99 protein-coding genes, 1 tRNA gene, 1 pseudogene and 1 riboswitch (2 of these 102 cut by a window edge) are annotated in these 115,343 nt (G+C 57.5%); of the genes and pseudogenes, 51 read left to right on the top strand and 50 right to left on the bottom strand.

What is annotated here, in order from left to right; all coding sequences use genetic code 11:
* From DFT_RS13860 to DFT_RS13885, 6 genes are all read left to right on the top strand, one after another.
* Positions 1–526: the 3' portion of an MBOAT family O-acyltransferase gene (locus tag DFT_RS13860; protein ID WP_054031758.1), read on the top strand. It extends 905 nt beyond the left edge of the window; only the last 526 of its 1,431 coding nucleotides appear in the window; its start codon lies beyond the left edge, outside the window; it ends in the stop codon at positions 524–526.
* A 101-nt stretch (positions 527–627) separates the two neighbouring features.
* Positions 628–3,423, top strand: a complete 2,796-nt coding sequence (locus tag DFT_RS13865) for a sialate O-acetylesterase (protein ID WP_161807162.1) — start codon at positions 628–630, stop codon at positions 3,421–3,423.
* A 121-nt stretch (positions 3,424–3,544) separates the two neighbouring features.
* On the top strand, positions 3,545–4,456 hold the full coding sequence (locus DFT_RS13870) for a GAF domain-containing protein (protein WP_083453510.1): 912 nt from the start codon (positions 3,545–3,547) through the stop codon (positions 4,454–4,456).
* Between the two features lie 32 nt (positions 4,457–4,488).
* Positions 4,489–5,385 (top strand): sensor histidine kinase, encoded by an 897-nt coding sequence (locus tag DFT_RS13875; protein ID WP_054031761.1) that lies wholly within the window; start codon positions 4,489–4,491, stop codon positions 5,383–5,385.
* Positions 5,386–5,608: 223 nt separating this feature from the next.
* Positions 5,609–6,955 carry an ABC transporter substrate-binding protein gene (locus DFT_RS13880; protein WP_054031762.1) on the top strand — a complete coding sequence of 449 codons (1,347 nt, stop codon included), beginning with the start codon at positions 5,609–5,611 and terminating at the stop codon, positions 6,953–6,955.
* A 367-nt stretch (positions 6,956–7,322) separates the two neighbouring features.
* The gene (locus tag DFT_RS13885) at positions 7,323–7,553 is read left to right on the top strand and encodes a KH domain-containing protein (RefSeq protein WP_054031763.1); all 231 of its coding nucleotides are present in this window, start codon (positions 7,323–7,325) and stop codon (positions 7,551–7,553) included.
* Between the two features lie 66 nt (positions 7,554–7,619).
* Here DFT_RS13885 and DFT_RS26265 read toward each other — a convergent pair whose 3' ends face one another.
* The 4 genes from DFT_RS26265 to eno all read right to left on the bottom strand — a co-directional run bounded on the left by DFT_RS26265 (position 7,620) and on the right by eno (position 12,086).
* Positions 7,620–7,781 carry a hypothetical protein gene (locus DFT_RS26265; RefSeq protein WP_161807163.1) on the bottom strand — a complete coding sequence of 54 codons (162 nt, stop codon included), beginning with the start codon at positions 7,779–7,781 and terminating at the stop codon, positions 7,620–7,622.
* Between the two features lie 286 nt (positions 7,782–8,067).
* Positions 8,068–9,720 (bottom strand): CTP synthase, encoded by a 1,653-nt coding sequence (gene pyrG, locus DFT_RS13890; RefSeq protein ID WP_054031764.1) that lies wholly within the window; start codon positions 9,718–9,720, stop codon positions 8,068–8,070.
* Between the two features lie 151 nt (positions 9,721–9,871).
* Positions 9,872–10,741, bottom strand: a complete 870-nt coding sequence (locus DFT_RS13895; protein ID WP_054031765.1) for a hypothetical protein — start codon at positions 10,739–10,741, stop codon at positions 9,872–9,874.
* 64 nt (positions 10,742–10,805) lie between these two features.
* A complete protein-coding gene (eno, locus tag DFT_RS13900; protein WP_054031766.1) occupies positions 10,806–12,086 on the bottom strand; it encodes a phosphopyruvate hydratase in 1,281 nt (426 codons plus the stop codon).
* A 334-nt stretch (positions 12,087–12,420) separates the two neighbouring features.
* On the opposite strand from eno, the gene DFT_RS13905 reads away from it, so the two are divergent.
* The gene (locus DFT_RS13905; RefSeq protein ID WP_152971991.1) at positions 12,421–12,882 is read left to right on the top strand and encodes a hypothetical protein; all 462 of its coding nucleotides are present in this window, start codon (positions 12,421–12,423) and stop codon (positions 12,880–12,882) included.
* Positions 12,883–12,916: 34 nt separating this feature from the next.
* On the opposite strand, the gene murA is transcribed toward DFT_RS13905, so the two are convergent.
* The 9 genes from murA to DFT_RS13950 form a co-directional block, all read right to left on the bottom strand.
* Positions 12,917–14,170, bottom strand: coding sequence for a UDP-N-acetylglucosamine 1-carboxyvinyltransferase (gene murA, locus DFT_RS13910; protein WP_054031768.1), 1,254 nt, complete (start codon positions 14,168–14,170; stop codon positions 12,917–12,919).
* Between the two features lie 158 nt (positions 14,171–14,328).
* Positions 14,329–14,487, bottom strand: a complete 159-nt coding sequence (locus DFT_RS26520; protein ID WP_200907058.1) for a hypothetical protein — start codon at positions 14,485–14,487, stop codon at positions 14,329–14,331.
* A 25-nt stretch (positions 14,488–14,512) separates the two neighbouring features.
* A complete protein-coding gene (qrcD, locus tag DFT_RS13915) occupies positions 14,513–15,787 on the bottom strand; it encodes a menaquinone reductase integral membrane subunit QrcD (RefSeq protein WP_054031769.1) in 1,275 nt (424 codons plus the stop codon).
* Between the two features lie 111 nt (positions 15,788–15,898).
* Complete coding sequence (gene qrcC, locus DFT_RS13920) at positions 15,899–16,741, bottom strand: menaquinone reductase iron-sulfur cluster-binding subunit QrcC (RefSeq protein ID WP_054031770.1); 843 nt, start codon at positions 16,739–16,741, stop codon at positions 15,899–15,901.
* A 97-nt stretch (positions 16,742–16,838) separates the two neighbouring features.
* Positions 16,839–19,061, bottom strand: a complete 2,223-nt coding sequence (qrcB, locus tag DFT_RS13925; RefSeq protein ID WP_054031771.1) for a menaquinone reductase molybdopterin-binding-like subunit QrcB — start codon at positions 19,059–19,061, stop codon at positions 16,839–16,841.
* Positions 19,062–19,149: 88 nt separating this feature from the next.
* Positions 19,150–19,836, bottom strand: a complete 687-nt coding sequence (gene qrcA / locus DFT_RS13930) for a menaquinone reductase multiheme cytochrome c subunit QrcA (protein ID WP_054031772.1) — start codon at positions 19,834–19,836, stop codon at positions 19,150–19,152.
* 320 nt (positions 19,837–20,156) lie between these two features.
* Entirely contained in the window at positions 20,157–21,008 is an 852-nt protein-coding gene (gene ccsB / locus DFT_RS13940) for a c-type cytochrome biogenesis protein CcsB (RefSeq protein WP_054031774.1), read from the bottom strand.
* 28 nt (positions 21,009–21,036) lie between these two features.
* Positions 21,037–22,506, bottom strand: a complete 1,470-nt coding sequence (resB, locus tag DFT_RS13945; protein WP_054031775.1) for a cytochrome c biogenesis protein ResB — start codon at positions 22,504–22,506, stop codon at positions 21,037–21,039.
* A 152-nt stretch (positions 22,507–22,658) separates the two neighbouring features.
* Positions 22,659–25,550 carry a M16 family metallopeptidase gene (locus DFT_RS13950; RefSeq protein WP_054031776.1) on the bottom strand — a complete coding sequence of 964 codons (2,892 nt, stop codon included), beginning with the start codon at positions 25,548–25,550 and terminating at the stop codon, positions 22,659–22,661.
* Between the two features lie 115 nt (positions 25,551–25,665).
* On the opposite strand from DFT_RS13950, the gene DFT_RS13955 reads away from it, so the two are divergent.
* The gene (locus DFT_RS13955) at positions 25,666–25,872 is read left to right on the top strand and encodes a hypothetical protein (protein ID WP_152971992.1); all 207 of its coding nucleotides are present in this window, start codon (positions 25,666–25,668) and stop codon (positions 25,870–25,872) included.
* 65 nt (positions 25,873–25,937) lie between these two features.
* On the opposite strand, the gene DFT_RS13960 is transcribed toward DFT_RS13955, so the two are convergent.
* Positions 25,938–26,336: a hypothetical protein gene (locus tag DFT_RS13960; RefSeq protein ID WP_054031778.1), complete on the bottom strand. Its 399-nt coding sequence runs from the start codon at positions 26,334–26,336 to the stop codon at positions 25,938–25,940.
* A 557-nt stretch (positions 26,337–26,893) separates the two neighbouring features.
* On the opposite strand from DFT_RS13960, the gene DFT_RS13965 reads away from it, so the two are divergent.
* The 3 genes from DFT_RS13965 (at position 26,894) to DFT_RS13975 (ending at position 31,041) form a co-directional block, all read left to right on the top strand.
* Complete coding sequence (locus DFT_RS13965) at positions 26,894–28,858, top strand: ATP-dependent helicase (RefSeq protein ID WP_054031779.1); 1,965 nt, start codon at positions 26,894–26,896, stop codon at positions 28,856–28,858.
* 270 nt (positions 28,859–29,128) lie between these two features.
* Positions 29,129–30,352 (top strand): inorganic phosphate transporter, encoded by a 1,224-nt coding sequence (locus DFT_RS13970; protein WP_054031780.1) that lies wholly within the window; start codon positions 29,129–29,131, stop codon positions 30,350–30,352.
* 20 nt (positions 30,353–30,372) lie between these two features.
* Positions 30,373–31,041: a TIGR00153 family protein gene (locus tag DFT_RS13975; RefSeq protein ID WP_054031781.1), complete on the top strand. Its 669-nt coding sequence runs from the start codon at positions 30,373–30,375 to the stop codon at positions 31,039–31,041.
* Positions 31,042–31,060: 19 nt separating this feature from the next.
* Here DFT_RS13975 and DFT_RS13980 read toward each other — a convergent pair whose 3' ends face one another.
* Entirely contained in the window at positions 31,061–31,291 is a 231-nt protein-coding gene (locus DFT_RS13980) for a zinc ribbon domain-containing protein (protein WP_054031782.1), read from the bottom strand.
* Positions 31,292–31,380: 89 nt separating this feature from the next.
* A complete protein-coding gene (locus tag DFT_RS13985) occupies positions 31,381–33,276 on the bottom strand; it encodes a SurA N-terminal domain-containing protein (protein ID WP_054031783.1) in 1,896 nt (631 codons plus the stop codon).
* A 337-nt stretch (positions 33,277–33,613) separates the two neighbouring features.
* Here DFT_RS13985 and DFT_RS13990 point away from each other — a divergent pair.
* Positions 33,614–33,689 (top strand) — tRNA-Ala (locus tag DFT_RS13990).
* A gap of 157 nt (positions 33,690–33,846) precedes the next feature.
* Here DFT_RS13990 and ispH read toward each other — a convergent pair.
* From ispH to DFT_RS14020, 6 genes are all read right to left on the bottom strand, one after another.
* Positions 33,847–35,580 (bottom strand): 4-hydroxy-3-methylbut-2-enyl diphosphate reductase, encoded by a 1,734-nt coding sequence (gene ispH, locus DFT_RS13995; protein ID WP_054031784.1) that lies wholly within the window; start codon positions 35,578–35,580, stop codon positions 33,847–33,849.
* Between the two features lie 27 nt (positions 35,581–35,607).
* Complete coding sequence (locus tag DFT_RS25120) at positions 35,608–35,793, bottom strand: CooT family nickel-binding protein (RefSeq protein WP_076750560.1); 186 nt, start codon at positions 35,791–35,793, stop codon at positions 35,608–35,610.
* Positions 35,794–35,813: 20 nt separating this feature from the next.
* Positions 35,814–36,257 (bottom strand): DUF3842 family protein, encoded by a 444-nt coding sequence (locus DFT_RS14005; RefSeq protein ID WP_054031786.1) that lies wholly within the window; start codon positions 36,255–36,257, stop codon positions 35,814–35,816.
* A gap of 107 nt (positions 36,258–36,364) precedes the next feature.
* Positions 36,365–36,883, bottom strand: coding sequence for an NYN domain-containing protein (locus DFT_RS14010; RefSeq protein WP_054031787.1), 519 nt, complete (start codon positions 36,881–36,883; stop codon positions 36,365–36,367).
* A 104-nt stretch (positions 36,884–36,987) separates the two neighbouring features.
* Positions 36,988–37,848 carry a ParB/RepB/Spo0J family partition protein gene (locus tag DFT_RS14015; protein ID WP_235506233.1) on the bottom strand — a complete coding sequence of 287 codons (861 nt, stop codon included), beginning with the start codon at positions 37,846–37,848 and terminating at the stop codon, positions 36,988–36,990.
* Positions 37,849–37,990: 142 nt separating this feature from the next.
* Positions 37,991–38,761: a ParA family protein gene (locus DFT_RS14020; protein WP_054031788.1), complete on the bottom strand. Its 771-nt coding sequence runs from the start codon at positions 38,759–38,761 to the stop codon at positions 37,991–37,993.
* Between the two features lie 53 nt (positions 38,762–38,814).
* Here DFT_RS14020 and DFT_RS14025 point away from each other — a divergent pair, with 53 nt between their 5' ends.
* On the top strand, positions 38,815–40,287 hold the full coding sequence (locus DFT_RS14025; RefSeq protein WP_054031789.1) for a M48 family metallopeptidase: 1,473 nt from the start codon (positions 38,815–38,817) through the stop codon (positions 40,285–40,287).
* A gap of 13 nt (positions 40,288–40,300) precedes the next feature.
* Here DFT_RS14025 and fusA read toward each other — a convergent pair whose 3' ends face one another.
* The 3 genes from fusA to DFT_RS14040 all read right to left on the bottom strand — a co-directional run bounded on the left by fusA (position 40,301) and on the right by DFT_RS14040 (position 43,700).
* Positions 40,301–42,334: an elongation factor G gene (gene fusA, locus DFT_RS14030; protein ID WP_054031790.1), complete on the bottom strand. Its 2,034-nt coding sequence runs from the start codon at positions 42,332–42,334 to the stop codon at positions 40,301–40,303.
* The gene (locus DFT_RS14035; RefSeq protein ID WP_054031791.1) at positions 42,331–42,909 is read right to left on the bottom strand and encodes a GerMN domain-containing protein; all 579 of its coding nucleotides are present in this window, start codon (positions 42,907–42,909) and stop codon (positions 42,331–42,333) included. Before DFT_RS14035 ends, fusA begins: the two co-directional genes overlap by 4 nt.
* A 572-nt stretch (positions 42,910–43,481) precedes the next feature.
* Positions 43,482–43,700 carry a hypothetical protein gene (locus DFT_RS14040; protein WP_054031792.1) on the bottom strand — a complete coding sequence of 73 codons (219 nt, stop codon included), beginning with the start codon at positions 43,698–43,700 and terminating at the stop codon, positions 43,482–43,484.
* Between the two features lie 180 nt (positions 43,701–43,880).
* On the opposite strand from DFT_RS14040, the gene DFT_RS14045 reads away from it, so the two are divergent.
* The 9 genes from DFT_RS14045 to DFT_RS14085 all read left to right on the top strand — a co-directional run bounded on the left by DFT_RS14045 (position 43,881) and on the right by DFT_RS14085 (position 54,907).
* Positions 43,881–44,897 carry an NAD(P)H-dependent flavin oxidoreductase gene (locus DFT_RS14045; protein ID WP_054031793.1) on the top strand — a complete coding sequence of 339 codons (1,017 nt, stop codon included), beginning with the start codon at positions 43,881–43,883 and terminating at the stop codon, positions 44,895–44,897.
* A gap of 87 nt (positions 44,898–44,984) precedes the next feature.
* Complete coding sequence (locus tag DFT_RS14050) at positions 44,985–45,779, top strand: ParA family protein (RefSeq protein WP_054031794.1); 795 nt, start codon at positions 44,985–44,987, stop codon at positions 45,777–45,779.
* The gene (locus tag DFT_RS14055; protein ID WP_054031795.1) at positions 45,739–46,038 is read left to right on the top strand and encodes a hypothetical protein; all 300 of its coding nucleotides are present in this window, start codon (positions 45,739–45,741) and stop codon (positions 46,036–46,038) included. Before DFT_RS14050 ends, DFT_RS14055 begins: the two co-directional genes overlap by 41 nt.
* A 77-nt stretch (positions 46,039–46,115) precedes the next feature.
* Positions 46,116–47,219, top strand: a complete 1,104-nt coding sequence (rho, locus tag DFT_RS14060; protein ID WP_076750561.1) for a transcription termination factor Rho — start codon at positions 46,116–46,118, stop codon at positions 47,217–47,219.
* 165 nt (positions 47,220–47,384) lie between these two features.
* The gene (locus tag DFT_RS14065) at positions 47,385–49,790 is read left to right on the top strand and encodes a PAS domain-containing protein (RefSeq protein ID WP_054031796.1); all 2,406 of its coding nucleotides are present in this window, start codon (positions 47,385–47,387) and stop codon (positions 49,788–49,790) included.
* A gap of 51 nt (positions 49,791–49,841) precedes the next feature.
* Complete coding sequence (locus DFT_RS14070) at positions 49,842–51,080, top strand: PAS domain-containing protein (protein WP_054031797.1); 1,239 nt, start codon at positions 49,842–49,844, stop codon at positions 51,078–51,080.
* Positions 51,081–51,128: 48 nt separating this feature from the next.
* Entirely contained in the window at positions 51,129–52,196 is a 1,068-nt protein-coding gene (locus DFT_RS14075; RefSeq protein WP_501161843.1) for a two-component system sensor histidine kinase NtrB, read from the top strand.
* Between the two features lie 19 nt (positions 52,197–52,215).
* Entirely contained in the window at positions 52,216–52,983 is a 768-nt protein-coding gene (locus tag DFT_RS14080; RefSeq protein ID WP_054031799.1) for a response regulator, read from the top strand.
* A 13-nt stretch (positions 52,984–52,996) separates the two neighbouring features.
* Entirely contained in the window at positions 52,997–54,907 is a 1,911-nt protein-coding gene (locus DFT_RS14085; RefSeq protein WP_054031800.1) for a hybrid sensor histidine kinase/response regulator, read from the top strand.
* Between the two features lie 17 nt (positions 54,908–54,924).
* On the opposite strand, the gene cbiB is transcribed toward DFT_RS14085, so the two are convergent.
* The 18 genes from cbiB to DFT_RS14180 form a co-directional block, all read right to left on the bottom strand.
* On the bottom strand, positions 54,925–55,899 hold the full coding sequence (gene cbiB, locus DFT_RS14090) for an adenosylcobinamide-phosphate synthase CbiB (protein ID WP_054031801.1): 975 nt from the start codon (positions 55,897–55,899) through the stop codon (positions 54,925–54,927).
* 52 nt (positions 55,900–55,951) lie between these two features.
* Complete coding sequence (locus DFT_RS14095) at positions 55,952–57,031, bottom strand: threonine-phosphate decarboxylase (protein WP_054031802.1); 1,080 nt, start codon at positions 57,029–57,031, stop codon at positions 55,952–55,954.
* Positions 57,028–58,581, bottom strand: coding sequence for a cobyric acid synthase (locus DFT_RS14100; protein WP_076750565.1), 1,554 nt, complete (start codon positions 58,579–58,581; stop codon positions 57,028–57,030). Before DFT_RS14100 ends, DFT_RS14095 begins: the two co-directional genes overlap by 4 nt.
* Position 58,582: 1 nt before the next feature.
* Positions 58,583–59,098 carry a cob(I)yrinic acid a,c-diamide adenosyltransferase gene (locus DFT_RS14105; RefSeq protein WP_054031803.1) on the bottom strand — a complete coding sequence of 172 codons (516 nt, stop codon included), beginning with the start codon at positions 59,096–59,098 and terminating at the stop codon, positions 58,583–58,585.
* 22 nt (positions 59,099–59,120) lie between these two features.
* Positions 59,121–59,891, bottom strand: a complete 771-nt coding sequence (cobJ, locus tag DFT_RS14110) for a precorrin-3B C(17)-methyltransferase (RefSeq protein ID WP_076750569.1) — start codon at positions 59,889–59,891, stop codon at positions 59,121–59,123.
* Positions 59,786–60,949 carry a cobalt-precorrin 5A hydrolase gene (locus DFT_RS14115; protein WP_054031804.1) on the bottom strand — a complete coding sequence of 388 codons (1,164 nt, stop codon included), beginning with the start codon at positions 60,947–60,949 and terminating at the stop codon, positions 59,786–59,788. The genes cobJ and DFT_RS14115 overlap by 106 nt, the downstream gene beginning before the upstream one ends.
* Positions 60,930–61,706 carry a precorrin-4 C(11)-methyltransferase gene (gene cobM / locus DFT_RS14120; RefSeq protein ID WP_054031805.1) on the bottom strand — a complete coding sequence of 259 codons (777 nt, stop codon included), beginning with the start codon at positions 61,704–61,706 and terminating at the stop codon, positions 60,930–60,932. The genes DFT_RS14115 and cobM overlap by 20 nt, the downstream gene beginning before the upstream one ends.
* Positions 61,703–62,929, bottom strand: a complete 1,227-nt coding sequence (gene cbiE / locus DFT_RS14125) for a precorrin-6y C5,15-methyltransferase (decarboxylating) subunit CbiE (RefSeq protein ID WP_054031806.1) — start codon at positions 62,927–62,929, stop codon at positions 61,703–61,705. The genes cobM and cbiE overlap by 4 nt, the downstream gene beginning before the upstream one ends.
* A 142-nt stretch (positions 62,930–63,071) precedes the next feature.
* Positions 63,072–64,193, bottom strand: a complete 1,122-nt coding sequence (gene cbiD / locus DFT_RS14130) for a cobalt-precorrin-5B (C(1))-methyltransferase CbiD (protein WP_054031807.1) — start codon at positions 64,191–64,193, stop codon at positions 63,072–63,074.
* Between the two features lie 3 nt (positions 64,194–64,196).
* Positions 64,197–64,862, bottom strand: a complete 666-nt coding sequence (locus tag DFT_RS14135; RefSeq protein WP_054031808.1) for a precorrin-8X methylmutase — start codon at positions 64,860–64,862, stop codon at positions 64,197–64,199.
* 357 nt (positions 64,863–65,219) lie between these two features.
* A complete protein-coding gene (locus tag DFT_RS14140; RefSeq protein WP_235506235.1) occupies positions 65,220–66,626 on the bottom strand; it encodes a cobyrinic acid a,c-diamide synthase CobB in 1,407 nt (468 codons plus the stop codon).
* 129 nt (positions 66,627–66,755) lie between these two features.
* Positions 66,756–67,808, bottom strand: a complete 1,053-nt coding sequence (locus tag DFT_RS14145; protein WP_054031809.1) for a nucleoside recognition protein — start codon at positions 67,806–67,808, stop codon at positions 66,756–66,758.
* On the bottom strand, positions 67,792–68,526 hold the full coding sequence (cobI, locus tag DFT_RS14150; RefSeq protein WP_054031810.1) for a precorrin-2 C(20)-methyltransferase: 735 nt from the start codon (positions 68,524–68,526) through the stop codon (positions 67,792–67,794). Before cobI ends, DFT_RS14145 begins: the two co-directional genes overlap by 17 nt.
* Before the next feature lie 3 nt (positions 68,527–68,529).
* Complete coding sequence (locus tag DFT_RS14155) at positions 68,530–69,543, bottom strand: ABC transporter substrate-binding protein (protein WP_161807166.1); 1,014 nt, start codon at positions 69,541–69,543, stop codon at positions 68,530–68,532.
* Positions 69,540–70,316 (bottom strand): ABC transporter ATP-binding protein, encoded by a 777-nt coding sequence (locus DFT_RS14160; protein WP_054031811.1) that lies wholly within the window; start codon positions 70,314–70,316, stop codon positions 69,540–69,542. The genes DFT_RS14155 and DFT_RS14160 overlap by 4 nt, the downstream gene beginning before the upstream one ends.
* 5 nt (positions 70,317–70,321) lie before the next feature.
* Positions 70,322–71,317 carry a FecCD family ABC transporter permease gene (locus DFT_RS14165; RefSeq protein WP_369688333.1) on the bottom strand — a complete coding sequence of 332 codons (996 nt, stop codon included), beginning with the start codon at positions 71,315–71,317 and terminating at the stop codon, positions 70,322–70,324.
* Between the two features lie 145 nt (positions 71,318–71,462).
* Complete coding sequence (locus tag DFT_RS14170; protein ID WP_152971994.1) at positions 71,463–72,296, bottom strand: sirohydrochlorin cobaltochelatase; 834 nt, start codon at positions 72,294–72,296, stop codon at positions 71,463–71,465.
* Positions 72,297–72,555: 259 nt separating this feature from the next.
* A riboswitch (cobalamin riboswitch) is annotated at positions 72,556–72,736 on the bottom strand.
* Between the two features lie 119 nt (positions 72,737–72,855).
* Positions 72,856–73,659, bottom strand: coding sequence for a substrate-binding domain-containing protein (locus DFT_RS14180; protein WP_054031814.1), 804 nt, complete (start codon positions 73,657–73,659; stop codon positions 72,856–72,858).
* A gap of 435 nt (positions 73,660–74,094) precedes the next feature.
* Here DFT_RS14180 and DFT_RS14185 point away from each other — a divergent pair, with 435 nt between their 5' ends.
* From DFT_RS14185 to DFT_RS14195, 3 genes are all read left to right on the top strand, one after another.
* A complete protein-coding gene (locus DFT_RS14185) occupies positions 74,095–74,673 on the top strand; it encodes a DUF4410 domain-containing protein (protein ID WP_083453516.1) in 579 nt (192 codons plus the stop codon).
* 308 nt (positions 74,674–74,981) lie between these two features.
* Positions 74,982–76,007: a dialkylrecorsinol condensing enzyme DarA gene (locus tag DFT_RS14190; RefSeq protein WP_152971995.1), complete on the top strand. Its 1,026-nt coding sequence runs from the start codon at positions 74,982–74,984 to the stop codon at positions 76,005–76,007.
* Positions 76,008–76,092: 85 nt separating this feature from the next.
* Complete coding sequence (locus DFT_RS14195; protein ID WP_054031817.1) at positions 76,093–77,247, top strand: beta-ketoacyl-ACP synthase III; 1,155 nt, start codon at positions 76,093–76,095, stop codon at positions 77,245–77,247.
* Positions 77,248–77,346: 99 nt separating this feature from the next.
* On the opposite strand, the gene DFT_RS14200 is transcribed toward DFT_RS14195, so the two are convergent.
* Together DFT_RS14200 and DFT_RS14205 are read right to left on the bottom strand one after the other, a co-directional pair.
* Positions 77,347–78,675: an ABC transporter permease gene (locus tag DFT_RS14200; protein ID WP_054031818.1), complete on the bottom strand. Its 1,329-nt coding sequence runs from the start codon at positions 78,673–78,675 to the stop codon at positions 77,347–77,349.
* Positions 78,676–78,736: 61 nt separating this feature from the next.
* Positions 78,737–79,531, bottom strand: a complete 795-nt coding sequence (locus DFT_RS14205) for an ABC transporter ATP-binding protein (protein WP_200907059.1) — start codon at positions 79,529–79,531, stop codon at positions 78,737–78,739.
* A gap of 407 nt (positions 79,532–79,938) precedes the next feature.
* On the opposite strand from DFT_RS14205, the gene DFT_RS14210 reads away from it, so the two are divergent.
* The 7 genes from DFT_RS14210 to DFT_RS14240 all read left to right on the top strand — a co-directional run bounded on the left by DFT_RS14210 (position 79,939) and on the right by DFT_RS14240 (position 86,025).
* The gene (locus DFT_RS14210) at positions 79,939–81,024 is read left to right on the top strand and encodes an LbtU family siderophore porin (RefSeq protein ID WP_152971996.1); all 1,086 of its coding nucleotides are present in this window, start codon (positions 79,939–79,941) and stop codon (positions 81,022–81,024) included.
* An 83-nt stretch (positions 81,025–81,107) separates the two neighbouring features.
* Positions 81,108–81,920, top strand: coding sequence for a DUF4198 domain-containing protein (locus DFT_RS14215; RefSeq protein WP_054031821.1), 813 nt, complete (start codon positions 81,108–81,110; stop codon positions 81,918–81,920).
* A 94-nt stretch (positions 81,921–82,014) separates the two neighbouring features.
* Positions 82,015–82,353 carry a NikL family nickel/cobalt ECF transporter subunit gene (locus DFT_RS14220; protein WP_235506236.1) on the top strand — a complete coding sequence of 113 codons (339 nt, stop codon included), beginning with the start codon at positions 82,015–82,017 and terminating at the stop codon, positions 82,351–82,353.
* A complete protein-coding gene (locus tag DFT_RS26525) occupies positions 82,350–82,646 on the top strand; it encodes an HI_1622 family ECF transport-associated protein (RefSeq protein ID WP_054031822.1) in 297 nt (98 codons plus the stop codon). Before DFT_RS14220 ends, DFT_RS26525 begins: the two co-directional genes overlap by 4 nt.
* Positions 82,647–82,649: 3 nt before the next feature.
* Positions 82,650–83,279 carry a cobalt transporter CbiM gene (cbiM, locus tag DFT_RS14230; RefSeq protein WP_054031823.1) on the top strand — a complete coding sequence of 210 codons (630 nt, stop codon included), beginning with the start codon at positions 82,650–82,652 and terminating at the stop codon, positions 83,277–83,279.
* Positions 83,272–84,189: a cobalt ECF transporter T component CbiQ gene (cbiQ, locus tag DFT_RS14235; protein ID WP_054031824.1), complete on the top strand. Its 918-nt coding sequence runs from the start codon at positions 83,272–83,274 to the stop codon at positions 84,187–84,189. The genes cbiM and cbiQ overlap by 8 nt, the downstream gene beginning before the upstream one ends.
* A gap of 27 nt (positions 84,190–84,216) precedes the next feature.
* Entirely contained in the window at positions 84,217–86,025 is a 1,809-nt protein-coding gene (locus DFT_RS14240) for an ABC transporter ATP-binding protein (RefSeq protein WP_054031825.1), read from the top strand.
* Positions 86,026–86,198: 173 nt separating this feature from the next.
* Here DFT_RS14240 and DFT_RS14245 read toward each other — a convergent pair whose 3' ends face one another.
* Complete coding sequence (locus tag DFT_RS14245; RefSeq protein WP_161807167.1) at positions 86,199–86,630, bottom strand: PaaI family thioesterase; 432 nt, start codon at positions 86,628–86,630, stop codon at positions 86,199–86,201.
* Positions 86,631–86,836: 206 nt separating this feature from the next.
* On the opposite strand from DFT_RS14245, the gene DFT_RS14250 reads away from it, so the two are divergent.
* Complete coding sequence (locus tag DFT_RS14250; protein ID WP_054031827.1) at positions 86,837–88,177, top strand: hypothetical protein; 1,341 nt, start codon at positions 86,837–86,839, stop codon at positions 88,175–88,177.
* A 16-nt stretch (positions 88,178–88,193) separates the two neighbouring features.
* Here DFT_RS14250 and DFT_RS14255 read toward each other — a convergent pair whose 3' ends face one another.
* Together DFT_RS14255 and DFT_RS14260 are read right to left on the bottom strand one after the other, a co-directional pair.
* Entirely contained in the window at positions 88,194–89,165 is a 972-nt protein-coding gene (locus DFT_RS14255; protein WP_054031828.1) for a radical SAM protein, read from the bottom strand.
* Positions 89,162–90,055 (bottom strand): damage-control phosphatase ARMT1 family protein, encoded by an 894-nt coding sequence (locus DFT_RS14260; RefSeq protein ID WP_054031829.1) that lies wholly within the window; start codon positions 90,053–90,055, stop codon positions 89,162–89,164. The genes DFT_RS14255 and DFT_RS14260 overlap by 4 nt, the downstream gene beginning before the upstream one ends.
* Before the next feature lie 537 nt (positions 90,056–90,592).
* Here DFT_RS14260 and DFT_RS14270 point away from each other — a divergent pair.
* From DFT_RS14270 to DFT_RS14305, 8 genes are all read left to right on the top strand, one after another.
* Positions 90,593–91,096 (top strand): NifB/NifX family molybdenum-iron cluster-binding protein, encoded by a 504-nt coding sequence (locus DFT_RS14270; protein WP_054031831.1) that lies wholly within the window; start codon positions 90,593–90,595, stop codon positions 91,094–91,096.
* A gap of 177 nt (positions 91,097–91,273) precedes the next feature.
* On the top strand, positions 91,274–91,714 hold the full coding sequence (locus tag DFT_RS14275; RefSeq protein WP_054031832.1) for an iron-sulfur cluster assembly scaffold protein: 441 nt from the start codon (positions 91,274–91,276) through the stop codon (positions 91,712–91,714).
* Positions 91,715–91,727: 13 nt separating this feature from the next.
* Complete coding sequence (locus DFT_RS14280) at positions 91,728–92,483, top strand: ATP-binding protein (RefSeq protein ID WP_054031833.1); 756 nt, start codon at positions 91,728–91,730, stop codon at positions 92,481–92,483.
* 29 nt (positions 92,484–92,512) lie between these two features.
* Positions 92,513–92,713: a CooT family nickel-binding protein gene (locus DFT_RS14285; protein ID WP_054031834.1), complete on the top strand. Its 201-nt coding sequence runs from the start codon at positions 92,513–92,515 to the stop codon at positions 92,711–92,713.
* 46 nt (positions 92,714–92,759) lie between these two features.
* Positions 92,760–93,482, top strand: coding sequence for a DUF364 domain-containing protein (locus DFT_RS14290; RefSeq protein ID WP_054031835.1), 723 nt, complete (start codon positions 92,760–92,762; stop codon positions 93,480–93,482).
* A gap of 487 nt (positions 93,483–93,969) precedes the next feature.
* Positions 93,970–94,725 (top strand): DUF2760 domain-containing protein, encoded by a 756-nt coding sequence (locus DFT_RS14295; protein ID WP_161807168.1) that lies wholly within the window; start codon positions 93,970–93,972, stop codon positions 94,723–94,725.
* A gap of 11 nt (positions 94,726–94,736) precedes the next feature.
* Positions 94,737–96,569 (top strand): Hsp70 family protein, encoded by a 1,833-nt coding sequence (locus tag DFT_RS14300; RefSeq protein WP_054031837.1) that lies wholly within the window; start codon positions 94,737–94,739, stop codon positions 96,567–96,569.
* Positions 96,548–99,442 (top strand): Hsp70 family protein, encoded by a 2,895-nt coding sequence (locus tag DFT_RS14305; protein ID WP_083453517.1) that lies wholly within the window; start codon positions 96,548–96,550, stop codon positions 99,440–99,442. Before DFT_RS14300 ends, DFT_RS14305 begins: the two co-directional genes overlap by 22 nt.
* A gap of 173 nt (positions 99,443–99,615) precedes the next feature.
* Here the strand turns inward: DFT_RS14305 and DFT_RS14310 are convergent, their stop codons facing one another.
* Entirely contained in the window at positions 99,616–100,635 is a 1,020-nt protein-coding gene (locus tag DFT_RS14310) for a class I fructose-bisphosphate aldolase (protein WP_054031838.1), read from the bottom strand.
* Between the two features lie 488 nt (positions 100,636–101,123).
* On the opposite strand from DFT_RS14310, the gene DFT_RS14315 reads away from it, so the two are divergent.
* The 10 genes from DFT_RS14315 to DFT_RS14360 all read left to right on the top strand — a co-directional run bounded on the left by DFT_RS14315 (position 101,124) and on the right by DFT_RS14360 (position 112,202).
* Positions 101,124–101,897: an IclR family transcriptional regulator gene (locus DFT_RS14315; protein WP_054031839.1), complete on the top strand. Its 774-nt coding sequence runs from the start codon at positions 101,124–101,126 to the stop codon at positions 101,895–101,897.
* Positions 101,898–101,923: 26 nt separating this feature from the next.
* The gene (locus DFT_RS14320; protein WP_054031840.1) at positions 101,924–102,970 is read left to right on the top strand and encodes a CoA transferase subunit A; all 1,047 of its coding nucleotides are present in this window, start codon (positions 101,924–101,926) and stop codon (positions 102,968–102,970) included.
* Positions 102,963–103,787, top strand: a complete 825-nt coding sequence (locus DFT_RS14325; protein ID WP_054031841.1) for a CoA-transferase subunit beta — start codon at positions 102,963–102,965, stop codon at positions 103,785–103,787. The genes DFT_RS14320 and DFT_RS14325 overlap by 8 nt, the downstream gene beginning before the upstream one ends.
* 39 nt (positions 103,788–103,826) lie before the next feature.
* Positions 103,827–104,783, top strand: coding sequence for a TAXI family TRAP transporter solute-binding subunit (locus DFT_RS14330; protein WP_076750729.1), 957 nt, complete (start codon positions 103,827–103,829; stop codon positions 104,781–104,783).
* Between the two features lies 1 nt (position 104,784).
* The gene (locus DFT_RS14335) at positions 104,785–105,309 is read left to right on the top strand and encodes a DUF1850 domain-containing protein (RefSeq protein WP_054031843.1); all 525 of its coding nucleotides are present in this window, start codon (positions 104,785–104,787) and stop codon (positions 105,307–105,309) included.
* Positions 105,310–105,355: 46 nt separating this feature from the next.
* Positions 105,356–107,257, top strand: coding sequence for a TRAP transporter permease (locus tag DFT_RS14340; protein ID WP_054031844.1), 1,902 nt, complete (start codon positions 105,356–105,358; stop codon positions 107,255–107,257).
* A gap of 82 nt (positions 107,258–107,339) precedes the next feature.
* Entirely contained in the window at positions 107,340–108,734 is a 1,395-nt protein-coding gene (locus DFT_RS14345; protein WP_054031845.1) for an acetyl-CoA hydrolase/transferase family protein, read from the top strand.
* A 125-nt stretch (positions 108,735–108,859) separates the two neighbouring features.
* A complete protein-coding gene (locus DFT_RS14350) occupies positions 108,860–109,768 on the top strand; it encodes an ABC transporter ATP-binding protein (RefSeq protein WP_054031846.1) in 909 nt (302 codons plus the stop codon).
* On the top strand, positions 109,765–110,556 hold the full coding sequence (locus tag DFT_RS14355) for an ABC transporter permease (RefSeq protein ID WP_054031847.1): 792 nt from the start codon (positions 109,765–109,767) through the stop codon (positions 110,554–110,556). The genes DFT_RS14350 and DFT_RS14355 overlap by 4 nt, the downstream gene beginning before the upstream one ends.
* 500 nt (positions 110,557–111,056) lie before the next feature.
* Positions 111,057–112,202 (top strand): hypothetical protein, encoded by a 1,146-nt coding sequence (locus tag DFT_RS14360; protein ID WP_054031848.1) that lies wholly within the window; start codon positions 111,057–111,059, stop codon positions 112,200–112,202.
* Between the two features lie 97 nt (positions 112,203–112,299).
* Here the strand turns inward: DFT_RS14360 and DFT_RS14365 are convergent.
* A pseudogene (locus DFT_RS14365) lies at positions 112,300–115,343 on the bottom strand (FAD-dependent oxidoreductase) (it continues 1,386 nt past the right edge of the window).

Genomic DNA, 115,343 nt, shown 5'->3' on the forward strand with positions numbered 1-115,343 from the left:
TGGAAATCGAAAAGGAACGGCCCGCACCGCGTTCAATCTGCTCCTGGTGTTCACTCTATGCGGCCTCTGGCACGGCGCCAATTGGACATTCGTTGCCTGGGGGTTGTATCATGGTTTTTTTCTCGGCATCGAAAGGCTCACCGGCCTTCGCAAACTACCGCAACACCGATGGATGGTGCCACGACGCGCCGTCATTTTTCTTTTGGTGATGTTCGGCTGGGTGCTTTTCCGTTCGGAAAACATCGCATCGGCCATTGGCTTCATGCAAACGATGGTGGTCCCCTCGGACCTTGCGCTGGCATTCGATGTGTACGAGGTGTTGCATCATCGTAACATCTTGTTTATGGCGATTGCAGCAGCGGGGACCCTCGGCGCGTCCCGGTTGCCGACGATCGAAGACATCATGCGCTGCGAGGGGCCTCTGAGAGCGTTCGTAAGCATGGTCCTTCTGTTCATCATGCTTCCCTACTGTGCGGGCACGATGATGGCGGGAGGTAGTCATCCGTTTATCTACTTCCGCTTTTAAGCGACCGACCCAATGCAATACGGCCTGGGCATATGAATTCTGACAAACCTGCTGATCGGCATCGAAAATGGGGGGGACCGCATGTTTTTTCCTTCCTCTTCATGTTGATACTCGTTTTACCCGTTACCTTGGGCGTACTGGGTGTTGCTTCTCCGGCGCTTGACGATACGCCCCAGGCACAAGCGCCGTTGATGGACTTCAGGGCGTTGATGATGCCGGAATACTACCGGGCCTGGGGAAGCTATCTGGATGAGCGGCTGTCGCTGAGCGGAGTGTTGACAAGAATGAAGCGATGGGTGGATTACCGGCTGTTTTCGATGACTGATGTCAAAAGCATCCATGTGGGTCGCGAGGGGTGGCTGTTTCAGCAAGATTCGATCGCGTCGGACCCGACTGCCGCAATCGATCAGAGGCGCCGTTTCCGGCAGATGATATTTCAATTGACGGCGGTCGCCCACCTGGTGGAGACATCGGGACGCCGACTGGTGTTTACCATCGCACCCGACAAAGCGAAGATCTACCCGGAATATCTAGGTTATCTTCCCAAACACACGGAGCTTCGCCAGACCGATTACGACATCTTCCTCGATGAGTGCAAGTTGGCCGATTGCCGGTGGTTCATACCGCTGGACGATCTCTTCATGGCGGCCAAATCAGATGAACACTGGCTATACGACAAGCACAGCGCCGTGTGGAATCAACGCGGTGCCCGTTTGGCCGCCGAAGCGCTGCTCAACGCCGTCTTTGAGGACGATGCATCGATTCAACCCAACTATTATGACCTGGGAGCCCAAGTCATGGGGGCGCCCATCGCGTCTCAGAGACCATCTGCTTCCCAAGACCGGCAGTTATCTTCGCTGGTGCTGTATGGCGGCATGGCGATGAATGAATTGATCCCGAACGTATCGCCCTATTTCAGCCGCACCGATGCGATTGCCACCGATACGATCCCATCGCCGAACCATGGAGAGAATATGTCGCACTATGACGCGGCCATGGTGGTGCTCGATGGGACCCAGATCGATAAATTCGTGCTCGACCTGGACCGTATCTGTAACGTGCTCGACGTCGAATCATTGGCCCAGCAAGCCGATTCAATCCCTTTGATCACTGTTTCCAGCGAATCGCAACTCTCCTTAAGAACTGAAGGGAACAAGCTGGAGGTCAAATCCCTCGGGTCACAGTCCGCTTTTCTACTTCCCCCCCTGCCCGGTTCCGAGCCCGGCGTATTGAGAGTACTTGTAATGGAACTTTCGTCGCCCAATGCCGATACGCTTCGATGGCATATCGGCGCGACGTTTTCCGATGGCGGCGAAAAGCAGATCTTCAAAGGAGACAACCGCCTTTATTTCCCACTACCGGTGCAACCTTCGGTACGCCTCCGCATCCACCCTGGAAGGCATACCGGCCTGTTTTACCTCAACAAAGCCATGGTGCTCGAATACGCCAATGGACTCACCCAGGCGAGCCTGCCGAACGAGGATCAAAGGAGATGGCCCGTCCCAGCCATCGCAAGTGACGAAAGCCATATGGCGAAATCGGCGGGTTCCCGGGAGTCCCTGCCCGCACCCGCTGGCGTCGAGGCGTCCGCGATTCAGCTCCACGATTTTGACGAGAGGCGAATTTTCCAGCGTTCCGGGAAAAGCGCCGACATCGTCGTTTCCGGCGTTTACCGGGGACGACCCGATGCAATAGAAGCGCGGGTTTCGAACCATTCGAACCAGGATTGGGCCACGCCCTGGACCGTCATCGACAACAACCCAACCGACGGAGTCTTCATGGGCATTATGCCTGAAGTCCCCCAAGGTGGGTGGTATCGTCTTGCCGTGCGCTTCTCCAATGACCAGGACATCATGGATGTAGGAAAATCCAGATGGGGTGTCGGCCTGCTGGCGGCCTGCATCGGACAATCCAATATGAAAGAGTGGTTTCATAGCGGCAGCGACCTGTCCCCCCACTCTTTGCTTTCCGTGCATCGCGACAGCCAGTGGATCGCCATGGGGGAATCCGGCAATGGCGCCATTGCACTGGGAAATCGTTTGATCGGCAGACTCGGCATTCCGGTCGGGCTGCTGGATTACGCGGTCAATGGTTCCGGTCTTCGGAAGGAAGCCGACTGGGGCGCCGGCTATTGGCTGGACCGGTCACATGCGTCCATCTACAACCAATTTATTCAGGGTGTCGCAAAAACAGGCGGTATGCTCGAGTATGTCATCTGGATGCAAGGGGAAGCCGATGCGGCGCGGGCCACGATCAGTGAGCGCCAATACCGGAATGCACTTAAAACCTTCCTCGAACAACATCTTCGCCAGGACATCGTCAACGGGTCACACCTTCGACATCTTCCCTTGTTGATCGTTGGCATGCCAAAACGCCCGGTTGGCAAAGATGGCCCTCATCAAGCCATCCGGGCCGCGCTGCATGCCGTGGCCGAAGAGACTGAGGACTGCTACTTGTCGGCGATCTCCATGGATTTGCCAAACATGGGACGGCAACATCTGACCCCTTCCGCCTATACCACGCTGGGACTGCGGGTGGCACAAACGATTCTGTATCTGAACGGCGAAGAGAGTTACTATCGAGGGCCGTCGGTGGTTGGCGCGACCAGGGTGGATACTCAAACCATCGACATTCGAATCGCACACCGGGGAGGCTTCGATTTCAACCCTCGGGTAGCCATCACCGGCTGGGAGCTGGTCGGGGGAGGATCGACTTTGACGACGGCTCAAATTGCGCGCCGAGATGCCGACACGATTCGGATCTCGATGTCCGAGGCATTCAACGGCCCGATAACCATTCGCTATCTCTCTGGCGCCATGCCCGATGCCAATAGGGCCGTTCATGACAACTCGCCCATGGAACTCCCCCTGGAGCCGGCCGAGTTAACCCTCGAGTGAGCCAAGGACGACCAGGATGACGGCATGGGACTCAAATACAATTTCCCTTGACACCTATTCGAAATTTACCCACACTAAAAATATTTGTAATGTTTGCTAAATCTAAAAATCCCATCGGGCCATGACGAAAAAGCTCCCCTCAAAACCAACGGATATCCCTTCGGATCAACTTACCCATGGGACGTCGACGAACGAAGGGCGCCAACAACCGGCCAATGAGGATGGGTGCGCCTTCACTGCGCTGATCGATATGTGCAACCACATCTGCAGGTCCAATCATCTCGACTCATTGCTGCAAATGGTCGCAACTCAAGTTCGAAGCATGGTCCCGTCCGAAGGCAGCATCATCCTGCTCTGTGATCCTGTCGAAAACGGCCCCGTCCCAGCGGCAATGAGTGTCGATCATGGTGAATTGGAAACCGTTTTCAGGTCTGATGGTAAAATGATTGGACAGCGCCTGGCCGGCCACGTGTGTGAAACCGGCATTCCGATTTTAGAAAATCAAGGCAGCCAAACCTGCCATCCGGCACCAGAGGGTTTTGACCTCAACCGGATAGTAAACCGCATCGTGGTTCCGTTAACTGCCTTGAACCGCACGGCAGGCGTCGTGATTGTAGTGAACAAAAGGGATGGCATTTTCAACGAAGCGGATATGGCTCTGCTGAGCACGGTCTGCGGCCTGACGGCATTGGCCATGGAGAATATTCAAGCCCGTGAATCCTTGCTGGATTATCGCAGCCAACTGGAAAATTTCAACACCGCCAGGGACCGCGTGATCCACCAGTTCTCCCATGCGCTTAAAACCCCATTGGCCGTACTGATCGCGTCCTTGAAACTGTTGAGCAGGCATTTGAACCGATCCACTGGCGACGCCTGGCTTCCTGTTTATGATCGCGCCCAGCGAAACTTGGCAAGACTGCTCTCCATCGAGTACGAAATGGAAGACATCCTGGGACAACGGCAGGATAGCACACCACCCACAAAAACGGTTCCAGACCCAAAAGCCGTCCGAGCGAAAGCCGATCTTGAATAACTGTGCCCTCGGGTCAAAAGGAAAGCGCCGATATGACCGACACCCTCTCCAGGAACGACCGGATTCTGAATTCACAGGAACCAGATGTCGATGCATCAAAAATCGAGGGGGAGGACATCAGTACCACCGCGTGCCAGGACGCGGAAACGGAAACGGTCCAAGAGTCCTTTTTCCGTCAGGTCAACATCGAGTTTTTGTTCCACGAGTTGAAAGACCCGGTCAGCATCATTGAAACGGGCGTCCGCATGCTTTTGGATAAAAAGACGGCCATGAACCCCTTGAGTCCATCCCAGGAACGCACCCTGACCCGGATATTGCGCAATGTCCACAAAACCCGCGATATGCTCAACGAATTACTGGAAGTCGGCCGAGCCGAAAGCGCCTGCTTCAATTGCCATGTGTTTGATCCCATCCGTCTCCTGCACGAAAAGCTGCTGGAGGTGATCGAAAAGAACGATCCTGAACTTTACGAAGAAATTCGACAGGAGCCGGATCAGCAAGGTTGTATGGCGATTCTGGGCAAGAGGGGCATCCGCCTCGACATCGCACCATCGGCGAGAGGCGTGACCATGGCGCAGGATGAACTGAAATTCGGTCAAATGGTTGGCAATCTGCTAAAAAACGGGCTCTACTACCGGCGTCGGCAACTCCTCATTCATATATCTTTTCAACACGAACGTCTGTCCATCGCGGTCCGTGACGATGGCCCGGGTATCGCCCCAGAACATCACGAGGACATATTCATGCGCTACAAACAGATTCTCGCGCCGGCGGGGGTCGCCCGAAGCAGTCATGGATTGGGATTGGCGGTTTCCCGCATTATGGCAAGATCCATGGGCGGCGACATCACCATCGAAAGCGAATTGGGTTTCGGCGCCTTGTTCAAACTGGCGTTGCCCGTTTCGCACCCCAAAACCAACAACGGTTGATACAATACTTAACCATTCGATATCTTTCGATATAAAAATTCCCTCCAAGTGTTTGCAGATCCAACTGCCGCAATAAACGGCCGATTTTTAATTTCATGCTAAATTTTCCGCCGCACAGGTCGATAATAGAATTGGATCGGGACTCGGTTTTTTTAAAAACGCCCAAGGCATGTTCCCGCTGTTCAAGCACAGCCCAAACTGCATCAGAAAAGGGGGTAGTTTCATGAAAATGTTAAATAAATTAAGCCACATGGCATTTTTTTGCATCATCATGCTGGTGGCAAGCTCGCCGTGCTGGGGGGCGGATACGATTAAAATCGGCATCATCGGGCCCATGAAGTTTGAAGTAGGCCAGGCACAATGGAACGGTGCGGAACTTGCCGCCGAGCAGATAAACGCGGAAGGTGGCATGAGAGTGGGGAACCGAAGAATGAAAGTGGAGATCATTAAGGCCGACTCCAACGAATTCTTCAGCATACCGGACGCGGTCAATGCCATGGAAAGATTGATTCTAAAAGATAAGGTGGATTTCGTGGCAGGCGGATTCAGAACCGAAGCCGTCTTGGCCATGCAAGACATGGCCATGGACAATAAAATCATCTTCGCCGGCGCCGGCGCTGCACACCCCGAACTCTGCCTGAGGGTAGCCAAGGACTACAATCGCTATAAATATTGGTTCCGCATAGCCCCCATAAACTCCTCATATCTCGTTAAAAATATGTTTCATCAAGTCCTCAGCGTGGCGACCTACATGAAAAAGAATCTCAATATTGACCGCCTCAAAGTGGCCATTGTCGCCGATAAAGCCATGTGGGCCGATGGAATGGTAAAAGCCGCCGAAAGTTATCTGCCCATGATGGGTATGGAGGTGGTTGGAAACTGGCGGCCATTGCCGACTGCCACGGATGTCACTGCGGAGCTTACGGCCATTCAGCGGACCGGTGCCCATATGATCCTGACGATGAATACGGGTCCGGTGGGCATTCCACTGCCCAAGCAGGCCGGTGAACTTAAAATTCCAGCAGTCGTGATGGGGATTAACACAACAGCCGCTAAAGAAGACTTCTGGGACACGACCCAAGGCATGTGCAACTACAGCATGACAACTGAAAGCTACTGTAGAGGCGTCGAATACAACGAGTTGACCGCCCCATTTGTGGAAACTTATTACAAGCGCTACGGCGCCACGCCCTCATATACTTCGGCGACTTATAGCTTCATCAAACACATTCTGCCCGCCGCCATCGAAAAAGCGGGGTCTCTGAATTCGGATAAACTGGTATCCATTATCGAAGACAGCGTCAACAAAACGCCTGCCGGCATGGTGGCATTTGAAAAAGATTCAGAGGGGCGTCATCTCCACGAATTGAAGGCCGGTCCGGGATGGGCGACATTCCTGGCCGTGCAATGGGTCGATGGCCAGATGCAAGCGGTTTGGCCTCACTTCAAATGGACTAGCCCTTATTGGCAGTATAGCGTCGAGCCGCCGGACCAACCCAATAAATATAGCCTCAAGGGGTTAAAACCCTATGTAATTCCACCTTGGGTCACAGCTGCCTATAAAAAGTAGGTGCTCAGACTCACCAAGTTGCTTAAGGCAAAATCACCGGTCCGAGATGAATTGCAGGCCGGCATCTGCGAGACCCATAAATGCTTCACACTACAGCAGCCCTTCAGACGAAGGGCTGCTTTTTCATTGCCTTGTCACTAAAAACCACCTGTTTTCTATCTATCTTAATTTAATAAGTATTTTAGATGGAATACGTAATTAGGTACCGTAGTTCATAGTCACTTATTTAGTATTGCCTTTTGGTAATTTATTGATATAATACGTTTCCATACACCCACCACCCCATCCACAGAGGCGCAATTGCAGTTGAATCCGCGATCGTTTTCGTCAGGGTTCGATTCAAACCGTCGTAAAAAGGAGAGGTGATATGAAGGAGCTGATTAGTTTTATTGCGCAGTCATTGGTGGATCATCCTGATGCAGTCAGCGTTAGCGAGGTAGAAGGAAATCAAACAACCGTATTGGAATTGAAGGTGGCCAAAGAAGATCTCGGCAAGGTGATTGGAAAGCAAGGGAGAACCGCTCAAGCGATGCGAACCATCCTAAGTGCCGTTTCATCCAAAGTCAAAAAACGGACCGTGCTTGAAATCATCGAGTAGAATACCCTACCGCTAAAGGTTGCTTGGGCGGGCGATCCAGGCCCGCCCGCCTTCTAACTGTTGGTCCTAAGAGCCATGGTAATGGTCATGTTTCTTTCGGTTTAAAATCTCTTCGACGAAAATCACGTCCAAAAGCCCCATCTCGTCTGTGGGAGTCCTGGCGATCAGCTCATCCAACCTATCCTTTTCAATTCGAAAAAAATGACGGGTATTGATCTTCTCTTTCATTGTATTGAACTCCTTTAGTATTAACTCACCAGAAGGAATGTGCTTCTGAGGAATGTGATTGATGACAAACTAAGATCGTTTAAAAGCAATTTTCCTGCCATTGAAGGCGCATATATTTTTGTATTTATTCAGCCACTTAAATTTTGGCCAGAAAATATTGACGCCCAAGTCCATGACAAGAATTTGGCAGGACGACAACATCGACACATTAAGAGTCACGGCCACTTCGCATGCATCGAAGCGAAGCAGCACGGTGGGATGGACATTTACGGTGAGATGGGCAAAGCTAGATTTTATCTTTTCCCGAGGCTGTCAATGCGGCTTTGATAAATTCCCTGAAAAGTGGGTGTGGGTCCATGGGACGCGATTTGAATTCTGGATGAAACTGACAGCCCAGGTACCAGGGATGCGATTCCAATTCAACGATCTCGACCAGATCCCCTTGGGGTGAGGTTCCACTGATCACCAACCCATTTTCCTGCAATCTGGATTTATATGCATTGTTGAATTCGTATCGGTGCCTGTGACGCTCGGAAATTTCATCCTGACCATATGCCGCATGGGCCATGGTGTCAGGTGCCAATTTACATGGATAGGCGCCCAAACGCATGGTGCCGCCTTTGTCGGAATTCATATCCCGCTTCTGCACGGTCTGCGTCTGTTCATCAAACCACTCTGTCATTAGATAGATCACAGGAAAAGGAGTGTCCTGGTCGATTTCCGAACTGTGGGCCTTCTCCATTCCGGCGACATGGCGGGCAAATTCAACTACCGCGATCTGCATACCCAGGCAGATGCCAAAATAGGGGACCTGATGTTCGCGCGCAAACTGTGCGGCGCAGATCTTTCCCTCTATCCCGCGCGACCCGAATCCACCCGGAACAAGAATCCCGTCTGCGCTGGACAATTTCTGGGCGCAATTCTCGGGGGTAATGGTTTCGGAATCCACAAAGAGCAGATTCACCTGGCATTTATGCGGCAACCCACCGTGTACCAGGGCTTCGTTGAGACTTTTATAGGACTCGGTGAGATCCACATATTTTCCGACGATGGCGATGGCCACCTGGTGTTCGGGATGGGTCAGCCGATAACACAGCTGTTCCCAATTCTCGAGGCGTGGCGTACGGGTCCAGATGTTCAGCAGTTCGACGATTTTATTGTCCAGACCCTCCTTATGGTAGACCAGCGGCACCTCGTAGATACAACTGACATCCTTGGCAGTAATAACGGCGTCGGTGCTGACATTGCAAAAGAGGGCGATTTTCGATTTGATATCGTTCGAGAGATATCGGTCGGCACGGCACAGCAGGATATCGGGTTGTATACCGATGCTGCGCAGTTCTTTGACGCTGTGTTGCGTGGGTTTGGTTTTAACCTCGCCGGCGGTGGCGATGAATGGAACCAGGGTCAAATGAATGTAGAGCACATTTTCCTTGCCCTCGTCCGCCCGAAATTGCCGAATCGCCTCGAGAAACGGCAGACTCTCGATATCACCGATGGTACCACCGATCTCGACGATCACGATATCTACACCTTTTGATACCAGGCGGATACTGCTTTTGATCTCGTCGGTAATATGAGGAATGACCTGTACAGTGCCGCCCAGATATTCTCCCCGACGCTCTTTGCTGATCACCTGATCGTATATTTTTCCAGTGGTAAAATTATTGTTGTGGCCCAGGCGAGCATGGGTGAAGCGCTCATAGTGACCGAGATCGAGATCCGTCTCCGCTCCGTCATCGGTGACGAAAACCTCTCCATGTTGGAAGGGATTCATGGTGCCCGGATCGACATTGATGTACGGATCGAGCTTTTGCAAGGTGACGGTCAGCCCCCGACTTTCTAAAAGTGCCCCGATCGCGGCCGACGCCAATCCCTTGCCAAGAGAAGAGAGAACACCACCTGTCACGAATATGAATTTGGCACCTTTTTCACTCATGTGCTATGCCTTGCCCTCCTTGTGGAACCTTTCGTCCGGGTTTCTTGTTTTTTAACATAAACACCCCGGATGTGAAAGCAGGATTTGACAGTGCGGATGGATCACGAAGACATCGGAGAGGTTGGCTTTCGGTCTTGCGGTCCAAAAAGTCCTAATTCTCGAATTTTTGCTGAAACTGTTCGATGGCCCGCTGCACTTCATCCACACCGCTCTCCGGTACGGCAGGTGTGGCAACTGACTCCTCAGAAGGGTAATTCCGCATCAATTGGGCAATATCAAAAAGGTCACCATGCAAATCGGCATCCACCGCCAACCCTATGGCGTCGATGCGTCGAATCAGCCGCCCCTGATGTTGCGTCTCGACACGGGCGGGATACCAGAGATTATCTTTCTTCTGCCAATCGCGATATAAAAATTCTATGCGTTCATCGGGTTCGTCACTTGAGACGTTGATCCATCTCACTGGCAGGAGACTTTCCTTGTCCACCCATACCTGAGATACACTTTCGTCCGGATAGTCGGCACCGATGACATACACCACGCGGCCTTCGAAAATACCAAGGCTGGTTGTCCCCGTATCCACATTCGATGAAAGCAACATTTTGTGAAGCGCGTAGCGGGACCGATAGAGAAGAAGATCTTTGTACCTGTCGAACCGGCTTTCAGGATCATCGGTCCGATATCCGTCCACGATCGTGATTGTCTCTCTGCCGGATTGAACAAAAATACGTTCGATTTGAGCGTTACGGGTGTCCGAACGAAATCGATCTGGAAAAAAATAGCTTAAGGTTTCCCTGATCACCAATTCTTGTTCGGGGGTTGCACTATCTATCAGGGTCACCTGCTGATCGACACGCAATGTTTTAGCGCCCGCCAAATTCCGTGTCATCAACTCCAATACGTGTGGACCCTCCAAAACATGGCTGTGCACCGAAAACGCGGACAGCAGCACGCTGAGTGCTGCTGCCGCGATCAACAAGCAAAACTGTTTCGAACAAGATCGTGAGATCCGATCTGGCATTCCCTTGATTCCTCTTGCATCGTTTACCCACATTCTGCAAACGAGCATTCCAGCGATTTTCCCTCTATTCATCCGCAATAAAAATATCCTGGGCATACCGCGCGGCAACCCCGAGTTCCTCTTCGATGCGGATCAGCTGATTGTACTTTGCAACGCGGTCGGTGCGCGACATCGAGCCGGTCTTGATCTGGCCGGCGTTGACCGCCACGGCCAAGTCCGCGATAAAGGTATCTTCGGTCTCGCCGGAGCGATGGGAAATGACCGTCGTGTAGCCGGCCTCCTTGGCCATTTCGATGGCCTGCAAGGTTTCGGTGACCGTACCGATCTGATTGAGTTTGATCAAGATCGAGTTGGCCACGCCGTCTTCGATTCCCTTGGCCAATATCTTGGGATTGGTGACGAACACGTCATCGCCGACCAACTGGATCACTTCATCCATATGCTCGGTCATCAACTCCCAGCTCTTCCAATCCTGTTCGGCCAATCCGTCTTCGATGGAAAGAATCGGGTACTTTTCAATCAAATCCGTATAGTAGGCAATCATCTCTTCCGAATTGAGCGAGCGGTTTTCCGACTTCAACACATATTGGCCTTTTTGATAAAATTCACTGGCCGCGGCATCCAATGCCAGCCCGATCTCTTTACCCGGTTTGTACCCTGCGGCCTGAATGGCATCGATAATATAAGCCAACGCCTCTTCATTGGAACTCAGATTCGGTGCGAACCCCCCTTCATCCCCCACGGATGTACTCAACCCTTTTTTGCTCAGGATCTTTTTCAAGGCATGGAATGTTTCGGCCCCCATTTGCACGGCTTGGGAAATTGATTTGGCCCCGAAGGGCACGATCATGAACTCCTGGATGTCGAGGTTGTTGGCGGCATGTGCGCCGCCATTGATCACATTCATCATGGGCACCGGCAGCGTCCTCGCGTTGATGCCACCGATGTAGCGATACAAAGGCAGACCGATGGCCTGGGCAGCAGCGCGCGTCGCGGCCATGGAGACGCCCAGGATGGCATTGGCACCGAGCTTGGATTTGTTTTCGGTACCATCCAGGGCAATCATGGTTAGATCGAGGGTCATCTGATCCGCTGCATCCAAACCCAGGACCGCCGTGGCAATGGTGGTATTGACGTTTTTCACGGCATTGGCCACCCCCTTGCCGCCAAAGCGCTTGGCACGCGTGTTTCGCAGTTCCAATGCTTCGCGCGTTCCGGTAGAAGCACCCGATGGCACAGCCGCACGACCGGTGGCCCCACACGCCAGGGTAACATCCACCTCCACGGTTGGATTTCCCCGAGAGTCCAATATCTCCCTGCCTTTTACTTCAATGATTTCAGTCATCGCATCCCCCCGTCTTGGCTATTCACTTCCCGGACCAATAACGTCGTGGCATTTTAAGCGCTTTCATCGTTCTTCACCTAAAATGTCCACAGCCGCTGGACCACATCGTTCAAGGAAGCCGGCCGTTAAAATAAATATGGTGAATCTCCTCGAAATTATCCGAAAAACCTAAACCAAGGTGTTGATGGACATCAAACTGTTCTGATCATTTACGCCTGAAGGCGGTTCCTGCGAATGGTGCAACACGCAATAACGACTTGACAATTTAACGGCGCATGTTACTCTGACCGCCAGGCCTTGTCAAGAAGATGGCCTGCTTTTTAAGGCAGTTAGTATGAATTATGCAGCTGCCTCAACAGCAGAAATAATAAGGGGGGCCGATGTACTGATGGGAGAAAAGAGCCTATACTCGGAAGGTCATCTATTCGTTGCGGCCATTCGTATCCTGGAGCATCAAAACGGGGCGCCGCCGGACATGAATCAAATCTGCACGCTGATCCGATTTTCGAATGAACAGGCCGGCCTTATCAGCCGTCGTTTGCAGGAAGCCGGTATTGTCGAGCCGGTTTCGGGGCCGTTCGGCGACCGATGGGTGGTTGCCGACCACCCCAAACTGGAAGAACTGCCCAGAGAAACGGAAGTCAGCCAGTTGGACAACGCACTGAAAAAATTCCAGTCGGAACGCGACAAACTCGCCGAGAAGGTCGCCTCAATTAAAGAACAACAGGCTAAAAAGAAAAAAGAGCTATTCGCCGACATCGAAAAAAAGTTGAAAAAAGACCTTTCAAACAAATAGGGTCGACACGCCTGTCTTATCCCCGAAGGCAGCATCAGGCCTTGACGCGCTTGATGGCGGCCCCCAGCGACTGGAACTTTTCTTCCATCGCTTCATAACCGCGATCCAAATGGTAAACCCGGTTGACCTCGGTCGTATTATCCGCAATCAAACCCGCCAGAACCAGGCAGGCACTGGCCCTCAAATCGCTGGCCATCACCGGCGCGCCGGAAAGTCGCTTGACGCCCTTGACCAGGGCTGAATTGCCTGAAACAGTGATGTCCGCTCCCATGCGCCGAAGCTCGCTGACATGAATGAAGCGGTTTTCGAAAATGGTTTCCGATATCAGGCACGATCCTTTGGCCACCGTCATCAGGGTCATGAACTGGGCCTGCATATCGGTGGGAAACCCCGGATAGGGCAATGTCTTGATATCCACGCTGTTGATCGCCGGTCCGCCCTGAACGTGAAGGACCGCCCCCTGCACATCGATACGCGCACCGGCCAGCCTTAATTTGTGGATGATCGCCTCGTTGTGCTCCGGTTCGGCGCCTTGGATGGTCACATCGCCCCCGGTCAATGCTGCGGCGGTCATAAAGGTGCCTGTCTCGATGCGATCGGGAATGATGCGCGCGGTGACCGGCCGCAATGTATCCACGCCATGGATAACGATCTCGGGGGTGCCGGCTCCCCTTACATCGCCCCCCATCTGATTGATTACATCGGCCAGGGCCGAGACTTCAGGCTCGCAGGCGGCGTTTCGAAGAATCGTGGTGCCTTGGGCCAATGCAGCGGCCATCATCAGGTTCTCGGTTCCTGTCACGGTGACGACATCGAAGTAGATCTCGGCGCCTTTCAACTGGTCGCAGGCGGCCTCCACGTAACCGTGCGTGAGGTCGATTCTGGCCCCCATCAAACCCAGCCCCCGCAGATGCAAGTTGATCGGCCGCGCACCTATGGCGCATCCGCCGGGCAACGACACACGCGCCTTTTTCATTCGGGCCAGGAGCGGGCCAAGCACCAGAATGGAGGCCCGCATTTTGCGAACCAGATCATAGGGCGCTTCATGGCAGTTCAGACCGCCGGCATCCACGGAAACGGTATGACCCTCCCTTTGGCAACGTACGCCCAGATGGACGAGCAGATCCAATGTGCTTTGAATGTCTTTCAATACAGGCACGTTTGAAAACGAATTCGGCCCATCGCACAAAAGGGACGAGATCAATATCGGCAGGGCGGCATTCTTTGCGCCACTGATCTGCACGGTTCCCCTTAAAGGCCGCCCCCCTCGTACAAGAATCTTATCCATGCTCTCTATTTTCCTCTCACATGAATCCAGGCAAAAAGATGTGATACTCTATCATGGTCGTCCGAGCGAACAAGAAAAAAGAGCGTTTCCCATTGCCTGAGAAACGCTCTTAAGGGATCTCAATGATTACCGATCAAGAGAGAGATACGAAGGATACCTTAATGGTGATGCCCTCCCTTACCCTGGGCGGTGTCCACTACGGCCTTGATGACGCAGTACGTCATGCCGAGACCGATCACCGACAGCGCATACCACAGGCCACCGTGAAAAACCATGTGCCCCATGTCCCATACCCATTCGAAATTAAAAGGGAACATTTAAAGCCTCCTTACAGTTCCAATCTTAGGATGCGGTGGCCGCCTCTTCGACGGTGTCGGGTACCGTTACCGGATTGAGCTCCTTTTCCTGGGGAAAAATCGGCAAGTAACGGTAGGAAATCATGATCAGGATGACGCCATATGCAACTGGCAGGATGGTTGTCGCCACCTCCTGCCAACTGGGGATATACAGCGCCCAGCTATCGAAGGTCATGACCGGCACGGCCATGGTTTGCAGCACCATGACCCAGCGGTTGAGCGATACACCGATGATGGCCAGAACCGTAGCGAGCACACGCCAGAACCCACTTTCCCGAGTCGGCTTGTAAATCAACAGCAAGCCGGGGAGCCAACCGCACAGGACGATTTCGGTGAACAAGATCCATTTTCCATACAATGCATTGTTCTGGAAAAAGAATTCCCACTGAAGCCCTTTCGATGGCGCGGTGCTGTACATCCAGTAGAGGGTATCGGCAGTTTTGGCGATGATATAGGTAAATATCATCCATCCTGAAATCTTGGCCAAAAGAAAAACCACATTATCTTTGACCAGTTTTTTTCGAGTGATTTTTTCGGTCAACCAGGTAATGAAGAGGGTGAACGACGGTCCAAAAGCGGCCGCCGACCAGGTGAAAAGGAAAAAGGTGAACGGCCAGATCAAGATATGTTCACGATAGGAAAAAGGCCTTCCGAACAGCACGCCTGCCACGCCCCCCAGGGAACCCTGGTGGAAGAAGGAGAGAAATGCGCCGGTGGCGGCAAATACGGCCATGATCGAATGCATGTTGTGGCCCAGGTTGTGGAAAAAAGGCACCTTGTCGATCTGTCGGTTTTCCAGAACCAGAGGAATGTACTCAATGGTCAGGACAGCGAAATAACACGAGAGGCAGAAAGCCACTTCGGTCAGCATGGAATGCACGTTGGCATGCCAGAAGATAAACCAGCTGCGCAGGGGTTGTCCGACATCGATGGCCAGAATCAGCAGCGCCGAGCTATAGCAGATAAACCCGATCAAGACGGCGTAGTTGATGATATTTTTCAGCTCATCTTTGCCGATGACATACCGGAGCAATCCAGAGAAAAAGGCGCCACCGCCCAAGGCGATAACCGCCAGGTCGGCCCATATCCACAAGGCAAACCCATAATAATCGTTCATGTTGGTTTGATTCAGCCCTTTGATCCAGCATAGCAGCATGGCATAGACGCCCCATAGTAGAACGGCGCCCACTACAGCCAAGCCCAGCAGGAATTTCCATAGGGAACACCGTTTGACGCCCTCGGGTATCAATGCAGAATCCATAAGGTTGCGCTCCTTGTTCTCCTTGCTATTCAAATCGATCTATCGATTCCACCCCTGTCGCTGCTCGTTCTGTCGCAACGGCATGGGGGTACTCAAGATGTATCTTCCCCATCAACCGTGCGTGTCGGCCTTGCCTTGCAAACCGACGGGTTCGCCAGGCAGATAGTTGTCCCCGGACTTGCGTACCCAGTCCCGACTCGACAAATAGTATACCTTGGTATTGGTGCCCAGACGTTCCAACAACCGGAACGCACGAGGATTATGGGAGCGATAATGGTGCTCTATATCGGGCTTGACGATTTGATGCACCAGATGTTCGGGATTGTTTAAATCGCCAAACACGATGGCGCCTGCCGGACAGGCCTGGGTACAGGCGGTCTGATATTCCTCTTCACGGATCTCACGCCGGCCTTCCGCATAGGCCTTGTCCCTTGCTTGCTGGTATCGATGAAAGCAGAAGCTGCATTTTTCCACCACGCCGCGCATTCGAGGCGACACATTCGGACTGAGGGATTTTTCCATACCGGCCGGCCAGACCGGGTCCCACCAGTTGAAATAACGGGCATGATAAGGACAGGCGGCCATGCAGTAACGGCATCCGAAACAACGCGTATAAATCTGGCTGACAATACCGGTTTCGACGCTGTAATCAGTCGCCGTGGCGGGGCATACCGAAACACAGGGGGAGTGCCCCTCGTGCTGCCCCGCACAGTGTTGGCACGGTCGCGGGATGAAGGCCACTTCCGTATTCGGAAACTTTTCGTTGTTGGAAATCTTGTATACCCGCAGCCAAGTGATGCTCAGCAGTTTGTCGGTTTCATCCTGCTTGAACGGCACATTGTTCTCGGAAAAACAAGCCACCATACAGGAGCCGCATCCCGTGCATTTGTCTACGTCAATCGCCATGCCGTATCGTTTGGGCCGATGTTGTGTCTGCGTCTGCGTCTGTTTCATCAGAACCTCGTTTAAGCAGTTTGAGCCTGTTTTGATAAGTCGTCAGGATCCATTGTCGTCCGATCCGGGGTGCCGCCGGCCATCCGGCGAAAGGCCACTACCCTTTTGCAAGTTTAGCCCAGCTGCCCCAAGCCGCATCCAGACCGGACGCCGGATCCTCCACCGGAGCGATCAGTTGGTTGACATTAACGCCCTTGCCGGCCAGAAAACCATCATAGGCGGTATGCCCCAGTCCACGGGCCATGGCCACGATGCCCGGTCGAATGCCCTCGTCCAGGTGAACACGAACGTCGGCACTGCCCGCCGGTGTCGTGATCGTGGCCGACGCTCCTTCTTTCAGGTTCAACTTTGCGGCGGTTTCAGGATTCAACTCCACGAAGCCGGCCTGCCCTTTAAGTGTCGTGTCTGAAAGGATTTTCAGCATGAAGGGGGAACTGCCGACATATTGGCTGCTCAGCCGGATGGTATCGTACGCAACGAGCTGCAGTGGATACTCACTTTCGTCCCCGGCCGGAAGCGGCGCATCCGCCAGGTAAATGGCGCCGATGGTTTCGTTCATCAAAACAAACTTACCGGATGCCGTTTTAAACCCATCAGCACCAGCGGCATGAGTGGTTTCCGGCACTTCCCAGTGGCCCTTTTCCAACAGGGTTTCCCAAGCATCGGACAGGGTCTCCTTCAGGCAGGTCGCATAGTCGGTCCATGGGAAAGCAGCTGCCACGGATCCTTCCATCGCATGGGCGATCTGGATAATCGTGTCACCGACATGCTGGGTGTTGTGGAGCGGGGCAACGACGGGGCGACACAATCCGACCCTGCGCCGGGTAGTACCGGCCTTGACTGGAACGTCCTCATATCTTTCCAAATAGATAGGGTTGGGCAAAATGAGGTCGGATTGCATGGCGGTTTCATCCATAAAGGATGAAAAACTGACGACAAAAGGAATCTTGGAAAATGCCGTCCGCACCTTGTCGGCACCCGGCAGACTGTAACATGGATTGGATTCGGCGACCAGCAGTGCCTGCAGATCGGCGCTGCCGGCACCGACGGCCTCGATCATGCGGTGCACTTTATAGCCGGGATTGGGATAGACGACATCGCCCTTCTGGTCCAGCCGTGGGGTTTGCAATCCGGCGGCGGCAACGTCATCCGGCTGCAGTGCGGGCCATTGAATATAATCGTAACCCGCCATGGCTTGAATCCCGCCCGGACGATTGATACTGCCTGCCAGCGCATTGAGTGCGTTTACCGCCAATGCCTCTTTGAGACTTCCGGGTTGCTGCCCCTTGCCTTTACCGTACACCGCCAATGGATGCTTGGCATCTGCAAAGGCGATCGCAGTACTGATGATTTGGTCTGTGGCAAGCCCGGTGCGATCCGCGATTTTCTCGGGCGCGTATTTTTCGGCGACCATGGCGGAAAACGCCTCGAATCCCTCGGCCCACTGGGAGACGAATCCGTGGTCGTATCGATTTCTTGTGATGAGCACGTGTGCGATGGAAAGCGCCACATCCGCCTCGGTCCCGGGTTTGGGGGCGAGCCAGATATCCGACTTGGCGGCCGTATTCGAGAGCCTCGAATCGATCTGGGCCAATTTTCCACCATCCGCCCTGAGCCGATTGACGGCCTGCATCATCCTCGGAGAGGCGCCATATCCTTCTAGAAGGGCGCTGCCGAAGCTGAGGACAAAATCCGCCTGCTCCACATCCATCCCCACGAATCCTTCCTCTCCCTGGGTCAGGGCCAGGACTGCTGCCTGGCTATCCTCCATGGAGGGCATGCGATAGAAGTTGGGCGACCCGACGGCGGTCAGCAATCGTTTCATCAATTGCGGAACCGTACCCGTGTCTTCAGATGCTAGGGCGGCCACGGCCTGGGGCTGACCTTTGCTGCGCAGGTCATTCAGTCGGCCGGCGACCTCTTCGATGGCTTCCTCCCAGGATATTGTTTGCCAGCGGTTTTCCCCCCGTTCGCCCACGCGTTTCAAAGGCGCCTGGATCCGAGTGGGACCATACAGCAGCTGCAAACCGGATAACCCCAGCAGACATATGCCGCCGGGATTCATGCCGCTCGACTCCTGACCTTCGATTTTCACGGCCCGCTCGTCGACCTTTCGAACGCGAATGCCGCAATGCCCGGGGCACAGGGTGCAGGTGGTATTGATGTAAGCATATTCGCCGTCCGGGGGGACCGGCGTCCATGGCCAGTTTTGGGACCAGATGGAAAGATCGTCGGTCAGTTTCCAAGGTAATGGCGAAAGAGCCGTTCCCGCGGCGCCTCCGATGGAAAAGGCCAAAAAGCATCGTCTGGACAGTTTCATAAATTTACCTCAGCCTATCTCGCCCATTGGTGTTTCGTGTTGATGTGCATCGACGCCGATCCTGCGGTTGCATTTCCGTGTCCTGCGATCATTTGTGGCAAACGAAGCACGCGTCCCGGCCGGTTTGCACGCTGGAATCGTGAAGGGTATCATGCTGGGCATGGCATTGCGCGCAGTCATCCATCTTCATCCGATCCCACGTATTCTGTTTAAAACCGGCGATGTTGCGTCCCCAGATATCCCGGCTCAGTCCGGTGATGCGATTCTCTTCGTAGGGCTTTAAACTTTCGGATTTGCCGATAGGACCGTGGCACGTTTCGCAATCCATTTTAGCGCCGAACACATGTGCCGAATGGGAGAAAAAGACACAGTCGGGCTGACGGGAATAGACCAGCCACGGCACCTCTCTGTCCGTGGCGACGTAATGCTCGACGAAAATCTTTTCATTCTCGCTCTCTCCGAGCAACTCCGCGTGGCAATCGGTACACTGCGCCAGGCGGGGGGATCCTGAGAAAGAGCCGTCTTCCCGGAAAAAGTGACAGCTTTGGCAACCGTTGTCGACCTGTTCCAGATGAAGCTTGTGGTTGAAATCGATGGGTTGGCTTTTTTGGCTGTACAGCAGCTTCGGGAATATCGACCAACCGACAACCATACTCAATGCCAGGCCGAGAATGAAAAATAGGAGAATGTAGGGGCCACTTCGGGGGTCACTCGGTGAGGAGGCGTGGGCGTCACCTGTCCTGCCGTCTGTTTGGTGCTTCTCGTTGCTGCTCATGGACACTCCGTCATGTTGTTATGGGATCCGGTTCGATCTGTTAAAATCGCTTACCACATCGCCAGCCACATTTTCGGCGGGTCGGCCCTTGCCATGCCATCGGCGGAACCGACTTACCATATGACAAACGGGCTTTTGCCCGAACTGCACTTCAACAGGATATCTTTCAGCACGTTGCGGCAAATGCCGGAGAGGCGCCACGAAAGGCTTTTTTCTATCCAGACCGCCCTATTTTGTCAAGCCAAATTCAACGGATAGGGGGTCGTCCACAAATAGGATCCTGTTTGTGGATGGGCCCTAAATAGTCCCATGGGGGGAAATTATAATTGTTCTCCATAGCTGTGCAGACCTGCCAGCCAATAATTCACGCCAAAATAGGTGAACAGCACGGCACCGAAGCCAACGATCGATAGCACTGCGATCCGTTTGCCACGCCATCCGCGCATCATCCTGAAATGCAACAGCGCGGCATAAATCAACCAGGTGATCAACGACCAGGTCTCCTTGGGGTCCCAGCTCCAATAACGGGTCCATGCCTGTTTGGCCCAGACGGCACCGGTAATAATGCCGACGGTCAGAAAGAGGAAACCGAACAACACCAATTGGTGCGTCAGTTCGTCCAGCAGCGCTGAGGAAGGTAGCCGCCCGGCCAGGTGTTGGGCAGGCGCTCTCTGGTCCTCGGATTTCATCAGGTACATGATGCTGATGGCAAAGGCCACTGCAAACGCTGCGTATCCGAGGAAACAGGTGATCACGTGTGCGATCAACCAGTTGCTTTTCAAAGCCGGTATAAGGGGTTGGATGCTTTTATCCGGTGACAAGGAGGCGTAGGCAAGCGCAAGACAGGCCAAGGGCATGGCGAAAGCGCCCATGGTACGATTCTTGTATCGACGTTCCATCAAGAGATAGATCAAGCCAATGGTCCAGGCAAAAAAGACCAGGGATTCATACATGTTCGAAAAAGGAGCATGGCCGAATTCATCGCCCATCCGGTAGGATTCGATCCATCGCATGGCGATCCCGATGGTGCTGCCCAACCATGCGAACAGTGCGACCCACGTGGCCATTTTTCCCACCGATTCTTTGTGGAAAACCCATGCGAACAGATAGAGTGTGCCTGCCGCACCATATATAAAGGTGACCGCGGAAAGGACCCAAGCGTTATACTCCATGTTTTCAACCCTCGATTTGTTAAATAGATTACTCTTCCGATAAGTTTGAAGCTCTATTTTCACGGGTGCCGTCAGCCATCTCACACAGTTCATCGGCCATCCGCTCCAGCTCAAGCTTGAATCCCATCTTGGCCTTATTGGCCTTTCCGGCCACCAAGACCCTGGTCGCCCCGTCCATGGCAGCCACATCGACCACCAGTTGCCGATGGGACATGAAAAAGGTAATCCAGCACCCGATGATCATCAGCACGAAGCCCGAATAGACCAACTCGATGCCCGGATCGTAGACGACCTGCAGTCCCGTGTAGTATCGTTCCTCCACGTGGGGCCTGATTTCAGCCATCACCGAAATGACCACTTGTCCCTTGCGCATGGAATCGAACTTGGGAAAATGGAAAGGCAATGTCACCGCCTGCGCCTCTCCCCCGCCGGTGGTCAGGTTCACGATGAGCGCGGGTCCCAATGCCATGTTCATGAACTTCGCCTCCGGCAGGAATTCCTCGACGCTGAGCCGGCCCAGCCCCTCGGGGATCTCCAGGGTTTCTCCCATGGATACCTCGGCCGTATAGACCATGCCCGATGCGACACTCTGAAATTGTAATTCGATCTTTTCGGGAGGCGCTGTCATCGGTGGCAGGGCCGGTTGACCGCCGTCCATTTTCCCATAGCTGGATTGATACAGACCTATGCCCTGGTGGTAGAGGGGGTCGTTCACGATAATGTCTCTTTTCAGGATCTCCCGGCCCGCTTCGATAATCGTGACGCTGGATCTGAATTCTTTGGGTCTGTTGCCCCCCTCGTAAAACGAAACATTGAAATCATCGCATCGTACCTGAAACGGAAGCTGCAGTTGGCGGCCCGTGTGGCGAAGATCGATGGAATCGGCCGTTTCGCCTTCGGGAATGGCGACAAATCCTTCAAACCCAAAATTCGAACCGATCAGACCACCCAAGAGCAGCACCACGATACTGAAATGGACGACATAGACCCCCAATCGGCTTAAGCGCCCTTTTTCGGCGGTCACGGCAAATCCGCTTTCCGTATCTATCACCCTACAATAGCGAAAACTCCTGGCCACCTTGTCGCGAAAGGGTTCCCGGAGCTGGGCCGCGTCCAGACCGCTGTTGAATTCGATGCGGTCTTGACGTTTCCGATAATTCTCCAGATCGAACTTCGGGTGGCGCGTAAAAATCACTTTACCAGTGGTTTTCAAACGGTCGATCGAACATACCACGATATTGGCCACGAGCAGGGCCATCAATCCGATAAACCACCAGGAGTGGTACATGTCCACGATATCGAGGATGAGAAACAGTTGGTATCTGAAGAGGCCGAAAATTCGGATATAATCTTCTGCGCCGGCGTTCTGGGGTATCACCGTCCCGAATATCGAGAGCACCGCCATACATAACAACAGCACAACGGTCAGCTTGAGAGAAGCGAAAAAATCCCACAAGCTACTGATAATATTTGCTGAAACATCGTTTTTCAAGCTCATTTACAGGGCCTTTTTCCCTCCATTATGTGCGATCAACGGGATAATCGCTGGTGCGAATTCGCTGTTTAGCAGATCGGCAATGAGGTGACAACCCACCATCGCGGGTCCACGCTAACCCAATGTGAATTTTCGGCAAAACAGGCAATATTGGCTTAATTGCGATGTGCCGGCACAATGACCAGCCTGGCGGCCTGGCTGTCGATCACATACCGACGGGCCATCGAGGTGATCTCGGCAGCGGTGATGGCGGCATAATCCCTTTCGATGGTCCTGGCCCAATCGATCTGTTCCGGGTGGCGGCTCGCACCGATCAGTACACTGTTGAGCCAGTATCGATTCGACTGACGCATATCTTTGATCTGCACCAGGGTTGGGTCCAAAGCGCGTCTCAACTCATCCGGGTGGATACCTTGAGCAGCCAAACCAGATCCAATCTGCTCCACCTTTTCGGCAATAGAATCCACGTGCCGGGGATCGACAAGCAGCATGCAAAGCAGCATACCGTAACCGTCATAAGCGCGGTAGGCGCGGTGATAAGCATAAGGCGAATAGGCAGCCCCCAGCTTCTCACGCACCTGGACCCTGAGTCTTTCCGAGAAAATCTCCGAAAGAATCGACAAACGTCTTGTCCTTCCGATGTCCCAAAAATCATCGGTAGGATAAGCTACCACCACCATTCCTCTGTCGATGGCCGTATCGATTTTCAATTCAAAGGACTCGCCCCTTGGAAATACTGGACCAGGACGGTCTTGGGCGGCAGCCGCCACATCGGATCTCTTCTTCAATGCCCCAAAATATAGGGAGACCAATTGGGTGGCTTCTTCCACCGAAAAATCCCCCACCAGAGAAATTTCGAGCGGACCTTGTGCCATTTGTGCTCCGAACCAGCGCTCGATTTCAGGGATGGTTCTCTCTTTCAGATGGTTCAAGGCGGGCCAGCCCAAACGGGTATCGCCGCCTCCAAGTACCTTCATACCTTCAAGCTGCAATATGCCTTCGACGCTGTGGACCATCCCGCGATGCTTTTGTTCAAGCTGTTTGAAAGCAAGCTCGAGTGATTCCGGACGATAGCCCGGGTCTTTTATCATGGTGTAAAGCAATTGCAGCAATAGCGGCAGCTCGGAACTCGATGCGTTTCCCTCCAGAACAAACATGTCTTCACGCACATCCAGGCTCATTTCGGCCTGCCTGCCGGCCAGCGCCTGTTCCAGCTCGATTCGGTTCATCGTACCGAAACCGGAGTCGTTGATGACCATTTCAGTCAATTGCGCGAGTCCGGGCTGATCCGGGGGTTCGGAATAGCGTCCCGCCCCGAAGGAGAGTGCGGCACTGATTTCATTTTTTTTGAAATCGGTTCTCTTCATCAACAGCGTCACCCCGTTTTCAAAAAGCACTCGCACAACTCCCAGATCGTCCATGCGCACCTGCTCTTTGATCTGTCCTGCCCGCGATGGCATCTCTAAGTAGGGAAATGTCGACAGCTCCCGGTCAGTCGGCGGCTCGACGCTCTCCTGTAAACTGGAAAGATAAGTGGAACGAACGATGTGCTCGGGCGTAGAGGCGTCCCCGGTCAAATCGGCATTTCCGGTCACCAGAACGAGACGATGATCTTCCGGCCAAAGTGATGAAAACGCCCTGTTCACATCATTCAAATCGGCTTGATCGATCATCGGTGAGAGCAACTGCTGTCGCTGTAGTGACGATTGAAACGCCTGCCAGTGATTGAAACTGCCCATCACCTGTTGTGCCAGGGCCCGGCTTTCCCTGGTTCCCATCTCATCCACATCCCGCTGAAGATCTGCCCGCATCGATTTTTTGACACGCTCGAGCTCAGATGGCGTAAAGCCAAAAACCAATGCCTGCCTGAGCGTTTGTTCCAGAAGGGGTAACACTTCCTTCCACTGTTCCGGCTTGCAATCCACCGATATGTTGCTGTAACGAATCTGCTGGAGAAAATCTCCCGAACCGACCTCTGCACGGGTTATCGTCCCTTTGTTTTCGTGAACGAGACTGTCGAGCCGCCATTGCATCATGCGATCGGCGAGTTCTTTCAGAAGGGTATCCTTTTGCCGCCCGGTACCATCGGGCAAAGGAACCTCCTGCCGCACCGTTTCAATGCTCACGGTGGTTGCGCCCGACTCTTTTTCATAGTGATAAAAAGTTTTCAGTCCCTGGTGACTGAAACGACCGAAAGGCGGCAGATCCCTCTTGGGGCTGCGAGCCCGCATACTTTCAAATTGTGCCTTTATCAAGGGTTCGGCCCGGGCCCGATCAAAATCACCGACCATCACCAGGAACATTCGTTCAGGTCGGTACCAGGCATCGTAAAATTGTCTCAACCGCTTTGAATCGAAATCGAGGATGCTTTCGGTTTTCCCGATGGGAAAGCGTTTCGCTACCAGACTCCCCGGCATCTCAAAGTTGAACGTCGCTTTCAATGTTCGATAATGGGCGGAATCGCGTGCGCGCTTTTCAGCCAAAACGACCCCTTTTTCCTTTTCCACCTCTTCGTGTAAAAAAAGTGCGCCTTCGGCGAAGTCTCCCAACACCAAAAGTCCGTCCGCAATACTCTGGGGATCGCCGCTTGGCAGCAGGATATCATAGACAGTTTCACCAAAACCGGTGTGCGCGTTTGCATCCGGTCCAAATTGCATACCGATCCGTTGAAAGTACTTGACCAATTCGCCCGGGGGAAAATGCTTTGAACCATCGAAAAGCATATGCTCCAAAAAATGGGCGATTCCCTCTTCTCCTTCAAACTCGGCCAATGATCCGGATTGAACATACAAATGAATGCTCACCCTATTGAGCGGGGTCCTGTTCTCCAGCATGACGTATCGAAAACCATTGTCCAAACGCCCCAACATCAAAGCTGGATCAGGTTCGAGATCACTACCCGTGTGGGGCCAATCCGGCTTTTCAATCAATACCTGGGCCGAATTTTCCGGCGGTGTGGAAGCGCCGAAGTGGGCACAACCCGCCAGCAAGAAAATGGTGCACAAAAAAAGGCTTCTTTTAATCCCGGTCCAAATTGAAACAGGCATGATGACTGTCCTTTTTTCTCAGTTCACGTTTCGGAAAACCAATATCAGCCATCTCAGGCAAGACGGTTGAGTTCAACACATATTTGTTGGACTGAAAGATCTTTCTTGAGACAGCTTGAACAAAATAAGAATGCAAAAAAAGGATGGCAAGTTTTTAAAAGGGACGGAAATGGAGATCGTCGATGAAAGGTGTGAACTCGGAATAGATGATTTTATGATCCGCCTGGCAGAGAGGAGGCCTTTTGAATTAACACCAAAGAAGGTCCTTCAGCGCCACCTGCATAGCGCAGGGGCGCTGAAAGATCGCCTCTCTATCAAATAGCATTTCCGATGCGTTCTATCCGGAAAAACAAGCACCCCTGAGCAAAGGGCACAATACAGCGGCTGCTATGCCTTTACGTAAACACCGCGGCTGACCGTCTTGATCATTCCTTTTTTGCTCAGCTTGTAAAGGGCATTGCTCAATTGACGCGATTCCAGATTGGTCTTGGATTTCAGATTGGCGATGTCTGCCCCGTTCTTGCTTTTGGCGATCACATCAAGCACGTTCTCCAAAACCGTACCCTTGCCTGCGGCGGCCGGCGCTGGTTTGGCAGCAGCTTTTTTGGTTTTTGGGGCTTTGGCCTTGCTTGCAGCTTTCTTCTTGGGTTTGGCTGCAGCCTTTGACTTTGCAGGTGCGGCTTTGACAGGTTGCGCTGCCAATTGATCGTTTAATTTTTCCAGTTTTTGGGCGAGGCTCGTCAAATTTTTCGCGATGGTCTTAATTTGGGTCTGTACTTTCTTCATATTACTACCTCCTTAATGTTTTAATTTCGTTACGAAATTTACCCTTTTAACTCAGCCCTATTATACGACTCGAAAATTGTCAACAACTTCTTATAAAAAAAGTAGCATTATTTTATGCCTTTAAATTTGCAAAGCATAAAAATCTTCGCACACCCGCTTGGCACAAGCATTTGGTAGAAAAGAGAACAAATAGAACCTTTGTCGAATTTTTACTGCACAAATGCTAATTCACCGAATATTAACCAATATCAGGACCTAAGGGACCGCACCCGAACCAAGGGAAACCTTATCGGACCTCCGGATGAAATTTTAACTCTGCAGGCGCCTGATAGGGGAAGACAACCCAATCTACCTGAGAAACGGATTACCAAATCTCGCGTTGCGCTGCTATCATTGCTCTCCCGATCGAAGGGGGGACGGTTTTATGTTACTGACGCCTCCCGGTATGCGTCTGACCCGCTTGAACCATATCGCCGGCCGTCTGTTTTTATTGAGTTGGAAGGGTCAGGATGTTATAAAAACAACTGCACCAAAAACCATATCGAGGATCTGATTTGATGACCCATAGCGGAGACCAAGGGCAATCTGAAGGAAAAAGCATACAGTTTCATGAATTGCTCAATCCTGAACAATTGGAAGCTGTCACCTTTGGAGATGGTCCCTTATTGGTGATCGCCGGCGCAGGAAGTGGAAAGACACGCACCTTGACCCATCGGGTCGCCCATCTCGTTCAACGGGGCGTTGCCCCCAATACCATTCTCCTGCTCTCCTTCACACGCAAGGCTTCCCAGGAGATGCTCAGGCGCGCCTCAGAATTACTGGATCGACGTTGTCGTGAAGTCGCCGGAGGGACATTTCATTCTTTTTCCAACAGCATCTTGCGTCGATATTCGGCCAAAATCGGTTTTCCCCAAGGCTTTTCCATCATGGACCGGAGTGATGCGGAGGACCTCATCGGATTCATTCGCAAAGCGCTCGACACCACCGAACAGGGACGTCACTTGCCTAGAAAATCCACCCTGGCAACCCTGTTCAGCCGTGCCATAAATAAAAACACCACCCTGGAAGAAATTATTTATGAAGACTACCCACACTTTGGTTTCCAGATCGATCTGATCAACAAGATATGGATCGGTTATCAAAATCGAAAACGCGAATTGAGTCTTCTCGATTTTGATGACCTGCTTGTCTATTTTCATCGATTACTCTCTGAGAATCCGGATGTGCGTGATCGCCTGACGACTTCCTATACCCACATTCTGGTAGACGAATACCAGGACACCAATTTCATTCAAGCGGAAATCGTCTCTTTGCTTGCCGGCAAAAACGAAAACATCATGGTTGTCGGTGACGATGCGCAAAGCATCTATGCATTCCGGGGAGCCAATTACAAAAATATCATCGAATTTCCTAATAGATTTCCCGGGACCCGCCTGATCAAACTTGAAGAAAACTACCGGAGCCTGCAACCGATTCTCGACCTTGCCAACGCTGTCATCGAACCAGCAACAGAAAAGTATTCGAAGTGTCTGTTTACCCGCAGAGGTGGCGGCGATCTGCCGGTCCTGGTGGCATCAGCCAGTGAAAATGCCCAGTCCCGATATGTAACACAGGAAATTTTACGACTCCGCAACGAAGGAGTCGCTTTGGATCGCATCGCAGTGTTGTTCCGGGCAAGCTTCCAGGCGTTCGACCTGGAAGTGGAGCTAAACCGCGCGGCCATCTCCTATGTAAAGGTCGGCGGTTTTAAATTCACCGAATCGGCCCATATCAAGGATATTCTTGCACACCTCAGAATATTCGCCGCACCACAGGATCAATTGAGCTGGACCCGAGTCCTTTTGTTGGTAGAAAAAATCGGACCTGCCACTGCCCTGCGGATCTATACGGCCGTTCTCAAGGAGGGTGCCGGCCCCACCGGGTTGCTGAGTGCAAAGCTTAAAATGAAACCCAATGCCGGATTCGACCGTCTCAAACAACTGATTGCAGCCATGGATGCGACACCGCATCCAATTTCCCGCTGGGGGGAAATAGTGCTGGAATACTACAAACCTTATTTGGAAACCGCCTACGATGACCACCCCCGCCGACTGAGAGACCTGGAGCAACTCATTAGTATCATGGAGAGATACGACCGGCTGGATGATTTCCTGGATGATATGGCCCTGGATCCGCCCAACGACAGTGTTGCCAATGGTCTGGCCCCAACGGACTCGCATCGGAACCAGCTTGTGCTATCGACCATTCACTCGGCCAAAGGGCTGGAATGGCATACGGTTTTTATTATATGGGCCCTGGATGGGCGGTTCCCGTCCATCCAAGCCATCGACAACCCCGACACCCTGGAAGAGGAACGCCGCCTGATGTACGTCGCCATCACCAGGGCCCAGCAATCCTTGCACATCACCTATCCGGTTCAGATTTTCGATCGCGCGACGCAATCATTGCTATATGAACCGTCCCGTTTTTTGGAGGATGCACCGGAAGCACTACTCAAGCGCCGCTTTTTCACCCCCCACTAAACGCCCGGCGTCGCACGATCCTAACCGGTAGCGCAGATGACTTCGTGGATCGATCGACCTCCAGTTGCCTTTATGAATCCTACCATTAATGGTGGTCCCTGTGTTTCCCAAAACAATATATTGAGCTTTTTTCCTTTACCTGCCGATACCGACCATGCTAACAGACCGCTAACATTTTCTTGACAAGACGCTGACGCAACCGCACCGCGACGCCGGTTGCACCGAAAGAGGCCGAGAGAGCCAACCGGCGGGAACGACAACAGCTGACCTATGCTTACTGAATACAGCGTTCTTATTATAGGATACATCTTCGGCTTTTACATGGCCTGGAACATAGGTGCCAACGATGTGGCCAATTCAATGGCCTCGGCCGTCGGCGCCAAGGCGATCACCATTCGACAGGCAGTTTTAATTGCCGCCATCCTGAATATCCTGGGCGCGACGCTGATCGGCTCCCATGTGACCAACACCATTCGAAAAGGCATCGTTTCCACCGAGGTGATGAGTGATCCGCACCTGGCCCTCATTGGGGCCCTGTCCGCGCTTCTTGCCGCCGCCCTGTGGGTTTCGTTCGCCACTTGGAAATCGTTGCCCGTTTCCACCACCCACTCCATCGTCGGCTCGATGATCGGTTTCGGCATCATGGCGGGCGGCATGAAGGTGATCAACTGGATGAAACTTTTCGCCGTCGTAATGAGTTGGATCATCTCACCTATTTTTAGTTTGATCATCGGTTACGTACTTTTTAAGCTTATCGTGCGTCTGATTCTATCCCAGGAGAACGCGGCCGCGGCCGCCTGGCGGCTCTCTCCCGTTTTCATCGGCAGCGCCTGTTTCGTGGTCGTCCTCTCGTTTCTGTTTAAAACTCCATTGGGCCAGCAATTGGCGATCGGAACCCCCATGGCGATATTGATTGCGATCGCCGCGTCAGTGGCGCTGGGCATCGCCGGGCGCTGGGGCATCAGAAAGCTCCTGGCTGAAAAGGGAGACACGGTCGAACTGATCTTTCGGAGGATCCAAATCGGCACCTCATGCTATGTGGCTCTGGCTCAAGGTGCCAACGATGTGGCCAATGCCATTGGTCCCTTGGCCGTGATCTATTTCATCGTCAAGACCGGTTCGGTGGGTTCGACGGTGCCGGTCCCGATTTTCCTTCTCCTTTTTGGCGGAGCCGGCATCGCCTGCGGCATTTGGATGGCCGGCTCCCGAGTCATGACCACCCTGGGCACCAAAATCACGACCTTGACGAACACCCGCGGTTTTTCCGTGGATTTTGCAGCCGCCACCACCGTATTGTTGGCTTCCAAGCTTGGGCTGCCGGTTTCGACCACCCATGCCGCTGTCGGGGGCGTATTGGGTGTCGGACTTGCCCGTGGAATTGAGGCCGTTAACTTCAGAATCGTTTTTCAAATTATGATTTACTGGATACTGACGGTGCCGGCCGCCGCTTTGACCAGCATGCTCTTGTTCTGGGTGCTTCGTGCCATATATTAGATTGAATTAGGGAGGGATCGATGCGTTTGCCATTTTTCTCCATGTTTTTAACCTCACCATTTGAAGGCATTCAAGAGCATGCCGAAAAAATCAAGGAGTGCGCCTGGTCCTTTCAGCAGGCCATCGAATGCTATATCTCCATTCGCTGCACCCGCTTTGAAGAGTTGCGGCAGGAGGTTTGTCGAATGGAACGTGAGGCCGACGGTATCAAGCGACGCATCCGTGGGCACCTGCCCATAGGCACATTGATGCCGGTCAGCAAGTTCCAGCTGTTTCGCTACCTGCGTGAACAAGATGGCGTGCTCGACGCGTTGGAGGATGCCTTGGATTGGATATCCTATCGTGCGGAAGCGGGAATCCCGCCGGAAGTGGAAAAAGATTTTTTGCTGCTCGTGGATGCGGTCATCGATCCCATCGAGGAACTGTACAAAATGGTTTGTGAAGCCCGCAAATATTTTAAAACCTATAATGAAGATCAGCGAACCGTGGTCAAGGATATCATCCGCAATTTACGGCAGCAGGAGCATGATGCCGACAAACTCGAGGATGCCATTAAAAGGAACATCTTTCACAAATGCACCGATGCCGTCACGGTTTATCATACGGTGCGGCTCGCCGAGATCATCGGCTCCATTGCCGATCATGCCGAAAATGCGGGTGATATGATGCGGGCCATGCTTGCCAAATAGCCAATGCCCTCCATGGACCTTAGAAGAATGCCCATTTGATATAAAGGGCCAGAATAATCCATAGCACGGCACACAGGATGTAGGCCTTCCAGTTTGTCAGGCGTTCTGCCATCCCATGCTCGGTCACTTTTCCAAGGCGTGTCTTGCAATAGGGGCACACCTTGGCATCCAGCGGAACATACTCATAACATTCGGGGCACTTTTTGCTGGCATATTTCCTCTCTTGGTCCGTCCAGCCCTTCTTTGCCATGCGCTCCCCTCCTCATACATATGCAATGCCAACACCTGAGTGAAAAACGACTCCGCCAAAACCATGTCGAGCTTCTGACCTATGAGAATTTACTGGATCATATCCCGCTTGATCTCAATACGACCGTTCGCCCTTAAATCGGACAGCCATTGTTGAAAAGCAGCCTGTTTTTTTTGTTCGACCAAACGACGCATCAGATCGCTTTTTTCCGTTTCAAAGCCATCGGCATCTGCCGCTTTTCGGTCCTTATATTGAATCATGTACCACGATCCTTTTGCCTTGAACACTTCATCTGGAAAGGGCTGGTCGGCTTGGAGCATAAATGCCGACTTCGACAATGCGGGTTCATATCCGATACCCGGTACGACACCGTTTCTCTTGAAAAATCCTGTTTCAGCGACCGTGAGCCCGAATGAAGCGGCCGTGCTCGCGAAATCAGCCCCCGCCTTCAAATCGGTCAGACACTTTTCGGCATCCTTCCTGGCCTGCTCGTCCTGACGAAGTGCAACGGCGTCCGCCTTGGCCTGCTCGAACACCTGCTCGAGCGGTGGAATTTCAGACGCTTTTTGCTCCGTCACCTGGATCAGATAATATCCATTGCCAAAGTCTTGAATTTCACTGATGTCCATCTTCTGCAATCCCAAGGCGACCTTGGCAAATTCAGCGCCATTGTTGATCCTCTCTTCTTGGGGACCCTCCGGACCGAAAAAGTCGGTCTGAAAAACAGGCAGTTGATTCTGTTGGGCGGCTGCAGCCAGGTCATCTCCATCATAGACCGCATCATACATCGACTCTGCTTTCTGGAGAGCGATTTTACCGGCCTGCTCGTCAATGATTTTTTCCCGGATGCGATCGGTCGCTTCCACCAGACTCTCAATCTTTGCCTCGTTGATCTTTTCAACTTTAATCAGATGCCATCCGAAACGGCTCCTTACCGGTTCACTGATCTCACCGGCCTGCATTGCAAAGGCCTTATCCGCAAAGGGCTTGACCATTTCATCTCTTTTGAAAGCTCCCAGATAACCGTCTTGTTCACGGGAAGGCCCCTCGGAATGTTTTCGGGCCAGCTGGTCAAAAGGCTCACCCGCTTTGGCCAGCTTAAAAACCTCCTCGGCCCTCTTCTGTTGGTCGGCGACAGTTTGTTCATCGGCATCTTCATCGAGCTTAAAAAGAATATGACGTGCCTCGACGGTTTTTTCGCGTTTGAACTCGTCAGGATGTTCGTTGTAATACTGCGCGATCTGCTCGTCCGTCACCTTCACTTCGGCCTTATAAGCCGTCGGATCAAAATGGAGGTAGACGACTTTGACTTGGGGATCGGTCTTGTATTGTTCCTTATGTTCCTCAAAATAGGTTTCGACTTCTGGCCTGGTCACGGTAATATCTTTATATCGTTCAGGAGAGAACACCACATAATTCAGATTCACTTCGGCATTGTACCAATCATACCACTGGCGAGCTTCCTCCTCTGTCACAATCGCACTGTTGGCCACCAGCTCTCGCAATTGGTCCATTAGCAAATCCTGCCTCAAGCCGTCACGGAACTCCGCGGTCGTAACCCTATTCTGCGCCAGAATGTAACTCGCACGCTGTTCGTCAAAAACTCCGTTGTTCTGGAAAGCCGGAATAGCATAAATCGCCTGATCCAATGTTTCTTCGGCAATTTGAAGATCCAAACGTTCCGCCTCCTGAACCATCAACACCTGATCTATGAGCTGATTCAGAGCCTGCTCTTTGAGGTTGAGGTTTTGGAGCAACCCATTGTCCAAGGCCCCACCATACATACGACGATACTGCTCGAGCAACCGATCGTAGTGCTGCCGGTAGGCCGTATAGGAAATCGCCTCATCGTTGACCTCGGCAACCGTGTTCGCTTGCCGGGTGGTAAAACTACCAACGCCCCAAAACACAAAAACAACGACGATGGCGAACAGCACCACCTTGATCATCCAGTTGCCTGCTTGCTTGCGCATAATACTGAGCATGCCGATTTCTCTCCTGAGCCGGCTTCGCCGGAGTATGAAAGTAGAAAGATGTGCGGGCCAGAAAGATGGCGTATGGCATGGTTTGAATCATCCTGACCTCCTTCTGCCGCACATCCGTTTCAAGGGATCTTTTGCATTAAAGACCTTCAATGAAATCCGTTCTGACAAAATCCTTCATGCATTAAACGAGGAATATTAGGCGGTATTGCCATCTTTGTCAATCATTACAAGCACCCTGCGAAGATGGTATCGGCCCAAGAGTGATTGTTTCTGCTAAACTATTTAAAAATTGCGTTGACAGAAGATTATCAGTTTGTTAGGTAGCCCATTCACGTTCGGGGCTGTAGCTCAGCTGGGAGAGCGCATGACTGGCAGTCATGAGGTCAGGGGTTCGATCCCCCTCAGCTCCACCAAATTTTAAATATACGGGGACTGTCTAATCAAACAGTCCCCGTTTTTTTTGATGGATAAGAAATCCGGTCTAGATAGAGATGAATCGCAACGGCGCCTCGGCACAAGACGATAAATCGCCGAACGCGCTGTTTGGCGTCCATGAGAGAAACAAACCCCTCAGCTCATGTGGCTATATATAAAGGTGAGGATACCGGTCAGCACGAAAAGACTCTCGACCATGAACTGCAGCTGCAAACCGGATAAAAGGTGTTCACGTTCATAGGCCGCTATGATCGTCCACAACAGTGCCGGGCAAAAAATCAAGTAAAAAGCTAAACTGGAGAAGCATGCTCCCCAACTGCCAACCAGCAACAGCGCCGTAATCACGGCCAGAATGGTCTTGACCAACTTCAACGAGCGGCCGGCGCCGATGAGCGTGGGAATCGTCTCTTTCCCCACGATGCGATCGCCCTGCATATCCAGAATGTCGAAAAACGCCGTGCGTCCGAATACGATCCCGGAAGCCCAGGCCACGGCGAGCAGCCCGCACCCCCACTGGCCACCCGGGGAGGCCAGGGCCGGAAGTCCAGCGGTGACGACCCCCCAAGCCAGGGCGATCAAAACTGTCTTGGAGCCGGGCAGGTCCCTGATCCGTCTTTGCTTCAGTCTGGGCAAAATGCCGGTTGGGAACAACCGCACATTGTATGACAGACCGAGCAAGCTCATGGCCAGCAGGGTCCAGAACGAGGCGACACCCATTTGATAGGCTGATACCAGGCCTAAAGTGCCGGCCCCCAGGGCCACCGTGGTCAATATCCTCTTGTGCCGGGTGTAGAATCTTTCCCTGTCCGGATCATTGTATCGATCCTCGGCCCTGCCTGTAAGATGGTTCAAGGTATGCATCGACATGACATAGAGCATGGCCACGAGCAGCGCTGAAAACGTGGCGGACAGTCCCTGGAGTCGCGCGGCGGCAAAACCGAGGCAACCGGCACCGATAGCGACATAGGCATTTGTCAACACCATCAGACGCTGGGCCTGGAAAACGCCGTAACGCCATCCCCCCTTCTGGCTCAACAGCATCTGATCGATGGCGCCCACGATGCGTTTGATGATCCAGGTCGGTGTGGATGCACCCGCCGTAATGCCGATGGTATCGAATCGGGACAACTCATTAAAATCGAGTTCCGCCTCGGTCTCCACATGGTAGACGGGTTTGCCGGTCTGCCCCACAATTTCGGCCAACCGCCGGGTATTACCACTGTTCTTGCCGCCCACCACGATGACGGCGTCCACCTCAAGTGACAGCTGGCGCACCTCTTCCTGGCGCTTCTCGGTGGAGTCGCAAATGGTATCGAATACTGTATAGTGCGGGCGGTGCGCGGCGACCCATGCCTTCACTTCCCGGTAGAAGCTCTGGTTCTGGGTGGTCTGGGCGACGACGATGGCTTGCTCGAAATGAGGCAATGCCTGCAGCGCATCCAATGACCCCACGACATGTGCCAAGGGTCCGGCGAATCCTTGCAGGCTGATCACTTCGGGATGATCCTGGTCGCCCACGATAATCGCGGCATACCCCTTTCGGGCATGGCTCTTGATAATCGATTGAACTTTGACCACTCGCGGGCAGGTCGCATCGATGACATTGAAACCGGCTCGCTTCAGCTGTTGTTTGGTTTCGGGCGGAACGCCGTGAGCGCGAACCAGAACGGTGCCGTTTCCCTTTTCAGGAATCTGCTTAAGAATGGTCACACCCCGTTCGGAGAACAATTCGAGAACTTGAGGGTTGTGAATCAGCGGCCCATAGGTATAAATCGGCTGCTGCTGGCGGGTTGAGGCGTCCAGGGCCAATTCCACTGCCCGGCGCACGCCCATGCAGAATCCGGCGGTCTTGGCGATGATGATCTTCATCGGTTCAGAAGCAAGGATCCGATGGTATCACGACCTGAGAACGATACGATGATCGACAAGGGACAAGGCCTCAATCTTGGCTTTGATAAATTTCTGTTCACCGAAAATATTGACGAGTCGCAAGCCCTCTTCTTCAGGCTCGACCTTGTCTACGGACTCCATAATCAACTGCTCGGATTCTCCTTCACGCAAGTAGGCATTGGCTTCACACATAATTTTGACCTCGATTAAAACTATTCGTTCAATAGAATATGACGTTTCAGGTGTTGGTCAACCAGCTCATCCACCAGGTGCGGCAATGGCATGGCTGATGCTCCGACGACGGTGATGTTCTCCTGGGACAGGGGTAGAATTAATTTTGGAGAAGGAGAGGAGGCGATGGCTGCAGCCATTTTGGGTGTCACCTCACCCATCATGGCGTTAGCCAGGATGATTCCCATGGCACCGATGATGATATCCGCCGTGCTGACCGTTTGTACGATGGCATTTTCGCCGGAAGCCCCCCGGTTGGCCTTGGCCTTCAACATTTGGGCGGTGGCGATGGCATTGGTCCCCAAGGCAATGATCTCCACCGATTCGCCGTAAACCTCCTTGAGCCGCTTAATGATAACACTTCCGATCCCGCCCCCCTGGCCGTCGACGACACAAATTCTTTTTCGTTTAACACTTCCGCTCAAGGAAATATCTCCAGTTTGGAAGACACGGTTATCCAAACAAAAGTGTTCAGGCCGACTTACCCGGCCGCCTCTTCTTCATTCCAACGTGATAGACGACGCCGTCGCCGCTAAAGTTTGGACAGCACTTTGTTCATTTTGCGCTTTCGCTTGGGCAGGCGTCGGGATGGCCCAGTTTTTTTGGTTGTGGCCTGCCATCCCGATGCGGAAGCCGTCTCCTCCGCCCCTTTCGAATCCATATATTGTGCCATTTCCAGGCGTTCGTCAAATTCGGCGGAACCGATCGTCGCAGCGCCATTGGCAACGGCGAAATCGATGATCTCCCGGTCTGAGCTGACCACCAGAGCGTTGGCCTTCTCGCGGCCGAGGATCCGTTTGATCACCTCGTCGGCCAACTCACCGGCTTTCGAAAACCGCAACCGGATTCCCTTGGCCTGATCGCGCCGGGGCATCCCCGGCTCGGCATCGCCGCCGTCGAACACGATGGTCACAGGAAACGGCTTCAGCTTCCGGTAAGCGGCCACGGCTTCCACCAGCGCCTCACGGCCAGCCTGCAGATCATAACGGTCGATGCGCTTCAGCCGCTGGGATTGGCGTATCAAATTATATCCGTCGATGACGATGTGCATAAGATCCGGAATCGAAGGAAGCAACGGCTGCAGTCTTTGGCCTCAGACCTCCCGATGCGGACCAGCTGTAAATCTCCTGCAGCAATTCCTTCGGGCAAAAGAAATCAAAGGGCGTTCAACAGCTCCAGGAGGCGGTTCAAATCTTCGGTGCTGTAGAACTCGATTTCCAACCGGCCCTTTTTCCCCCGACGCTTGATTTGAACCTTGGTGCCAAATCGTCGTGCCAGGGATTCGGCGACCGTGTTCAGGTGGCGATCTTCTGAAGTGTTCTTTTTTCGCTCGATCGTCTCGGTGGCATCGCGAAGCCGCTTGACCAACTCCTCGGTCTGTCTCACCGAGAGTCCTTTGCGCAAAATCGCCCGCCAAGCCGCATTCTGCTGGGTCGGTGTATCCGCACCCAAAAGCGCCCGCGCGTGGCCCATGCTCAGCTGACCTTCGGTAATGCTGATTTTGATGGGCTCCGGCAGCTGGCGCAAGCGGAGAAAATTGGCCACCGCCGAGCGACTCTTTCCCACCTTCTGGGCCGCCTGCTCCTGGGTGAGGCCGAATTCTTCGATCAGTCGATGATAGGCGTCGGCCTCTTCCATGGGATTGAGGTTTTCGCGCTGGATGTTTTCAACGATCGACATCTCGAGCATTTCCGCATCCGAGACGCGCTTGACCACCACCGGGACCTTCTTCAGCCCGGCCATTTTGGCTGCCCGAAGCCGCCGTTCACCGGCAACCAGCTCGTACCCCATGTCGATCGGACGAACCAGCAATGGTTGCAGAACACCCTGCTCACGAATCGAAGCACTCAACTGTGCCAGTTCTTCTTCGGCAAAATGGGACCGCGGCTGGAAACGATTGGGTTGGAGCATGTCGATGTCGCATTCCAGGTATCCCTGCTTGTCTGCACTGGTTTGCATGTCGTAAACCGACTCCCCACCGGGAATCAGTGCATCCAGGCCTCTTCCTAGTGCCATTTTTTTCCTTTTCCTGGCTACCGTGTCAGCAGGCTTTTGCATATCTGCCATTTTTATTCCTCATGCAGATCCCAACCATAGGCCGTGGATCCGTGTGGCGTCGGTTTCACACACTGTGTACCGGCTCAATCGAGTGCTAAAATCAGTTGACCAGATCCCTGGTCATGATCTCCCGGGCCAGTGCAAAATAGCTCTGTGATCCGACCGAAGCCGCATCATAGAGCAAAATAGGTTTGCCGAAACTGGGCGATTCCCCCAAGCGGACATTGCGCGGAATAATGGTTTTATATACCAGTTCCTTAAAATGAGACTCCGCATCATCGGCCACCTGATGCGACAAATTGGTGCGTTTGTCGAACATGGTCAGTAAGATGCCTGAAATTTTAAGGTGAGGGTTCAGGCTCTGTCGAATCCTCTGGAAGGTCTGAATGAGTTGGCTCAACCCCTCCAACGCATAAAACTCGCACTGCAACGGTATCAGCAGGGCATCGGCGGCTGTCATGGCATTGACCGTGAGCAGACTCAACGATGGCGGACAATCCACAATAATATAATCGAAATCAGACCGAACCGGATCCAGCAGGCGCTTGAGTGCCTTCTCACGGTCGGGTTCGTCCATCATCTCCACATCGAATCCGATGAGTTCGACCCGCGAAGGCAGCACCTTGAGGGCATCGATTTGCGAATCGACAATCAGCTCGCGGGCGTTGGCCTCTCCGATCATGCCGTGATAAAGTGTTTGACGGATGCAGTTCTTGTCCAGACCGATACCCGTGGTCGCATTGGCTTGTGGATCGCAATCGACCAGTAGCGTCCGTTTCTCGAATATGGCCATTGCCGCGGAGAGATTGACCGCTGTAGTGGTTTTGCCCACGCCCCCCTTTTGGTTGGCTATGCAGATGATCTGTCCCATCGGCGGGACACTACCATAAAAGATGGTATTTGAAAAGCGGTTAAGAATGTGACATGATGAGCATTTTAGAAAAGATGAACCAACTCAAGGGGATCATGAGAAAAGGGCTTAGAAAATCATTCAATCGTCTCGGTCTGGCACTTTCCCTTCTGGTGTCGATGGTTTGGTGCACCCCCGCCCACGCCATTTCGATCAAAGAGGAAAAGGAGCTCTCCCAGGAATTTATGCGTTATGTGCATCGCTATTACGACCTCGTCGAAGATCCGCTCATAAACGCCTACGTTAATGACGTCGGTCAGAAAATATTGGCCAAAATACCGACGCAACCGTTCGATTATCGATTCTTTGTCATCAAGGAAAACGTATACAACGCCTTTGCCATCCCCGCGGGGTATATCTTCATTAACAGCGGCATGTTGTTGGCGATGGAACACGAAGATGAGCTGGCCGGTATTCTGGCCCATGAAATCTCCCATGTGGTCTGCCGCCACATTTCCCAACGCATCGAGCGATCCAAGAAACTCGATTTGGCGACCATGGCTGGCGTCGTGGCAGGCGTCTTTTTAGGCGTGGCCGGTGGTTCCGCCGAAGCGGCCCAGGCGCTCACCCTCGGATCCATGGCGGCCGGCCAGACCCTCGCATTGGCTTATAGTCGCGAAGATGAGAGCCAGGCCGACCAGTTCGGGTTGGCCTACCTCGAAGAAGCAGGGTACTCGGCCGAAGGTCTGCTGATAATCCTGAAGAAAATCCGCAGTCGCCAGTGGTTCGGCACCAGCCAGATCCCAACCTACATGATGACGCACCCCGCGGTGGAGGATCGCATTGCCCATATCGACGCGTGGTTGAGCACGAGGCAAACAGCCGATCCGCAACACCATCTGACTGCCGGCCCATCGAAACAGCTGCAGCGCGTGCAATATCGCTTGCGTGCGCTCTATGCGGAGCCCAACGGCGCCGCCCAATTTTTTGAGGCCATCCTTAAAAAGACTCCATCGGACGCCGATGCGGCCCACGCCTACGGTCTGTTGTTGGCCCGCATGGGGAAACGTCAGGAAGCCTTTGATTATCTCCAAACGGCGCTGGCCGTGAATCCATTGGATCCAACCCTCCTCAGTGATCTGGGAAAAGTCCATTTTTCAGACGGTAATACCAAAGAGGCGTTGAAGATACTGCAGGGGGCCGCGTCGTTGCCCGGCAGGAACTCGGAGGGGTTATTCTACCTTGGACGCACCTATATGGAACTTGGTGATTTCAACAATGCCGTCGACATCTTCGAGAATTTGCTCGAAGCCAATAGCGGGTATACTGCGGCCTACCTGGCACTCGGTCAGACCTATGGAAAACTGGCCCGTATCCCTGAAGCCCATTATTTCCTGGGTATTTATCATTACGAACTGGGAGATGACCGCACGGCACAGTACCACTTGTCACGCGCCCAGCAAGGCCTGAACGACCCAAAAAAGATCGAAAAAACCCGAAGGCTCTTAGAAGCCATCGGCAAATTACCGGCCGAACAGACGCAATGACGCAGCCCTTGAATCACGCCTTGTCGAAGTGCGAGAAGTGCATCGTGAAAGTGCCGCGTCCCTGGGTCGCCGACCGTAAAATGGTCGAGTAGCCGAACATGCGGGAAAGCGGCACGATGGCACGGATCTCCTGAACGCCGACCTTGGGTTCGATGGATTCCACCTTTCCCGAACGGGCATTCAAATCGCCGATCACGTCGCCCATGAATTCTTCCGGAACATAAATTTCGACCTTCATAAAAGGGTCGAGAAGATATCCCTTGCCGGCCACGAGGGCCTCCTTGGAAGCCATCGCAGCGCTCACCTTGTATGCCAATTCAGACCCCTGGCTCTCTTTGTAACCGCCACCGACCAGCTTGGCCTCCACATCGACGACCGGATACCCCATCACGGTGCCGCTCTCCAGGCTCTCCATGACCCCTTTCTCGACAGCGGGAATATAATCGGCGGGAATCACGGTATCGTCGATGTTACTCACAAAACGGTTCCCCGTTCCTCTGGGCAGAGGCGTCAATGTCAAATGAACCTCCCCATAATGGCGCTGGCCGGCCACCTCTTTGTCGAACACCGAGGCACCCTGGGCCGTTTGCGCAATGGTTTCCCGGTAGACGACCTGGGGTTTACCGACGCTGACCTGAGTGTTGAACTCCCTGCGCATCCGGCTGATAATCACCTCCAGATGCAACTCACCCATTCCCGACAGGATCATCTGTCCGGTCTCTTCATCCTCCTGAACCCGCAGGGTCGGATCTTCGTCCGTAAATTTTGCGAGCACATCCTTGAGCTTTTCGATATCCGAATGTGTTTTGGGCTCGACCGCTACCGAAATCACCGGTTCGTAGATCTCGATGTTTTCCAGCAGAACCGGATTATCGGCGCTGCACAGCGTTTCACCCGTGGAGCCGTCCTTCAATCCCACCACACCGACAATGCTTCCCGCACCGGCAACATCCAGCCGTTCCCGTTTATTGGCGTGCATGCGCAACAATCTGGACAACTTCTCCTTTTTTTTGCGTATGGGATTGTAGACCTCCTTGCCGGCTTCCAGCCGACCGCTGTAAACCCGCACGAAGGTCATTTTGCGCCCCTCCATCAGCGCCACCTTAAAAATGAGAGCGGCCAGCGGTTTGTTATCAGCCGGCGGACAAGCAATCGTTTCACCGGTATCCGGATGAATCCCCTGCATCGGAGGAAGATCGGCCGGGCTGGGCAAAAAGGCGACGATGGCATCCAAGAGCGGTTGAATGCCCTTGTTTTTCAAGGCGCTCCCACATAATACGGGCACCAGCTTCAACCCGATGGTGGCTTTGCGGATGGCGGCCGATAGCGTGTCGCTGTCGATGGGCTTCTCGGCTAAATAGGCTTCCATCAACTCATCATCCACCTCGGCCACCGTCTCCAGAAGCATTTCTCGATAACGCCGCGCTTCCTCGAGGTAACCTTCCGGGATCTCTTCATCCTGGAAGGTGGCCCCCAGTGAATCATCATCCCATACCACCGCCTTCATCCGAATCAGATCGATGATGCCGACCAGATTCTCCCGGGTCCCATAGGGCAGCTGAAGAAGCAAGGGGTTGGCCTTGAGGCGCTTTTTCATCATCTCCACGGTGTTGAAAAAATCGGCGCCGATGCGATCGAGTTTGTTGATAAACGCCAGTTTGGGGACCCGATATTTGTCCGCCTGCCGCCAGACCGTTTCCGACTGTGGCTCAACCCCGCCGACCGCGCAAAAAACGCCCACGGCACCATCGAGCACACGCAACGAGCGCTCGACTTCAATGGTGAAATCCACATGTCCGGGCGTGTCGATGATGTGGATGTCCTTTCCCTTCCAGGGGCAGGTCGTGACCGCGGAAGTTATCGTAATGCCGCGTTCCTGCTCGTCCGGCATCCAGTCCATCACCGCTTCGCCGTCATGAACCTCGCCCAGTTTATGGGAACGCCCGGTATAATAAAGTATCCGTTCGGTCACGGTGGTCTTGCCGGCATCGATGTGCGCGATGATGCCGATGTTTCGAATATCCTGTATTTTTAATTTAGAGCTCATCGTATCCACATCATGTCGACTTCGAAAGGGAATCGCAAATCCGAATGGCCGGCCAATGTGACCGCTTCCCTTCCACCGATTAAAAATTTGACGGATCGAATTCCGTCCACATTGAGCACCAAGGTGTTGACAATGGAATAAATAGACAACAATTCGGCCCCGGCACCGCCCGGATGATTGGAAAAGGAACCAGCGGCAAAATCAAGATAGGCGACCTCGGCAGGAGTAATGAACAATGCGTCCAGACGGGCATCACCCGGTATTGTACGCGATGCCCCCTGGGTGGGACCGGCAATCAACGATTCGATCAAAAGCTGTCCATAAGACGCCTTATCTACCGGTTTTTCCAGGACACGCTGTTCCGCGATCAGGTATTCTCCCTGATGATCTGCGAAATAGAGGTGCGCCATAGCCTTTTCCACAGGGCGCTGGTGCGGATCAGGCAATCCAGACCCTAAAGGTGCCGACTCAGAGGCATGCCGGGCCACCCACCACCCGGTGAACATGGCCACCAACAGAGCGGCGCCGACAACGGACAGTGCGAGTCCCGATCTGCGAGACAGGCCGAAAGTCATGCGCGCTCTCCTGCCACGGCTGATTTATAAATTCCTGGTAAAACAGTTCAAACCGGCGCCTGCTTTCTAAGCCACTTGTATATAGATGTCAAGCCATGCGCCTGCCGCACAGCGATTCTAACTGGTGCCCATCCACAAATGACCAGTTTGCCCGATATCTGCGTTGCTCGAAAAATTTAATCCTCGGAATATCAAATATATGCCTGCGGTTAAATTTTTCGAGCGCCTTGATCTCGACCAAATTTGCCTATTTGTGGACGGGCACCAACTGATATGCCATTCATTAAACCCGGCGTGGATGGGGCAGGTGACCGATGTCACACTGTTAAATACGACAAGCCGTCCGCAATGAGGCGCAAGCCGGCGGGGGCCGGCCAACGCGGCCACTATCGGTATCTTCACGAAAACCTGCCCGACACCCATTTGGGTCGGTTAAAATTGACATCAAGGCGGAGATGTCTATAGTGACGTATCGTGAAATAGAGGATTCCCGTATACAAGCCGATACTTAAAGACATCTCGAGTGGATATATACGGCGGCGAAGTGGTCACGGGTAACAACGTAGCGGCCACTAGGAATCGGGGGGTTCCTTTCTGCTTTGGGGAAGCTTGGCCTCCTTCATCGTCGAATCCCATAAATTGGCGAGGCCTTCCTTCTCGCGCGTTCCGGTTTTTATTTTCAGCCACACGTTCAATACCAGAAGCAGCAGGTAGAAACCGGCTGCCAGAACGACGAGGGTCAGGACCATCACCATCATATTTTCTAAAATGCTTGTGACTACCTGCATCATTCAACGACCCATTTCGTTGGTACCCATCCACAAATGGTCATTTTACGCGATATCGGCGATATGCTCAAAATTTTACCCTCGGCGTACTCGACGGGCCGCAGCAACACCTAATAAAGCATTCTTGCGCCTGGCTCAAGAGGCCTTCATTTTATCTATGAAACAAAGGGAGGATGCCATCCGATGCTGATCGATCGCTTTTTTGAAAAAGGTCGTGCTTTTCTCGGTAGCCGCTTTCCGATCATGTGTGGTGCCATGACCTGGGTCAGTGATCCCAACCTGGTCAGCGCTATCGGCAATGCGGGCGGGTTTGGTCTTCTGGCGGCCGGCAATATGCCGGTCGACGTCCTGCGCTCGCAGATCGAGCAGACGCGGCAATTGACGCAGCAACCCTTTGGGGTGAACATCATCACGCTGGCGCCGGCCTATCAGGATCACCTGGATCTGGCCTGCAACATGGGCTGCGAATTCATTGTCTTCGCCGGCGGCATCCCCAAGAAAAAGGAGATTCAACAAGCCAGGGAAGCTGGGGCCAAAGTCATCTGTTTTGCCTCCACGGCGCCCCTGGCGATGATGCTCATCGAACGCGGCGCCGACGCCCTGATGCTCGAAGGTTTTGAAGCGGGAGGGCATATCGGTCCCATTGCCCTATCGGTCCTGATCCAGCAAATTCTCTTCACCGTTGACAGCGTTCCGATATTTATTGCCGGTGGGATTGCAACCGGTCGCATGATGGCCCATCTGCTCATGATGGGCGCCGCTGGCATTCAAATGGGCACACGCTTCGTCATGTCCGAAGAGTGCTCGGCCCACCCTAATTTTAAAGAGACATTCAAAAAAGCCAAAGCCAAGGATGCAGTGGCCACCCCCCAATTCGACGGCCGCTTGCCGGTGATTCCGGTCCGAGCCCTTAAGAACGATGGCACCATCGAATTCGGCAAGCTGCAGTTGGAGTTGTTGTATAAACTGGAGAACCAGTCCATGGACCGGGACGAGGCCCAGTATGAAGTCGAACGCTTCTGGGTTGGCGCCCTCAAACGGGCGGTTATCGACGGGGATGTGATCAAAGGTTCACTCATGGCTGGTCAATCGGTGGGCCTGGTCGAAGATGTCAAACCGCTTAAAACGATCATCGATGAAATGGTCGAGCATGCCGAAGCTGAGTTGCAGCGCCTGAAAAAAGTCCTGACGCCGGAATAAAGAGCTTGAAATCTCGAGAGACACAGAATAATGTCCGAATAGTTATATTCTACTATTCGTACACCACCTGAAGAGAAAGTTCCGGCGATGCGCAAAATTGCCGTAGCCATGGCCAAAGGCGGCGTTGGGAAAACCACCACCTCGGTCAATCTAGCCCATGCGTTGGCGCTCCAGGGGCAGCGCGTGCTGCTGGTCGATTGCGACACTCAGGATCAGGTGGCGAAATTTTTGGGTGTATCGCCAAAATACGGGTTGTACGAGTTCGTCACGGGCCGTGATGAACGTGGGCAACCCCTGGCTAAAATGGAGACCATTCACAAGGCGCGTGAGAATCTCTGGATCCTGGCCGGTGGCATCAAGCTGGTGGAGCTTAAACACTGGCTGGGCGAACAACCCCGCGAGCAACGTCATGCGCTGCTCAGCAAAACGCTGGTTCCCAAGGGTGATCGCCTCGATTTCCTGATCTTCGATTGCTCGCCGGGTTGGGACATCCTCAGTGTCAACATTCTCATGGCGGTCAATGAAGTACTCTGCCCGGTGTCCCTGCAGGCACCTGCCCTGGAAGGCCTCAAAACCTTCTTCGGCTATCTCATTTCGGCCCAGAAATTGAACAACGACCTGGCGTTGAAATATGTACTGCCCACCCTGTTCGACCGGCGGACCCGCCAGAGTTTCGATCTTTACCATAAACTCAGGCGGTTTTTTACCCGGCAGATCTGCCATCCGATCCGTTACAACGTAAGGTTATCCGAAGCACCGGCCGTGGGGAAAACCATCTTCGAGTACGACCAGCGCGCGATCGGCGCCCAGGACTACCAAAAATTGACCAGGAGGCTCATCGATGACGGCATCCGATCAAAACAAGTCCCCAGATTTTTTTGAGGACCATGGTCTCGATCCGGTGACAACCGCAACCCGATACCCATCAGCTGCATCAGCACCCCCGAAACGAAAAGCCGGCTTTTATCTGTCCGAAACACTGCTCGAACGCTTCAACCGCCATTTTCACCGGATGAAACTGGCCGGCGCGCCGGTTGAGAACAAATCCGCCTTGCTGGAGCTGGCGCTGACTTTTGCACTGGAAGACCTGGAGCGCGGTGATCAGAGCAAATTGCTGCGCAGCCTGAACAGTCGTTCGTAAATCCTTTTTCTCCTCATGCCCCAATCCCTTCGCTCGGGGTACTGAAAAGAAAAATTACCCCGTTTCATCAGGAAAGGATCGTTTTGAACACTGTCAACGGACATCTGGAAATCATGGATAAAGGATTCGGCTTTCTGCGCAGCATCGCGGACAATTTCCAGCCGGGTCCGGTCGACACATTTGTTCCGGCGGCCTTGATCGCCCGGCACAAATTGCGGGAGGGGGTTTACATCGAAGGCACCGGCACCAAGGGCGGGGCCAACAATACGAATCTGAAGCTCGACCGCATTGAAACCATCAACGGCATGGCCCCAGACGAATTTGCCGGGGTGGCACCCCTGCAGCAGCAAACGAGCATCAATCCCACCCAACGTTTCCTCATGACCCGTTCTGAGAGAGACCTCATGGGCATGGTGCTGGACCGCATCGTACCCATGGGACGGGGGCAGCGGGGCCTGATCATCGCACCCCCCAAAACCGGGAAAACGACCATCCTCCAACACATGGCCAACGCTATCACGTCTGCCTACGACGACGCCATGGTGTTCGTTCTCCTGGTGGACGAGCGCCCCGAGGAGGTCACGGACTTCAAACGAAGCGTGAAAGGCGCACAGGTCCTGGCCTCCTCCGCCGACCAAACCATCGCCCAACATCTGCGCATGACCCGTCTGGCCATGAACTGCGCCATCCGGTGGGCCGAGATGGGGCGCGATGCTGTGGTCTTCATCGATTCCCTCACCCGCATGGCGAGGGCGTTCAACACGGAGACCCGGAGTCACGGCCGCACCATGTCCGGCGGACTGGCCGCCAATGCCCTGGACATCCCCCGCCAGGTCTTCGGCGCAGCCCGCAACATCGAACACGGTGGCTCACTCACCATTATGGCCACCATCCTGATCGACACGGGCAGCCGCATGGACGATATCATCTATCAGGAGTTCAAAGGGACCGGCAATCTCGATCTGGTCCTGAGCCGCGAATGCGCCGAACAACGCCTGTGGCCGGCCATCGATATCAAACAATCGGGTACCCGCAAGGAAGAACTGTTGATGGAAAAGGCCGCTTATCAGGAGAGCATCGATTTGCGCCGGGCCCTGTCCAAATTCAACACCGTCAATGCCCTGGGGGCCCTTCTGGAGCATTTGAACCAGCGAGCGCCCGCCCGTCCCCGCGTTTCCTGAAGCGTCCCCGCCGTTGCCTCGCTCCCATGGCCCGAAATCGTATTTGAACCAGTCAGTTGCCGTTTCCTTTCGTTGACAGGGATGCCGGCTTTTGCCATAGTCTTTGCAAAGGGGAGAATTTCCATGACAGGACGTGTCACCACAAAACGCCCGGATTCAAACCCAATGGAGATGAAACCAGCCATCCCTCCCGATCATACGGACCAAGAGGCAGCCGCCCCTCTCCTTACGCCAAACACACCGACCAGCAACGATTTGAACGAGGCCCCCGTCACCCCTCAACGGGAAAGCGTTGCCATCGATTACCGACGCATGCTGGAAAACTCAGGGGACGGCTATTTCGAAGTCGACCTGTCCGGCAATTTCACACGCATCAATGACGCTGCCTGTCGTTTTATCGGGAGAACCCGCGAAGAGTCCATCGGTCTGAACTATAGGGACTATATGCGTCCCGATGAAGCCCAGCGCATTCTTCATATCTACCAGGAAGTCTACCAGACCGGCCAGCCATCCGAGTTGATGGAATACAATATTATCCGCAAGGACGGCACAATCGCCACCCATCAAACCGTCGTCACCCTGTTGCGTGATGTCAGCGGCAACCCCCTTGGCTTTTGCGGTATCGTGCGCGACCTCACCCGACAAAAAGCGATGGAGCGAGCGCTGCGCGAAAGCGAGGAGAGTTACCAGCGGGTGCTGGAATTGGCGCCCGATGCCATTGCCATCAACGATGCCCGCACGTCGAAATACATTCAAGTCAACACCGCCTTTTGCCAGCACACCGGTTACCGTCCCGAAGAGATCATTGGCCGAACGCCCATCGAATTGAATTTATACTTAGATCCCGGGGATGATCAACGTATTAAAAGACTTCTCATCAACGAGGGTAAAATCGACGGACTCGAACTGCGATACCAAAAAAAGTCCGGAGAGCAGTTCGAAGACCTGGTTTCCGCGAGAATGATCCGTTTCAAAGGCAAAACCTGCTCGCTGTTTGTCGCTACCGGCATCACGCCGCTCAAGCAGGCCCAGAAGGCGCTTTGCGAGAGCGAAAAGCGTTATCGGGAAATACTCGAGGCGGCGCCGGATGCGATCTGCCTCACCACCCTGTCCGACGGCCGATATGTGGAGGCCAACAGCGAGTTTTACCGGCGAACCGGCTACACCCCCTCGGAGACCATCGGGTTCACGTCCACAGATCTGAACCTCTACGTCAATCCTGGAGACCGGCAGCTGTTCATAGACACACTTCAATCCAAGGGGCAGGTGGACGCATTCGAACTGCCGGTGCGTTACAAAGACGGCACCATATCAGAACAATTGTGGTCGGCCCGGATCATCGAGCATGGCGGTCAGCAGTGTCTGCTGGTCATCGCCCGCCCCATCGACGACATTAAAGCCGCACAGCGGGCGGTTGTGGAAAGCGAAGAGAGCTATCGTCGAATCATGGAGCTGGCACCGGACATGATCGTCATTACCCGCCAGGCCGACGGGCGAATCGTGGCGGCAAATGACGCCTTTTGCGCGCGCACCGGTTTCAGCAGAAACGAGCTGATCGGCCACACCCCCATCGAATTGGGGTTCTACACCGATCCGGATAACCGCAGGCGCTGGATGGAAGCGCTTAGACGCGACGGCAAAGTGCAAGGCATCGAGCTGCAATTCATCAACCGGGCCGGTAAGGTTCATGACGATCTCTTTTCGGCACAATACATCCGCTTCAAGGGCGAGGACTGTGTTTTAGCGGTCATCACCAGTATCACCCAACTGAAAAATAACCAACGGGAGCTGGAGCACTATCGGCGCGACCTGGAACAAATCATCGCGGAACGCACCAAAGCCTTGGAAGCGGCCCAGGCCGAACTGGTCAAACGTGAAAAATTGGCGGTCCTCGGCCAGCTCACGGCCACGGTCAGCCACGAATTGCGTAACCCGTTGGGCGTCATCCGCTCGTCGAACTACTACCTGCAGAGTAAAAACAGAGATAAAAGCCAAAAATCGGAGAAGCATTTTCGCCGCATCGACGAACAGGTGACATTGTGCGATACCATCGTGGCCGAGTTGCTGGAATACACGCGAGGGCGCAGCATATGGGTCGCCAAGCAACCCATGGCGCCATGGATGACCGAGGTCGTGGAACAACTGCAGGAAACCAAGGGTGTCGATATTGCGCTGACCATCCCCGATGATCTGCCTGACCTCCACCACGACAGGGAGAAGATGCGGCGCGTGCTGATCAACGTGCTGGACAACGCGGTCCAAGCCGTTCAGGAAAAGATGAAAGAGATGCAAAAACGCACCGAGTGGTATCGTCCGGCCATATCGGTCAGAACTGAAACCGTCGATAATGAGGTGACGATTTGTATCACGGACAACGGCATCGGCATGAATGAAGAGACTCGCCGACGCGCTTTTGAGCCCCTCTTCACCACTCGGGCACGGGGCACGGGTATCGGCCTGGCCAATGTAAAAAAAATTGTCGAGGAGCATGGCGGCCGGATCGTATTGACGAGCCGCACGGACCAGGGGACAGAAATGAAGATCGTCCTGCCTTGCGTACGTGAAACCTGATGGTTGTCAGAGGACCCAGACCGCAGTTGACGCAAATGGAAAAGGGTTGGCATGGCTCAAGAACCGGATCGGAAACAGAATCGCGCAGAGAACGGTGATCCCCATCTGGCCGCCGATACAGCTTCGTCGATGCAGGAAGTCCAGCAGGATCTGCTGGCATGCATGGCGCAAACCTATTTTGAGACCGATCTGAACGGACGGCTCACCCGCTTCAACGACTATGTCTGCCGCTTTCACGGCCGCACCAGTGACGAGCTGCGCAGCATGAGCTACCGTGACTTCATCCCCACCGACCAGGCCCAGGCCGTCGCCGAGGCCTTTCAGCGCGTTTTCCAAACCGGTATCCCCTCTCCCATCCTCGAATATGAGGTGATCCGCAAAGACGGCTCGGCGGTCACGGCCCAAACGGTGGTCGCACTGCGCCGGGATGCTTCCGGAACCCCGGTCGGCTTCTGCGGCATATCCCGGGACGTCACGGCATCAAAACAGATCCAGCGCGCCTTGCACCACAGCGAAGAGAGCCACCGGGCCATCCTGGAGGCAGCCCCCTATTCCATTGCCATTATGCGCTGTTCGGACTGGACTTACGTCCTGGTGAATCAGGTTTTTTGTCAACGCACGGGTTACAGCAAAGAAGAGGCGATCGGTCGGACCTCTTCTGAACTGAACCTTTACAATAACCCCAGGGACCGGGGGCGGTTTTTCGAAACCTTTCATCGGGATGGACAAGTGGATCGCCTGGAGATCACATTTCAATCCAAGGAGGGCCGCCCTCTGGAAAACCTGGTGTCCGCCCGACCCATCCGGTTCAATGGCGAGGACTGCATCCTGAGCATTTCCACGAATATCTCTGACATTAAAAACGCCCAAAGAGCATTGCAGGAAAGCGAAGCGAGTTATCGCACCATATTGCAGGCTGCGCCCTACTCGATCACCATATTGCGCATGTCCGACGGTCGATATGTGGAGGTCAACGAGGCCTTTTGCCTTCGTCTGGGTTATCGTCCCGAAGAATCCATCGGACGAACCGTCAATGAGCTGCATTTGTTTGAAAATTCAGGAGACTTGAAACGGCTCTTGGAGGTGTTCGGAAAGCAGGAGCGAGTGGACAATATGGAGATCGCCTTCCGCACCCGCAATGGTACCATTACGACCAGTCTCGTTTCGGCGCGGCCGATCCAATACAAAGGGGAGGCGTGCATCCTGTTCATCACCTCCAATATCGACGCATTGAAAGAGACCCAACGGGCCCTGGAAGAGAGCGAAGCCCGCTTCCGGGCCGTTTTTTAAACCGCAGCCGATCCCATTTTTTTAAATGACCTGCAAACCGGCCGATTTATCGATGTGAATCAGGCCGCCTGCCGACATCTGGGATACGACAAGGCTGAATTCGCCAGCATCTCGATCGCCGATATCGGCGAACCGCCCTGCGCGTACCCGGTCACCCATTCTTGCCATCCTCCGACCGGGAGCAAGCCGATGTTCTTCGAGACATCGCATGTGCGAAAAGACGGTTCCAGGGCCGTCGTTGAGGTCAGCAGCCAGGTAATGGTGCATAAAGGCAAAAAGACGCTGCTCAGCATTGCCCGCGACGTGACCCGCCGTAAAAAGGCCGAGCAGGAGCTTGCCCGGTATCATGAAAACCTGGAGCAGATGGTGGCCGAGCGGACGCGGGAACTGGAAGCGGCCCAGGATGAATTGGTCAAGCGTGAAAAACTGGCCGTGCTCGGACAACTGACGGCAACCGTCAGCCACGAACTGAGAAATCCCCTGGGCGTCATCCGTTCGTCCAATTTTTACTTACAAAAAAGAATGAAGACCGAAGACGAAAAAGCCAGGAAGCATTTCCAGCGCATCGAGGATCAAATCACCTTGTGTGAGGCGATCGTCGCCGACCTGCTCGAATATACCCGTGGTCGTCAGGCTTCGATTGTCAAACAGGAGATTTCCCCGTGGCTGGAACAGGTGGTGGAGCAGGTCGAGGAGCAGGAGGGTATCCCCATCGACCTTGAACTCGCCGGAGCGCTGCCGCCGGTCCCTCATGATCCGGAGAAGATGCGGCGGGTCCTGATCAATCTCCTGGTGAATGCCGTGCAAGCGGTCAAATCCCGCTCCGAGGCGGCGGATAACGAGGCGTCGACCTATGAACCGCGCATTGGTGTGAAGTCTTTGATGCGCGATGGCCAATTGGCTATTGAGGTGTCGGACAATGGCATCGGCATGGATGAGGAGACGCAGCGCCGCGCCTTCGAGCCCCTGTTTACCACGCGCGCACGCGGTACGGGTATCGGCCTGGCCAATGTCAAAAAAATCATCGAAGAACACGGTGGCCTTATTACGATGGAGAGCCGGCCGGGACAAGGCACGAAATTCTCTCTGCTCTTGCCATATACTTCCGGTCATTGAACAGTTATGAGGAGGCGACATGGGATTCAGGATCCTGGTGGTGGACGACAACGAGGCCTATACCGACAGCATCAAGGATATTCTGGAAGATGAAGGGTATGAGGTCGAAACGGCCAACAGCGGCGAGGATGCCTGCACTCTCACGGATGACAAGGATTTCGACCTCGTTCTGATGGATATCAAAATGCCGGGCATGAACGGCGTGGAGTGTTTTTTGAACATGAAGGCGCGCAACCCGGGCATCAAGGTGATTCTCTTCACCGCCTACGCGCTTACCGAACTGATCCAGCAGGCGCTGGATAACGGCGTCCAGATGGTTCTGAAGAAGCCGTTGAACATGGACAAACTGCACACCGCCATCGAGGCCAACCTGCAGCGACCGGAGGGTGGGTATATCCTGATCGCCGACGACGACCGCGCCTTGTGCGAAAATCTGTATGAGACCCTCGTCGATTATGGGTACCGGGTGGCCATGGCCTGCAGCCCTCACGATGCGATTCGAGAAGCCGAGCGCCGGCCTTTCGACATCCTTTTACTCGATCTGAAGATGCCCGGCCTCAACGGACTCGAAGTCTACCGTCGCATCAAACAGTTCCAACCCAACCTGGTAACGATTCTCATGACCGGTTATGCCGAAGAGATGAACGAGATGATCGATCAGGCCATTTCGGAGAGTGTCTACACGATGCTGCCGAAACCCATCGATGTCAAACAGCTTCTTAATCTGATGGCGCGCGTGGACGAAGATCGCAAATTGGGGATGATCCGCAAACCTGTAACGGAATAGTGGAGTAGGCGCGATGCTCAAGACCATCCTGATTGTCGATGATGACGAAGCCATGGCGGACAATCTTTGCGACATTCTGAGCGACGAGGGATACGATCCGATCATGGCCAACACCTGCACGGACGCACTGGCACAGGCCGATACGCGCCATCCGCAGGTGGCGCTGCTCGATCTGAAATTGCCCGATGACACCGGCATCAACCTGCTGGCGAAACTCAAAGAGAAAAACCCGGACTGTGTCTGTGCCCTGATGACCGCTTTCGCCGATGTGGATTCGGCCGTCACCGCCTTGGAAAAAGGGGCTTTTCACTACCTGCAGAAACCGGTTCGGCCCATCGAGCTGATCAATCTGCTCGAACGGATTTTCGAAACCATTCAAATTCGTGAAGATAAACGCATCGCCGAAGAACGATTGAGAGACAGCGAAAGACGCTTCCGGACCATTTTCGAAAGCGCCCAGGATGCGATCTTTCTAAAAGACGCCGATCTTAGATACACCCTCGTCAACCCGGCCATGGAGAGACTCTACGGGCTCAAGGCCGATGATTTTTGCGGGCAGACCGATGAGCAGCTTTTTGGTGAGGAAAAGGGAAACCAGACCCGAAATATCGAAACTCGCGTGCTCCAGGGAGAAATCGTGGAAGAAGAGATGAAACTCGTTCGGGACACCACCAAGATCTTCCACAGCATCAAGGTGCCGCTGCCAGGTCAGGACGGGGACACCGGGGGCATCTGCGGCTTTGTGCGCGACATTTCCATCACCAAGCATCTCGAGGCCCAGTTACTGCAAGCCCAGAAAATGGAAGCCATCGGCACCCTGGCCGGAGGCATCTCCCACGATTTCAACAATTTGCTCCAAGCCATCCTGGGTTATGCGCAAATGCTGCTCATGGACAAAAACGTCCCGCCTGCCAACGCGGCCAAGCTGAGGGAGATCGAAAAGGCCGCCCAGCGCGCCACGGAACTCACCTCCCAACTGCTGGCCTTCAGCCGCAAGATGGAGATCCACCCCCGGCCCGTCGATTTGAACCAGGTCGTGCTGCAGGTCGAAAAACTGCTCAAGCGCACCATTCCAAAAATGATCAATATCGAGTTAAGGTTGACCGATTCCGTGCTGACGGTCAATGCCGATCCAGGCCAGGTCGAGCAAGTGCTGCTCAATATCGGCGTCAACGCCCGCGACGCCATGCCCGACGGCGGCCGTCTGATCATCGAAACGGAAAATGTGACGCAGGACACGGCCCTGGGAAGACTCCATCTGGGCGATGTGGGCGGTGAATATGTCCGGCTCTCCATCGCCGATAATGGACAGGGCATGACCGAAGAGGTACGCCAGCACATCTTCGAACCCTTTTACACCACCAAACAGCCGGGCAAGGGGACAGGGCTGGGACTCGCCATGGCCTATGGCATCATCCACAACCATGGCGGTCATATTCTCTGTGAGAGTCAACCAGGCAACGGCACGACCTTCTATATCTATCTTCCCGCCATCAAAATGGCCACCGTCAGGCCGGTTGCCACCCGGGAGGATCCCATCCAGAGGGGCAGCGGCGAAACCATTCTGGTCGTGGACGACGAGGAATTTTTAAGAGAACTGGCCAGGGACATGCTATCCAACAACGGCTACCAGGTGATCACGGCCGGAAGCGGCGAAAGCGGATTGTCGCTGTACCGGGAAAAAAGCGATGCCATCGCGCTGGTCATTTTGGACCTGATCATGCCGGGCATGGGCGGCAAGCACTGCATGGAAGAGATTTTAAACTTCAACCCCGACGCCAAGGTCGTGATCTCCAGCGGCTACAGCATGGAAGATCCTGCCTCGGACGAGGTATTGCAACGTGCCCGGGGTTTTATTCAAAAGCCTTACAATTTCAGAAAAATGCTGAAACTGCTGCACGATGTGGTTAAGGATGCGGCATAGATCGGCAGCCTGGTGAATCATATTAGAGAAAGCACAATGTGCAAGCCCCAGGCCAGGGCAGTGGACAAAAACGCCGAAAAGGTCATGAGCCGGCAGGCAGCGACGATATGACCGGGCCTGACCGGCCCGTAACCGGCTCCGATGACAGGCTTCTCCACCCTTCGGCCGTGGTAGGAGTTGGGACCGTTCAGCCAGACCGCCAGGGCGCCGGCAAAGGCCGCCTCGGGTCGGCCGGCATTGGGGCTGCTATGGCGGTGCCCTTCCCGCAAGGCGGTTTTCAGGGCCCGGCGGCCGGCGTCTTTTGAAAGCATTCCGGCCGCGGCCCCGATGACGAGCACCGACAAGCGAGCCGGAATGTAATTGGCCGCATCGTCGATGCGCGCCGCGATCTTCCCGAATTGAATATAGCGGTCGTTTTTATATCCCACCATGGAGTCCAGGGTACTGATCATCTTGAAGGCCATTCCCAGAGGGGCGCCGCCGATGGCAATAAAAAGCAAAGGAGACAAAATGCCGTCCACGAAATTCTCCGCTACGGTTTCCACCGTGGCCCGGGCAATGTCCGGCGCCTGATAATGGTCCACGTCTCGGCTCACGATAAAGGCCAGCTTCCGGCGGGCCGCGGGAATGGAATCATCGCGCAACACCCTGTACATCTCCATGGCTGCATCGCCGAGCGACCGAATGGAGAGAGCGTAGTAAATCATCGCCACTTCGCCCGCCCAACCCAGGGCCGGATGAATACCTGACAACACATGCAACACCGATAGCGCGGCCAACCAGGCGGCCGCAATCAAGCCGATGGCGAGCGCCGCACCGGCGACACGGTCGTTGGGAATGCGTCTTCGGCACACCGGCTCCATCTTTTCGATGGCCCGTCCCATCCAACGCACCGGATGGGGCCACCCCTGGGGATCTCCCAGGAGCAGGTCGAGGGCGACGCCGGCCGGCAGCGCAAGCCAGGTCAGAAGGAATGGTGATGGATCCGGCATGGTGCACACTTCATCGTGTCGATTCTTCGTTTCTGTTCAAGAGACCGGCTCCTCACCGACACGCCAATGCCGAAAGCAAACCCACCACCTTTCGATTGACGTCGGGTTGATTGACGGCAATACGGACGAATCGTTCTCCCAGTCCGAAGAAATTGCTGCAGTCGCGAACGAGAACCCGTTCCCGCGCAAAGCGTTCCCAAATCGTGGGAGCATCGAGACCGGGGGGCGACTCCACCAGGAAGAAGGTCGTCCGGCTCGGGTAGAGCTTCAGGCCCGCTTCGCCGCTTAACTGATCGAAAAACAGGGTTCGCTCGCGAATGATATATGCACAGCTCTCGTCCACGAACCGGGCGGTCGATTCGGAACGGGTGGTTATAAAGGCCACCGCCGCCTGGGAGAGACTGTTGAGGCTCCAGGGCACCCGGGCGTTTCGAAAGCGTTCGGCCAACACGGGAGCGGCGATCAAAAAACCGATACGCAGGCCAGGGAGCCGGAAAAGCTTGGAAAATGAATGCAGGACAATGACATTGTTCAGTCCACAGGCCGCCAGGGTCACCGCATCGGCATCGGGCACAAAGCCCAGATAGGATTCGTCGATGACAAAGCGCGTTTCGGGATACCGACGACACAAGTCGAGCAGCACGGACCTCGGCAGCAACACGCCGGTCGGATTGTTGGGGTTGCAGATCACCACCGTATCGGCCCTGCCGGCCATTCGATCGAGCCCTTCCAGATCGACTCGAAATCGATCCTCGGGCGTGGCCAGCAGGTGCTCGAACGGCAATTCGGCCGAACGGCATGCATCCGCATAATCGGCGTAAGTCGGACCGACGATCAGCACCCGGCGAGAGGCCAATATCCCGAACATCGCATAGATGAACTGGGTCGTGCCGGCACCGGCCACGACCGTTCGTGGATCGACGCCCAGGTAGCGCGCCATCGACATCTCGATGGTGCGGCTGTCGACTTCCGGCAGCGCACAAACCGTGGCCATCTGCTCTCGCAGGTGGTCGAGCACCCCGGGCGGGGGGCCCAGCGGATTGATGTTGCTGCTCACATCGGCAATCTCATCGGGCCGGCAACCGAGTCGGTCGGCGAGGCCGTATACATTTCCCCCGTGGCCCTGGATCATCCCACGCCCTCCCCTGCCCGGCCGCATTGCAACGAACGCTGCCCGCTGCCCCGGCCGTTCTCCGAGCCACTCCGATAGACGAGATCATCGACGATCCTCATATCCAGATATCGTCCCGCATGGTCGGCCAACGCCTCGTAGGCCTGTTCGCGCGCGGCGGGTCCGGGGAGGGCCGCCACACGTATCCGGTCCAACCCGACGCCGCCCAGCCAGCGTTTCATGATGGCCGGCGAATCGAACCATCCATGCACATAGGTGCCCAGCACCCGGCCGTCATCGCCGATGCAGCCGTCCCTGTCGTCGCAGGCTGCGCCGTTTCGGGCAAGGATCCGCAGCAGGGAACGGCCCCCCGTGCAACGCGTCTGCCCCATGTGAATCTCGTATCCCAGGCCCACTTCGTCGTCCCAGGCAAAGCGGGTGCGGGTGGTGGTCTTAGGCGCCTTCAACTCGGTTTCCATGGCCAGCAGACCCAGCCCGGGAGTGCTGCCCGGACGCCCTTCGATACCGTCCGGATCGCGTACGGCCGTGCCGAGCATCTGGTAGCCGCCGCAGATGCCCAGCAAATGCCCGCCCTTGTCGTGGTAGGCCCGGATCGCTTCCCGCCAGCCGCTGGCCGCCAGCCAATCCAGGTCACTGCGGGTATTTTTGGAACCGGGCAGGATGACCGCCGAAAAACGGTCGAGGGGCCGGGGCCGGTACAAATAGACCAGGGTCACCCCATCCAGCCGCGCGAGCGGATCGAAGTCGGTGAAGTTGGAGATGTGGGGCAACCGTATCACGCCGATGCACGGTCCCTCACCGGCGACGGTCTCGGGCCGTTCGATGATCACGGCGTCCTCTGCTTCGATGGTGAAGGCCGAAAACCAGGGCAAGACCCCGATGACCGGCCGGTGGATTTGCGCCTCGATCCAGGAGATCCCATCGCGAAACATCTCGATGTCGCCCCGGAACCGGTTGACGATCACCCCGGCGATCGGCCGGCGCCGCTCTTCCGGCAGGCAGGCCAGGGTGCCCACGATCTGGGCGAATACGCCGCCGCGGTGGATGTCGGCCACCAGTATGACCGGCGCATCGGCATAACCGGCCATGGCCAGGTTGACGATGTCGCGATCCATGAGGTTGACTTCTGCGCACGAACCGGCCCCCTCCATGACGATCAGGTCGAAGCGGCGGCGCAGTCGGTCCAGGGCCGCGCAGGCCACCCCGAAAAGCTGCTCCTTCTGCTCGTGGTACACCCTGGCCGCGGCATTCATGCGGGCCTGGCCGAGCACCACCACCTGCGCGCCGACCTCGCTGGTGGGCTTGAGCAGGATGGGATTCATGTCCACGTGCGGGGCGATGCCGGCCGCTTCGGCTTGTACGATCTGGGCCCGCCCCATCTCCAACCCGTCGGGGGTCACCCCCGAATTGTTGGACATGTTCTGCGCCTTGAACGGCGCCACCCTGACCCCTTGCCGCGCATAATGGCGGCACAACGCCGTGGCCACGACGCTCTTGCCCACGTCCGATCCGGTGCCCAGTATCGCGATACAGGCGGCCTTGGCGTCCATTTTACTTTTCGATCCCTTCGCGGGCCAGAATGCCGCGTCGAAAATAGTGCTTGATCTCCTGCATTTCGGTCACCAGGTCGGCCTTCTCGATCACGGCCGGGGGCGCGTTGCGGCCGGTGATCACCAATTCGGTCTCGGGACGCCGGGCGGCTATCAGGGCCAGCAGGTCTTCCTCGCCCACCAGCCCGGTACCGTAGGCCACGTTGGCTTCGTCGGCGATGACCACATCGAAGTCACCGGAGGCCAAGGCCCTTTCGATGGCCTTGAGGCCTACGCGCGCGGCGGCAATGTCCTCTTCGCAAGGATTGCCGCGGATAAAGCATCCCCGGCCGAACTGTTCCAGGGTAATCTTGTCTCCGAATCGCTCCAGGGCCTTGATCTCATTGTAATCGGCATTTTTGATGAACTGTCCGATATAGACCCGCATCCCTGCGCCGGCCGCCCGCAGGGCCAATCCCAGGGCCGCCGTGGTCTTGCCTTTGCCATTACCCGTGTACACGTGCACATAACCTTCCATAGTCATCTCCTTCCCTTCCGTTTCATCCATCGATGGCATACTTGTGCGCATATCCCCTCGGCGTGAACATGAACTCCCCAAATGTCCGGGTGCTGAGGTTGCCCACGAACACGATGGTCTGCATATCCACCGGCGCGGCCTGCAGCCGATCCAGGGTCGTGATATGGATCTGCTGCCCAGGCCGCTGGGCGGCCGTCACGATACCCACCGGTGTGCGGCCGTCCCGGCTTTCGAGGATAATATCCCTGGCGCGCGCCAATTGCCAGTCCCGCCGCCGGCTCTTGGGGTTGTAGAACACGATCACGAAATCGGCTCGGGCCGCCGCCGCAATGCGCCTTTCGATAGTTTCCCAGGGGGTGAGCAGGTCGCTCAGGCTGATGGTCGCGAAATCGTGGGTCAGCGGCGCCCCCAGCAGGGCAGCGCCGGCGCACATGGCCGGAATGCCCGGCACTACCTCGATGCAAAGGCTGTCGGTCGCCTCGTTTTCTCGGGCCGGGCCGGCCGCGATGCCCCGCGCCGCGCAGATCTCCAGTACCAGGCCGGCCATGGCATAGATGCCCGGGTCGCCGCTGGAGACCAGGGCCACCCGGCGGCCGTCCATGGCACGCTCGATGGCCGCCGTCACGCGCTCGACCTCACGGGTCATGCCGGTGCGGACCACCTCCCGATCGCCGATCAACGGCCGGATCAGGTCGATGTAGGTGCCATACCCGACAATGGTGTCGGACTGGGCAAGCACTTCCCGCGCGCGCTGGGAAAGATGATCGATGTGGCCGGGACCGGTGCCGACCACGAAGAGGGTCGGCGCGCAACGGCCACGGTCACATTGGCGCTCTTTTGTTTGGGAACGATCAACGTCACGTTGCCGGCATTCAGCAGGGCGGCTGCTTCGCATACGCTTTGGACTCCTATGTGCTTGACGGCCATGGGCGATGGATGGGGCACATGGCGGACCTGGTTCAGTGATTCCCGGGAATAGAACACCAGCGGCACCGCAAGGGTATTCGCCAGTGACAACAATCCACCCTCGTCCTGTTTGAGATCGACCGAGGCGATGGCGGCCAGGCTGAGCGGCGACAGACGGTGAGCCGCAAGGACATCGTGCAGCAGACCCACAATTTCTTCGGCGGGTGTGTTGCGATTGCATCCGATGCCCGCCACCAGCGATGGCGGCCTCAACACGAGGAGATCCGACGGCAGGGACGGACATCGATCATCCACGAAGATACCCTGCGGGATTTCTTCGGGCCACCCCTGCGCCCCGCACACGATGGGGAGCGCCGAGCCCCCCAGCGCTTCTGCCACCCATGCGCCTGGATCGTGCAGCGCAACAGGCTCGCCGGCCAGCAGGGCCATGTTGATCGCCTTGACGGCGGCCGGGTTTTCGATTTTCAAGCCGGCCTCCATGGCCAATGCATCGATGGCCGGCCGGCCGTGACTGTCGGTGGCCGTCGTGATCACCGCAACCGCCTCCAGCCGCGCGGCCACGTCCTTGGCCAGACGGTTGGCCCCGCCGATATGACCGGCCACGAGGCTGATGGCGAAACGGCCGGCGTCATCCACCACCACCACCGCCGGATCCACGCTTTTGTGCCGCAGCACGGGGGCAATGCCGCGCACCACGATGCCGGTGGCCATGATGAATATGTGGCCGCTATAACGGTGAAAATTTTCGGCCACGGCCTCGATCAGTCGTTCGAAGGGGCGAACCGTCATGTGCTGGCAGGCGCCGGCCAACCGCAGGGGGCAGTGGAGATTCAGCCCGGTCCAGCAGCGGGAAAGCCGTTGCGCCAGGTCCAGGCCGTTTGGGGTCAGGACCCAGACGGCGATGTCATGCGGTTCGGTAGCCATGTGCGAATTCCGGATCATAAAGACGCGAGCGCAGGGAGGCCAGCGCATCGGGATCTTCGAGGGCGGGCCCGATCAGAATCACCGCCAGCCGATCGATGGCCGCGGTCCGGGCCGTCTCTGCCAGGTCGGCAACCCGGGTCCGCAGAATCCGCTCTTCGGGATGACTCACGCAACAGGCCACGGCGCAGGGCGCCTCGGATCCGTAGGTGCGTGACAGCACCTGCGCCGCCTCGTCGATCCGGCCCATGCTCAAATAGATGACCAGCGACGCACCGTGGCGGGCCAGCGAAGCGAGCGATTCCGCTTCGGGCACGGGCGTGCGCCCGGCGATGCGAGTCAGGATCAGGGTCTGGGTGCGTTCCGGGAGGGTGTACTCGATGCCCATGGCCGCGGCGGCCGCGAAAGCGGCCGTGACCCCGGGAATCACGCGATAGGGAATGTCCCGGACCCGCAGGGCCGCCATCTGCTCTCCGATGGCGCCATACAGGCTCGGATCGCCGGTGTGCAGCCGCACCACCTTGCGGCCGGCCGCGTGCGTCTCGGCCATGATGGCGATGATCTGTTCCAGATCCAGGTCCGCGCTGCTGATGCGCTCGGCCGTTTCAGGCGCCCAGGCCAGCAGTGCTTCGGGCACCAGCGATCCGGCGTAGAGCACCAGGTCGGCCGCGGCCAGGGCCTTCTGCCCCTTGATCGTGATCAGCTCGGGGTCCCCGGGCCCGGCGCCGCAAAAGATGATCGGATGTTTCGGATGCTTCACCCTGCCTTCCTTTCCATGCCGCGAATGATCCACACCGGGTTGTGGGCCTCCAGGCGCATGCTCCAGGGCATGGCCGTGCCGCGGCTGACCTGCAGCTGAACCACTTCGACCTCATGGCCGGCCGCTTCCAGGACCGCCAGGATGCAATTCAGGTTGTCCAGCAGCACAACATTGGCCACCAGGGCACCTCCCGGCTTCAGGCAAGCGACGGCCGCCTGCACGATAACCGCCAGATCTCGTCCGCCACCACCCACGAAGATCCGATCCGGCGGAGGCAGATCGGCCAGCCCCCGGGGCAGTTCGGCCTGGATCGTTTCATGATTGTACACCCCGAAACGCCGGGCGTTGGCGCGAATGCGCGCCACCCGCCCGGCGTCCTTTTCCACGGCCACGATGCGCCCCGGGCCGAGCAGCAACGACGCCTCGATGCCCACCGACCCGCTACCCGCTCCAAGGTCCCACAGCATCATGCCCGGTTTCAGCGCCAGCTTAGCCAGGGTTACGGCGCGCACCTCCGCCTTGGTGATCAATCCCTGTTCGTGGGCGTAAGCCTGCTCGGACATGCCGAGGACCAGTGGGTCGGCGATCGTCCGGCATTCCGGGCCGGGTTTCAAGACGACAAGATTCGGCTCGGCAAACCGGCGGTCCGCGGCCTGGTCCAACGGGTACCAGCCGACCTGCTCGCAGGCGTCTCCCAATCGTTCGAACACCGCCATATCCACATGATCCACGCCTGTTTCCCGCAACCAGGCGGCCAGCCAGCCGGGCGTCCTCTGCGGGTCGGTCAAGACGGCAACCGGTTGCCATGATTTCAGCGCCGCCAGCAGTTCGAAACGGCTGTCCCGGCCGTGCAGACTCACCACTCTGGCCCCGGCCCACGATTGTCCGATGCGGGCGAAGGCGGCCGCGATCGACGAGACATTGGGCAGCACCGTCACCCGCTCCCGGCCGATCTCCTCTGCGATACGGCTGCCGATGCCATGGAGAAGCGGATCGCCCGAGGCCAGCACGACCACGCGGCGATGGACCATGGCCGCGCGGATGCACGCCAGGGTCTCGGACACGCGCCCGTCGATGGGCCGCTTTTCCGCCGGCAAATCCTTAAACCGATCGAGGTGGCGCCGGCCGCCGACCAGCAGATCAGCCTCACGAATGATCGCCAGGTGGGCTTCCGTCAGGTCGCTGGCCGACACGCCCATGCCGATCACATAGACATTGTTCATAGTGCCCGATCCTCACCACTGCCAAACCTTGACGACACCGTAAACAGTCCAATATCTGCGTTATGCTCATCCCGTCGTCCTCGCGGCGTACGACCAGTACGCCTCAGGACACGGAATTTCGCGCGCCTGGATCTTGAACCGTTTACGGCGCCGTCTGGCAACGGCTTTTTTCGAATCCATCAAACCTTACCTGCCCTTGAAAATCGAAGATGACCGCCCTGACCTTCAGCCGTCCGGCGGCAAAACCCGCCGCCGTCCGGATCAACTCGGATCCCACCCGGGCAATCAAGTCCGGGTGATCGTCGGCGAACAGGTCGAAGGCCTCCCGCGCCGTATTGGCGCGGACCACCCGACGTGCCAGATCCAGATCCCCGGTCGTCTCGACCGTCCAGCGCCCCAGCCGCTCTAATGTCAACCGGGCCGTACGGGCATGGGTGTGGGGCAGTCCCATGGCCATTTTCAGGGCCTTTCCTAAAAAAACCGCCAGGGTGACCTGCTCCAACCCCTGGTCGGCGGCCATCTCCAGGCCGTCGGCAAAATAGTCGCCGATCTGCACGAAGGCGTACGCCGGCCGATGCGGCCACAGTTGCTGGGCGAATCGTTCGCTGCGCCGGCCCGTGGTCATCACCGCCTCTGTCAATCCGCTGGTCCGCGCCACCGAAACGGCCGCGCGAATGGTGGCCGTATATGCCTCGTGAGAGAGCGGCCGCACGATGCCGGTGGTCCCCAGGATCGATATGCCGCCGATGATCCCAAGCCTTTCGTTGAGCGTATGCCGGGCCAATTCCTCTCCCCTGGGTATGAAAATCTCGACCTCGGCATGGCCGCAGACACCCGCGGCCGCCATACTGTCGAGCGCCGCCGCGCGAATCATCGCAAGCGGTACAGGGTTGATGGCCGCGTCGCCCACCGGCACCTCCAGGCCCGGCCGGGTGACCCGTCCCACACCGGTTCCCCCTTTCACGGTCACCGCAGGCGTCGTTGGGCCGGGATGCCACGCCACCCGTGCGCCGATCTCGGCCCCGTGCGTGATGTCCGGATCGTCACCGGCATCCTTGATCACCGTACAGACGGCCGAGCCGGCATCCGGTCGGTGACAGGCATGCACCGTGATCTGAAGCGTCTCTCCGGTCGGCAGACCGATGGGCACCCTTTGTGGGCAAAAGCCCTGCAGCAGGCAGCCCATGGCCGCTTTCACCGCAGCGGCCGCGGCCACACCGGTCGTGAAACCGCAACGCAGCCGTTTGCCACTCCCGGTATGCATGGATTATCCCTCTGCCCCACGCGCCGACCATGACCCGGCCTCGGCGTGTTCCCGGCTGCCGGCGAGCGCCAGGCCGATCAACGCATTGACCACCGCCGCCGCCACATTGGAGCCTCCCTTGCGGCCGACATTGGTGATATAGGGCACGCCCGCGGCCGGCAGCTCGGCCTTGGATTCAGCCGCATTGACAAATCCCACGGGCAGGCCGACCACCAGGGCCGGCGCGGCTCGTCCCTGCTGGATCAGCACCATGAGACGCAGCAGGGCGGTGGGCGCATTGCCGACCACATAGATGGCGCCGTCCAGCCGATCGACCACAGCGTCCACCGCCGCCTCGGCCCGGGTCGTTCCGGCGGCAAGGGCCTTGCGGGCGATCTCATCTTCGGCAATCAGACAAGAGGCACGCCCACCCAACCAGTCCAGGTCACGGCGGCGAATTCCGGCCAGCGCCATCCGGGTGTCGGTGAACACCGCGCACCCGGCACGCAGGGCGGCCACACCGGATGCCACGGCCCGGGGATGCATGCGGACGTCGGTCAAGTAATCGAAATCGGCCGTGGTGTGGATCATGCGTCTCACGATCGACCACTCGTCGGCCCCGAACCGATGCGGCCCTGCCTCCCGATCGATGATCGCGAAACTCTCGGCTTCGATCTCCTGTGGTGTCATGTCATGCCTTTCCATTGTTGACCGTAGCGGCATTTAGTTTAGTGTCCGTTCACAAATAGGCAAATTTGGTTGAGATAAAGGCGCACGAAAAATTTAACCGCAGGCATATGACGGATATTCCGAGGATTAAATTTTTCGTGCAACGCCGATATCGGGCAAATTGGACATTTGTGGATGGACACTAATTAAGATGCGAACGATATTCCGGCTGTGGGCACGGCGATTCGGCCAGTGCGATCGCCGCGGCATTGCGGCGCATCCACACTCGCCAGCAACGCGAGAGACTCGGATCGCGAAAGATGAGAAATTCTCCCATACAGTTGAGATCCTGTTGTATACGCCAATAGAAAAACATGTCTACCCCTCCTCTTGATCGCGTTCCCGCCGGCAGGCGCGGCATGACGAAACCAGGGCCGCGGCACAGTCAGGCCGGCTTACGAAATGTAAATGAACATAGCTTCCCAAGGTGCGGTCCACCTGGTACCCCTCTGCCGCTAGCCCGCCGCTTCTTCCGGAGACCTGGTAGGCGGTGGCGATTGGGGACCACTGGTGTCTGTCGACGATATCCGAATAATGAAATTCGTGGCCGCGCGCCACCTCATCCTTGCCACCCAGAATCGTCGGCCCCGTCATACGCACCTCGCGATAGCCCAGGGACGTCAACCGGCCATGCATCCGCGTGCGAAAGGGAAAACAGCCGCACATGGCATGCACCTCTCCCGCCAGATCTTCCAGTTCGCGGCACAGGTACATGAATCCGCCACACTCGGCATAGACAGGCATACCCGCCCGGCTCGCTTCCAGGATATCCCGGCGCATGGCGTCGTTTGCCGCCAACTCAGCGGCATGTAGCTCCGGGTATCCGCCACCGATGTAGAGGCCGTGCAACCCTTCGGGCAACCTGTTGTCGGCCAGCGGTGAAAACGTCACCAGTTCGGCGCCGGCCGCGGCCAGAAGATCGAGATTGTCCGGGTAGTAGAAGCAGAACGCCTCGTCCCTGGCTACCCCGATTCGAACCCGTTCGAAACAGGAAATGCTGCAGCCGACCGGTTCGACGTCTGCCGGTACGATGTCCGGCAGGTCCGCCAACAGCCGGTCCAGGTCCAAACCGCTTTCGATGTGGTCGGCCAGCCGATGGCACGCCGCTTCGGACAAGGCGTGCTCGCCGGCGGTCATCAACCCCAGGTGACGTTCGGGCATGGCGAGCGCCTCGTCCCTCAGCAGACCGCCCAGCAGCGGTGCGTCCACATAGGCCGACATGGCCTCTCGCAGGTAATCCAGGTGCCCGCGGCTGCCCAGCCGGTTGAACAGCACGCCGGCAAAGGCCAGCGCCGGGTCGAAGCGCTCGAAGCCCTGAACCAACGCGGCGGCGCTGCGCGCCATACCGGCGGCGGAAACCACCAGGAGCACCGGCAATCCCAGCCACTTGGCCATCTGCGCCGTGGAGCCGGCCTCATCCCCGCCACCGTAGCCATCGTACAGCCCCATGACCCCTTCGACCACTGCCACGTCGGCGCCGGCCGCATGCCGGGCGAACAGGTCCCGATTGGCCTCCCGGGAGAGCATCCAGCCATCCAGGTTGCGGCCGGCCCGGCCGGTCACCTTGGCGTGGTGGCCCGGATCGATGAAATCCGGCCCCACCTTGAAGGGTGCCACCGCTAGCCCGCGACACCTCAGGGCCGCCATGAGCCCCAGGGACATCGTGGTCTTGCCCACCCCGCTATGCGTACCTGCGACAACGATACCTTTGATGGTTCTCTCCACTTTCTCAAGCGTCGATATCCTTTCGGTCGCTTACAGGCCGAAAAGAAGATGATTGAACAAGAACGTATGAAAGTACAAAAGTATGAAAGTAAAGGTATTTTACTTTCAACCCCGAGACGATGTTCCTCATTACAAGTAATAATATATAGCCCCCACCACCACCAGGCTGGCGATCCGATAGCCTTGCCCCAGGAGAAGCAATTGCAGCCCCATGACCGGCGCGAAAACACCCATCAGCCGCGGCAACTGATGTCTCAGGGCGCGCACCGGAACGGCGACGATGTTGCCCACCAGCAGGGCGATCACCGCCTGTTTGATGGTCACGACACCCTGGTCGAGCAGTGCCCCGGCCGCGGCAAAGCCCGAAGTGAACTCGGCCACGAAACTCAACACCACCAGGGAGAGCGCCTCGACAGGGACGAAGGCGCCGGTCACGCTGCGGGCCAACCAGGTCTCGGTCCATGCAAAAACGCCCGCGCCGTTGAGCAGGAAGACGGCGATGTAAATTGGGACCACGTAGGTGGCCACACCCACGAGTCGGCCGGGCAGCTTGGTCTTGATGACCTGCCAGGTATCTTGCCGCTTCTTCTTAAGGGGCGATTCCGCAGGGGAATCAACGGACGACGCCTGCATGCCCTGCGGCCGCCAGCGCCCCACGGCCAGCACCAGCACCAGGCGCATCAGGGCGGCCAGGAAAGTAAGGATGAAGTAAAGCCCGCCAGCCCACCCGGTCAGGGGCATGATGATGAAAAACGTGGTCGGCAGATGCAGGAAGAAGGCTGGAAACTGGTTGGCCAGATGGCTCAGCACCAGTCGCACCCGGTCGATACGCTGTTCCTTCCAAAAATCGTAGAGCATGGCATTGGCCGCCGCACCTGAAAAGAATGCGGTCGTAAAGGCGGCGCTGCAGTGGGGTCCCATCCGGGCGAACCGAAAAAGAGGCGCCCCCAGACGGCCCAAAGCATGGGTCCATCCGGTCGCTTCGATGATCTGTCCCAGGGCCAGCCCGAATGCGATAAAAGCGAGCAGTCGCAGCATGGGCCAGGCCAGACGGCCGCCCATGGCCGCAACGGACAGCTCGTCGATCAGGGCGACTCCCAGCGCCAGCATCGCCGCCGACAGGCCGAGCGCCACCCACGGGGCATGACCGACCCGCGCGGCGTGGTTATCTCTTGAAGCCATGGGCATTCCGCTTGGCAAGAATCAGGGTCCAGTAATTGGGTGGATGCGCCGCCAGTTCATTGAGATCCAGGTGGACCTGCTGCTGGGCCGTGGAGCAATGCGTCACCGCCAGGCTGCCCGCCGACAGGCCAGTCTCTTGCAGGGCCGCGCGGATGCCGCCTACATCCCGATACGCCTTCAGAAACACCACATTATCCGGCGTCTGAAGCGTCTCTCGCAAGCGGTGGCCGCCGTGCACCCCCGAGAGGATGAGCAGGGATTCCTCGCCTTCCACCAGGGGCTGATTGACCGCCGCTGCGGCGGCCTGGTAGGACGTGATGCCCGGTATGGTCACGATGGTGATATCGGGCCGTTCGGTTCTTAAATGCCGCAGGATATAACCGTAGGTGGAATAGGTCAGCGGGTCGCCCAGGGTCAAAAAGGCCGCCTCCTTTCCACTTTCCATCACCTCGGCGATGTGGGCGGCATGCCGCCGCCAGGCCTCTTCCATGACCGAATGGTCCTTGCTCATGGGAAAGTCCAGCTTTTCGATGGCGACATGGTCGGGCAAATGGGGACGAACGATCTCCAGTGCCCGGGAGTAGTCGTTGCGGGTGGAGGCCGCCGTAAACACGACATCCACCGCGGCCAGGATGCGCACGGCCTTGATGGGAATCAATTCCGGATCTCCGGGTCCTACGCCGATACCGTACAGGGTGCCTGTATGCGTTGTTTTCATCATTCACTCCGTCTGATGGGCGCCGGTCGGGCAATGGTGTACCAGACAACCCGACGGTGTCCTGCCGGGGGCGAAAATTTCCGGATAAAGGATCCGGCCGATCCAGCAGATCCCTATGACCATTCGCAGGGTCGGACGGGAGACCAGCTGTTCGTCGATAAAATGGATATCCCCATTGCTTACGGCCCGGATGAGATCGAAGCCCGGTTCTTTCCGGATGCTCTCCAGGTTCGGCCGGTTCATGGGGCCGACCTGGGCCAGGTAAACATCGATGGCGTCACCCCTGGCCAATATGCGTTCTTTGCCGAAATCGGCGATGGTGCTGCCCCGGCGCGGCGCGGCGTCGGCGGCGATGTTGATCCCGCCGGCGGTTTCAAGCACGAAAATGGCCATGGCATCCGGCGAAAAGGTTCGCATGCGGTCGTGAATCGCCTCGAAATAGACCCGCTTCTTGTCGACGATGGTCGCCGTCCGTTCTGCGATGCAGGCCATGGCGTCCTGGAAGTCGGTCACCATCTGCTCGGCGGCCGCGCGGCGACCGGTCAGGCGGCCCAGGATACGCCAGTAAACAAACATCTCCTCGACGGTGTTGGGCTGGAGGGAAATCACCGCGATGGCGTTGGCCTCCAGTCGCTCGAGCAAATGGCCGTAGCCCCTGTCGATCATGGGGCGCACAAGGACCAGGTCGGGCCGAACCGCCAGAAATCGCTCCAGATCGTCATGGTAGGAATGGACCGGTTTACTGCACGCTTCCGGAGGCCAGTCCTCGTGGCGCGATACGCCGATCACCTGCTCCTGGGCCCCCATGGCGAACAAATTTTCGGTGTGGGCGCCATATAAAGAGATGATCCGCCGGAAAGGCGCCGATACGTTCAGCCGACGTCCCACGGCATCCACAATGAGATCTTCCGTCATCGACATGTCGGACGCCGTCGATCGGCCGGTCCAGACGATAAGCGGCAACAAGAGCAACACCCACCCGCAATTACGGCCTACACCACTCACGACACCACTCACGCCACCTCCTTGTTGAGACACACTTGGGGGGCGCCGCAAAAGGGCTGGTGGACCACTTGCGCCTGGACATCGAACACCGCCTGCAGGGTGGCTGCGGTCAGGACATCGGCGGTCGTCCCGGCGCAGACGAGGCGGCCTTGGCGCAAACAGACCCATCGGTCGCAATACAGGGCGGCCAGATTGATGTCTTGAAAAACGGCGATGACCGTGCCGCCCTGGCCGACGCGCCGCTCGGCCAGATTGAGCAGGGCGATGGCGTGCTGAATGTCCAGACTGGCAGTGGCCTCATCCAACAGGAGAATGTCGGCTGACTGTGCCAAACCCCGGGCGAAGACCACCCGTTGGCGTTCACCGCCACTCAGGCGGTCCACATAACGATCGGCAAAGGCGCCGAGGCCGGTCTGCTCGATCACCTCTGCCACCACGGCACGGTCTCTGGCGGTCGGGCGGGAAAATCGCGGCAGGTGGGGATAGCGCCCCATCATCAGCACTTCTCCGCAGGTGTACGGAAAATTGATCCGGTAATCCTGAGGCACCAGGGCGATCCGGCGGGCCAGGGCCTTTCGGGGAAAAGAGGCCAGTTCCCGGCCGTCCAGGCGAATGTGGCCACCGTGCGGACGAAGATGGCCGGACAGCAGATCGAGCAAGGTGGTCTTGCCACTGCCGTTTGGACCGAGAATGCCGTAGAAATGGCCGGTCTCGAAATTCAGCGACACATCCTCGATCACCGTTTGGCCATCGTAACCATAATATAGGTGATCCAGCTCGTACATGGCTTCTAATCCCGTCGATGTCGCTGGCGCCGGCGATAGATGACGCAAAAAAACGGTCCTCCGATGAGTGCGGTAATGACCCCGATGGGCACCTCCTGGGGCAATATCGCCCGTGTCACCGTATCCGCCAGGAGCAACAAACATGCACCGGCCAGGGCTGCGGTCGGTATCAGACGGCGATGGTCCGGGCCGGTGATGAAGCGCACCATGTGGGGCACCAGCAGCCCCACGAAACCGATAATCCCGGAAACCGCCACACACGCTGCGGCCATCAACGAAGCGCTCACCAGCATCGTCATCGACAATCTGGTCGGCGAAATCCCCAGCGAACCGGCGGTACGGCTGCCCAGGGCCAACAAGTTGAGATCGCGGCCGAAAAACAAGGTGATGGCCAATCCCGCTCCGACCACTGCGGCCACCATGCCCACCTCGGTCCAGGTCTTGGAGGCGAAGCTGCCCATCAACCAGAAGATGATGATGCTCACCTCCTCGCCGGCCAAATATTTGATGAAACTCACTCCTGCCGACAAAATGGCGGCGACGATGATGCCCGAAAGGATCAGGCTCGCTGACGACAGGTCGCCGCTGCTGGCGGTCAGCCAGATCACCACGAGCAACGTTCCCAGGGCACCGGCGAAGGCGAACAACGGCACGGACCAGGCGCCTATCACCGCCAGGTTCAACCATAAGGCCATGGCCGCGCCGAACGCGGCTCCCGATGAGACCCCCAAGGTATAGGGATCGGCCAATGGATTGAGCAGAATCCCTTGAAAGATCGTACCGGAAACCGCGAGCCCGCATCCCACGACGGCTGCGGCCAGAATTCTGGGCAGCCGCACCTCCAAAACCACCACCGGCGCCAGTTCATCGAGACGGGAGATCAACCCCTCGGCACCGGAGAGGCGTGCCGCCAGAATGCGCACCACATCTGGATAGGAGACCTGAATGAATCCGCTCCCCGTCGCCAGAACGATCTCCATGGCCAGCAACAGAGCCAGCACCAACAGCAGCGGCCATATCGGTAATCGTTGAAACCGGAGGCATGGATCCCTATAGCCGTTGGATGCCGCCTTCATCATAAATCGGCAGAGTACCTCAACTTTGCTATTTTCAAACTTCAGTATTCCAATTTCTACGACCCGCGAATCAATGCAGCGCCTTCAACGCCTCGCCCGCATGGGCGACCCATATCTTCACAAAGCCGTCGTACTCCGCCGTCCCCTTGAGAATGGGCACGCATTGAATCCCGGCGCCGGTAAAGATGCTGACCCAGGAATCATCTTCGCTGCCCGCCATATCGTTTTTGGCATGGTCCCCGGCCACGGACATGAAGGGCATCAGATACACCTTGTTGATCTTTCTTTGCTTCAACTGCCCAAGGATCAGTTCCACGTCCGGATAGCCCTCGACCGTTCCCACGAAAATTTGCGGGTCCTTGAGTTGCAACCGATACATCAGGGCAGCATAACCTGCATCGGCGGGATGATGGGTGCCATGGCCCATGAACACCACGCCTTCATCGGCCCGACGTGCTTGCGGCAAATTCGCCAGAATCGTGTCGACGACAGCTTCCATGTCCGCCTGAGTCGCCATGAGCGGATGGCCCATGACGATCTTCTCAAACAGCGCCATGGCTTGGAATCCCCCGACGATCCGACGCAGTTCATGGTATTCCTCGCCGGCAATGGTGTGCAGGGACTGCACCGCCACATGGGTGAACTTCTCATCATGCAAGCGAGCGAGGGCCATGGCGGGAGAATCGAGAACTTTGCCCTGATCGGCGAGTTTCGCGCGAATGATGTGAGAGGTATAGGCCCAACGCACCGGCACCTGGGGATAAGCCTGGCGTACTGCCCGGTCAATGTTATCGAAGGAAACCTGGGCGGAAGCTTCGCTGGAGCCGAAGGCGACCAGAAGAATCCCGACTTTTTTGGGCGCCGTGGCGCCGTGTGCGCCTGCCTGCGCCGGGGGGCCGATCATGATACAGAGAGCCAAAACGGTGAACACCCATCGGGTCAAGTTCTTTCCATACATGTTGTCACTCCTTTGCGGCGGCCCTGTCCTTTGGCATGAACAGGCCATGTTGATAAGGCCTTTGGCACCATCCCCGATGCGGCTGAAGCCAACATCCTGCTCCAAAAAAAATCCCCGGACCTGCAAGCAGGCCCGGGGATACCGTTTTTTATCCCTGAATGGAGCCCTCCACCCCCTTGCCACGAGGGGTCGAGTCGATCGATGATGTTCTACGATGGTCAAAGCAGGTCTTCCGGCTTCCGGATTGTCCTACCGGCTGCGCCTTCCCATCCTTACGGACAGTGGCATGATGCAGCTTTCGTCCCCGGTTACGGCGGCGGGTCCGCGACGGATTCTCACCGTCTTCCCTTTTAAGGCCAAGGGCCGCTTCGATGACAGGTTTGCTACAATATCTATCGCGGGCAAGTCAAGCGCTTTGTTGAAGACACAACGATTCTGGCTCGACAGCATCCATTAAGGATTCAATCCTCAGTTTCAGTTCGCCCCGAGTTTCACTTCGTATGGATCAGTAGGAAATCGGAACGATGCCGCTTTCTTTCATTCTTTGCTGGCTTGCCGGTGACTTGGCAAAGTCGATGAAGGCCTTTACAGGACCGCTGGGTTCTCCCTGGGTCACGAATGAAAAAGTCTGAATATATGGATAATCCTTGTCCTTAAAGAATTTCCCGTTAACCTTCAATATCTTGATGGCCGCATCACGGTCGGCCGAACCCTTGGTGACAAAGGAGATGCTCCAAGGGATTCGTGCGACCGAGGTGACGACCATCGTAGAACGATAGGCCATAAAATCATATTTGACTTCGCTGCGCTTGAGGGCCAGCATGGAGAAGTTTTTGAATGCGGCGGTATCTTTTCCCGGTGTGATGGCGATGATATCGTGGTCCGGACCGCCAACTTCCTTCCAGTTGGTGATTTCTCCTGAAAAAATGGCTCGCAACTGATCTTCGCTGATATTGTCGACTGGTGTCTCCAAATTGGTGATCACAATCATGGGCACCTTACAAAACGGCGTCTCAACGTAACCGAATTCGGCGTGGTTGGGCGCCAGGGGTTCGGCGCTGCTGGCGATGTCGCAAACACCGTTGAAGAGTCGATGCAAAGCCGATGAGGAAGAGCAAACGAACATGTCCACTTCGTAACCGGTCTCTTTGATAAAACGGCTGACGCCTTCGCCCCTGAATACATCATTGACTTGGGCGGAACTGCTGTAACGCAGCTTTTCCGCAGCCATGACGCCGGGTACTGAAATGAGAGCTGTAAGTACAACGACAAGGACAGAAATCATGATGGATTTTGATAAAATTTTCATTCGGTTCTCCTAAAGAATGGTGTGGGTTGTTATCGGCATTGAGCCTACGATTGTCCCGGAATACACGATGGCAGGCAGCGCAAAGGGCATGCCATCATGCCCCGTTTGCTGAGCAATTTTTTCCATCGTATTTTCTATGTCTTAGAATGACTTCGGGAAAATCAGGTCAGGAGTGATTTGGCAGTACCATGTCAAAAACCTTTACACAGTGAAAGGACTTGCCGTCCTCCATGTGATAGGATCGCCAACGACGGTAAACCGAATAAACGGCAGAGGCAAAGAAGTGGACGCAGTTTTGCCGCTGATATTGCCGCCAACGGGAGAATCTCTAAACTTGTTCCGATATCGTCCGATACTATATGATGCTGCAACATATGAAAGCGGCCGTTCAATCCTTGATTATTACAAACGCTATTTCCAAAAGGAGGAAACTGAATGAAAAGACGTCTTGGGATGAAACAGATGTTTGTTTGGGGAACCGCGCTCTTGATGATGGTCTCGCTTTATGCCTGCGGCGGTCAGCAGGCCCAACCCGAAGAGGCCGAAGCGCCACCGCCTTCAGCAGCCAAACTTTCCAAGAAATATGCCGACGTCCTCTGCTATGCATTTGAAACCACGCCGGAAATCGCCAAGGACTATCCCGATGCGACCAGCACCCTTCAGCACAGTCTATTGACCGCCCTGCAGATGAAAAATCGGTTTAACAAGGTCGCCATGCTGAAGCTGAATGAGAGAACCAAGGGCGACACCCTGCTCGTCAAAGCCAAGGTCACCGATCTGCGCATCGTCAGCGGCGCCGCACGTATGTGGGGAGGCGTCTTTGCTGGCAGTTCCTATATCAATGTCGACCTGCAATTGATCGACGGCGGCACCAAACAGGTGGTCCGGGAAGAGCCCCTGAACAGCAGCAACAACCCTTGGGCCGCATCGTATGCGTATGGCTCGACCGATCGTTCGCTGCCCGACGACATGGGCAAAATCGTGGCCGAGTATATCACCGCCATCATGCCATAGGCGTCCTGCTACCGACACTTTCAAAGCTCTCGGGCGCGGTCGACCTATCGGCCGCGCCCGAGCAATTCTAACTGAATGTGATGCACCCTGAAGGGCATGCATTACAGAAGGCGTTTGATAAAAAGCTCGTATTGCGACGGAGATGGCAGGCGTGGGTGGCGCACGTGGCCCTGGCCACCTGTTCTTCCCACGCCGGGTTTAATGAATGGCCTTCAGTTGGAATCGATGAAACTCAAATTGCCTGTTTGACATTCTCCAGCGGTTTGGTTATTTATCTTGGTTCACCACGGTTGTGGGTTGAATGAAAATTGCAGTTCAAGGAGTTGGAACGCCACCGGAGCAAGGCGGGGTATCGCGAGGCCTCCCTCTGTTTCGGAGCTACCGTCGATATCGAAGTGATGAAAAAACTGCTCGTTGTATGCTACTCCCAATCCGGGCAACTGACCCAGATCGTGCGCTCGGTACTCAAACCCGTCAGCGAGAGCGGTCAAATCGAGTTGGTCTTTGAAGAGCTGCGTCCGAGAGCCCCCTATCCTTTTCCATGGACGGCCTTGCGTTTCGCCGACACCTTTCCCGAATCGCTGCAAGGTACTCCTTGTGAACTCGAGCCGTTCCAATTCGATCCCCAAGCCGATTACGACGGGATCGTCCTCGCCTACCAGGTGTGGTATCTGTCGCCCAGCATTCCGGTCAACGCCTTCCTGAAAAGCCCTGAAGCGAAGCAGGTAATCAAGGGCCGGCCGGTGGTGACGGTCATCGGATGCCGTAACATGTGGCTCCAGGCCCAGGAAAAGGTCAAGGCCAGCATCGTCGAACTCGGTGGCCTGCCGGCGGGAAACATCGTGCTCATGGACCGGGCGCCCAACCTGCTGGGCATCATTTCCATCACCGCATGGATGCTGACCGGCAACAAAGATCGCTTTTTGAAGATTTTTCCAAGACCGGGCATCTCGGACGAGGACATCACCCGGGCCGAACGCTTCGGGGTGCCTTTGCGCGACGCCTTGCATCATGGCCGATGGGACAGCCTGCAGGCCGATTTGAATCGGTTGGGCGCCGTCGAAGTGGTACCGTCCTATATCCTGTTCGAACAGCGGATCCTTAAAATTTTCAACGTCTGGGCCAAGTTTATCCGGCGTAGCGGCCCGCCGGGCGATGCATCCAGACATTTCAGACTCAGATTATTCATTGGTTACCTTTTCGCGGCGGTTTTTCTGATCGCTCCACTGGCCACCGCCGTCACCTTCGTGCTGCGGATGCTGCACCGCGACAAGGTCAACCGATTGATCGACTATTATGCAAGCAATCGCTATCCACAAGAGACCAACGGGTAGCGTTTCATTTGAAATCCATCCAAACCGCCCGGCCATGGATCACCCTGGCCGGGCAAGCTATAGGCGATAAGGATAACCAAACCACATGAGCGTATTTATTCAAGATGTATCGGCGTTCATGCCCAACGCGCCGGTGGACAACGATGCCATCGAAACCGTGCTGGGCAAGGTCCATGACCTGCCGTCACGAACCAAAAAAGTGGTCCTGCGCAACAACAAGATCGAGCGACGGTACTATGCCATCGACCCGACATCCGGGCATTTGACCCACAGCAATGCCCAATTGACGGCCGAGGCCATCCGCCGGTTGAAACCCTATGCCGGCTTCAGAACCGATGACATTCAATGCCTCTGTTGTGGCACCACCAGCCCGGACCTCAATTTTCCGGGCCATGCCCTGATGGTGATGGGCGAATTGGGTCTGCCGCCCATCGAGGCCGTCTCCACCAGCGGTATCTGTCTTTCCGGCATGACGGCCCTGAAATTCGCCTATCTCAACGTTGCCGCCGGCTGCAGCAGCAACGCGGTGGCAACCGGTTCGGAGCTTGCCTCCTCCTACATGCGTTCGGCCTTTTTCACAGGCAACGGCCATTCGGATGTGGATCTGGAAAAAACGCCGATCCGCGCCTTTGACGCGGACTTTTTGCGCTGGATGCTCTCCGACGGCGCCGGCGCCGTCTTCATGGCCGACCGTCCGGCCCCGGACCGACTCAGTCTGCGTATCGAGTGGATCGAGCACTATGCCTTTTCTGGGGAACTTGAAACCTGCATGTACGGTGGCGGGGTCAAAGGCGAAAACGGCGCCATGACCGGTTGGCGCAGGATGGAGGACATTCCGGACGGTCAGTCCAGATATCTTTTCAATGTGCGCCAGGACATCAAGGTGCTGGACAAACATATCGTCCCCACCATGGGCCGGGCCCTGATCAGTGCGGTACGCAAACACCAGTTGTCGCCCGAAGAGGTGGACTGGTTCCTGCCGCACTACTCTTCGGCCTATTTTCGGCCGCGCTTTTACGAAGGCATGCAGCAGGTGGGATTCGAGGTGCCCTACGATCGCTGGTTCACCAACCTGCCCACCAAGGGCAATACGGGCAGCGCCGCTATTTTCATCATTCTCGAAGAACTGTTGCACAGCGGCCGCCTGAAAGAAGATCAGCAACTGCTCTGTTTCATCCCGGAGAGCGGGCGTTTTGCCCACTGTTTCATGCTGCTGCGGGTGGTGGGGCCGGAAAAATAAGACGCTTTCACAGGGCCGTGAAATCAGGTGCCGTCAGATTCCTATGCAGTGGCCCAAGCCTTGTCTATCTGGTAAGTCGGCCCGGCAGGGCGGCCTGGGCTACCGGTGGATCCGCCGCAACACCACGATGGAGACGGCCAGCGTAACGGCAAAAAAGAGCAACAGCAGGGCCAGCTGCCCCCAAATTTCAAAAAATCCGCTGTCGCGCACCAGAAGATTCATGAAGGCGTCGTGGGCCCAACCCAGGGGAGACCCCCGGCTGATGCGCTGCATGATCCCCGGCATGGCAAAAACCGGTACCATGATCCCGCCCAGCGCCGCGGCAATGACCACGCATACCGGTCCCAGAATGGCCGCCTGCTCGTTCGTACGCGCCACCACCCCCAGCATCAGGCCGAAGCCGTTGGCGGCCAGCGCGCTGCACAGGGCCACCAGCAGGATGGCGCCGGTACGGTCTCCTAAGACAAAGGGATCCGTCCCCAGCAGGGGCAACAGCCACCTGCCCACCAGCACGATGCATCCGAACTGCACCAGGCAAACCCCCACATAAGCCGACAGTTTTCCCAGAATCAGAACCGTCTTGGAAACCGGCATGACCATGAGACGCGCCCAGATGCCTTCACGCCGCTCGCGGATCAGCGCACCGGAGAGGGGAACGACGATGAAGAACATGCCGAACAGTGCCCAGGCGGGCACATTCTGTTGCACGGCCGTGGGCAGCCGCTCTTTTCCCGACGTCCCGACGCCGTTGGCGACGACGGCCGCCACCGGGTGAAAAAGCGCGTCGTCCTCCAGTTCGGGGAAAAGCCGTTGCGCTGCTTGGGGCGCATATCCCCCGGTCATTTCGGCAATGCGCTGCTGTACTTTACGGTCGATAGCGTCTCCCAGGTAACGCAGGGTCACACCGGTCTGCACCCTAGCCAGGGCGCGCTCGACCACCCCTTCCACTGCGGTGCGATAGACATGGCGCAGGGTCGGATCGAAGCGCAGGGCCACCTCGGGCCCGGGGAGGCTCGATCCGGGGACCGTGTCGGCATGGCTCATCCATCGATCCACTCGATGCCTTACCCCCTCTTCGACCGCAGCGGTCAACCCCTTTGGCAGCACCACGAAAAACTGGAAGCGGCCGCCCTCGATCCAGGCCGCGGCGTCTTCTTCGGTAGTCGCACGGCCATCGACCCGGGCGGTGAATGAAACGACGTCGGCCCCCTCGAGGGCCTTGACCAGTTCCTGGGCCACGATGCCGCCGTCCTGGTCCACCACCGCGCCGGTGACCTGAAGACCGCCCGAACGGCGCAGGACATTGTCCTGCACCAGCGTCATGGCCACCACCAGCACCGCCGGCATGGCAAAAAGGAGCAGCAGCCCGGTTCTGTCGCGGGACAGCAACCGCCACTCCTTGATCAATGTGGCCAACCACTTGGACATGAACCGAAAATTCCTTTCAAAAGATACCCGGCCGCAAACGAATGAAACCCAACCAATTCCGTCAGTCCCGCAGCTGCCGCCCGGTCAGCTTTAAAAACAGCTCGCCGAGATCCCGGCAATCCGGATGCTGGCGCATCAACCTGGCAGTCTGCTCCTGGACGACAACCACACCTTGATCGATGATGGCCAGGCGGGTACACAACCGCTGCACCTCCTCCATGTAGTGGGTCGTATAGATCATGGTGATGCCCTGGTCTTTGAGCCAGAGCAGATTTTCCATGATCTTGTTGCGCGACTGGGCATCGATGCCCACCGTGGGTTCGTCAAGAAAGAGCAGCTTGGGTCGGTGCAAAATGCCGGCCGCCAGATTGATGCGGCGCTTCATGCCGCCGGAAAACGTGCCGACCGCATCACGCCGCCGATCGGCCAGGCCGGTCACATCGAGGGCCCATCGAACCGCATCTTCGAGTCGGGCCCCCTTGAGACCGTAAAGCCGGCCGAAATAGTTCAGATTCTCATCCGCTGTGAGCGTATCGAACAGGGCCAGGTCCTGGGGCACCACGCCGATCAACCGGCGCACCCGGGCCGTGTGGCGAAAGGCATCCAAGCCGCAGATCTCGACATGCCCTGCCGTGGGTCGCAACAAGGTGCTCATCACCGAAATGGCCGTTGTTTTTCCGGCGCCATTGGGGCCGAGAAATCCGAAGATTTCACCGGCCGCGACCGTCAAATCCAAATCGGTGAGAGCGTTCAGGTGCGCCCTGCGATACCGTTTGCTCAATGCAAGAACACGAAGTACCGGCGATGGACATTGCGCTTCGTTGTCGGCCATGGGTTGGGAACCTATATCTTTCACAAACCGCTCTTTCAAAACAAATGGCCTTGGGATCGCGGACGGCCATCGGTGATCGGGTCTCACAAATCCTGATTCATATTCTGTCGCAATCCAACATAGCATTCTAAAATTAAAGCGGATTTTTATCATGTGGCATGGGTTGCGTCAACCCGTTGCTTGCAAATCGATGCCGGAAGCCAAGAAAAATCCTCCTATTGACTCCGGCGAAGACGATCAGTATAGTGCGATGAAACTGGAAACAGAAGTTTCCACTCCGATCACACACGTTTTTCGTAAATCCATTTGCCACGAAGGCTGGTCCACTGCCCTGCGACCCGACCTTCGTGGTTTTGTTTTTTAACGGCGGGAAGCATCGCAACGGCACCGAACCCGACATCATTATTGCTTTAAAAAAGGAGGATCGCCAGATGAAGAAATGGGTAGTGTTGTTGACATGTTCGCTGTTGATGGGTTTGACGGCAGCGGCCCTGGCGCAGGACAACGCCAGTCTCGAAGAGCGTGTCCGGCTTCTGGAAAAAGCCATTGGCGGGACAGAAGCGGGCAACTCTTGGTGGGACCGCATACAGGTCAGCGGCCTGGTGGAGGTCGAGGCCTATTACCAGGACGCCGACACGGCAGATGACAGCAGCGACGTGGACTTGGCCACCGTGGAACTGGCCGTGGATGCCCGCATCATCGACCATGTAGACGGCCATGTGCTGTTCAAGTGGGAAGACGATGATCTGTTCGTGGACGAGGGCTTCATCACCCTGACCGGTACCGACGCCTTTCCGGCCTACCTGATCGCCGGGCGGCAGTACCTGCCCTTCGGCCGGTTCGACACCCACTTCATCACCGACCCCAATACCCTGATCCTCGGGGAAACCAACGAGGGATCGCTGGTGGCCGGCTGCCGCATCGGCGGCGAACTGGTCGATCTCTCGGTGGGCGCCTTCAATGGGAAAATCGAGGAGGCGGGCGAAGACAACCACGTCGACGGCTTCGTGGCCGGCGTGACCGCCCAGCCCTTCGAGGGGTTGACGCTGGGGGCGTCGTATATCTCCAACCTGGCCTCTTCGGACGCTTTCTCCGAACTGATCACGGATCGGAACGGAGACGGCGACATCGATCCGGTCGAGGATTTTGTCGGCGGCTGGAGCGCCTTCGTCACTTTCGAATTCCTCGACCGTTTCCGGCTCATCGGCGAGTATGTGTCAGCCCTGGATGAATTCGAAGCAGGGGAAGTCTATATCGACACCGACCCTGATGACCGTAAGCCCGCAGCCTGGAACGCGGAATTCGGCGTCATGATCGTCGAGGATCTGGAACTGGCCGTGCGCTATGGCGGATCGGACGACGGGGCCGACTTCCTGCCCGAAAAACAATACGGCGCGGTGATCAACTGGGGCCTCTTCAGCTGCACCAACCTGGCTCTGGAATATCTGCACGACGAATACGAAGACGATGTGGAAGAGACCGATACGGTCACGGCCCAATTGGCCATCGAGTTTTAACGCTGAAATCTGGCCCCCCTGGCCATGGGTACCGACTTTGATTCGATCATCTATGAATAAGCGTAAATCGAAAGGAGAAAAAAATGCGCTCACTGCATGTGTTCATGAGTCTTGTACTGGCGGCCTCCATCGCCCTCTTGGCCGCAGTCTCACCCGCGGCGGCCCACTTCGGTACGATGGTGCCATCGGACGACATCGTCACCCAGGCGGACGAAAAGAAATTGAATCTCCAGGTCAAGTTCATTCATCCACTCGAGATGCACTACATGGAGATGGTCAAGCCCAAGCAGTTCGGTGTGGTGCATGACGGCAAGAAGCAGGATCTGCTCGCCGCGCTTAAGGAAGCCAAGGGTAAAAGCCCGGACCAGGAGGAAAGATTCACTTTCTGGACGGCCGATTACCAGATCCGCAGGCCCGGCGACTACACCTTCTACGTCGAGCCCGCTCCCTATTGGGAACCGGCCGAGGATGTATTTATCGTGCATTACACAAAGGTGTGCGTCCAAGCCCTGGGACTCGAGGAAGGCTGGGATCAGCCGATCGGCCTGGAGACGGAAATCGTGCCCCTCACCCGGCCATATGGCTTGTGGACCGGCAACCTGTTTACCGGCCAGGTGCTGCTGAAAGGCCAACCGGTACCCTTTGCGGAAGTAGAGATCGAATACCTGAACGAATTTCCTGAAAACCCCAACATTATCCATCCACCCGCCGATGCCTATGTTACCCAAGTGGTCAAGACCGACGGTAACGGAGTGTTCAGTTACGCCATGCCCAGGGCCGGCTGGTGGGGGTTTGCGGCCCTCAACGAAGCCGATTGGAAATTGAAACACGGCAACGAGGAAAAAGGGGTCGAAATCGGCGCCGTGTTCTGGGTGCGGACCAGGGATATGAAATAGCACCCATCCATCCATAAGCGGCCAATTGGCCGCTTATGGAGGATACTGACAGCAAAGCAATTGGTCAAAGCATCTGCCACAAGGGAGGAGCGACATGATGGCTTGCGCGGGTAAACGGTTTGCGCTTATTTTAGTGTTGGCGTTGTGGTTCGCGGGAACAGCGGCGGCCCACAAGGTGAACCTGTTCGCTTACGCCGAGGGGGGAAGAGTCTACACGGAGAGCTATTTTCCAGATGGCCGCGCGGTGGAAGGCGGCAAGGTGAGCGTCTACGACAGCCACAAGAGGCTGCTGATCGAGGGCACGACCGACAAGGAAGGATTGTTCAGTTTCAAGATCCCCGCAATCGACGATTTAACCATTGTGCTGGATGCCACCATGGGGCATAAAGCCAGCTTCACGTTGAAAAAAACCGAAGTGGAGGCAGGCAAATGAAGTTTTCGACCCAATGCCTCGTGACGGTCGTTCTCTGGGGATTTTCATTGATGGCGCCGGCCTCTCTCGTGGCGGAATCGCCTCCCGCGGGCGGCTGCGAGGAAGCCGTCGCCCTGTTGAAGGCGCAGAACGACAAACTGACCGGCGACCTGAGGCGTATCCAGCGCGAAATCGCGGCACTGCGGGCCGACCTCGACAAACCAGGTATCGACGACATCTTCTCCGGCATCGGCTATATCCTCGGACTGTTCGGCACCGCCGCTTTCGTGGCATCCCGGCGCCGCAAGGAGTAAGACATGCATATTTCCGACGGCGTACTTCCCATTTCCGTCACCATTGGCGGCTATGTGGCCTGCGCGGCCCTGGCGGCCTGGAGCGCCCGCCGCACACACAGCGACGAGCTGCCCAAGCTGGCGGTGGTCACCGCGGCTTTTTTCGTCGCGTCACTGATCCACGTACCGTTCGGGCCGACCAGCGTCCACCTGATCATTCCCGGTCTGACCGGTGCCCTGCTCGGACCGTCGGCCTTTCTTTCCATCGGCCTGGGCCTGGTGCTCCAGAGCCTGCTGTTCCAATTCGGCGGCCTGACGGCATTGGGCGCCAACGCCCTGATGATGGGATTGCCCGCACTGGCCTGCGGGTGGTTCTTCCAGAAATTCAAAGGCCAAACCCGGACCCGGCAAGCGGTGACCGGCGGTTTGGCCGGCGCGGCAGGAACGATATTGGCTGCAATTATCCTGGCGCTTCTTCTGGCCACAGGTGGAGAAGACTTTTTCGGCGTGGCCAAAATCGCGTTGGCGGCCCATATTCCGGTTATCCTCATCGAAGGCGGTATCAGCGCCTTCACCGTCGGATTCCTGGCACGCGTCAAGCCTGCCCTGCTGCAACCCTCGTTCGTACATCTCGCCAAGAGGCCGCATGGCTGATGTGATCCATATCCAGATGCCGTTCTGGCAGTTGTCCCTGATGGTCGTGGTCCCGCCGTCCATACTGATCGCCCTGGTGGTCTGGCTGCGCCAGCTGATTCTTGCGCGCAGCATGCCGGGAGAAGAGCCCGACTGGTCGGTCCCGCCGCTGGAAGCGGCCGAACGCGGCTCCTTGCTGCACCGCTGGGATGTGCGCTGCAAGATCGTCACCATTCTCGCCTACAGCTTCATGGTGGCCGCATTGCAGCACATCGGTTCGGCGCTCGTTGCGATCGCAATCTCCTGCCTGGTACTGGTCGTATCGCGGGCGTCCCTGTCCAGGGTGACGATGCGACTGCTGGCCATCGCTGGGTTTGTGAGCATGTTTATCGTGGTTATGCCCTTCACGGTACCGGCCCGTGACGGAGACACCGTGTTCGTGATCAACCAGATGACATGGCTCGGGGTCAACCTGCGGGGGCTGCTCCTGGCCGCCACCATCGCCGCCAAGGCCGTGGCCATCACGCTTTTGATGGAACCCCTGCTCTCCACGGCGCCCCTGCCGGTCACGCTGCAAGGTTTGTCGCGGCTCGGCGCGCCCGAAATCATCGGCCAGATGGTGCTGCTCAGCTACCGTTATCTGCATGTGTTCCGCCACGAGGCAAGACGCATGTCGGCCGGCATGCAGGTGCGCGGCTTTCGAAAGCGCACCGATATCGCCACCTTGCGGGCCGTTGCCAACTTCCTGGGAATGCTGTTTGTCCGCAGTTTTGAACGCACCGAAAGGGTCTTTGATGCCATGCGCGCCCGCGGATACAAAGGCAAGATGCCGGAGCAGCTTGAATTGAAATTGCATGGCGCGGATCTCTTGGCGGCGGGATTATGGATGACAGCCGGTATCGTCCTGATCCTTTTTGACCGCCTGGGATGACCGCCCGGATGAATAAAGAAGATACCCATGCATGAACTGGCCCACACCGCAGCACCGCTCGACATCCCATCCCCATTGTTCCGCGTGCGGGACCTCTCCTATCGGTATGCGAACGGTACCGTGGCCCTGTCGGATATCCATCTGGATATCGCGGCCGGTGACCGAGTTGCGCTGGTCGGGCAGAACGGCTCCGGCAAAACGACTCTGATCAAGCAATTGTGCGGTTTGCTGGCGCCATCCCGCGGCAACGTGTCTTACCGGGGTCAATCTCTCGAAGGAGACCACCTGGATCGCAGCCGCCTGGAGATCGGCCTTCTGTTCCAGGATCCCGACGACCAGCTCTTCGGTCACACGGTGTTGGACGACGCCGCCTTCGGCCCCCTGAACCAGGGTCTCGCCCGGGAGACGGCGCAGCAGGCAGCCCGGCTGGCCCTGCAGCGCGTCTTCCTGGATGACAAGATCTACAAAGCCCCCCACCATCTGAGTTTCGGACAGAAAAAGCGCGCCGCGCTGGCCGGTCTTCTGGCCATGCGGCCTCGCGTGCTGCTGCTCGACGAACCCACGGCCAATCTCGATCCCCGGCAGGAAGAAGTTTTCCTCGACCTGCTCAAAGGCTTCGATGGCACGTTGGTGTGCGTCAGCCACGACCTGTTGTTTCTCTACGAGCTGTGCCGCCGGGCAGTGGTCATGGAAAATGGGTGCATCGAACATGACTACGCCATGGACGATCTGGTCTCCCAGCGCGAAGAATTGCGCGCCCACGGTCTCGATTTTTCTTTTCGATTGGTGGTCAATGCTTCGACCGAAACATCGGTTGCCGACGGTCCGACCTGTGCGACCAAGGACGACGACTTCCATTCGGAGAGCGGTGCCGCGCCCATGGTCGAGATGCACGATTACAATTTTCGCTACCCGGACGGTACCCGGGCGTTAAAGCACATTGATATCGCCATTTCATCCGGCGATCGAATTGCTGTGGTCGGAGAAAACGGGGCCGGCAAAACCACCCTTCTCGCCTGCCTTCTGGGTCTTCAGCAAGGAGAGGGAACCTATCTTTTCGAGGGAGATCCGGTCAAGCGCAAGAAACGCAAGGAGTTATGGCGAAAGGTGGGGATGGTTTTTCAGGACAGCGCCGATCAGCTCTTTTGCCCCAGCGTCGAGGAAGAAATTGCATTCGGGCTGCAGCAGATGGGCTATTCCAAATCCCTAATCCGAACGCGCATCGAGGAAGCACTTGCCATGGTGCATCTGGAGGGTTTCGAAACGCGTGTGCCCCTGCACATGTCCGGCGGTGAGCGCAAACGCCTGGCCCTGGCCTGCGTGCTGGCCATGACCCCTAAACTGCTGATTCTCGATGAACCCACCGCCGGACTGGACCCCCGGGGAGAGGAGCTGCTGCTCACCATTCTGCGGGAACTCGATGCCACCCTCCTGCTTGTGAGTCACGACATCTTCTTCGTCCGGGCCCTGACCTGCCGGACCCTGGTCATGCATCAAGGGCAGATCATCGAAGATCTACCGACGGAATCGTTCCTGCAGGATCGGCGTCTCGGGAATCTCAACGGCCTCGCCTTTGCCTTCCGGCAGCGCGGCGGCGACGCCATCCGAGCCCTGCAACACGAACATGAGCACCATTATCCCCACCGCCATCTGCATTCTCATCCGCATCGGCACGGAGAGATCGTCCACGAACACCTGCATGAGCATGCCCACGAGCACCCCCATCGAATCGTCCACAGCCATCCCGGAGATGCGCAGGACCACGACCATCGGCCGCGCCGATTGCAAGCTCACGACCACCCGGACCATGATAACGATCCGGATCACCATCCGTAGTTATCATGATGAACCGGACGACGACGCAAACCGTACGACGACGCAAACCGGACGGCGCTGTAAGAAGTTCAAGATCAAGGCGCGCGAAATCCCGCGTCCTGAGGCGTACTGGTCGTACGCCGCAAGGACCGCGGGATGAGCGCAACGCAGATATTGGGCTTCTTACGGCGCCGTCATCGTTTGGGAATGATCATGTAGGTGGCCAACCCCTTGGCGATACGGTCGCCGGTTTCGGTGGTCACATCCACCTCGCCCAGCGCGGTCCTGCTGCCCTTCTGGACGATTCGGGCTTCGGCCAGGAGCGCACCTTGGACAAACGGTCTGAGATAATTGAGCTTCATCTCTATGGTCACCATGGTCTCGGTGCGTTCGATCAACCCGATCAAGGCCATGGCCACGGCTGCATCGGCGGCTGAAAAAATCGCGCCACCGTGGGCGATACCGTCGGCGTGGGTCAATTTCTTCTCGAAGGGCAACCGAACCAGAGCCCAGCCCTTTTTGACATCGGCCAGGGTCATGCCCAACAGGTGCCAGTAGGGATTGACCGTCCGGGCCTTTTCCATCAGCGCCCGCTTGAAGTTGGGCGTCAATTCTTCATAGGACATGGATTCCATCGCCGGAAAACCTCACGCATGACATCGAAATAAAAAAACAGGAGCATGGGCGCACCATAACGGAACCGGATCCCCCTGTCGAGGGCCTGAATTTTTGCGTCCGATGCTCGATCCTTGAATTGACCCTCGGTCCGCTCTGTTATACCTTCCCGTCGACCAATCGATAAACCATTTAACCGGGTCGATGCCGAGATCAAATGAGCACGTCACCTACCACCATCGCGCCGACATTCGGCCGTCTGAATCGATTCTTCTGGCCCCTTGCCCTGCAGTCCGCATCCCAAGGGTTGACCTATCCCCTGGTCGCCATGGTGGCGTCCCGTTCCGAAGGCGGCCCATTGAACCTGGCCGGTCTGGCCCAATCCAACACCCTCATGTTTCTCCTGGGCACCCTGGGCTTCGGGCTGGTGGCCACGGGCCTGGTGTTTGGCAAGGACCGTGAAGGGTTTATGCAATTTCGAGGCATTACCCTGCGTCTGGGGTGGGTGGTGGTGATCCTGCAATCGGCGCTGTGCCTGCCGCCGGTCGCCGGATGGCTCTTCGAAGACCTGATCGGTTTGCCGCAGACCATCGCGCATCCGGCCCATGTCACGCTGCTGGCCAGTGTGCCGTTGCAGTTTCTCTTTTTTATGCGGATCCCCTATCAGGTGAGCATGTACAACGGGCTGGCATCGATACGGGCCAGCTCGGCGACGATCATGCGCATTGCCATAACGGCGTTGCTGGCGCCGCTCTTCTGCCGCTGGGGGGCGGTGGGCCCGATCTGGGCCGTGGTGTGCCTCACCCTGCCGGTGGCCCTGGAAGTGGCGGCCTCGGCCGTTCTGGCCGCGCCATTCATAAAACAGCTCCGATCGTCCGACGAAAAGCCGCCGACCAAGCGGACGCTGTTCTTTTTCAACCTGCCCCTCTCCATCAGCGGCTACCTCTTAACCGTGTCGGCCATCCTGGTGGGCGCTTTCATCGCGCGAGCCGCCGAACCTGAGCGCATGCTGCCGGCCTATTATCTGGCCCTCGGCCTGGCCGCCCCGGCCGCCTTTGGGGCCACGCGACTGCAGGAGGTGGTGCTCAGCTTTCATCCGGCCGACGGCAAGGACCGCCGCACCCTGCCGTTTGCCCTCGGTGCCGGCCTGTTCCTGGGGGTGCTGCCCCTGCTCTTCACCCTGCCCGGCCTGGCGCAATGGTATTATGTCGGCCTGCAGAAACTCGATCCAGCCGATCTGTCCATCGTTCGCACGGCCGCCTACGGCCTGGCCCTGTTTCCGCTATGCGTGGCCCTGCGCGCCCAAGGGGAAGGGCTGGCCGGGTTCGCGCGCAAGCCCAAAATCATCATCGTCGCTCAAGGCGCCTATTTGCTGACCATCACGGCGGTAGGCTGCGCGGCCCTGTGGGCGGCGGTGCCGGGCAATCTCATCGGCGCCATGGGCCTGTGCATCGCCAACATCGTCTCGACCTTGACCGTCCGGCTGTTGCTCAACAAAATCGGCAAGCATGAGCTTCCCGTGCCGCCGACCATCACCGCCGTGGGCCAGATCCGATAAACACCCACTTCGTCTGTTAGTGACGATCGGTGGCACGCGTGCCGAATTTTCTGACGTAGAATCGGTGGCCCTGGTAGAGCGTCTCCATCAGATCGCCTCTTGCGATCATTTTATCGACGATGTCCCAGGAAGCTTCCGCCCTGGATAACAGGCGCCGCACCGCCTCTTCCCGCATCGGATGGACGGCGGTAATGCTCAAGAGATCTTTTTCGACATCGCCGCTGAAAGCGAAAGCATTGCCCTCGTAACCGATCAGGTACTCGGCCCATTTGACGTTTTCCGCAAATATGCGATAGGCGCGATGGAGGGTCTCCTCGTCTGGTCCGCGAGCCCAATCGACCGCCGGTGGCCGCGTCGGCACCCCCAGGTAGGCGGTCCAGGGCTGCAGGCGCTTGAGGAAACCGGCGATGCCCACCAGGCTTTCGTCGTGATCGTTTACGCCGTGTACCAGCATGGTCTCGGTCGCCAGCTTGCCGGTAAAATTGGCAGCGAAGGTCTGCATTCCGTCAAGAATGTCCGAAAGACGCAATTCCTTGTGGGGACGATCGATCCGGCGCCAGATCTTCTCTTCCGCGGCATCGACTTTCATCGACACCCAATCGGCCTTGGCCAGATCCCGGCGCACGTCGTCGCGCCAGAGAAGCGAGCTGTTGGTGATCACACCGATGGAGATTCCCAAAGGCTTGAGCAGGTCGATGGTCTTTCCCAGCGCCTCATCCAAAGTCGGCTCACCGTCCGGGACAAAGGCGAGATAGTCGATCTTCTCGGAGACCGCCACGGCATGGGACACCTTTTCTTGAACTTCCCGGAAGATATCTTCGGGTTTGAAAAAGGCTTGGCGCTGGATCTGCATCCGGCTGGTGCCCCCTACCTGGCAGTAGATACAAGCATAGCTGCAGGTCTTGGCGGGGATGTTGTTGATCCCCAGGCTTCGTCCCAGCCGCCGTGAGGGAACCGGGCCATAAGCATAGTGGTAAGCCGGGATCATGCACCACCTTTCTGTTCAGTCGTTGTTGGGAGGGCTTCGATCCTGGGTGTTGTCAGCACATGTGTGCCTACGGGAAAACCCACGTGGGACGCGATGACAGGGCACTTCACCTTGAACAGGAAAAAGATGGTGCAGACCTCCTGGCTCAAGGTCTCGAAATTGCCCTGCCCCTTGGCAATGATCAAATCCGCTGATTCAAAGTGGCGCCGAAACGTTTCACTGCAGTCGTGCAGTAGCGTACCCGGTGCATCGGACCCGTTGTCGATCACGCGGACCATGCCGGTCAGCCCGACCGCCTCTGCGTCGGCAAGCGTCGCATCGTTGATGACAGGGCCACCTCGCACGGCCACCGTCACCCTTTCAGGACCCAACTGGGCGATCAACAGGCGATCGAAGACAATCTCCCCCGCGTTGTCTGCCAGAAAAAGGATCGAATGGGCCTCGTCTGCCGCCTTCCTGAATTCTTCCAAAGACCCCTGAATCGACGCGGTCATGGCCTGCCCAACCGCCACCGCCAGGTCAGCCGGGCTGACGCTGCTGTTCACGCCCATATCGATGACATTGCCGGCCAAGGCCAGGCGAAGGGCCATGTCCATGGGGTCCCGCGCCTTTGCGACCGATGCCTCGAGATCGGGCAGCAACGCCAGGGCCATTCGATTGCCCTGATCTTTGACCGCCCGGTAGGGATCTTTGACGTCCGTCAATTCCCGCAGCCGCCGGTGAATCCGCTGCCCGACCACCGGCGGCGGCGCACCCAAATCCATACGGGCCGTCCATGCCATCAGCTCGCGCATGATCTGCTCTTGCACCATGGGACCGCTCGAAATCATCCTGGCCGCATCCAGGGCCTGGCGAAGAAAACAGACCAAACAATCCAGCGACGTATTCATTCAGATGGCTTTCTAATCATTTCTATTCTATGAAACCCGGCGCAACCGGAGCGTTGAGTGACATCATGGTCTCATGTTTTTAGGTGATTAAGCACAGCCCGTGCCATGATAAATCGCGACCCATGGCCGAGCAAACCCTGTTTGAATGGGGGGGAAACCGATTCCATGCGCGTGCCCTATCGTCGCAAATATGAAACGGCCTGTTTGATAGTGTCGCATGCCTGCTATAGTATACCGGTCAATGAGCATTCGCCTCACCGTGATTAGGGCTTCAACCCGGCGCAACATAAGGATATTCAAAATCATCCGATCTTTCTTTCGCCCCGGCACAGCCTTTGCTGTTGAACAGGGCCAACAGGAGTGAACCGATATAACCGAGTGCCCATACAGAAATAGGCAAATTGGGTCGAAATCAAGGCGTGCGAAAAATTTAACCGCAGGCATATAGAGGATATTCCGAGGATTAAATTTTGAGCAGAAGCAGATATCTGGCCAATTGGCCATTTGTGGATGGACACTCCCGAGGAGACGCGTACCATGAAGATTGCTGTCACATCAACCGGCGCCACGCTTGACGATGGGGTGGAAGCCCGTTTCGGACGCTGCCCTTACTTTCTCATCGTGGACACGGATACCATGCAGGCCGAAGCCCTGCGCAACCCCAACATGGAATTGGCCGGGGGCGCCGGTCCGCAATCGGCGGCGCTGATGGCCGAAAAAGGGGTGCGGATCGTATTGACCGGAAACTGCGGCCCCAACGCCCATCAGGCCTTCGGTGCCGCCGGGATTCAGGTCATCACCGGTGTCAGCGGCACCGTGCGCCAGGCCGTGGAACAATTCAAATCCGGTCAGTTGTCGCCATCGACCGCTTCCGCTGATCAAGGAAACCCTGCAGTGGGCGGTGGCATTGGCCCGGGTGGCGGACGTGGCATGGGTGGAGGCCGCGGTATGGGCGGTGGCGGTGGACGCGGCATGGGTGGCGGTCGCGGTATGGGCGGTTGCGGCGGTCGCGGCATGGGTGGCGGAAAACGTTTTCCATAGTCAGACCCTTTCCAGGCTGAAACCCCGCATGGCAACGTTCGCGCCTTCGGACCAAACCGGCGGTCATCGCGGGCAACCCTGAGGGGCTTGCAACCCACCGGATGCACCGCTTTTTTATCCATTCATCATTATACCCCCGACCGAAGGACGAGGGGCGGATCGAGGTAAGTATCTGAAATGGGAGACAAGCTGGATGATTTCGTCAATAAACTGCAGGATCAAATTTTCGAAGAAACCCGAACGGCTTATGGAGAGTTGGGGTTTCGGCGCTGGCGCGAACCCAAATACCAAGGGGCCATGGACGATGCCGACGCCCATGGCCGCATGACCGGCACATGCGGCGACACCATGCAGATTTTCCTGAAGTTTGAAAAGGGGCGGGTCAAGGAAGCCTCCTTTCTCACCGATGGATGCGGATCGAGCACGGTATGCGGATCGCTGGCCGCGGAACTCGCCTTGAACAAGACGCCGGAAGAACTGACCGACATTACCGGTGAACACATCCTGTCCATTCTGGGCGTATTTCCCGAAGAAGATCAGCATTGCGCCTTCCTGGCCTCGTCCACGGTACAGGAAGCCCTGGATGATTACATGAAAAAGCAGGCCGTCAGAAAATAAGGAGTTCCAGATCATGAAGATTTCCGTTTGCGGGAAGGGAGGCAGCGGCAAAAGTACCGTCACGACGCTGCTGGCCAAGCAGGCCCTTCGACGACAGCTGGCCGTACTGGTCGTCGATGCGGACGATTCCAATGCCGGGCTATACAGAATGCTCGGTTTCGACACTCCCCCGGCGCCTCTGATGGATCTGGTGGGCGGCAAGGCCGGCATCAAGCAAAAAATGGGCAAAGGGTCGCTCATGACCCAGTCCCAGATTCGTCCGGAAGACATCGCCCCCGAGTTTATCCGCAAGCACGACGGGCTCATGCTGGTGGGTATCGGAAAAATCCTGCAGGCGCTCGAAGGCTGCGCCTGCCCGATGGGCGTATTGAACCGGGAGTTCCTCAAAAAGCTGACCTTGGACAAGAATGAAATCGCCATCGTCGACATGGAAGCCGGCGTCGAGCATTTCGGCCGCGGCATCGACGAGAACCTCGACTGGATCCTGGTGGTGGTCGAACCCTCGTTCGACTCGCTGAACCTGGCCGCCAGAATCAAGACGTTGGCCGCGGGGATGAACAAGAAGGTGGCCGCCGTGCTGAACAAGACCCCCTCCCAGGACGTGTCTTTAAAGATGAGGGAGGCCCTTGCCAAACACGGATTGGTCATCGCCGGGATCTTCCCCCAGGACCGCCTGGTATTTGATGCCTGTTTCAATGGAACTGTTCCGGACCGCGGTGAGGCTTTCGAAATGGCCGGCCAGGTGCTGGATCTGCTTTTGACCCAATAGCAACACCATCAGCCCCGGGAGGCCTCCCAATGTGTTTGAGCACGGTTTTCCTCAATGCGGGCGACACATCCACGGAAGTCATGAAAGATGTGGCGCACATTGAAGCCGACAAGGACGGCTACTGGTTGTTCAACCTGTTTGGCGAAAAAAAATTCGTCGAGGGATCGATTCAAAGCGTGGACCTCGTGGACGAGCACCTCATCGTGCTCCATTCGCACAAACCGGCCTGATCGCTTTCAGCCTCTCATCCGAAAAAAGAGCGACACCCCGAATTTCATGAAGATTCTCGACCAATTGATCGACAGTTTGAATATGGATGCCCCGGTTAAAGATATCTGCCAGGGCGTATTCGACACCGCCGTGCTGACCCGTCATTGCGGCCTGGCCGCCACCCTGCCGCGCGATGCGCTGCGGCAATCCCCGCCGCTGGTGGTCGATGCCGGCGAGTTATCCCGGCAAACGGCGCGGCAGCTGGTTGGATTGGCCTATTCGAACAGCATCCTCGAAGCCGCCATCGGAATGGCCACCATCAATTCGCTGATCGATGTGGACGACACCCGTTGCGATGAACTGAATGCCGCCGAACTGATCATCGATAAGGGACGCGACAGGAAAGTGGCCATCATCGGCCACTTTCCCTTCGTGGACAAGGTTCGCAAAAAAGCGAAATCGTTGTGGGTCATCGAGAAGAATCCGAAACCCGGCGACCTCGAAGAAGACAAGGCCGCCGAACTGATCCCGGATGCCGATGTGGTGGCGATCACCGGCACGGCCCTGACTCACCACAGCCTTGAAGCGCTGCTGGCACTGTGCCATCCCTCCGCGTTCGTTCTGCTTCTCGGTGCTTCGGCCCCGCTCTCCCCTGTGCTGTTCGATTTCGGCGTGGACGCCATCTGCGGGACCTGGGTATCGGATCCGCCCACCGCCCTGCGTTGTGTCGCCCAGGGCGCCAATTACCGCCAAATCAAAGGGGTCAAGCGCCTCACCCTGTTGAGATAGGGCCGCTTGTCTGCAATTTAATTAGCTTTTTTAACCTTATACCAGCAATTCAACTGAATGCAATTCACCTTGAATGGCCCGCCCTCCAGAAGTTTTTTTGATACAAAAATTCGCATCGCATGGAAGATGGCAGGCGTGGGGGGAGCAGGTGGCCAGGGCCACGTGAGCCTGCGGTCTTAGTGCCAGTTGAATGCAAACGGCGGACAAGCGGCCCAGACTGTTTGAGCGCAGCGAGTTTCTGGGCCGCCCGCCGTGTATTTTATCGGCACTTGACCGCTTGGCGTGTGTCATCGGCCACCTGTTCCACCCATGCCGGGTTTACTTAAATGGGTTCAGTTAGAACCCCTGACCTAATCTCTACCCGATGTACAGCCCGCACAATCCATGATACAGAGGTGTTTTTTAAATCGGAGCCAAGGTGGCCGTCGATTCGGCACCGTCTCCGCGATCATCTTTTTTTTAATTGCCAAAAAGGAGCACGATGATCATGGATACCGCCAAACCTTCCACCCGGCCCATCATGGTACGGGTCCTTTTTTTCAGCTTACTCTCCGCCGCGGCCGTGGCCGGAGCTGTTTTTTGGGGCCTTAAGGAGATGTCAGTCCGCGCCAGCCTGCTGGTGCAGGCGCATCCCGAACTGGCCGAAGCCCAGACCCTGGCCGGTTGGGTCGAAACGCTCCGTCGGGGTTTCTGGTCTTACGGCGTGCCGACGCTCCTGGTCTTTTTCCTGATCATGGCCGTGTTGACCTGGTGGTCCCTGCGCAGCCCCTTCCTTCGGCGACCCGTTCCAACGGCACCGCGCCGACCCGCGCCGGCGAAGGCCAAGCCGCAAACGGAAGCAGCGCCATCCAGCGCCGAAACGGACCGGCGGCTTTACCTGCACCTGATCGCCGTGCTGCAAAAGGAGGGACGGCTGCTCGATTTCTTCTCCGAGGACCTGGCCCAATACAACGACGGCCAGATCGGCGCGGCCGTGCGCAGCATTCACGAAAGCTGCAAAAAGGTGCTGGACCGGCACATCGCGCCCCAATCCGTGCTCGAGGTCCAGGAGGGTGAAGAGATCGCGGTGCAAAAGGATTTCGATCCCAACACATTGAAACTGGTCGGCAATGTCACCGGCGAACCACCGTTCAAGGGAGTCGTGCGCCACCGCGGCTGGCGGGCCCGCAAGGTCGATCTGCCGACCTTCTCCGGCCGGCAACCCCATGACATCATCGCCCCGGCCGAAGTCGAAGTGCAGTAAGGAGTATCGGCATGTCTGATGCGCAATACATCATCGGCATCGACCTGGGCACCACCAACAGCGTCGTGGCCTATGTTTCGGCAGATACCCCAACGGTCGAGGAGGCCCATATCCGCCTGTTCGAGATCCCCCAACTGGTGGATAACGGCGTGGTGGAAACGCGCCCGGTGCTGCCGTCGTTCGTGCTCATGCCGCCGGCCGAAGGGATGCCCTGCGAAGAGCTGGCCCTGCCCTGGGATACGTCACCGCACTATGCGGTGGGGGAATACGCCCGGCGGCGCGGAGAAGAAATCCCGCAGCGACTGATCGCCTCGTCCAAATCGTGGCTGTGCAATACCTTGGTCGACCGCAAAGCGGCGATTCTTCCATGGGAAGGCGCCCCTTCAGGTCCATCGGCTGGTCCCGCTTCCCGCAAGCTGTCGCCGGTGGAAGCGTCGGCCGCCATCCTGCGCCACCTGCGCCAAGCCTGGAATCACGTCATGGCCCGAAGCGATGATGGCGCCGACGGCCCCATGGACGACCGGCTCAAGATGGAAAACCAACTGGTTTACCTCACCGTGCCGGCCTCGTTCGACGCCGTGGCCCGCGAGCTGACCGTCGAGGCCGCCCAAATGGCCGGATTGCCGCGCGTCACGCTGCTCGAAGAGCCTCAGGCGGCCTTCTACGCCTGGATCGCCGGCCGCACCAGGAAATGGCGCGACGCGGTCGAACCGGGCGACCTGGTCCTGGTCTGCGATGTGGGCGGCGGCACCAGCGATTTCAGCCTGATCCAGGTGGCCGAAAAAGAGGGCGCCCTAGACCTGGAGCGCGTGGCCGTGGGCAACCATCTGCTGGTGGGCGGCACCAATATGGATTTGACCCTGGCCTATGCCCTGGCCCGTCAACTGGCCGAATCCGGCACGACGCTGGACAACTGGCAGATGAACGGATTGTGGCACAGTTGCCGAGGCGCCAAGGAGCGCCTGCTGGCGGACCCGGATTGCGACCGCGTACCGATCACCGTCCTGGGCCGGGGCAGCCGCCTGATCGGGGGCACCATCACCACCGAACTGACCCGGGCCACCGTGGAAAGCCTCCTGAAAGACGGCTTTTTCCCGGATTGCGGCCGCGACACCCGGCCCCAGGGCACCCGGCGCAGCGGCATCCAGGAGTTCGGCCTGGCTTTCGAAGCCGACCCGGCCATCACCCATCACCTGGCCGCCTTCGTCGAACGTCCCGCGGCCGATGGCCGTCCGGTCAGTCCCACGGCCGTACTCTTCAACGGCGGGGTCATGAAGTCGGCCCTGTTCCGCCGGCAGGTCGTGTCGATCCTCAACGCTTGGTCGCCCCAAACCGGCGTGCGGGAAATCGAAGGCGCCGATTTCGACCTGGCCGTGGCACGCGGGGCGGCCTGCTATGGCCTGGCACGGCAGGGCAAGGGCGTGCGCATTCGCGGCGGCCTGGGCCGCTCGTATTATATCGGCGTGGCCGCCGCCATGCCGGCCGTACCGGGCCTGCCGGCCCCGACCAAGGCCCTCTGCGTGGCCGCCTTCGGCATGGAAGAAGGCACCACGGCCGCCATCCGGGACCGCGAATTCATGCTGCTCGTGGGCCAACCGGTGGCCTTCGATTTCCTGGGTGCCACCACGCGCCAGGAAGACCAGGTCGGCACCATCGTCGAAGACTGGCAGGGGAACATCCAGCCGATCACGACCCTGGAAACCACCCTGGACGGCGATGCCGGCCAGACCCTCCCGGTCACCCTGGAACTGCATGTCACCGAAGTCGGTACCCTGGAGGTGTGGTGCGTATCAAAAAACGATGACCGCCGGTGGAAATTGGAATGGAACGTGAGGGAGCAATAGCAGTGGAACCCGCGAACGAACCGGCGGCCGACAGCATCGCCGGCCGGCGCTTCATCATTGGTATCGACCTGGGCACCACCAACTCGGCCGTGGCCTTTGCCGATCTGACCGCACCGCCGAGAAACGACCCCATCCGCCTCTTCGATGTGCCCCAGCTCACCGCGGCCGGTACTTTTCAACCGCTTCCGGTGCTGCCATCGTTTCTCTATATTCCCGGCAGCTACGATATCGATGCCTCGGCCATGGTCCATCCATGGAAAAAGAGCGATGACGCCTTCGCGGGGGCCTGGGCCCGCGACCAGGGCGCACTGGTGCCGGGCCGCCTGGTGGCCTCGGCCAAGAGCTGGCTGTGCCATGCCGGGGTGGACCGGCGCGGCCGTATTCTGCCCTGGGGTGCGCCGGCCGAGGTGCGTAAGATCTCCCCGGTGCAGGCCAGTGCCGCTTATCTGGCTCATATCCGCAAGGCCTGGAATCATCGTCACGGCGACGAGGAGGAGCTCTTTTTAGAAAATCAGAACGTGGTGCTCACGGTACCGGCCTCGTTCGACGAGGTGGCCCGCGAGCTGACCCTCGAAGCGGCCACAGCGGCCGGCTACCGCCAGGTCACCCTGCTGGAAGAACCCCTGGCCGCATTCTACAGCTGGCTCGTCCGGCACGAGCGCCGCTGGCAAGAGCTGGTGCAGCCCGGACAATTGATTCTGATTTGCGATGTCGGCGGCGGCACCACCGACTTCACCCTCGTCTCGCTCACCTGCGAAGCGGGCGGCAGCCCGCGTTTCGAACGCATCGCGGTGGGCGACCACCTGCTCCTCGGCGGCGATAACATGGACCTGGCGCTGGCGCGCGGCGTGGAAGCCCAATGGCATGGCGGACGGCCGGCCGGGCTGGATACCCAACGCTGGCAGGCCCTGTGCCACCAGTGCCGACAGGCCAAGGAGCGGATTCTTTCGGGCCAGGCCGAGACCCATCGGGTCACCCTGATGGGCAGCGGCAGCCGCCTCATCGCCGGCACCATGAGCGCCGAACTGGCCCGCGGCACCATCGAGCAGACCATTCTGGAAGGCTTTTTCCCGGTGGTCGATTCGGATAGTTTAGGGTCGGATGGTTTTGGGTCGGATAGCGTAGGCTCGGGCAGTATAGGGAAGGTCGTGACACGAGCTGCTATCAGCGAATTCGGCCTTCCCTACGAACCGGAACCCGCCATCACCCGGCACCTGATGCGCTTTCTGGAACACCATCGCGAGGAGGTGGCCGACATCCTGGACAAACGCGATCCATTTCCCGACATGGTGCTCTTCAACGGCGGGGCTCTCAAACCCGAATCCATTCAGCAGCGTATCGTCGACGCCTTGTGTCACTGGTTCGGCCGGTCGACGGCCGAGCGGCCGGGCATCCTCGAAAATCGGCATCACGACCTGGCCGTGGGCCTGGGAGCGGCCTACTACGGACTGGTCAAAAGCGGCCGGGGCGTGCGAGTCGGCAGCGGCAGCCCCCGCAGCTATTACCTGGGCGTAAGCCGGAAAGAGCAGGACGCTTTCGGGCCGCAACAGGCCATCTGCCTGGTGGAACGCGGTTTGGATGAAGGCAGCACCATCGAACTGGGCGACCAAAGGTTTCAGGTTCTGGCGAACCAGCCGGTACGCTTCGACCTGTTCAGCTCGAGTTTCCGCAGCCGGGATCGCATGGGGGCGCTGGTCGGGATCGACGACACCTTCATGCGCCTGCCGCCCTTGCAGACCGTCATCCAGTATGGCAAACGGGGTGCGAAAACAAAAATCCCGGTGCGCGTCGAAGCCGAATATACCGAGATGGGAACCCTCTCGCTGTGGTGCCGTTCGCTGATCAGCGACCATCGCTGGCAACTGCAATTTCAATTGCGGGAAAGCGCAGAGGCGGCGGAGGTTCGCGAGGAGATCGTCCTCGAAGACACCGTGATCGAAAAGGCCCGACAGACCCTGGACGCGGCCCTGGACAGTACGGACCAGACCCGATTGGACGGGGTCGTCAAGCAGATCTCGGCGGTCGCGGACCTGCCCCGCGACCAGTGGCCCCTGAGGCTGCTGCGCGAACTGGCCGACCGCCTGTTGGCCCGCACCGATGCACGCCAGCGCGGGCCGACCCACGAAACGCGCTGGATGAACCTGGCCGGTTTCTGTCTGCGACCCGGCTTCGGGGACAGCCTCGATGCCGAGCGCATCAAACAGGCCTGGAAAATCTACACCCAGGGGCCGGTCCATGCCAACCAGAACCAGGTCCAGATCGAATGGTGGATCATGTGGCGGCGGTTGGCCGGCGGATTGACCCCGGGACAGCAGCGTCAACTGAGCCAGGACGCGGCCCGCCTGCTGCAACCCAAGAAAGGCAAGAAGCCGCGGCTATCCCCCCAGCTGCAACTCGAGCTGTGGATGGCCGTGGCCAACCTCGAGCGGCTTTACGTGAAAGACAAAGTTCAGTGGGGACACCTGCTGCTCTCCCAGCTCAATCCAAAACAGGCCCGCCCCCAGCAACTGTGGTCCCTGGCGCGCATCGGCGCCCGGGCACTGCTCTACGGCTCCACCGATCGGGTCATCCCCCCCCAGGAGGCCGCCCGTTGGATCGACGATCTGCTCGGACGCCAATGGCCGCACCCCAAAATGGTCGGAACGGCAATGGCTCAGCTGGCCCGCAAGACCGGAGACCGCACCCGGGATGTGGGTGCCGCGGTGGCCGACCGGGTATTGGCGTGGATGGCCCCCCACACCGAACTGACCGATCAGCAGACGCTTCTGAAAGAGGTCGTCCCCATCGCCCGCCAGGAGGAGCAGGCCCTCTTCGGCGAGTCCCTGCCCGTGGGCCTGATCCTTCATGATCAACCCAACGGGGAAAACCGATGATTCAACGCCTTGAACCTTAATGGGTTTTTCACAAGCCCTTGCCGGACGGCGCTGTAAGACGTTCAAGATCAAGGCGCTCGAAATTCCGTGTCCTGAGGCGTATGGGTCGTACGCCGCAAGGACCACGGGATGAGCGCAACGCAGATATTGGACGTTTTACGGTGACTCCAGCCCTAAGCAGCTTCCTCCATGGCTCGGCTGTAGGCGCCTTTGCGCGCCGCACCGTTGCACTTGGCGCGATGGTAGAAGGCGCGCTGGGCGGCGGCTGCGTTGGCACGCTGGCCCTTCCAGGCCTTGAGGGTATCGGCCTGCAGGGCGCGTCCATAAGAGAAACTCAACTCCCAGGGCTGAGGTCCCATGGCGTTCATGGCATTCAGATTCTCGGTGGCCTGTTGCGAACTCTGGCCGCCGGAGAGAAAGACGATGCCCGGAACGGCCGCCGGAACGACTTGACGGAAGCAGGCTACCGTGGCCGCAGCCACCTCTTCGGGGCCGGCCTGTTGGGGGCACGCCTTGCCAGAGATGACCATGTTGGGTTTGAGCAGTGTCCCTTCCAGGTACACACAATGCTCGAACAGCGCCGAATAGACCCGTTTCAGCGTCTCTGCGGTGACGTCGCGGCAGCGGGCGATGTCGTGACCACCGTCCATGAGCACTTCGGGTTCCACGATCGGCACGATGCCGGCCTCTTGACAGAGCGCCGCGTAACGGGCCAGGGCGTGGGCATTGGCCTCCAGGCAGAAACGTGTGGGAATGCCGTCGCCGATGGTGATCACGGCCCGCCACTTGGCGAATTGGGCACCCAACTCGCGATACTCGGCCAGGCGCTCGCGCAGACCGTCCAGTCCCTCCGTCACCTTTTCCCCGGCAAAACCGGCCAGCGCCTTGGCCCCCTTGTCCACCTTGATGCCCGGTATGATCCCCTTTTCGGCCAATAGCCGGGGGAAAGGCGTACCCTGCTCGGAGGATTGGCGAAGGGTTTCGTCGAACAGAATCACCCCGCTGATGAAGGCCTCGGCCCCTTCGGTCGTAAAGAGCAGTTCACGGTAAGCCCGGCGATTCGCTTCGGTGGACTCGACCCCGATGCTGTCGAACCGTTTCTTGATGGTCGGCGAGCTTTCATCCGCCGCCAGGATCCCTTTGCCGGTTTGAACGATGGCGCGCGCTACCTCTTCAAGCCTCTGTTTGTCCATTTCGACCTCCATTGGGTGGGTAATGAGTGTATCCGATGGAACTAACGGCGATGACGGGTCTGGCTTAGGAGAGGGGTTCTGCCGGAGAATGCATCCTCCCCGGACCTCGACAGCTGGCGTGGCAGAAGAAAACTTCTATAGGTAGTGTTCAGCGCATGTGACTCGGGAGAGGACCCGTCATGGAACCTCGACAGGAGCATATATTTTATATTCTGCATTGTTCGACAAACTGTCAAGATGACGGCCTGACAAGCAACCCCTTGAAGGTGCGGCGCAGGCCGGTCCGTCCCTTCGTTTGAATTTTTCCATATTATGAAACTGTTAATTTTATATCATGAAAATTTTTATTGACTATTTTCTAAATTCGCTTCACTAAGTGGACCCAAGTCCAGACACTCGTCTGATGGCACGTAACGACCTGTATGACGCGGCATCATCCCGCGGAAAAAGCAGGTCTAATTTTTGTCATGCGCCCAGGGGAGAGCCCCATGGCCAGGGAAACGCCACTGCAGCACCACTCCAAAATCCAGGATGGCGCCCAGAGCATCCACAGGGCCATGGCCATCATCCGGATCGTGGCCGAGCACAATTATGCCGGTGTCAAATTGTCCAAGGTGGCCAGAGACGTGCAGCTGCCTTCCAGCACGACCCATCGCATGCTATCGGTTCTCGTCGAAGAGGGCATGCTCAGCTACGATGCCATGGCCAAGCGCTACCATCTGGGCATTTCCCTGGCGCGACTTGGATTGGAAGCCCGCCAGTATGAACTCAGGCATGCTTACCGCGACATCCTCGAACGAATCGCCCGCCACACCGAGGACACGGCCTACCTGTTGATGCAATCGGGATATGACGTGCTTTGCGTGGACCGCGTGGTGGATTCCACCCCGATCCAGGTGCTCACCTTCGATGTGGGCAAACGCCGCCCCCTGGGCGTCGGCCCCGGCAGCCTGGCGATCCTGGCCTCCCTGCCCCAGGAGGAGATGCAGCGTATATTGCGGCACAATGCGCGCCGATATGCCGGTTTCGTCGGCTTTGGGCCCGACGATATGCAGCGCATGATCGATACCTACCGCAGGCAAGGGTATATCGTGAACAGCGTGACGCCTTACACCATGGGCGTCGGGGTGGCGCTGCACGATAAGGCCGGCAAACTCGTCGGCGCCATGAGCGTCAATGCCATCGTTTCTAAAATGGACGAAAAACGGCAACAGGAGATCGCGCACCTGATTCGATCCGAAATTTCGGGTGGGCGCATATGACCACGGATCGAGACGGAGATGTGCCTATGAACGATAACAGCAACAAAGTGATGAGCGCCAGCGAAGCGGTCCGCCGCTTCATCCAGGATGGAGATGAGTTGATCATCGGCAACTACACGGTCGGCACCTGCACCGAATTGATCTACGAAATCTGCCGGCAGAACAAAAAGGGTTTCACTCTATATTCCCAATCCGGAATTCTCGACGTGGACATTATGGTCAACGCCGGATGTGTCGACCGCCTGGTCACCACCTACGTGATGCGTTCGGGCGGCAAGGCGGGCGGCGGGGCCGTGGAGCGCGCTCTTCAGGCCGGCACCATCGAGATGGAGGATTACACCAACTTCAACTACAACGCGCGCCTGGTGGCCGGCATGCACGGGCTGACATTCATCCAGGTGCTGGAAGGGGTGATGGCCACCGACCTGTTCCGCAAGCGCGGCTTCATGGGCGAAGACAAATATCGGGTCATCAAATGCCCCTATACGGGCAAGGAGATCCTCACCGTCCCGGCCGTGAACCCGGATGTGTGCATCGTGCACGTTCAGCGGGCCGATAAATACGGCAATGCCCAGTACTGGGGAGCCCTGGGAAGCGTGGCCGCAGCGGCCCTGTGCAGCAAACGCATCATCGTCTCGTGCGAGGAGATCGTCGAGCACGACGTGGTGCGCCAGAGTCCGCATTTTACCATCATCCCCGCGTTTCGCGTCAACGCCGTGGTCGAAGTGCCCTGGGGCGCGCATCCGACGGAAGTGCTGGGCCACTACAACCGCGACCAGTTCTTCTATGGCATGTTCACAAAAGCCAACACCCGGGCCGACTCTGTCAAGGCCTGGATGGACGAATGGGTTTACGGCTGCAAGGACCGTGAAGCCTACATCGACCGCTACGCCGCCAAGTTCGGTATGGGCATGCTCGATCGGCTGCGCGCCAGGGCCTTCTATTCCGCCCCGGCCAACTATGGCGCGGCCTTTACGTCGGCCTGGGATGAGAGAGGCCGGGAGCGCTCCATGGGCCTGACCCTGGAGGAGATCGAACAACGCCTGGCGGAAAGGGGGATGCTCTATGAGTAAAGGATACACACTGAATGAACTGTTGATCATCACCTGCGCCAAGGAGATCAAGGACTACCAGAATGTCATCCTCGGGGTGGGCCTGCCCACCACGGCCGGCGCCCTGGCAAAGGCGCTCTTTGCCCCCCACGCCACCTTGATGATGGAATCGGGGATCATCGATTTCGAACCCCTGGTGCCGCTCAACCACATCGCCGATGCGCACTCGTGCCGCGGATTTTCTTACGCCACCGATCTGTTCACGGCCTTTACCATGACTTATCGCGGGTTTGTCGATGTGTGCTTTCTCGGTGTGGGCCAGATCGACAAGTTCGGAAACCTCAACACCACCTGCATCGGCGATTACTATCATCCGACCCTGCGACTGCCCGGTTCCGGCGGCGCGGCCGATTTCATCGCCTATGCCAAGAAGACTGTGCTGACCCTTCGCGGAGGCCAGTTCGTGGAAAAACTGGACTACTTTACGTCGGCCGGCTACCTGGACGGCGGCGACAGCCGGGACCGGTCGGGACTCTTCCCAATAGGGTCGGGTCCATCCATGCTGCTCACTACCAAGGGGGTCTTCCGATTCCATCCGGAAACCAAGGAGATGTACCTGGCCCAGATTCATCCCGGTGTCACGGTCGAAGATATCCGCAAGGACGTTCCCTGGGATCTGAAAGTATCGCCCGATCTCACCCAGACCGACCGGCCGACGGATGAAGAGATCGAATTCGTGCGGCGGTTCGCCCCCACGGAAAGCGTGGGCCGCAACCTGCGCACCGAGCTGGCCATCGAGCATGCGCTCAACAGAGCCAAAAGGAGAGGCAAAGCATAAACACCATCAAAAAGAGGGAGGGGAAGTATGAAGACATTTATGAAATGTACCTTAATCGCGGTGGGTTTGATTTCTCTTGTGGTTATCGGGATGACGCAGCCGGCGGTCGCCGCCGACGAGCGCCTGGCCATAGGCACGGCCTCCACGGGCGGCACCTGGTATCCCCTGGGCGGCGGCGTCGCCAACATGATCAACACCCATATCAAGGGATACTACGCGGCCGCCCATCCTTCGGGGGCATCGATCGAGAATATCCGGGCGATCTCCAAAAAGCAGGATGCCCTGGCGCTCTCCATGCCGGACACAGCGTTTCAGGCTTACCAAGGCCTGGAAGCCTTCGCCAAGAATCCGGTCAAGGAGCTGCGCGGCCTGATGTCCACCTATCCGATTGACATCCAGTTCTACACCCTGGCCAACGGCAAGATCAAAAGCATCGAGGACCTGAAGGGAAAGAAAGTCGCCGTGGGCGCGCCGGGCAGCGGCACCGAGGCCATGGCGCGCTACGTGCTCAATGTGTTCAAAATGACCTATGACGATATCGACGAGCAGTTCCTCTCCGCCACCGAAACGGCTGAAGCGTTGAAGGACGGCAACATCGACGCCGGCATCGTGACCCTCGGCACGCCGGCGCCGGCCTTAATCGATCTGGCCACCCAGCGGGACATTCTCTTCTTGGACATCGAACCTGGCATCGCCGAAAAAATCAACAAGGAGTTTCCGGCCTACTTTCCAACCACCATTCCGGCCGGCACCTATAAAGGCCAGGACAAACCCCACCACACGCTTTCATGGATGGGGATCTTCGTGGTGCACCAGGACATGAGTGAAAAACTGGCCTATGACATCTTGAAGGCGGTCTTCGATCACAAGGCGGATTTGGATAAAATTCACGCCCAGTTCAAGAACATCACCCTGGAAAACGCGGTCAAGGGGATGCCCATTCCATTTCATCCCGGGGCCGAAAAATTCTTCAAGGAAAAAGGTTTGATCAAGTAACATGCACCGTGTTCCACCGGACCGAAAACACCTGAAACGCAGAGGCCGCCGGTCGATCCGGACGGCGGCCGCGGCGATCCTGCTGTTCGCCATCACCCTCTGCTTCCCGGTCGTCGGGTCGCGGGCGCATTCCGGACTGCGGCTGGAAGTGACCGCGTGCGATACGGGAGACGTGCTGCTGCGGATGGAGGTCACCGCGGGGGCAGAATTTTCCGTCTGGTTTCTGCACTCCTATGACCGGGCCCCTTTCGAGGAGCACTATCGCGTTCTCGGCCGCGAGCACATCCGTTTGACCCATATGACCTTCAAAGGCAGCCTGAACGGCCAAGGCTTCGTCCTGGGCACCTATCGGTCGCTGCCGGATGGTTCCGCGGAACTGGCCGACATCGATCAGGAACTCGAACGGGTCACCTTTCGTCTGGGGTCGCCCGATATGGCCGATCACACCCTGTCGATTGGCGGACGGCGGCTGCGCCTTCTCGACTACGCGGAGGCCGGCACGCTGCTTTGCATCCGGGTGAGATAGAAAATGGCACGCAAGGCGAAACCGCCGTAGGGATGGGAGATAGAAAATGGAAGTGACCAAGGAAACTGACAATCGAATCTCGTTGATCGCTCAAATCGTCCGGATCGTGGCCATTGCCATGGCCGTGTTTCAGATCTACACGGCCCAATTCGGCCTCTTTTCCGCCTTGGTGCAGCGCTCGATCCACCTGGCCTTCGCCTGCACCCTGGTATTTTTGATCTATCCCTTGAGCAAGCGCTTTGCCGAGGCCTATTCCTGGCGGCTCCGCATGATCGATTGGGGACTGGCGGCCGTGGCCATCACGACGCTCGTTCATCTATCCATGACCTACAAGACCTTGGCCATGCGCGGTGGGGAAGCTTCCACCGCGGATCTTTGGCTGGGGGGGATCCTGCTGCTGCTCGTTCTGGAGTGCACGCGCCGGCTCATGGGCCCGGCCCTGCCGATCATCACCCTGATCGCCATTCTCTATACCCTCCTGGGCGACCGGATCCCGGGCATGTGGGGCCACTTTCCCATCGATCACGAACAGTTCATCAGCTACCAGTATCTGACCACCGAGGGACTTTTCGGCATCCCCCTGGGCGTGAGCGCCAGCTTCATCTTCGTCTTCATCATGTTCGGCGCGTTCCTCGTCAGCTCGGGCACCGGCGAGTTCTTCATCAAATTCTCCAACGCCCTGGCCGGGCACTTTCGGGGCGGGCCCGCCAAGGTCGCCGTGGTGAGCAGCGGTTTCTTCGGCACGATCAGCGGATCGGCCGTGGCCAACGTGGTCAGCACAGGTTCCTTCACCATTCCATTGATGAAAAAGATCGGTTACCGCGGGGTCTTTGCCGGCGCCGTGGAATCGGTCTCCTCCACCGGCGGCCAGTTCATGCCGCCGGTCATGGGCGCCGGCGCTTTCATCATGGCCGACATGCTCGGCGTGGGGTACCTGGAGGTGGTCAAGGCGGCCATCCTGCCCGGCGTCCTCTATTTCCTGGCGCTCTTCTGGATGGTGCACATGGAGGCCCTCAAACTGGGACTGCGCGGGCTCAACCGCGAAGAACTGCCGCCGCTGTGGGCCACCATCAAGGCCGGCGGCCACCTTATGATCCCGGCCTTTCTGCTCATCGGTTTTCTGATCATGGGCTATTCGCCCATGAAGGCCGGCCTATGGGCCATCATTTCGGTGTGGGTGATCAGCGCCATCCGCAAGGCCACCCGCATGGGATTCCGGGCGGTCCTCAACGCCATGGAAAAGGGCGCCACCGGTTGCCTGGAAGTGGCCCTGGCGTGCGCCTGCGCCGGCATCGTCATCGGCTGTGTCACCCAGACCGGCCTGGGGCTCAAGTTCTCTGGGCTCATCATCGATGCGGCCGGCGGCAACCTGATTCTGTCGCTGATCTTCGTCATGTTCGCCTCGATCATCCTGGGCATGGGCCTGACCACCTCGGCCGCCTATATCCTGACCGTCATCCTGGGCGGACCGGTGCTCATCGAACTGGGCGTCAACCCGCTGGCCGCGCACATGTTCGTCTTCTACTACGCCTGCTTGTCCACGGTGACCCCGCCCGTGGCCCTGGCCTCGTTTGCCGGCGCCGCCATCGCCGGTTCCAAGCCGTTCGCCACCGGCTTCGAATCCATGCGCCTGGCCGCCGTCGCCTACCTTGTGCCCTACTTCTTCGTCTTCAGCCCGGAGCTGATCTGGAAAGGATCGCTCGGCGCCATCGGCCTGGCCGCCTTTTCGGCCACCATCGGCACCATCGCCCTGGGTTCGGGATTGATGGGGTATCTCGTGGACCGGTTGAACTGGATTTTCCGCTTGCTGCTGCTGGCGGCCGGCGTGGCCCTCATTCAGCCGGGCTTGTGGAGCGATATCTTCGGCGTGATCGTGCTCGGCGGGCTGGCCCTCTACCAGCGCTGGCAGGGCCGCAAGACAGTTTCAGCGGACGCCGTAACGATATGAAGGATGTGAAGGTTTAAAGAGTAACCTCGATTGGCATATAGCGACAGATCCAACCCGTTCATTTCAACAAAGGAGCAGACACATGGAAAACGCCCGACTGGCCGAAGAGTACCAACGCAAGCTGATATCCGCCGAAGCCGCGGCCGGGCTCGTTCAATCCGGGATGAGCATCTTTCTCGGCATTTCAGCCAACATGGCCCACATCGTCGACAAGCACCTGGCGCGGCGCAAGGACGAATTGCGCGACGTCAATGTTCAAACCTCGCTCGATACCTCCGAACACGAGTTTCTCAAGGCCGATCCCGAAGGCAAGGTGTTCAAATGGCACAGCGGCTTTTTTCTGCATTCGGTCCGAAACCAGGTGGCCGCGCGCGGCTGCGGGGTCTATTGGGCCCAATCCTGGCACCTGGCGCCGGGCGTGATCCGCGAACAATCGCAAAAAGATATCTCCTTCATCGTCACCGCGCCCATGGATGCCCATGGCTACTTCAACTTCGGCCTGTCAGTGACCGAGCTCCAGGCGTTCTGCGAAGTCTCTAAAAAGATCGTGGTCGTGGTCAAGGAAGACATGCCCGTGGTGTGCGGCGGCCAGGAAGAGGCGATTCACATCTCCAAGGTCGATCACATCGTCGAAGATCGCGAGTTCAAGACCTTCTGCCTGCCGACCGTGCCGGTCAAGGAAGAGGACCGCATGATCGCCCACAACATCGTTTCGGCCGGCCTGATCGGCGACGGCACCACCTTGCAGATCGGCATCGGCGGACTGCCCAATTCGGTGCTCGATGCCCTGGTCGATGCCGGCGTCCACCACCTGGGCATCCACTCGGAGATGCTGACCGACAAGATGTACGATCTGATCGAGGCCGGAGTCGTGGACAACACCCGCAAGAAGGTAGACCGCTACAAGTCGACCTTCTCGTTCTGCCTGGGCAGCCGCCGGCTGTACGATTTTCTGGATCGCAACCCCATGTTCGCCTCCTACCCCGTGGACTACGTCAACAATCCTTTGATCATCGCCCAGCAGCCGCGCATGTTCTCCCTGAACACCACCATGCAGGTCGACCTGATGGGCCAGGTGGCCTCCGAACAGGTCGGGGGCGAGCGGCCCCGCCAGATCAGCGGCACCGGCGGCCAGCTCGACTTCGTCATGGGCACCATGCTCTCCCACGACCGCGCCGGCGTGAGCGTGCTGGCCCTCTACTCCCAGTACAAGGGCCGGTCGCGCATCGTGCCGATCCTTGAAAAGGGCACCAACGTGACCGTGCCGCGCTCGCTGGTGGATTACGTGGCCACCGAGTGGGGCCTGGTGCGATCGAGGGGCTTGTCGATCAATGAACGCGCCCAGGCCCTGATCCGCATCGCCCATCCCGACCATCGCGAAGCGCTGATGCGCCAGGCGGTGGATGCGGGATTCGTACCCTACCGCCACACAGCAGGCGACAAACTGCCCCGCGGCGTGATCAACTGCCGCGATTAGCCGTTTCGTTCACATAGCCCGATTTCCCGGCCGGGGTTCGGACCGCATTTGACCCGGCCCGGGAGATGGGCAAGGCCTGTCCCCGACCCCTGGCATTCACAGTGGGCTTGTGATATTTGCATGGCATGCAGATCATCGATGCCCAAGATGTCATCAAACGCTTCGGCGCCTTCACGGCGGTGGACGGCATCCGCTTCCGTGTGGAAAAAGGCGAGTTCTTCGGCTTGCTTGGCCCCAACGGGGCGGGCAAGACTTCGGCCATCCGCATGATCTACGGCTTCTCACCGGTTACCGCGGGTCACATGCGCGTCTTCGGCATGGATATCGCGACCCAGTGGCGCGAAATCCGTTCGCGCATGGGCGTCTGCCAGCAGGAGAACACCCTGGACCCGGATCTCACCGTCGAGCAGAACCTGCGGGTCTACGCGCGCTACTTTGACATGGATAAAACCAGGGCCCGCGAGCGGGCCGAGGAACTGCTCGAATTCTTCGCCCTGTCCCATAAGCGTGCAGCCAAGGTCATGGAACTCTCCGGCGGACTGGCCCGGCGGCTGCAGCTGGCCAGGGCCCTGATGGCCGAGCCGGACCTGCTCATTCTCGACGAGCCCACCACCGGTCTGGACCCCCAGTCCCGCCACCAGGTCTGGAATCGGTTGACCGACCTGAAAAAGCGCGGCCTCACCATGCTGCTGACCACCCACTACATGGACGAGGCCGAGAGCCTGTGCGACCGGCTGGTGATCATGGATCACGGGCGGATCATCGCCCAGGGCGCGCCCCGCCAGTTGATCGCCGAACACGCCGCCGAAAGCGTCATCGAAATCGAGGGGCCGGGTGCGGAATTGAAAACCTACCTGAAGGAACACCAGATCAAACACGACGACCTGGGCGAACGGATGATCATTTACGCCGATGCACAGGGGGACCTGGAGAACGAGGTGCGCCGACGCTTCTGCATGGCAGCGTGCCTCTTTCGGGAGGGCAATCTCGAAGATGTCTTTTTGCGCCTCACCGGCCGGGAGTTGCGCGAATGAGCCGCATTCAGCTGTCCGCCATATCGACCCGCTTCCGCCACATCTGGTTCCGGAACCTGATCACCTACCGCCGCATCTGGCGGGTCAATTTTCTCGTGCCGCTGCTCGAACCCGGCTTCTACATCCTCGCCTTCGGCCTGGGATTCTCGGGCCTGATCGGCGCTGTGGATTATGCCGGTATGCAACTGGCCTATACCCGCTTCATGGCCCCTGCCCTGGTGGCCACGGCCTGCATGTGGAACGCCTTTTTCGAGACCACCTACACCTCCTTCGTGCGAATGTACTACCAGAAGACCTTCGACGGCATTCTGGCCACGCCCATGAGCATGGAGGAGATCATCGTTGCGGAAATCGTCTGGGCCGCCTCCAAGGCCGCCGCAGCCGTGGCGGTCATGCTGGCCGTGCTCATCCCCATCGGCTATGCCAACTTCCCCGGGGCGCTCGTTTGCATTCCCATCGCTTTCCTGGGCGGACTGGCCTTTGCCGCCATCGGCATGTTCTTCACAGGTGTCATTCCCACCATCGACATGTTCAACCTGCCCATATTCTTGTTCATCACCCCGATGTTCCTCTTCTCGGGCACCTTTTTTCCAGTCTCGGGCATACCCGATTGGGCCGGCATCTTCACGCTCATCTTCCCGCTCTACCACCTGGTGGAGTTGATGCGCTTTTTCTGCATCGGCGCCATGGAGTCCGATCCGCTTCTCAATCTTGCCTACCTGGTGGGATTCACTGTGCTCTTCGGATTTCTCGCCTTGCTGACCATGAAGCGGCGGATCATCAAGTAGCACGGCGTCATCGACTTCCCGCAAACCGCGCCTCGGACGGCACAATCGATTGCTTGCTCCACTGTTGATGAACCCGTAAAAGTCGCAGATGCGTGATGCCGGCGAACGCCGGCATCCAGAATATATTGAAAATACTGGAGCCCGGCGTTCGCCGGGATGAGGTGAAAAGCGAATTTCGGACTTCTTAGGAAGCGTCATGCTTTTGGGCCGCTTCCTATGTTCAAATGTTTCGCCGCGAAACGGGGCAAGCCGCTTTTTACGAATCCATCACTGTTGGTTCTGCACAAAAGTGCACTCCGCGATGACCAAAACAGCGCACATTTTCATCACGCCGGATGGTATCGCATGGGCCTTTGAATAACGGTAACGCTAACCCAATGGAACAATACTGTAAATTTCATCACCGGATCATCCCTCGATCATGGTCCGGTTTTTGCTGGTCCCAAACCGGAGTCATCAGCAAATCCCGTTAGGAACCCATCATCCAGAAGGTAGAAAACTTGATCAGAAAAACCAAGTGGCTTTGGTGTGCGATAGGTGCCGCCCTGTTGTTGATCCTGCCATGGGGTTGCGGCTCCGGCGGTTCGGGCGGCGACCCGGAACCCTCTTCCGGTCAGACCATCTATTTCCCGCCCGTCAATCCGGATGGCGGCCCACCGGCCGGCAATCCGGATGGAACGGCGCCTATCCCGGCCGGCGCAGGCCTGGCGGACGTGTCTTTCCCCGATCACATCATCGGGACCGGCACACCTGAAAGCTGCACCGCCGATGCGTTCATCGACGCCGTTGCCCAGGGCGGCATCATCATATTCGACTGCGGTCCCGATCCGATCACGCTCACCCTCGACGAACCGGCCAAGATTTTCAACGACGCCGATCCCGATATCGTCATCGATGGCGGCGGGTTGGTCTCCCTCAGCGGCGGCGGACACACCCGCATCTTGTACATGAACACCTGCGATTACGATCAGAACTGGACCACTTCCCATTGCCAGGATCAGGATCACCCCCGGCTGACCGTGCAGAACCTCACCTTTGCCAATGGCAACGCCGCGGCGGAAACCGAATATGACGGCGGCGGCGCCATATGGGTGCGCGGCGGGCGCTTCAGAGCGGTCAACTGCCGCTTTTTCAACAATGTGTGCGCGGACACGGGCCCGGACGTCGGCGGCGGGGCCATCCGGGTGTTCGACCAGTATCAGGATCAACCCGTATACATCGTGCATTGCACATTTGGCGGAATCGATGGATTCGGCAACGTCGGATCGAACGGCGGCGCCATCAGCAGCATCGGCGTCTCCTGGACCATCATCAACAGTCTCTTTTCCTACAATCGCGCCATCGGGTACGGCGCCAACCCGGCCGATCCCGGAACACCCGGCGGCGGCAGCGGCGGTGCCATTTACAACGACGGCAACACCATGACACTGAGCGTTGCCGGCACGCGCATCGAATACAACGAGGTCAACGAACACGGCTCGGCCATCTTCTTCGTCACCAACGATCATTCCGGCAACATCGTCATCGACGATTCGGTGATCACTGACAACATCGGCGGTTCCTGGTACCCCGTTTACGACGGCATCTCCATGCACGCTGACACGGATATTTCGGTGACCGGCTCGTTGATCGAAAACAATTCTTAAAATGCGTCTGATCCGGGGATTAGCTTGGCATAATTAGCCGTTCGCACCCTCCATTTTTTTGATTCTTTCCGACCGGCCGGGGACTACCGCACACCTCTCACCTTCCCGCAAACAACGCCTCGGACTTGGCGATCAACTGCTCGTCGGTGTAGTGCTTGAGTTCGATGGCCTTGCCCGGGCACTCGGCGGCGCAGATCCCGCACCCGTGGCACTGGGCCGGGTCGATGACGGCGTAGTCGTGCTCGCCGATCCGGGGGATGCCGTAAGGGCAGGTGCGCACACAGGTGAGGCAGGCGGCGCAGCGGCCGGGCGTCACCTCGGCCACGACGCCGCCCACCCGCAAGGCATCCTTGGCCAGCAGGGTCATGGCCCGCGAGGCGGCGGCCTTGGCCTGGGCGATGGTCTCCTCGATGGGTTTGGGATAGTGGGCCAGGCCGGCCAAAAAAATGCCTTCAGAAGCGAAGTCCACCGGCCGCAGCTTGGCGTGCGCTTCGACCAGAAAGCCTTCGGCGTTGATCGGCACCTTGAATTGTTCGAAGAGCGCCCGGTTGTCGTTAGGAACGATGCCGGCGGCCAGCACGAGCAGGTCGGGCTTGATGCGGATAGGCCGGCGCAGCACATGATCGTTGACCGTGAGAAGCAAGGTATCTTCTCCCCGTATGGCCACGCTGGGCTTTTGGGTCAGGTCGTAGCGGATGAAGACAACGCCCTTCTCCCTGGCCTCCTTGTAGATCTCTTCGCGGAACCCGTAGGCGCGGATATCCCGGTAGATGACGTAGAGTTTAACCTTGGGATTGAGTGTCTTGAGCGCCAGGGCCGCCTTGAGGCTGTGGGTGCAGCAGGTCTTGCTGCAGTAAGGCCTGTCTGCGTCGCGCGAGCCCACGCACTGGATGAATACGACGCTGCCTGCCCGTTCCAGCCGTTTGTCTTCGCGGTTCAAAGCCTCGTCGAAATCCAGATGGGTCATGACGTTGGGGTGTTTGGCGTAGAGGTATTCGGTGGGCTTGAACTCCCGGCCGCCGGTGGCCAGTATGGTCGCCCCGTGGAAGGCCTCCAATCCCGCGCCGTTGTCCTGCTCCAGCGTCGTCGTGAAGTTGCCGATCGACCCACTGGTCCGCTTCACCTGGGTGTTGAGATACAGATCGATATTGGGATGTGTTCGCACGCGCGCGGTCAACTGCTTCAGGTAGGGCGCCAGGGCCTCGCCCTGCCAAGTGGCGCGCAGATGGACGGCATTGCCGCCCAGCTCTTCTGAACGCTCCACCAGGTACACGCGGCATCCCTGGTCGGCCACGCCGAGGGCGGCCTCCATGCCGGCCACCCCGCCCCCACGACGAGGGCGGCCTTGGTGATGGGCACCGACACGTGGTAGAGCGGTTCGATGCGGGCCGCCTTGGCAACGGCCATGCGCACCAGGTCCTTGGCCTTGGCGGTGGCCAGCGGGGGATTGTTCATGTGGACCCAGGTGTTCTGGTCGCGGATATTGGCCATTTCAAAAAGATACTTGTTCAGGCCGGCCTCCCGGATCGTCTCCTGGAAGAGCGGCTCGTGAGTGCGCGGCGAGCATGAGGCCACCACCACCCGGTTGATCTGCTTTTCGACGATCACCTGTTTGATATGCTCCTGGTTGTCCTGGGAACAGGTAAAGAGGTTGTCTTCCACGTGCACCACACCGGGCAGTGTTCGGGCGTAGTCGCGCACGGCCGGCACGTCGGCCACACCGCCGATGTTGATGCCGCAATTGCAGACGAAAACGCCGATGCGTGGCGCCTGCCCCCGCGTGTCCTGCTCCGGTGGGAGCGCCTTTTCCTGCGTCAATGACCAGCGCGAAGCAGCCAGTGGTCCGGTGGCGCAGGCCGCCGCCGCCGAGGCTTCCATGACCGAATGGGGAATGTCCTTGGGTTCCTGGAAGGCGCCGCAGACATAGATCCCTTCGCGGGAAGTCTTCACCGGCGCCAGACTGCTGGTGCGCGCAAAACCATTGCCATTGAGGTCGATCCCCAGCCGACCGGCCAATTCCGCAGCCGCGGGGTCGGCGTTCAGGCCCACGGAGAGCACTACCAGATCGAAGATCTCTTCGGCCGTTCGGCCCCCCTCGGTGGCGTAAACGATGCGCAGCCGATCTTCCGCGCAGGGATAGACCGAGTGGATACGCGAGCGTACGAAGCGCACGCCGTGGTCGTCGGCGGCCCGCAGGTTGTACTTGTCGAAATCTTTGCCGAAAGTGCGCATGTCCATGAAAAAAATGGTGGTATCCAGGGATCCGTCGCTGTGCTCCTTGGCGATGACGGCCTGCTTGTTGGCGTACATGCAGCACACCGAAGAGCAGTACCCGTTGTCGCAGTGGTTGATGTCCCGCGATCCGACGCACTGCAGCCAGGCGATCCTTTTGGGCTCCTTGTGATCGGAAGGTCGCATCAGGTGTCCGGCGTAAGGACCGGAAGCCGACAGCATGCGCTCGAACTCGATGCTGGTCACCACGTTGGGATGGGCGGCGTAGCTGTAAGTGCTGTACAGGGTCGGATCGTAGGGTACGAAACCCGGGGCCAGAATAAGGGCCCCCACCTGCACCCGCTGCTCCGTTGCGTGGGACTCATGAACGACTGCACCTGCCAGGCAGGCATCCACGCATCGGTAGCACTCCGAGCAGAGCCCGCACGCCAGGCATCGTTCGGCTTCGCGCGCGGCACTCTTGGCGCCATAGCCCAACTGCACCTCGTTGAAATTATCGATGCGTCTGGCGACGGCGGCATGGCGCATCTTCTGACGTGCCAGGGGCTGGCGGCCCCTCAGGGGGATGTCCTCGGCCACCTCGATCTGCTTCTCCCGATCCTCCTTCAGATCGACGCCCCGCAGAAAACGGTCCATGGAGATGGCGGCCCGTTTGCCGGCCGCGATGGCCTCCACCACTGTCGCGGGACCGCTGACCGCATCGCCGCCTGCGAAGATGTCCGGATCGTCGGTCTGCAGTGTGACCGGGTCGACATTCAGCGTGCCCCACTCGCTCAGGGTGCAGGCGCACTCGTCGGTCAAACAGGCCCAATCGCTCTCCTGGCCGATGGCCGGCACCAAGGCGTCGATGGCGATGGTGAATTCACTGCCTGCGACGGGCATCGGCCGGCGCCTCCCGCTCGCGTCCGG

This window comes from Desulfatitalea tepidiphila (assembly GCF_001293685.1).
GTDB classification, from domain to species: Bacteria; Desulfobacterota; Desulfobacteria; order Desulfobacterales; family Desulfosarcinaceae; genus Desulfatitalea; species Desulfatitalea tepidiphila.

Excerpts from the sequence above, each read along its gene's own strand:
- DFT_RS13865 (WP_161807162.1), top strand. The coding sequence starts at position 628 with ATGTTGATACTCGTTTTACCCGTTACCTTGGGCGTACTGGGTGTTGCT.
- DFT_RS13870 (WP_083453510.1), top strand. The coding sequence starts at position 3,545 with ATGACGAAAAAGCTCCCCTCAAAACCAACGGATATCCCTTCGGATCAA.
- DFT_RS13875 (WP_054031761.1), top strand. The coding sequence starts at position 4,489 with ATGACCGACACCCTCTCCAGGAACGACCGGATTCTGAATTCACAGGAA.
- DFT_RS13880 (WP_054031762.1), top strand. The coding sequence starts at position 5,609 with ATGAAAATGTTAAATAAATTAAGCCACATGGCATTTTTTTGCATCATC.
- DFT_RS13885 (WP_054031763.1), top strand. The coding sequence starts at position 7,323 with ATGAAGGAGCTGATTAGTTTTATTGCGCAGTCATTGGTGGATCATCCT.
- DFT_RS26265 (WP_161807163.1), bottom strand. The coding sequence starts at position 7,781 with ATGAAAGAGAAGATCAATACCCGTCATTTTTTTCGAATTGAAAAGGAT.
- pyrG (WP_054031764.1), bottom strand. The coding sequence starts at position 9,720 with ATGAGTGAAAAAGGTGCCAAATTCATATTCGTGACAGGTGGTGTTCTC.
- DFT_RS13895 (WP_054031765.1), bottom strand. The coding sequence starts at position 10,741 with ATGCCAGATCGGATCTCACGATCTTGTTCGAAACAGTTTTGCTTGTTG.
- eno (WP_054031766.1), bottom strand. The coding sequence starts at position 12,086 with ATGACTGAAATCATTGAAGTAAAAGGCAGGGAGATATTGGACTCTCGG.
- DFT_RS13905 (WP_152971991.1), top strand. The coding sequence starts at position 12,421 with ATGAATTATGCAGCTGCCTCAACAGCAGAAATAATAAGGGGGGCCGAT.
- murA (WP_054031768.1), bottom strand. The coding sequence starts at position 14,170 with ATGGATAAGATTCTTGTACGAGGGGGGCGGCCTTTAAGGGGAACCGTG.
- DFT_RS26520 (WP_200907058.1), bottom strand. The coding sequence starts at position 14,487 with ATGTTCCCTTTTAATTTCGAATGGGTATGGGACATGGGGCACATGGTT.
- qrcD (WP_054031769.1), bottom strand. The coding sequence starts at position 15,787 with ATGGATTCTGCATTGATACCCGAGGGCGTCAAACGGTGTTCCCTATGG.
- qrcC (WP_054031770.1), bottom strand. The coding sequence starts at position 16,741 with ATGAAACAGACGCAGACGCAGACACAACATCGGCCCAAACGATACGGC.
- qrcB (WP_054031771.1), bottom strand. The coding sequence starts at position 19,061 with ATGAAACTGTCCAGACGATGCTTTTTGGCCTTTTCCATCGGAGGCGCC.
- qrcA (WP_054031772.1), bottom strand. The coding sequence starts at position 19,836 with ATGAGCAGCAACGAGAAGCACCAAACAGACGGCAGGACAGGTGACGCC.
- ccsB (WP_054031774.1), bottom strand. The coding sequence starts at position 21,008 with ATGGAGTATAACGCTTGGGTCCTTTCCGCGGTCACCTTTATATATGGT.
- resB (WP_054031775.1), bottom strand. The coding sequence starts at position 22,506 with ATGAGCTTGAAAAACGATGTTTCAGCAAATATTATCAGTAGCTTGTGG.
- DFT_RS13950 (WP_054031776.1), bottom strand. The coding sequence starts at position 25,550 with ATGCCTGTTTCAATTTGGACCGGGATTAAAAGAAGCCTTTTTTTGTGC.
- DFT_RS13960 (WP_054031778.1), bottom strand. The coding sequence starts at position 26,336 with ATGAAGAAAGTACAGACCCAAATTAAGACCATCGCGAAAAATTTGACG.
- DFT_RS13965 (WP_054031779.1), top strand. The coding sequence starts at position 26,894 with ATGACCCATAGCGGAGACCAAGGGCAATCTGAAGGAAAAAGCATACAG.
- DFT_RS13970 (WP_054031780.1), top strand. The coding sequence starts at position 29,129 with ATGCTTACTGAATACAGCGTTCTTATTATAGGATACATCTTCGGCTTT.
- DFT_RS13975 (WP_054031781.1), top strand. The coding sequence starts at position 30,373 with ATGCGTTTGCCATTTTTCTCCATGTTTTTAACCTCACCATTTGAAGGC.
- DFT_RS13980 (WP_054031782.1), bottom strand. The coding sequence starts at position 31,291 with ATGGCAAAGAAGGGCTGGACGGACCAAGAGAGGAAATATGCCAGCAAA.
- DFT_RS13985 (WP_054031783.1), bottom strand. The coding sequence starts at position 33,276 with ATGCTCAGTATTATGCGCAAGCAAGCAGGCAACTGGATGATCAAGGTG.
- ispH (WP_054031784.1), bottom strand. The coding sequence starts at position 35,580 with ATGAAGATCATCATCGCCAAGACCGCCGGATTCTGCATGGGCGTGCGC.
- DFT_RS25120 (WP_076750560.1), bottom strand. The coding sequence starts at position 35,793 with ATGTGTGAAGCCAATGCCTACTTGCGTGAAGGAGAATCCGAGCAGTTG.
- DFT_RS14010 (WP_054031787.1), bottom strand. The coding sequence starts at position 36,883 with ATGCACATCGTCATCGACGGATATAATTTGATACGCCAATCCCAGCGG.
- DFT_RS14015 (WP_235506233.1), bottom strand. The coding sequence starts at position 37,848 with ATGGCACTAGGAAGAGGCCTGGATGCACTGATTCCCGGTGGGGAGTCG.
- DFT_RS14020 (WP_054031788.1), bottom strand. The coding sequence starts at position 38,761 with ATGGGACAGATCATCTGCATAGCCAACCAAAAGGGGGGCGTGGGCAAA.
- DFT_RS14025 (WP_054031789.1), top strand. The coding sequence starts at position 38,815 with ATGATGAGCATTTTAGAAAAGATGAACCAACTCAAGGGGATCATGAGA.
- fusA (WP_054031790.1), bottom strand. The coding sequence starts at position 42,334 with ATGAGCTCTAAATTAAAAATACAGGATATTCGAAACATCGGCATCATC.
- DFT_RS14035 (WP_054031791.1), bottom strand. The coding sequence starts at position 42,909 with ATGACTTTCGGCCTGTCTCGCAGATCGGGACTCGCACTGTCCGTTGTC.
- DFT_RS14040 (WP_054031792.1), bottom strand. The coding sequence starts at position 43,700 with ATGATGCAGGTAGTCACAAGCATTTTAGAAAATATGATGGTGATGGTC.
- DFT_RS14045 (WP_054031793.1), top strand. The coding sequence starts at position 43,881 with ATGCTGATCGATCGCTTTTTTGAAAAAGGTCGTGCTTTTCTCGGTAGC.
- DFT_RS14050 (WP_054031794.1), top strand. The coding sequence starts at position 44,985 with ATGCGCAAAATTGCCGTAGCCATGGCCAAAGGCGGCGTTGGGAAAACC.
- DFT_RS14055 (WP_054031795.1), top strand. The coding sequence starts at position 45,739 with ATGACGGCATCCGATCAAAACAAGTCCCCAGATTTTTTTGAGGACCAT.
- DFT_RS14065 (WP_054031796.1), top strand. The coding sequence starts at position 47,385 with ATGGAGATGAAACCAGCCATCCCTCCCGATCATACGGACCAAGAGGCA.
- DFT_RS14070 (WP_054031797.1), top strand. The coding sequence starts at position 49,842 with ATGGCTCAAGAACCGGATCGGAAACAGAATCGCGCAGAGAACGGTGAT.
- DFT_RS14080 (WP_054031799.1), top strand. The coding sequence starts at position 52,216 with ATGGGATTCAGGATCCTGGTGGTGGACGACAACGAGGCCTATACCGAC.
- DFT_RS14085 (WP_054031800.1), top strand. The coding sequence starts at position 52,997 with ATGCTCAAGACCATCCTGATTGTCGATGATGACGAAGCCATGGCGGAC.
- cbiB (WP_054031801.1), bottom strand. The coding sequence starts at position 55,899 with ATGCCGGATCCATCACCATTCCTTCTGACCTGGCTTGCGCTGCCGGCC.
- DFT_RS14095 (WP_054031802.1), bottom strand. The coding sequence starts at position 57,031 with ATGATCCAGGGCCACGGGGGAAATGTATACGGCCTCGCCGACCGACTC.
- DFT_RS14100 (WP_076750565.1), bottom strand. The coding sequence starts at position 58,581 with ATGGACGCCAAGGCCGCCTGTATCGCGATACTGGGCACCGGATCGGAC.
- DFT_RS14105 (WP_054031803.1), bottom strand. The coding sequence starts at position 59,098 with ATGGAAGGTTATGTGCACGTGTACACGGGTAATGGCAAAGGCAAGACC.
- DFT_RS14115 (WP_054031804.1), bottom strand. The coding sequence starts at position 60,949 with ATGGCTACCGAACCGCATGACATCGCCGTCTGGGTCCTGACCCCAAAC.
- cbiE (WP_054031806.1), bottom strand. The coding sequence starts at position 62,929 with ATGAACAATGTCTATGTGATCGGCATGGGCGTGTCGGCCAGCGACCTG.
- cbiD (WP_054031807.1), bottom strand. The coding sequence starts at position 64,193 with ATGCATACCGGGAGTGGCAAACGGCTGCGTTGCGGTTTCACGACCGGT.
- DFT_RS14135 (WP_054031808.1), bottom strand. The coding sequence starts at position 64,862 with ATGACACCACAGGAGATCGAAGCCGAGAGTTTCGCGATCATCGATCGG.
- DFT_RS14145 (WP_054031809.1), bottom strand. The coding sequence starts at position 67,808 with ATGGCTTCAAGAGATAACCACGCCGCGCGGGTCGGTCATGCCCCGTGG.
- cobI (WP_054031810.1), bottom strand. The coding sequence starts at position 68,526 with ATGAAAACAACGCATACAGGCACCCTGTACGGTATCGGCGTAGGACCC.
- DFT_RS14160 (WP_054031811.1), bottom strand. The coding sequence starts at position 70,316 with ATGTACGAGCTGGATCACCTATATTATGGTTACGATGGCCAAACGGTG.
- DFT_RS14170 (WP_152971994.1), bottom strand. The coding sequence starts at position 72,296 with ATGATCGGCCCCCCGGCGCAGGCAGGCGCACACGGCGCCACGGCGCCC.
- DFT_RS14180 (WP_054031814.1), bottom strand. The coding sequence starts at position 73,659 with ATGAAAATTTTATCAAAATCCATCATGATTTCTGTCCTTGTCGTTGTA.
- DFT_RS14185 (WP_083453516.1), top strand. The coding sequence starts at position 74,095 with ATGAAAAGACGTCTTGGGATGAAACAGATGTTTGTTTGGGGAACCGCG.
- DFT_RS14195 (WP_054031817.1), top strand. The coding sequence starts at position 76,093 with ATGAGCGTATTTATTCAAGATGTATCGGCGTTCATGCCCAACGCGCCG.
- DFT_RS14200 (WP_054031818.1), bottom strand. The coding sequence starts at position 78,675 with ATGTCCAAGTGGTTGGCCACATTGATCAAGGAGTGGCGGTTGCTGTCC.
- DFT_RS14210 (WP_152971996.1), top strand. The coding sequence starts at position 79,939 with ATGAAGAAATGGGTAGTGTTGTTGACATGTTCGCTGTTGATGGGTTTG.
- DFT_RS14215 (WP_054031821.1), top strand. The coding sequence starts at position 81,108 with ATGCGCTCACTGCATGTGTTCATGAGTCTTGTACTGGCGGCCTCCATC.
- DFT_RS14220 (WP_235506236.1), top strand. The coding sequence starts at position 82,015 with ATGATGGCTTGCGCGGGTAAACGGTTTGCGCTTATTTTAGTGTTGGCG.
- DFT_RS26525 (WP_054031822.1), top strand. The coding sequence starts at position 82,350 with ATGAAGTTTTCGACCCAATGCCTCGTGACGGTCGTTCTCTGGGGATTT.
- cbiM (WP_054031823.1), top strand. The coding sequence starts at position 82,650 with ATGCATATTTCCGACGGCGTACTTCCCATTTCCGTCACCATTGGCGGC.
- cbiQ (WP_054031824.1), top strand. The coding sequence starts at position 83,272 with ATGGCTGATGTGATCCATATCCAGATGCCGTTCTGGCAGTTGTCCCTG.
- DFT_RS14240 (WP_054031825.1), top strand. The coding sequence starts at position 84,217 with ATGCATGAACTGGCCCACACCGCAGCACCGCTCGACATCCCATCCCCA.
- DFT_RS14245 (WP_161807167.1), bottom strand. The coding sequence starts at position 86,630 with ATGTCCTATGAAGAATTGACGCCCAACTTCAAGCGGGCGCTGATGGAA.
- DFT_RS14250 (WP_054031827.1), top strand. The coding sequence starts at position 86,837 with ATGAGCACGTCACCTACCACCATCGCGCCGACATTCGGCCGTCTGAAT.
- DFT_RS14255 (WP_054031828.1), bottom strand. The coding sequence starts at position 89,165 with ATGATCCCGGCTTACCACTATGCTTATGGCCCGGTTCCCTCACGGCGG.
- DFT_RS14260 (WP_054031829.1), bottom strand. The coding sequence starts at position 90,055 with ATGAATACGTCGCTGGATTGTTTGGTCTGTTTTCTTCGCCAGGCCCTG.
- DFT_RS14270 (WP_054031831.1), top strand. The coding sequence starts at position 90,593 with ATGAAGATTGCTGTCACATCAACCGGCGCCACGCTTGACGATGGGGTG.
- DFT_RS14275 (WP_054031832.1), top strand. The coding sequence starts at position 91,274 with ATGGGAGACAAGCTGGATGATTTCGTCAATAAACTGCAGGATCAAATT.
- DFT_RS14280 (WP_054031833.1), top strand. The coding sequence starts at position 91,728 with ATGAAGATTTCCGTTTGCGGGAAGGGAGGCAGCGGCAAAAGTACCGTC.
- DFT_RS14285 (WP_054031834.1), top strand. The coding sequence starts at position 92,513 with ATGTGTTTGAGCACGGTTTTCCTCAATGCGGGCGACACATCCACGGAA.
- DFT_RS14290 (WP_054031835.1), top strand. The coding sequence starts at position 92,760 with ATGAAGATTCTCGACCAATTGATCGACAGTTTGAATATGGATGCCCCG.
- DFT_RS14295 (WP_161807168.1), top strand. The coding sequence starts at position 93,970 with ATGGATACCGCCAAACCTTCCACCCGGCCCATCATGGTACGGGTCCTT.
- DFT_RS14300 (WP_054031837.1), top strand. The coding sequence starts at position 94,737 with ATGTCTGATGCGCAATACATCATCGGCATCGACCTGGGCACCACCAAC.
- DFT_RS14305 (WP_083453517.1), top strand. The coding sequence starts at position 96,548 with ATGGAACGTGAGGGAGCAATAGCAGTGGAACCCGCGAACGAACCGGCG.
- DFT_RS14310 (WP_054031838.1), bottom strand. The coding sequence starts at position 100,635 with ATGGACAAACAGAGGCTTGAAGAGGTAGCGCGCGCCATCGTTCAAACC.
- DFT_RS14315 (WP_054031839.1), top strand. The coding sequence starts at position 101,124 with ATGGCCAGGGAAACGCCACTGCAGCACCACTCCAAAATCCAGGATGGC.
- DFT_RS14320 (WP_054031840.1), top strand. The coding sequence starts at position 101,924 with ATGAACGATAACAGCAACAAAGTGATGAGCGCCAGCGAAGCGGTCCGC.
- DFT_RS14325 (WP_054031841.1), top strand. The coding sequence starts at position 102,963 with ATGAGTAAAGGATACACACTGAATGAACTGTTGATCATCACCTGCGCC.
- DFT_RS14330 (WP_076750729.1), top strand. The coding sequence starts at position 103,827 with ATGAAATGTACCTTAATCGCGGTGGGTTTGATTTCTCTTGTGGTTATC.
- DFT_RS14335 (WP_054031843.1), top strand. The coding sequence starts at position 104,785 with ATGCACCGTGTTCCACCGGACCGAAAACACCTGAAACGCAGAGGCCGC.
- DFT_RS14340 (WP_054031844.1), top strand. The coding sequence starts at position 105,356 with ATGGAAGTGACCAAGGAAACTGACAATCGAATCTCGTTGATCGCTCAA.
- DFT_RS14345 (WP_054031845.1), top strand. The coding sequence starts at position 107,340 with ATGGAAAACGCCCGACTGGCCGAAGAGTACCAACGCAAGCTGATATCC.
- DFT_RS14350 (WP_054031846.1), top strand. The coding sequence starts at position 108,860 with ATGCAGATCATCGATGCCCAAGATGTCATCAAACGCTTCGGCGCCTTC.
- DFT_RS14355 (WP_054031847.1), top strand. The coding sequence starts at position 109,765 with ATGAGCCGCATTCAGCTGTCCGCCATATCGACCCGCTTCCGCCACATC.